We start from the raw sequence: 112,559 nt of genomic DNA, 5'->3' as shown, positions 1-112,559 counted from the left end.
ACGACGGCGCACTGCGTCACGTGTCCACCGGATTCCTCGCCGGCTCCGTCCAGACGCTCGATGTCGGTGTCGCCACCGTCGCGCGTCTCACCGGATCTCTCGCGACCGCGGTGCGGCTCGCGAGCACGGCCCCCGCCGCCGTCCTCGACGACGGCCCGCACTGGACCCCGGGAGCGCGCGCCGACGTGCTGGTGTTCGACTGGGCCCCCGGCGACCCCGCGATCACTCCGCGCGAGGTCCTCATCGCCGGAGACACCGCGACCGACCTGACCGCCGCCGACACGACCGCCGCCGCAGGAGGCCGCCGATGACCATCGACAAGGCCGAGGTGATCGTCACCAGCCCCGACCGGAACTTCGTCACCCTGAAGATCACGACCGCCGACGGCGTGACGGGGTTGGGTGATGCCACTCTCAACGGACGTGAGCTCGCCGTGGTGGCGTATCTGACGGAGCACGTGGTGCCGCTGCTGATCGGCGCCGACGAGTCCCGCATCGAGGACACGTGGCAGTTCCTGTATCGCGGCGCGTACTGGCGTCGCGGGCCCGTGACGATGGCGGCGATCGCCGCGGTCGACATGGCGCTGTGGGACATCAAGGGCAAGGTCGCGGGGATGCCGGTGTACCAGCTGCTCGGCGGCGCGAGCCGGAACGGACTGATGGCCTACGGGCACGCCTCGGGCAAGGAGCTGCCCGAGCTGTTCGACTCGATCCGCGCGCACCAGGAACAGGGGTACAAGGCGATCCGGGTGCAGACCGGTGTGCCGACGCTCAAGGCCATCTACGGCATCGCCGCCCAGGGCGCGGATGTCGGCGACGCGAACGTGCGCTACGACCACGAACCCGCCCGCCGCGGCGCGAAGCCGGTCGAAGAGGATTGGGACACCCGTGCCTATCTCACGCACCTGCCCGGGGTGTTCGAGGCGGTGCGCAACGAGTTCGGCCCCGACATCCCGCTCCTGCACGACGGCCACCACCGGATGACGCCGATCCAGGCCGCGCGGCTGGGCAAGGACCTCGAGCCGTACGACCTGTTCTGGCTCGAGGACTGCACCCCGGCCGAGAACCAGGAAGCCCTGCGGCTCGTACGCCAGCACACCACCACCCCGCTCGCCATCGGGGAGATCTTCAACACGGTGTGGGACTTCAAGGACATCATCCGCGACCAGCTCATCGACTACGTGCGCGGCGCCGTCACCCACATGGGCGGCATCAGCGCGTTGAAGAAGACACTCGACTACGCGGCGCTGTACCAGATCAAGTCGGGCATGCACGGGCCGACCGACATCTCCCCGGTCGGCATGGCCGCCGCGATGCACCTGGGTCTGTCGATCCACAACTTCGGCATCCAGGAGTACATGAAGCACGGGTCACGCACCGACCAGGTCTTCCAGCAGTCGTTCACCTGGACCGACGGCTACCTGCACCCCGGTGACAGGCCCGGTCTCGGAGTGGAGCTCGACGTCGACGAGGCAGGGAAGTACCCGTACGAGCAGGCGTACCTCCCGTACAACCGCCTCCTCGACGGCACCGTCCACGACTGGTGAGAGCGGGATCGACGGAGGGTTGGACTCCCCTCGGGAGCGCGGTGCCCGCGCAGTAGGCTGAACCCATCATGGACGAGTTCATCCGGGGCCTCGGCACCTTCGCGCAGAACTACTGGTGGCTCATCTTCCCCGTCATGGGGATGGCCGGCGGTGCGGCGAAGGCATGGGAGCGCAGTTCCAAGCGCCGTCACGAGCGCCGCCTGGAGACCCTTCGCATGAAAGCGCAACTGAAGACCGCCGAGATCGAGGCGCGCGCACTCACCCAGCAGTCCAAGCGGCGCGGCCCCTCGGTCGTCGACACCACGGCATCCGTCGTCCCGAACGACCTCGTCGCACGACTCTTCGCCGAGCACGACGAGATCACCGCCCGCTGGCTCGACTACGAGCTCGACGTCGCGAAACTGATCGCCTTCCCCGCCATGAGCGACGGACGCCAGCCGTTGACCGCCGCGTTCCTGCGCGCCAAGAAGACCGCAGACGCCCTGCGCCCGGCATCCGCGGACGCGAAGGTGTCGGAGCAGCAGATCACCGAGTACCTGCAGGCCGTGGGCGACTACGCGGTCGCGTTCGAGATCGCGGAGAAGGACGCCAGGCGCCTGCGCGACTCGACCTTCACGGGCCCCGAGCGCAAACGACTCGAACGGGCGCAGCAGCTGCTCAAGGTCGCGGTCGACGAGTCGGCGACACAGGCGGAGCGCAACGTCGCCTACAAGAGGGTGCGCGAAGAACTCGACGGGCTCATCCTGCTCTCCGATGCCGCCGTCACCGTGCTCGAGAAGCAGGTCGCGCGGGAGCTGCCGGCGCAGGGCACCGCGACTCCCGCAGCCGACGCCGAGCCCGCTCCTGCCGCGGAGACCGCTCCCGCCCCCGAGCCCGAGCCGATGCCGATCGTCCACCCGCTGCGCCCCGCACCGCCGCGCATGCAGCCCCGCGAAGAAGCATGACGCCGGACAACGTCACCGGTCCGGTCGCGCATCACGCCGAAGGACCCGTGTGGTGGCCGGGGTGGGGTGGACTCCGCTGGGTCGACGGCGAGGCCGGAGACCTGCTCGCGCTGCGCCCCGACGGCGTGACCAGGCAGCACATCGACGACGAGTACCTGGCTTTCGCCCGGCCCCGCACCGGCGGCGGCCTCGTGGCTGTCGGCGCGCGCACCGTGTATCTGGCCGACGACGTCGACGGCGAGACCCATGCCGTCGCGACGCTGTTCGAGGACCCCCTGGTGCGCATGAACGACGGATGCTGCGACCCTCGCGGCCGCCTCCTCGCGGGATCGATGGCCTACGACGCGACTCCGGATGCGGGGAGCGTGCTGCGGATGGGTCCCGAACTGGAGGTCTCGACCGTGCTGCCGCGGGCGACCGTGTCGAACGGGATCGGCTTCGCTCCCGACGGCCGACGCGCCTATTACGTCGACACCATGACCCACCGCGTCGACGTGTTCGACGTCGTGGAGGGCGACCTCCGCGGCCGCCGGTCGTTCGCCGTGATCCCGGAAGAGCAGGGACTCCCGGACGGCCTCACCGTCGCCGCCGACGGCAGCGTCTGGGTCGCACTGTGGGGTGGCGGCGCCGTGCACGGATACGACGCATCGGGTCGGCAGATCGCGGCCATCGAGCTCCCGGTACCCCAGGTGTCGGCGTGCACGTTCGGCGACGACGACCTCGGCACGCTCTACATCACCACCTCGGCACAGGGTCTGCCCGCCGACCACGGCACGGAGGCCGGATCGGTGTTCGCCGTGCGGCCAGGAGCACGCGGCCTCCCGGTCACCCCGTTCGCCGGCTGACGCTACCGGGTCTTCGCGCCGCACGACTCACGGCCGGAACAGGCGATCGCGCCAGAACAGGCCGTTTCGCAGCGATGTTGCCTGATCTCGCAGGAATGCCTGAGCCGGCGCGCCACGAGCCCCGACGGCCTCTGCCCGGGACACGGTGCACTCAGCACAAGGAACCGTGCCCCGGACACAGGCCGCCGGGTGGAAGCGGTCAGCGCGCCGCGGCGAACGCGGGGTTGACGATCGGCACCGACTCGCCGGCGAGGTAGCGGATGATGTTGTCGGCCGCGTGCACCGGCAGATCCGCCAGCGCTTCGGGCGAGTACCAGGCGGCATGGGGCGTGAGGAGCACCTGGTCGAGGTCGCGCAGCGGGGAATCGGCGGCGAGCGGCTCCCCCGCGAACACGTCGAGGGCGGCAGCACCCACGTGTCCGGCATGCAGCGACGCGGCGAGAGCGTCCTCGTCGATCAGCGGCCCACGGCAGGTGTTCACGACGACGGCGCCCTGCTTCATGGTCGCGAGCGCCTCGGCGTCGATGAGGTGCCTGGTGGCGTCGGTGAGCGGAACGTGGAGCGTCAGGATGTCGGCGCGCGCCACGGCATCCGCGATCTCGACGGGCTCGCATCCTGCCGCACGCACGGCGTCGGGGGAGGCGTACGGGTCGGCGACGACGACGCGGAAGCCCAGGGCGCGACAGCCACGGGCCACGATCGAGCCGATGCGGCCGAACCCGAGCACCGAGACGGTGGTCGTCGAGGGGCGCACCGCCATCGGGCGCGCATCGACGGCCTTCCACGTGCCTCCGCGCACCGCACGGTCGTAGGCGGGGAGGCCGCGGGCCTGGGTCATGATCATGGCGATCGTGTGGGCGGCGACCTCTTCGATGCAGTAGCTCGGGGTGTTCGCGACGGCGATGCCGCGAGCGGTCGCCGCCTCGACGTCGACCATGTCGTAGCCGATGCCGACGCGGCTGATGATGCGGAGATTCGGCATCCGATCCATCACCTCGCCGGTGATCTGCGCCCACTGGACGACGAGCCCCTGGGCGTCGGCTCCGCGGGCGGCGATGTCGTCCACGCTGCCGGATGCCGCGCGCTCGGCGCGGAGTCCCGCCTGTCGGAGGGTGTCTTCGATGACGGTTCCTGGCAGGTCGCAGTCGCTGACGAGGATGAAGGGCTCGGTCATGAGAGCGATGCTATAGCATCTAGCAAATGCGTGTACAGCACGGGAATCTTGCTATAGCATCGAGCACATGACTCGCCGCGCACTGATCACGGGTGCCAGTTCCGGTATAGGAACCGCCGCCGCCCTCGACCTCGCCCGCGAGGGCGTCTCCCTCTGGATCACGTACACGGGGCGCGAGGCCGAAGCCGCCCGCGTCGCCGAGGAGTGCCGCGAAGCCGGGTCGCCCGAGGTGCACGTCTCCCGCCTCGATCTGCGCGAGCGCGCGTCGATCGACGCCCTGATCGGCGAGATCACGGCCACCTGGGGTTCGCTGCACGTGCTGGTCAACAACGGCGGCGTGTGCCCGTACACCCCGTACGACGACATCGATTTCGACGAGTGGGACATGGTCCTCGAGACCAACGCCCGTGGCACCTTCTTCCTCACCCGGGGCGCACTCCCCCTGCTTCGGGCCGCCGACGGCGATCGCTCCGTGATCAACATCGCCTCGATCGCCGGTCAGGTCGGCGCGCTGCAGACCGGCATCCACTACGCCGCGAGCAAGGGGGCGATCCTCGCGATCACGCGCAGCTTCGCACGCCACCTCGCCGCGGAGGGCATCCGCGTCAACGCCGTCACCCCGGTCCGGTCGCGAGTGCCATCACCGACCAGCTGCAGGGCGAGGGTCGCGCGAAGCTCGAGGCCGGGATCCCGCTCGGGGCGTTCGGCCAACCGGCGGACGTCGCCTGGATCATCGCATCGCTCGCCTCGGAGCGCGCGCGCTTCATCACCGGAGCGACGTACGACGTCAACGGAGGAGTTCGCATTGACTGACCGCACCGTCCTCCACCGCACCGCTCTCGAGACCGTGCAGGCGCAGCTCGACGCCTTCAACGAGCACGACCTCGACGCCTTCGTCGCGACCTACGCGGACGATGCCGTGATCACCGGCGTCGCACCCGAGCCCGTGGTCGGGTCGGCCGCGATCCGCGCGTTCTACGAGCCGCGGCTGCAGAACCCCGAGTTGTCGTGCGTCATCGAGACGAGTGTGCTCTTCGGCGCACGGTGGGTCGTCGCGCAGGAGCAGGTCATCAACGCGGGTGTCGCCACCGAGACCATCGCGACATTCGACGTCGTGGACGGCCTGATCGCGCGCGCCTCCATGCTCAAGGCCTGAGCCGAGATCGGGAAGCCCCCCACTTCGGAGCCCCGCACTTCGGAGGAGATCCGCGCTTCGGAGGCGGCTCCGGCGCGATACAACCTCCCTACGGCGAATCTCCTCCGCAAACACGCGGCGGCCGCCCCGCGAAGCACCCACACCTCACCGCCGCACCCACACCACGCCCAGACCCCGAGTGGCACACCCCCGCACTTCGGAGGAGATCCGCGCTTCGGAGGATCCCCTGGCGGGAAAACACCCTCCCTACGGCAGATCTCCTCCGCAACGCGGCAGCCCCTGAAGCTCACTCGTGCTCGGGAAGGAGAGGCGACGACCACCCGGGGTCGCGCCCGAGCTGAGCCGCACGCGACACGGAGGTCGCGCCGTAGCGGTCGCGCAGGGTGTCGAGGACGGTGTCGAGGCGCGCCTCATCACCCCAGTCGATCGGCAATTCGGGCTGCACGTTCCCGACGCGGTCGAGCTGCGTCAGTGAGAAGCCGATCAGAGTGATGCCGCGCGCGGCGATTTCGGGCTGCGCGGCGTCGAGCAGGCCACGCGCCACGGTGAGCACGACGGCGGTGCGGTCGGTCGGCGCTCGAAGCGTGCGCGAGCGGGTGGCCTTCGTGAAGTCGCCGAAACGCAGACGCAGCACGACCGTGCGGCAGACGCGACCACCGTCGCGGAGACGTCGAGCGAGCCGGTCGACGATCTGCGTGAGGATGAGGTCGAGTTCCTCTGCCGAGCGGATACGGCTGCCGAGCGCGCTGCGAGCCGATGGATCCGCGTCGCCGGGTGGTGTCGACCGGCCGCGGATCCCGCAGCCGGGCAAGGGCGTGCACGTGGGCGCCCGTCGCCTTGCCCAGCATCCGCTCGGCGGTCGCGGCCTCGAGCTCGGCGAGTTCCCCCACTGTGCGGATGCCGTAGCGATGCAGCTTCTCGGCCGTCACCGCGCCCACGCCCCAGAGCCGTTCGACGGGGAGGGGAAGGAGGAACTGCTCCTCACGGTCGGGCTCGACGACCAGGAGTCCGTCGGGTTTGCTCACCGCGCTGGCGACCTTGGCGAGGAACTTGGTGCGAGCGACCCCGACCGAGATGGCCAGCCCGGCCTCCGCCCGCACGCGCTCGCGCAGTCGCACCGCGATCTCTTCCGGGGTTCCGGCGATCCGCCGCAGACCTCCGACCTCGAGGAAGGCCTCGTCGATCGAGAGCCCTTCGACGAGTGGCGTCGTGTCGCGGAAGATCGCGAACACGTCTTTGCTTGCGGCCGAGTAGGCCTCCATCCGCGGCGGGACGACGATCGCATCGGGGCACAGCTCCCGCGCCTGTCGACCGCCCATCGCCGTGCGGACTCCGCGCGCCTTCGCCTCGTAGCTCGCGGCGAGCACGACGCCACCGCCCACGATGACCGGTCGACCGCGCAGCTCGGGAGCGTCACGCTGCTCGACCGACGCGTAGAACGCATCGAGGTCGGCGTGCAGCACCGTGGCCTCCCCACGCATCCGTTCTCCCGTCGACGTGCGGATCGTCGCACGGACCGGGGACATCGACATCCGCCGAGCTACGGGGCGACGCGGTGTCCGTGACCGCAGGTATGGTCGGCGCGTGCCGGAACCGGTGATGCAGTGGTGGGCGCGACGGCAGTTCTCCCACGGTCGCGCCGTTCCGTATGACGTGGGCACGTATCGTGCGGGCTGGGCGGCGTACCCGGAGCTGATCCGCCAATACCACCCGGAGCTGAACCACGGGATCGCTCTGTCGCAGGTCCCGCTCGCGGCCGACGTCCTGCTGTGCTGGGAGTGCCCGCTCGGGCACCGATTCGCCGCCACCCCCACGGAGCAGCGCGAACGCCCTGGTCAGGTGCGCCGCCGCTCGGCGTGGTGTCCGGACTGCTCCGCGCTCGCCCGCCCCCAACCGGTCGTGCTCGGCGAAGCACGCGCGCTCCCGCGCAAGCCCCGTCGCCCTGCGCCGGAGCTGTGCACCAAGACCCCCGCCCTGCCCACCGGGACCGCGTTCGTGAGCGCGTGCGCGCCGCGCCCCGCCTCAGCGGCGGAAGGCCGACTCCGGGCCGCCCTCGCGACGCGGATCGAGTTCGACCCGGCCGTGAACGCGGTGAAGGTGTCTCGACCGTTCTTCCGCCACACCGAGGTGTGGCCCGACATCGTGTTTCCGGAGCTCAGGGTGGCTCTCGAGTACGACACGGTCGGCCGCCATGGCCTGGAGCACGTCGGCAAGCGGCAGGACGCGGATCTGCGAAAGGACCGCGCGCTCCGCGCCGCCGGGTGGGAGGTCATCCGCGTCCGCACAGGGAAGCTCGAACCTCTCGGTCCTCACGACCTGGTGCTCTCCTCGACCGGCGCAGCGAGCATCACGCGCATCATCGAGGAGCTGCGCACCATCCGCGGCGCCCTCCTCGTCGACGCGTATCTGCGGTGAGACCTGCTCCGGAGTGAGCCGCGTTCGGGAGGGGAACCTCGTTCGGGAGGACGTATTCGGGCCAGGCATCCTCCGCAACGAGGATCTCCTCCCGAGCGAGCACTTCCTCCCGGGTAACGCCCCCGCGGTGAGCCGTGTTCGGGAGGAGAACCGCGTTCGGGAGGACGTATTCGGGCCAGGCATCCTCCGCACCGAGGATCTCCTCCCGAGCGAAACCTCCTCCCGAGCGAGACCTCCTCCCGAGTGAGACCTCCTCCCGAGGACCTCCTCCCGAGGGCTCCCGAGAGCCGCGGCAGGTCTCAGTCGGGCTTCTTCGCGAGGGGCACGCCGTAGTCGACCATGAACCCGCCGTCGACGTAGAGCGTCTGGCCGTTCATGTAGCGCGACTGGTCGGAGACGAGGAAGCTCACGGCGGCGGCGATCTCACTCGCCTCGGCCAGGCGCTTCGCGGGGATGCGGGAGAGGATCGTGTCGAGGCTGAGGGTTCCGGCCTCGACACCCTGGCGGAAGACGCCCGTATCGACGTAGCCGGGTGCGACCGCATTGACGCGCACGCCGCGGGACGCCCACTCCGCACCTGCCGTCGAGGTCAGTCCGATCACGGCGGCCTTGGTCGTGGCATACGGTGCCCGCCCCGCGGAGCCGCGGGAGGAGATGGAGGAGATGTTCACGATGCGGCCCTCGCCGCGCTCCAGCATCCGCTTGCCCGCCGCCTGCAGCGCTGCGAACACCCCGTGCAGGTTCACATCGACGACGGCCGACCACTCGTCCCACGTGAGGTCTTCGATGCCGCGGTGGCGCTGGATGCCGGCGTTGTTGACGAGCACCTCGATCGGGCCGAGCTCCGCCTCGATCTCGCCGAACACCCGGTCGACGCCGGCATGGTCGGTCACGTCGAGCTCGCGCCACAGGATGCCGGCGGAGTTGTCACCCACGGTGAGTCCCGGCACGCGGTCGGCGGCGACGACGAGGTAGCCGTCGGCGGCGAGACGCTGACCGATCTCCCAGCCGATGCCGGCCGATCCTCCGGTGACGATGGCGACGGGGCGCTGCACGGTCATGTCTCTCCTCATTTGCGGTGATTTGCTATAGCAAGTGTACCGGTCGAGTTCAGCCGGCGAGCAGGGCGGACACCAGCGACACCGCATGCTCCTCGAGCAGCTCCAGCGCACCGGGCGCGAGCGGGGTCTGCCACGCCTGATACGCGCCGCGGTCGAAGGCGTCGCGCGTGGGCAGGTAGACGAACCCGGGGCCGTTCGTCAGGTTCATCACCACGATCGGCGTCTCGGGGAACCGCGCTCGGAGCGTGGTCTGCAGGCGGGAGTATGCCTCGCCGGGGTGACCGACGATCACCGCGTCGCCGAGCCGCCAGGCCCACACGGGGTGCTGCACGGTCGGACCGTCGATGTATCCGTCGCGGAGGTTGCGGGCGCGGCCGAGGCGCTCTTCCCGGGAGCGGGGGTCGATGTCCTTCCACTCCTCGGCGAGTTCATCGAGCGTCGGCAGGTCGCGCAGCGGCAGGTCCACGGATGACACCGATCCTCCGGCGCCCTCCCCACCCGAGGCGGCATGTCCGGCCCAGATCGCGAGCGGAGCGCCCGATTCCACGACACCCTCCAACGTCAGCTCCGCACCGGGTACGGGCAGGGCGTCGAGCGCGGCGAGCACCGCGTGACCGAGCGAGCGTCCGTGGCGATCGGCCACCTCGACGTCGCCGGTGTACTGCTCGCGCGGGGCCAGTTCGCCCGAGGCCCCCTGCACGAACAGGCACGGCGACCCGGTGGCGGCTTCGACGATCTCGCGCATCGCCCCGACGTAGTCCGGCGACACCTCGCGACTCTGCCAAGCGAGCGTGGTCGGGTGGCACGCGTAGTTGACGAGCGTTCCCCGCACAGCGCCGTCGACGCTGAGACGGCCGATCGTGACGGTGTCGTCCGCCGTCGCTGCGGGGTTGTACCCCACCAGCGCCCGTCCGTCGACGTCGAGCTCACGGTCGGCGGCGAGCGTGCAGGTGCCCGTCGTCCATTCGATGAGTCCGGGCACCGCACCGTCGAGCGCCTCGCGGCCCGCGGCGACACCTGCGGCGGCCAGGGCCTCGAGGTATCCGGGGATGAGCTCCCCGCCCGGCAGGTGCGCGTCGGCCGCGCAGAGCACGGCACCCGCGTGCGTGTGTGAGAGCGAGAGCATCAGCTGGTCGGGTTCGAGCCCGAGCCCTGACAGGATCGCTCCGCGCACACCCTGCTCATCGGCGACACGACGCCACCACGTGCCGTCGACCGCGAGGAGCACGCGCGGCCGGTCGTCGGACGCGATCACGGCGAGGGCGGTGAGCTCGAACGGACGGTGCGCGCCCTCCGACCGCTCCCAGTCCGCCGGTCCCCAGTTCTTCGCACGGATGCCGGTCGGCGGGGTGATGTCGCGTCGGGCCACGCCGATGCGCGCGCGAGTGCGCGGGACGCGGATGCGGTCTCCGATGCGCGTCGCCGATGCCGTGTCGTTCAAACCGGGTCCTCCATGTTCTCCATGATGCCGCCGCTCAGGCGCTCGTGAGCACGTCGGCGACCAGCACGCGTTCTCCGGGCTCGGGGAGATCCCCCTCGACCCCGCGCTCGACGCAGTCGCTGTAGAGCAGGGTGGACGGCTCCGCGAACCCCTCGGTCATCCGCAGCCGTCCTCCGACGAACTGGCTCCCGGTGACCCGCGCATGGTTCACGCCCACACCGATGTCGATATGGGCCGCACCCTTCGCCACCGTGGAGGTCACCCCGCTCACCCGCCACGAGACCACCCCGGAACCGGCTGCCCTGGTCAGCAGGGCGCCCTCCGTGCGCTCCGTGCCGAGCTCGACGCCATCCAGCGTCACGAACTGGTCGCGCACGGCGGTCGCACTCAGCACGACATCGCGCACCGAGCCGCCGCGGATCGTCACCCGGGACGCGCCGAGCTCCGCCGGGGCGCCCGTCGCCGGACCGCTCAGGCGGCAGTCGACGAACTCGACGGGTCCGGACCCTCGGGCCTTCACCCCGTCGATCCCCGTGATCGTGCACCGCACGAAGCTCACCGGAGCGGTCACCGGTGTCTGGACGAGCACCTGATCCTTGGGGAGGGCGAAGGTGCAGTCCTCGATGACGGTCGGTCGCGACGATCGAGTCGATCGCTGCCCGATGGCCAACAGCCCGGCGGTGCATCCCCGCAGCTGGGCGCCGTCGGCGTTGATGGTCATCGTCGCCTGCGGATCGAAGGTGGAGCGCGCGATCACTCGCACGTTCTCCAGCGTCAGGTCGCTGATCTTCGTGCCGGCGACGAACCACGAGCAGACGTGGTCGCGCACCGTGATGCGCTTGGCGGAGGTGCCCCACTGCGCTCCGGAGTTGGCGATGTCCATCAGCCCCGAGTTGCCGATGAAGGTGAGGTCGTGCTCGTACTGACCGTGCGTGGTGAACGGGTTGCCACCCTGGTCGTCGCCGTCGCCGTGACAGTTCTCGACGATGCAGTACGCACTGGCGGTCAGATCGTTGAGGTGCCGCGCGTTCGAGGATGTGCAGTCGCTCACCCGTCCGTACAGGCTGTAGATCTGCTGCGTGAGATAGCCCGCGCCGCCGTACATCACCGTCGGCGGGTTCTCGACCGAGCAGCGTTCGGTCGTGAAGTGCGTGTTCCAGCGCCGCATGATCACGGGCCACCAGGTGCGGCTGGCGTGCACATCCGCGACATCGCAGTGGATCGCGTACTCGAACGCGATGGGGTGGGATCCGGTGAGTTCTCTGGGGTCGGGGAAGGAGCCGTCGGTCGGTCCGTCGAACGGACCGGCGCCGAGGAAGCGCATGTTCGAGATGCGGACCCCGGAGACGGGCTCCATCTGCCGCCAGGTGAGCTTCCGGCCCTTCTCCAGCGGCCAGCCGTTGAGGTAGTCGATCCGGATGTGCCGTCCGTCGATCTGCTGCGTCACCTGCACGAACCGCTGGAGCTCGCGCTCATCCGCCCCGCCCCCGGCGACCGGATCGCACTGCACCGCCCACCAGGAGTCGACGGGGAACTTCGACGCGTCGGGCACGGCGACCGCGTCGGTCAGTTCGGGCCAGGCCTCCGCCAGCGCATGTTCGACGACGACGTCCTTCGACACCCCGGTGAAGAACATCACGGCGCCGAACGGGTTGTCGTGGGTGTTCGCCTCGATCCCGTCAGTGGTGAGGAGGTGGCCGCCGAAGTCGATCTCGAGGTGGGAGCGCGTGAAGCGATGCCGTCGCCGGAACAGCAGATCCGTGCTCCCTTCGATCCGTCGGATGCGGGGATCGTTCACCATGGCGGCGAGCGCGTCGTCGGCGGGCGTCTCCGGCCCGGTGATGCCGAAGACCCGGAAGTCGACCGTGCCGTCGTGCTGCAGCAGCCAGCGGGTGTCGCGCTGTCCGGCGATCACCGTGCCGCCGTTGGCCTCGACCTTCGCGTCTTCGGATCCGACGTACACGAGCAGCCCCGCGTCGCCGGGCTTCCGGTACCCGGCGACGATCGCGACTTCACCGTCGCGCGCACGGATCTTCGCCAGCTCGGCGACGGACTCCGCCCGCGTGATGTCCTTCGCACCCATGACGACCGGAGCCGCCTGCGCGGATGCCGCACCCGCGAGGGAGCCGGCCGTGCCGAGCGCGACCGCACCGAGCCCGGCCATGAGGGCGCGCCGACTCGTGGAGCGCGCACCGCCCTCCGGTGACACCGTCTCTGCGTGCGGATCCGCCACCGCGTTCGATCTGTCGGTCATGACAACTCCTTCGTCATCGGGTGGTTCCGGCCGGAACGGCGCCCGTGACTGCTCCCTGCGCCTGCCAGAGCACCGCAGCCTCGGCACGACGCCGTCGCTCCAGCACCGGGTCGGCCACCGGGATCGCTGCCATGAGCCCGCGCGTGTACTCGTGCTGCGGATTCGCGAACAACGCGTCGCGCGCGCCGATCTCGACGATCCGTCCTTGCTGCATCACGGCCACCGTCGACGACATGTATCGGATCACGGCGAGGTCGTGGCTGATGAAGAGGTACGTGAGTCCGAGCTCTGCCTGCAGCTCGCGCAGCAGGTTGAGCACCTGCGCCTGGATCGACACGTCCAGCGCCGACACCGACTCGTCGAGCACCAGGAACTCGGGCTCGAGCACGAGCGACCGTGCGATGGACACGCGCTGGCACTGACCACCCGACATCGACCGGGGCAGCCGGTGCGCGAACTCCTCGTCCAACCGCACGCGGTGCATGGCCTCGCGCACCTTCTCTGCACGGGTCGCCCTGGTGCCGATGCCGTGGGCGAGCAGGGGCGCCTCGATGATCTGCGACACGGTCTGGCGCCGGTTGAGCGCCGAGAACGGGTCTTGGAACACCATCTGCATCCGCCGTCGCAGATGACGCAGCTCCTCGCCGCGCATCTCGTGCGGTCGATGTCCGTCGAAGACGACGGCTCCGGCATCGATGCCGCCGAGAGCGAGCACCGCCTTCGACACGGTCGACTTGCCCGATCCCGACTCGCCCACGAGCCCCACGGTCTCCCCACGGCGGATCTGGAACGACACGTCGTCGACCGCGGTCACCCGTCGTCCGGAGCCGAGCGTGAACACCTTCGACACGCCCTGCACGTCGACCAGCACGTCGCCCGATTCCCTGGCGCGGTCGACCGCGCTGATGGAGCCGGCCTCGACGAGCGGCTCGGTCCCGCGTTCGAGCACTTCGGCGGAGGTGCGGATCGGCTGATGCACGTCGATCGTGAGGTCGACCACGGCTCCGAGCAGCGCCTTCGTGTACGGGTGTTCCGGGGAGGAGTACAGCGCGTCGACCGGCTGTTCCTCGATGATCGCCCCGTGCCGCATCACGTGGATGCGTTCGCAGAAGCCGGCCGCGACGCCGAGGTCGTGCGTGATGAGCACGACCGCGGTGCCGTGCTCGTCGGCCAGCCGGTCGAGCAGGTCGATGATGCGCGACTGGGTGGTGACGTCGAGCGCCGTGGTGGGCTCGTCGGCGATGAGCACGGCTGGCCGCGACGACATGGCCATCGCGATCATGACGCGCTGCCGCATGCCGCCCGAGAACTCATGCGGGTACTGCGCGAGGCGCTCCTCGGGCAGCGGCACACCGACCTCGGTCAGCAGCTCGACGGCTCTGGTGCGTGCCGCAGCCTTCGACACCCTGTCGTGCAGGCGGATCGCCTCCACGAGCTGATGCCCGATCGTGCGCACGGGATTCAGCGACGACATCGGGTCCTGGTAGACCATCGCGATCTCGCCGCCGCGCACCTTCGTCATCTCGCGCGTGCTCAGGGTGAGCAGCTCGCGATCGCGCAGACGGATGCTGCCGCCGAGCGTCGCTCCGTCGTTGAGACGCATGATCGACAGCGCCGTGAGCGACTTGCCGGAGCCGGATTCGCCGACCAGGCCGATCCGCTCGCCGGGGCGCACCGAGAACGAGATGCCCTTGACCGGCATCGCGTCGCCGTAGGAGACGGTGAGGTCCTGCACCTGCAGGACGGGAGCGGTGTCCGTCATCGGCCCTTCCCCTTCCGATCGCCGCCGAACTGATCGGCGAGCACGTTGAGCAGCCAGATGGTGACGAAGATGAACAGCGCGGGGAACAGCACGTACCCGATCGACTGGTACATCTTCTGGTAGCCCTGCTGCACGAGGGTGCCCCAGGTCGCTTCGGGCGGGGCGATGCCGAGGCCGACGAAGCTCATCGACGCCTCGAGCAGGATCGCGTTGGCCGCGTTGATGGCCGCCTGCACCACGATCGGACCTCGGGCGTTCGGCAGCATCTCGGCGAACAGCAGCCTGCTGCGCTTCGAGCCGAAGGCGACGGCGGCTGTGAAGTAGTCCTCCTGCAGCTCGCTGAGCACCGAGGAGCGCACGAGCCGCGCGGTCGTCGGGGTGAGCAGGATGCCGATGATCACGGCCAGCTTGACGGGGTCGGCGCCGAACGCCGAGATAAACACCAGCGCGAAGAGGATCTGCGGGATCGCCATGACCGTGTCGGCCAGGCGCATCAGGATCTCGTCGAGGATGCCGCGGGCGAAGGCCGCCGCCATCCCCAGGCGATCCCCAGGACCATGGCGACCAGGGTGGCACCGCCCGCGATGAAGATCGTCAACTGCCCGCCGTAGAGCACACGGCTGAACAGGTCGCGGCCGAGTTCGTCGGTGCCGAACAGGTGCACGGCCGACGGTCCGGCGAACCGGTCGGGCGACTGTGCGGAGGGGTCGAACGGCGCGATGACGGGCGCGAGCACGCACGCCAGCACGATCACCGCGAGGAGCGCGAGCGGGATCCACGAGGCGAGCGCGAGCCTCCGCCGCGGACGGGCGGAGCGCAGGGCGAGGGTGAGGGTGTCAGCCACGGGTGCTCCTTGCACGAAGACGCGGGTCGAGCACGCCGTAGAGGAGGTCGACGATGAGCGTGGTGAGGATGAACATCGCGGAGATCAGCAGCACGACCGACTGCAGCACCGCGTAGTCGCGCTTGAACACCGCGTCGATCGCGAGCGAGCCGAGGCCCGGCACGCCGAACACGTACTCCACGATCACGACGCCGCCGAGCGTGTAGCCGACGATGAGGCCGAGCATCGTGAGTCCGGGGATCAGTGCGTTGCGCAGCGCGTGCCCGATCACGACGCCGCTCGCCGACTGCCCCTTGCCGCGGGCCGTGCGGATGTACGGGGCGTCGAGCACCTCGACCATCGAGGCGCGGAGGAACCGCATGAGCAGGGGTGCGGCGGCGAACGCGAGCGTGAGTGCCGGCAGGATCATGCGCACGAGGTTGTCACCGGGATCCTCGCTGAACGGCGTGTAGCCGCGGGCGGGCAGCACCTTGAGCTGCACCGCGAACACCACGATCAGCACGATGCCGATAAGGAACTGCGGCAGTGCCATGCCCGCGGTCGAGATCGCCGTGAGGATGCGATCGACCACACCGAGCGGACGCAGCGAGGCGATCACGGCGGCCGGTGTCGCGATGAGCACGGCGAGGAGGATGCCGATCAGGGTGAGCTCGAGCGTGGCGGGGAGCCGCTGTGCGATGAGCTCGGACACCGAGTACTGGTTGAAGTACGACTGCCCGAAGTCGCCGGTGAAGACGCCGCCGATCCACCGCAGGTACTGCTCGATGATCGGCGCATCGAGGCCGGCCTCCTCTCGGAGGCGCTGCAGCATCTCGGCATCCACGCCCGGCGTCGAGCCGAGGCGCGTGATGACGGGGTCGCCCGGCAGCAGCCGGAGCACGACGAACACGAGAAGCGAGGTGGCGATCAGCATCGCGATGCTGATCGCCACCCGCCGAAGGATGGACAGCGCCACGTCAGCCCTTGAGCTGTGCGCCCTCGAGGTGCAGCTGTCCGCCGCCCTCGACCCACACGCCGTCGACCTTCGTGCTGGTCGCGGTGACGACCGTGGACTGCAGCGGCACGATCAGCGGCACCTGCTGGTTGATGATCGTCTGCACCGTGCCCCACTTCTCGGCGCGTGCGGCCTCGTCGGGCTCGGCGACGGCGTCGGCGAACGCGGTCTGGAAGTCGGGGTCGACCCAGTTGCACTCGCAGCGGCCCTCGAGGTAGAAGTTCAGCGAGTACGCGGGCTCCGGAGGCGTGGACTGGAAGTTCGGCACGATGTAGCCGGGGAAGCTCTTGCCCGCCGGGTAGAACGAGTCGACCCAGGTGCCGATGTCGTTGTTGTCGATCTTGAGCGTGATCCCGATCTCCTTCAGGCTCGCCTGCAGGATCTCACCGCTCGTGTTCCATTCGGGGTACTGCCCCGCGACGCCCCACCACGTGAGCGTGCTGCCCTCGGTGACACCGGCTTCGGCGAACAGCTCCTTGGCCTTGTCGAGGTCGTACGAGTAGTCGGTCAGGTCGCCGCCGAACCACGGGTTGACCTCGCCGAGCGCGTTGTTCGTCGGCGAGACGGTGCCCTGCCCGTAGTACGCGGCGTCGAGGATGGCCTCGCGGTCGGTCGCGTAGGCGAGAGCCTGGCGGGCACGCACGTCGTCGAACGGCGCCGACTGCGTGTCGACCTCCCACGAGGGCCACTGGCTCGGGTTCTCGGGCTTGACGAGCGCGATGTCCCCGCCGCCCTCGAGCCCGGCGACGTCGCCTTGGGGAACCGACCACAGCACGTCGATGTCGCCGGAGCGCAAGCCGGTGACGGCTGCCGTCGACTCTGCGGCCTTGACGAGCGTGATCTCGTCGAGCGCCGGGGCCTCGCCGAAGTACTCGGGGTTCGGCACGAGGGTCAGGCTGTCGTCCGGAGTGAAGGTGTCGACGATGTACGGCCCGGTGCCGATCGGCTCCTTGTCGATGGTGTCGAGCGCGTCGACGTCGAGCATCTTGACCCACACGATGCCGGCGGCGAAGGTGGCGATCGGCTCGGACAGGGTGATGACGACGGTCTTCTCGTCGGATGCCGTGACATCCGTGACCATGTCGATCTTGTTCTTCTCCTGGGTCGCCGTCTCAGGGTCGAGGTAGTACTCGAACGACGCCACGGCATCCTCGGCCGTGAAGGGGTCGCCGTTCGAGAACGTCACGCCGTCGCGCAGGGTGAAGGTCCAGGTCTTCTGATCCTCTGAGGCCTCCCACTTCTCGGCGAGGTCGCCGACGATCTCACCGGACTCGTCGGTCTTGGTGAGGCCGTTCCACAGCAGGGGGAACAGCACCTCCTCCCAGGCGAACGTGCGGATGGCCGGGTTGAGCTGCGGGATGCCTTGAGCTGCGGCGACGGTCAGGGTGCCGCCTTCCTGCGCGGGGCCATCGGTGTTCGTGGGGGTGCTGCTGCAACCAGCGGTGATGAGCACGGCGGTGAGCAGCGCTGCTCCGCCGAGCAATACACGACGACGCGACATGGGTGCCTCCAAGGGTCGGGTGATGCGTTCGGGTGACAAGGTGTTTCGCTATAGCATGTAGCAAATGTGCAGCCGCGTCTAGTGCGGATGAGGGGATTGCGGTTACGTTCTCGTTACGCCCCTCGGGCGGTCATCCCGCCACTCCGACGGATTTGCCATAGCATCGGTCGATGCAGGAACTCGCCCGAGAGCCGCTCGCGGGTTCCGGCACGGACAGGAGAGCCACGGTGCGCAGCGTCTCGGATCAGAACATCGCCGAACAGGTCACGGACGAGCTGCGCGCGGCCATCCACTCCGGAGAGCTCGCCCCCGGCGAGCGCCTCGTCGAGCGCAAGCTCGCCGACCGGCTCGGCGTGAGCCACATCCCGGTGCGCGAGGCGCTGACCCGTCTCGCCGAGGAGCGCCTGATCACGCGCGAGCCCCGTCGTGGCGCGCGCGTCGCACAGCTCAGCGCACAGGACCTCGAGGAGATCTCGAGTCTGCGGATCGTGCTCGAGCAGTTCATGGCCATCCGGGTGCAGGAACGATGGAACGAGGAGTCGGCCGCCCGGCTCGGCGCCATCATCCAGGCCATGTCGGACGCCGCGCCCGGTGACATCGCCGAGGTCCTTCGTCAGGACCGCCTCTTCCACGAGACGCTCGCCGACCTCGCCGAACACCGCTTCCTCGACGAGCTCAGCGGTCAGCTGCGCGGGCGCATCACCGGTTTCATCCAGGCCGCCAACTCCGCGCTCGACCCGACCGAGCAGGAAGAGCACGTGCGCAGTCACCAGCAGATCGTCGACGCCATCGCCAGCGGCGACCCGGAACAGGCGCGCGCCGTGATCGCCGAACATGTCACGCGCGCCGTCCGACGCATCACTCCCTCCGTCCCCGCCGAGTGAGCGCACGACCATGAAGACCATCGTCCTCACCGGAGCATCCGACGGCATCGGCGCGGCGGCCGCCCGTCAGCTCTCCTCACCGTCGAACCGCCTCATCCTCGTGGGCAGATCGGCCGAGAAGACCAGCGCCGTCGCCGAGGAGACCGGCGCCACCTGGTTCACGGCCGATTTCGCCCGCCTCGACGACGTGCGAGCCCTCGCCGCGCAGATCACGGATGCCGTGGGCGACGGCGGTATCGATGTGCTCGCGAACAACGCCGGCGGCATCTTCGGGGATCCGACACCGACCGTCGACGGGTTCGAGAAGACCATGCAGGTCAATCACCTGGCACCGTTCCTGCTCACCCGCCTGCTGCTGCCCGCACTGCTGCGCTCTCGCGGGGCGGTCGTCAACACCTCCAGCATCGCCCATCGCCTCTTCGGACACCTCGACGTCGACGACCTCGACAACGCTCGACGCTTCAGCCCGAACAAGGCCTATGGCGACGCCAAGCTCGCCAACGTGCTGTTCGCCAAGAGTCTGCACACGAAGTTCCACGCCGACGGACTCAGCGCGGTGGCATTCCACCCCGGGACCGTGCAGACCAACTTCGCCTCCGACTCCTCGAGCATCATGCGGCTGCTGTACCGCACGCCGCTCAAGCACCTCATGCTCATCGGCGCCGACAAGGGCGGGGCCACGCTGCGGTGGTTCATCGAGGGCACACCGGACGAGACCTGGTTCTCCGGCGCGTACTACGACGAGCGCGTGCTCACCACGAAGGTGAACCCGCAGGTGGACGACGCCGCGCTCGCCGAGGCGCTCTGGCAGCGCAGCGCCGCCCTCGTCGGCGTCCACCCGTAGCCGCCGCGTCCACTCCCCTCCCCGCCGCCCTACTCCCGCGTCTGGCCCGCGAGCGCACGGCCTCGTGGCGAGCGCACGGCTTCGTGACGCGGAGAACCCGTGCTCTCGCGAGCACACCGTGCACTCGCCAGATGGAAGAGCCCTCGGACGTCGTGACGTGTAACATGTCACTGTCACGAGGAAGGGCGATGAGACCACGAATGAATGCAGCGAAGCAGAACCGTTCCGTGTGGAGACGCAAGCCACTCGACGAGATGACGGAGGATGCCGCGCACAGCGGCCTCTTCAAGTCGCTCGGGCTGTGGCAGTTGACGGCCATCGGGGTCGGAGGCATCGTCGGCGTCGGGATCTTCTCGCTCGCGGGCCTCGTCGCGCACGGCGACGCCGACAACCCCGGGGTCGGGCCGGCTGTGCTGCTGTCCTTCCTCATCGCAGGGCTCGCGTCCGCTGCGGCCGCGCTCTCGTATGCCGAGTTCGCCGGGATGATCCCTCGCGCGGGCTCCGCCTACAGCTACGGCTACGTCGCCCTCGGCGAGCTCGCCGGATGGTTCATCGGCTGGGATCTGCTCCTCGAATACGTCGCGATCGTCGCGGTCGTGGGGATCGGGATCTCGGGGTACCTCGACGCGTTCCTGTCCGGGTTCGGCATCCATCTTCCGACCGCGCTCACCGAGACCTTCGATCAAGCAGGCGGGGTGGTCAACGTCCCGGCCATCGTGGTCTGCCTGTTCGTGACGTTCCTGCTCAGCCGCGGCACGAAGACGTTCGGGCGCTTCGAGCTGGTCGCGGTCGCCGTCAAGATCGTGCTGATCCTGGCGATCGTCGGACTCGGCGTGTTCCACATCGACGCCGCCAACTACGACCCGTTCCTGCCGAGCGGCTTCGGCCCGGTGTTCACGGGTGCGGCGACGGTGTTCTTCGCGGTGTTCGGCTACGACGCCATGAGCACAGCCGCCGAAGAGGCGAAGGACGGCCGGAAGCACATGCCGAAGGCGATCATCCTCTCGCTCGTCATCGCGATGCTGCTCTACGTCGCGGCGACCCTGGTGCTCACCGGCATGCAGAACTATCAGGACATCGACCCGAAGGCGGGGTTCGCCTCGGCGTTCTCCAGTGTGGGACTCCCCGTGATCGCGTCGATCATCTCGGTGTTCGCGGTGCTGTCGATCCTCACCGTCATGCTCACCTTCCTGCTCGGCGCGACGCGGGTGTGGTTCAGCATGAGCCGCGACGGCCTGCTGCCGGGGTGGTTCGCCGCGGTCGACCGGCGCGGCGTGCCCCAGCGGGTCACCTGGATCGCGGGTCTCGGCTCGGCGTTCTTCGCGGGGGTCTTCCCGATCAGGGTCGTCGCCGACCTGACGAACATCGGCATCCTGGCGGCCTTCGTCGTCGTCTGCGTGGCTGTGATCGTGTTCCGCTACACGAAGCCCGACGCCCCGCGCACGTTCCGACTGCCGTTCATGCCGCTCGTGCCGGTCGTCGGCGTCGCGTTCTCGCTCTTCCTCATCTCGCAGCTGCACTGGGAGACCTGGGTGCGCTTCGGCGTGTGGCTCATCATCGGGCTGATCGTGTACTTCGAGTACGGCCGTCACCACTCGCTCATGAATCCCGACAGCCCCCGGCACCCGCGCTGACCCTCACTCCCGCGCCCGTCCCCCTCGCCGAGTGCACGGCTTCGTGCCGAGTGCACGGCTTCCTCGCGTCGAGAAGCCGTGCACTCACGAACAACCCGTGCACTCGGCCACGGGGGCGGGGGCGCGGGGCGGAGGCGCGGGGCGGTGGTCAGACCACGAGGTTGGCGGTGTCGACCACGCGGTCGCCCTCGGCGGGGAATGCCGTGCGGGTGACGCCGGACTCCACGTTTCCGGTGTGCAGCAGTGTGGACGAGGTGCCGAACGCGGCATCCGTCAGCTCGAGCGCGCCGCCCTCGAAGCGGTTCCCGGTCGCACGGTAGTGGGTCGCGCCCTTCGTGACAGAGACGTGCGTGGCCGAACCCTCCGCACGGAAGGTGCTGTCGCTCAGCGTGAGGTGCAGCTCGCCGTCGCCCGTCCGCGCCACGCCGGTGCCGCCCTTCAGAGCCACATCCGAGCCGGCGATCTCGATCGCCTGACGCTCGCTCCGTGCCGCGGCGAGACGGGCGTTCCGGAGCGTCGAGCCCTCGATGCGCAACCGCTCCGACGACGTCGCGATGGGCGCCGCGTCGTCCGCAGCGGACAACGTCGACCCACGGAAGGTCACCGCACCCGAGCCCGCGATCTTCATGCCGCCCACCCGATCGAGCACGGTGTCGACGAACGTGACCGGGGTCTTCACGGTGGCGTTCGTGAGCTCGCCAGGGGCGACGAACGTGAAGTGCGAGTCGGCGATCACGGTCGGCCGCGCCGAGTTGTCCGACGCCTGCGTGATGATGAGCGTGTCCGACGCCGTGCACCCCCGCAGCTGCGCGCCGTCGGCGTTGATCCACAGCATCCCCGAGCCCGCGAGAGAGGGCTTGCCGATCACCTGCACGTCTTCGAGCGTGAGGTCGGTGATGCGCACACGCGCGACGAACCACGAGCACACGTGCTTGCGGACGGTGATGCGCTTGGCCGCAGAGCCCCACGCCGCGCCCGAGTTGGCGAAGGTCATCAGCCCCGAGTTACCGGTGTAGGTGAGGTCGTGCTCGTACTGTCCGTGGGTGACGAACGGACCCTGGTCGTCGCCGTCGCCGTGGCAGTTCTCCACCAGGCAGTAGGCGCTCGCGGTGAAGTCGTTGAGGTGCCGGGAGTTCGCGGTATGGCAGTTGGCCACATATCCGTACAGGCAGTAGATCTGCTGCGTGAGGTATCCCGCCCCGCCCCAGGTGACCGAGGTCGGGTTCTTCAGCGTGCAGCTCACGGTCGAGTAGTACGTGTTCCACCGTCGCTGGATGAGCGGCCAGAACGTGCCGGTCCCGTCGATGTGGTCGACGTCGCAGCGCACCGCATACTCGAACGCCAGCGGGTGCGAGCCCGTGTACTCGTCGGTGCCGGTGCCGAGGAACTTGAGGTTCGACACCGTGACGTCCTGCACCGGCTTCACGTGACGCCATGTCATCGTGCGGTCCTTGCCGAGCGGCCAGCCGTTCTTGTAGTTGATGCGGATGTGCGTGCCGTCGACGATCTGCGTCACCTGGACGAGGCGCTGCAGCTCCCGCTCCCACCGGCCCGACAGCGCGTTCACCTCGGCCGCGTACCAGGAGCCGACGGCGAAGAACGACGAGTCGGCCACGGGGAAGATGTCGCCGAGATCGGGGACGACCTCGTTCAGCCGCGCCTCGTGCACGGCATCGGTGACCTCGCCGCGGAAGAACATGACCGCGGCGAACGGGTCGTCCTTGCCCGCGTTCTCGATCCCGACGGTGGTCATCAGGTGCCCGCCGAAGTCGAAGGCGATGTTCGACCGCGTGAAGGTGTGGCGGCGCACGAAGTTCAGGTCGCTGTGCGCCTCGACCCGGTGGATGCGCGCATCCTTCACCATCGCGTCGAGTGCATCGTCGGCGTTCACGGTCGCATCCATGACCCCGAACATCCGGAAGTCGACCACGCCGTCGTGCACCAGTACCCATGTGCCACCCTTGGGTGCCGCGAGCACGGTGCCGCCGTTGGCCGCGGGGGCATCCTTCTTCACGAAGCGATAGAGCCCGTCGCCGCCGTCGCCCGCCGCGGCGTACCCGGTCGTACGCACCAGGTCGCCGTCCTTGCCCTTGCGCGTGGCGAGCTCGGTCGCGGTGCCGCCGTTCGCGACGTTCGCCGAGCCCGACGAGCTCAGCGGCGCCACAGGGCCTGCCGCCTGCGCGGGGGTCTGCGAACCGACCGCGACCACGCCGCCGAGCGCCGCCGCGCCGAAGCCGGCGAGCAGCATGCGGCGGCTGCGCAGCGCCGCGGTGTCGGTCTCGATGTTGTCCAGCTGGGTCATGCTCTTCCTCCTTGCGGCGTCCTCGCCGCGGTCAGGCGTCCGGCCCGGTGGCCGGACCGCGTTCTCCGATCCGTTCCCCATCCCCAGCTCTCCGAGCTGCTGCTCAGAAGTAGTCGCCCGCCGTGAAGTGGCGGATGCCGTGCAGTCGGGCCTCGCGTCGCAGCGGGCGCACCATCCCGGTGCGGTCTTCCTGTCGCACGGCGTGCGGCGCGACGTCGTGGATCACCCGTTCCTCCTCGGGCAGCGCGGGAACGGCGAGTTCGCACGCGCCCACCGCGGCCGCTGCCCAGTCCGCGGCGACGGCACTGTACAGCTCGCGGTACACGGCTGCAGATCCGTCGGACTCGGGGAGCACGGCACACTCGAGGAGCCTGCCGAGACCGCCATCGGTGTCGGCGATCGCGTAGCCCCGCACCGCAGAGCCCTCGACCCAGCGGTACAGACGGGCCCCGCGCATCCGCACCTCGGCCATCGTCCAGTCCCGGTCGTCGCGCACCGGCGCGAGCACGACGCGATCCGCGCGCGAGCGCTCGTAGACCTCGCCCAGAGCACCGAGACTCCCCAGGCCGACGGTCTCGCGCTCGACACGGCCCGCGACCGCCGCGAACGCGGGAGCCGTCCAGGGACCACGCAGGGTCCGCGGCATCGAGAACGACGCGAACCCGCTGGAGCGGTACACGTCCGGCGTACCCGTGAACAGCAGGGCCCAGTCGGCCTCGCGCGCTGTCTCCAACGTCGCGGCGACGAGCCGGCGGGCAAGGCCCTTCCCCCGGGCGCGCTCGGCGACCGCGACGCTCCCGATCGCATGCACCTCAGCGACCCCTCCGTCGGATTCGCGCAGCCGCTTGGGCAGGCCGTAGATCGACCCGCACACGCCGTCGTCGTCCTCCGCCACGAACGTGTGCGCGAGGCGCTGTTCGTCGACGAGCCACTGATCCGGCGCCAGCGCGGGTGTGAACGCGGTCGCCCACAGCGCCGTGAGCCCCGGCTGATCCTCGACACGGGCCGGACGGATCGTGGCCCCGCTCATCGGCTCGAGGCTCATGCCATCGACGACAGCTGGGCGCGGTCGACCGCGTGGACGAGCGGGCGTCCCTCGACGAAGGCCTCGACCTCATCCGCGACGATCCTCCCCTGCCGCAGTCGTCCCTCACGGGTGCCGGCCGCACGGTGCGGGGTGACCAGCACACCGGGGAGTGCACGGAAGGGGCTGTCCGCGGCGAGCGGCTCTTCGTCGAACACGTCGATCGCGGCACCGAGCCGACCGCGCTGCAGTTCCTCGATCAGGGCGGTCTCGTCGACGAGCCAGGAGCGCGCCGTGTTGACGAGCCCCGCACCGTCGCGCATCAGTGCGAGTTCGCGCCGACCGATCAGGTGGTGGGTCTCCGGCAGTGTGGGGGCGTGCACGGCGACGATCTGCGCACGGCGGAGGGCGTCGTCGAGGGGAGGAGTTCGGCTCCGAGCGCGGCGGCAGCGGCGGCGTCGATCGTGGGGTCGACCAGCAACGGCTCGGCCCCGAGGGCACGGATCAGCTCCAGGTAGGCCCGTCCGGTGCGCGAGGCCCCGATCACGGCGATCGGTGCACCGAGGATCTCGTGCTGCACCCCCACCGCAGCGGCGTCGTGCCAGCCGTCGCCCGCACGCAGCGCATCGTGCATCTCGGGAACACGGTGCAGCAGCGCGAGCGTGAAGGTCAGCGACACCTCTGCCACCGACCGAGCCATCCCCGCTCCGGCCTGAGTGACCAGGACGCCGCGGTCGAACAGCTCGTCGGTCGCGAAGGGCTTGATGGTCGCGCCGGTGTGCGCGATCAGCGCGAGCTCGGGCAGTGATGCGAGCACGGCCGCGTCGAAGGGTCCGACACCCCAGCTCGTGAGGACGATGCGCGCCGCGCCGAGCTCGGCGTCGGAGAGCCGGTCGACCCGCACGAACCCGCCGCCGAGGCGCTCGGCCGCAGCACGGAGCCGCTCGGCGTCCGCGGCAGAGAAGAACTCCGCGAAGAGCCCTTCCGAGACGACCGCGACCACGGCCGGTGCGCTCGCCGCCGCGGTCATCGCAGCCAGTCCTCGAGGTTCTCGGCGATGAAGGCGTCGTCGTTGAGGGCGGGGTAGGCGTGGCGCACCCGCTCGATCTCCTCGGCCTGTCCTGCCGAGAGTCCCTCCGCCGGGTCGAGGCACCAGATGCCGTCGAGCAGCCCCTGTTGCCGCAGCATCTCGTGCACCCCGGCGATCACCCCGTGGAAGTCGTTGCCCGGATCGAACACCGCCTGGTTGACGTCGACCATGTCGGAGGCGAGGAGTCCGAGTTCACGGTAGGCCTCGGCGTCGCCGCCCATCGCCTGACGGACGCGGTCCAGCAGCGCGACCGCAGCTCGGGTGCCGACAGCCCACTGGCCCAGCAGCCCACCCACGAAGCGCAGGGTGCGGGGACCGTCCGGCGCGTCCACATGGAACGCGGAGAGCAGATCTGCGACGATCGCGTCGTCGTTGCCGGTGTAGAGCGCGATCTCGTCCGCCCGACCGGACGCGGCGACGCCGCGCACGAGTTCGAGGGTGCGGTAGCGGTCGAAGGGTGCGGCCTTGACGGCGACGACCGACGGTATCGCGGCGAACTCCCGCCAGAAGTCGCGGTCGAGCACCGGCCCGCCGATCGCCGTCTGGAGGTAGAAGCCGACCAGCGGCAGCACCTCGCCCACGGCGCGGGCGCGTTCGAGCAGGGCACGCTCGTCGGCGCCCGCGACGCGAGGACTCACGAGCACCGCGTCGTAGCCGAGCGAGCGGGCGAGCTCGGCCTCGGCCACGGCCTGTGCGGTGTCTCCGGCGACGCCCGCGATGCGCACGAGACTCGCGTCGCCGCGGGCATCCATCTCCTCTGCGGCCAGCGCGAGCACCGGCTCGAAGAGGGCGTGCTCGGGGTCGCGGATCTCGAACTGGGTCGTGTGGACGCCGACCGCGAGGCCGCCGGCTCCCGCGTCGAGGTAGTAGCGCGAGAGGCGCGCTGGCGACGCTCATCGAGTGCGCGCTCGGCGGTGAGGGCGAGCGGATGCGCGGGGATCACGGCGCCACGGGCCAGGGTCGCGGCGGCCTCGGGGCGCAGCGAGGGCACGGTCGCGGTGCGCGCTGTGGAGCCCGCCATCAGAACTTCCCGTCCCGCACGGCCCACTTGGTCGGCTTCGCGATCATCGGAAGCGCGGCGGCGATCCACTCGGCCTGCATGCCGATCAGGGTCTCGGCCGAGACCGCGGGGTAGCCGAACAGGGCCATGCACCGGCGGGCATCGCTGAGCAGAGCGGTCGGCTGCGGCTCGTCGACGATCGTGACCTCGCGGTCGAACAGTGCTCGAAGCGACGGGCGATCGACTCGACGCTCAGCAGCTCAGGACCGGTCAGGTTGATCGTGAAGGGCGCCGTCGAGGCGTGCACGAGGCTGCGCAGCACGACCTCGTTCGCGTAGCCCTGCCAGATCACGTTCACGTTGGCCGTGGCGACCGAGACGGGCTGCCCGGCGTGCACGGCGCTGCCGATGTCGGCCAGCACGCCGTAGCGCAGATCGACGGCGTAGTTCAGACGGATGATCGCGACCTTCGTGCCGCGCTCCTGCGCGCCGAACTCGAACACCCGCTCGCGGCCGAGGCACGACTGGGCGTACTCGCCGATCGGTGCGGGCTGGACCTCTTCGGATGCCCCGCCGGACGAGGCCGGCAGGAACGGATACACGTTGCCGGTCGAGAGCACCGAGATCGCACTGTCCCGGTAGCGGCGGGCGACACGATCGGGCAGTGCAGCGTTGACCTCCCATGCCCAGGAGGCGTTCGTCGCGGCGCCGAACTTCGCGCCGACCATGAACACCACGTTGGGCGCGTCCGGCAGGGATGCGAAGTCGTCGTTCTCGATCAGGTCGAACGAGACGACCTTCACGCCTGCGGCTTCCAGGCGCTCGCGGATCGCGGCGTCGCCGAAGCGCGAGACCGCGTAGACCGCGTCATCGGTGCGGCCGGCGGCGTCCATCCCGCGGCGCGCGAGCATGGCCAGGGTCGGGCCCATCTTGCCGCCCGCTCCGAGGATCACGAGGTCGCCCGCCCCGCGGGAGAGGTCGGCGATCAGGCCGGCGCTCGGTGTCGCGAGCGCCTCCTCGAGCTCCGCCTCGGATGTGAATCGGCGCTGCGTCGTGAACTGGTGCTGAGTCACGTGGTGCTTTCCCTTCTTCTCAGCCCTTGATGCCCGTACCGGCCACGCCCTCCTGCACGTACCGCTGAGCGATGAGGTACGCGAGGAAGATGGGCAGCAGCGCGACGACGGACCCGGCGAGCATGGTGCTCAGCGGGACGTTCTGCTGCTGCAGCGACGAGATGCCGACGGTGAGTGTGAACATCGAGTTGGATTTCGCGATGATGAGCGGCCACAGGAAGTCGTTCCAGTGCCACAGGAAGACGAAGATGCCGAGCGTCGCCAGGATCGGCTTGCACAGCGGCAGCACGATGCGCAGGAAGATGCGGAACTCCCCGGCGCCGTCGATGCGCGCGGCCTCGAACAGCTCGTCCGGCAGCCCCGAGATGAACTGCCGCATCAGGAACACGGCCTGCGCGTTCGCGAGCGAGGGCAGGATCAGGCCCCAGTAGGTGTCGACGCCACCGAGGTTCGCCATCAGGATGAAGGTCGGGATCAGGGTGACGTGGAACGGCACCATCACCATCGCGAGGAACGACCAGAACATCACCTCCTTGCCACGGAAGCGCTTCTTGGCGAAGGCGTAACCCGCGAGCGCCGAGAAGAACAGCACGGCGACGACCGAGACGAGCGAGTAGATGAGCGTGTTGCCGAGCCACCCGAGGATGTTCTGTCCCGCGAGCACCTGCTCGTAGGCGTCGAAGGAGATGTCGGTCCAGGGCAGCAGCGAACCGGGCAGTTCGACGACCATCCCCGGCTTCAGGCTCAACACGACCATGGCGTAGAAGGGGAAGAAGCTGAGGATGCCGGCGAGGCTCAGCCAGATCCACCGCCCGACGATGCCCCATCCGGTCGGCTGAAGGGCACGGTAGGCGCGGCGCTGCTTCGACGACGTCTTCGGCGGCTTCGGCGTCTCGGTCGACGTCGGCGGCTGCATCAGAGCGGTCATTTCTGCTTTCCGATCACCAGGCGCTGGATGAGCGCGACGACGAGGGTCATGATGAACAGGGCCACGCCGATCGCGGCCGCATAGCCGTAGTCGAAGTAGCGGAAGCCCTGGTCGTAGAGCATGTAGACGAGCGAGTAGCTGGCGTTGGCCGGCCCACCCTGGGTCATCACGTAGATGACGTCGAAGACCTGGAACGCGGCGGTCGTCTCGATCACCGCGAGGAAGAAGAAGGTCGGGCGCAGCACGGGGAGGATGACGTAGCGGAAGCGCTGCCAGGAGTTGGCGCCGTCCATCAGGGCGGCCTCCTCGAGTTCGCGCGGCACGTCCTGCAGCGCGGCGATGAGGATCATCATCCCGTAGCCGAACCGGGACCAGACGCCAACGACCACGATCGCCGGGATGACGAGCACCGTGCTGCCGAGCCAGGATCCGCCGAGACCGAGCGGGGTCATCAGCGCCGACCATGGGCCGTTCGCCGAGAAGATCCAGACGAAGATCGAGCCGGCGAGCACGAGCGAGGTGATCACCGGGAGGAAGAAGATCGAGCGGAAGAAGCGTGCGCCGCGGAAGGCCCGACGCACGCCGAGGGCCATCACGGTGGAGAGCACGAGCGCGATCGGCACCGCGAACACCGTGTAGATGAGCGTGGTGCCCATCGCGCGCCAGAACAGCGGATCGGCGATCATGCGCTGGAAGTGGTCGAGTCCACGCCAGGCGATCTCGCCGGTGATGTCGTAGTCGAAGAAGCTCAGCGCGACACCGACGATGCTCGGGCCGAAGCGGAAGGCGATGAAGAGGAGGAACGCGGGGAGCACGAACAGGAACGCGATGCGCGCCTCACGCCGTGCCAGGATCCGCGTGACCCGCCCTGCGGGCCTCTTCGCCGTGGTTGCCGTCGTCATCAGTGGTACCTCACGTGGGGGAGTGAAGGGGGTGCCGGGGGCGTGCGCGGACGTGCGCACGCCCCCGATCCTGCTACTTCTTGATCAGCGGTGCCGCGGCGGCCGCAGCATCCTTGAGCGCGTCCTCCGGCGACTTCTGCCCGAGGAGGGCGGCCTGGATCTCCGGCGCGAGCACGCCCATCAGCGCACGGGACGAGGCGTCGAGCTCGCCCACCGTGGTGTCGGGGACGTACTTCTCGACCTCGCCGAGCAGCGGGTCGTCCGCGTACAGCGGCTCGGTGGTGCTGAGCGCCGAGAAGAAGCCGGCTGCCTTCAGGTACGGCTCGACCACGTCGGCGCCGGTCGCGTACTCGGCGAACTTCGCCGCGGCGTCCTGCGCCTTGGAGCCCTTGAGCACCGACAGCGAGCCGACCGTGCCGTACGCTACCGACTCCTTCTCGGTCAGCGGCGCGAGGACCTTGACGTTCTCCTCGCCCCAGAAGGGCAGGACCTCGGGGACGGCGTTGTTCCACGTGCAGGCGACCTTGCCCTGGGCGACCGCGGTCTGCTCGAGCGGGACGTTGGTGGTGAGGGCCTCGGGGTCGAGCGCTCCTGCCTCGGCCAGGTCGGTGAGGAAGGTGAGCGCCTTCTCGCCTTCCTTGCTGTCGAAGCCGACGTCGCCGTCCTTCGTGTAGACCTCGCCGCCCGCCTGCCACAGCAGCGGGTAGTACGTGAGGTTGAGGGTGTTCTCAGCCGACGCCGGGTAGTTCAGGGCGTACATGCCCTTCTCGGTGAACTTCGGTGCCATCTCGGCGATGTCGTCCCAGGTCTCCGGGTACTCGGTGACACCGGCCGCCTCGAACGCCGCGGCGTTGCAGAGGAGCGGCTGGGCGCTGGTGAGGATCGGCGCGCCGAGGATGTCGCCGTCGAGCGTGACCGACTCCTTGACGTTCGGCAGCAGCTCGCCCTGGCGCTCCTCGCTCAGCAGGTCGTTGAGCGGTGCGATCGACTTCTGGTACGCCGCGAGCTGGTCGGGGATCAGGTAGACGACGTCGGGTCCCTTGCCTGCCGCGATCGCGGTCTGGAGGGCCTCGTCGCGGTTCGCCCACGGGAAGATCTCGTAGTCGACGTTGATGTTCTCGTTCTTCTTCTCGAAGTCGGCGATCGTCAAGTCCCAGAAGTCCTTGTGCACCGCCTCGTCGGCGATGACCGGGTAGAGCCAGACCGTGATGTCCTGCTCACCCTCTGCGGTGTTGCCTCCGCCGGCCGAACATCCGGCCAACAGGGTGGCGGCCGCGACTCCCGCGACGACGCCGGTGATCTTGCTGACGCGCATGGTGCTCCTTTGCTTATACCGTGCTGAGTACGGTTCATTATGACACTGCGATGGGATAATTCGTCAAGTACAAGTTCTCAGGCGGTTGTTTCCAGCGTGTTTCCTGCGGATCAACATCAAAGCTTGATCTGAGAATTCGGTGTGCTAATTTGATCGCACCCGACGACGGAGATGAGGAAGGGACCGCACATGGCCGTGACAAGTCCGCTCTCGATCGTCGCGCGCTCCGCACTCCACCTGCGCGACGCGGGTCCCGCGACGGTCAACGACCTCTCACGATCCCTCGAGATCTCGCGCACCTCGGTCGAGAACGCGGTGACCGCGCTCGGCGACTCCGGATTGATCGTCGACGCACCGGCGCAGAACGGCGGCGGCGCAGGGCGTCCCGCCCGCCGATACTCCTTCCATGCCGCCGCGGGCACCGTGGTCGGCGTCGACATCGGCGTCGCGAGCGTGCGCGTCGTCCTCGCCGACCTGGCGGGACTCGTCATCGCACAGCGCAGCTACTCGGGCGTCGCCGCGCAGCCCGACGGCGCCTCGAAGCTCGCCGCCGTCATCGATGACGTGCGCCGCACCCTCGCCGCGGTCTCGATACCTCCCTCGAAGGTCCGGGCCGTCGGCGTCTCGCTCCCTGGCATCGTCGACGACGCGGGGCGCGTGACCACCTCGGTCGTGATCCCCGAGTGGTCGGGGATCGACATCGGGTCGCAGCTCCGCCAGGCGTTCGGCTGCCCGGTCGCGGTCGACAACGGTGTTCGGCTCGCGGCCGTCGCCGAGCACCACCTCGGCGTCGCTCAACTCGTCGACGACGTCATCTACCTCTCGGTCGGCAACCGCATCGCGATGGGCCTGATCCTCGGCGGTCGTCCTCGTCGCGGCATCCACAACGCCGCCGGGGACATCGGCCGCCTCGCATTCCGCGGGTTGAACACCGAGACCGGTCAGATCTCGTGGCAGACCGCCCCGACCGCCGCCGAGGTCTTCGCGAAGGCACGCGGTGGCGACCCGGCCGCCCAGCAGGAGCTCGACGCCTTCATCGATGAGCTCGCCCACGGCATCGCGACCCTGACGATGACGGTCGACCCGGCCATGATCGTGATCGGGGGCGGGCTCTCCGCCGCGCACGAACAGCTGCTCGATCCGCTCCGCGCCGCCCTGCCCGGTCACCTCGGACTGCCGTTCCAGGTGCCGATCGCCGAGGCCCGCCTGGGGGCCGAGGCCGCGGCGCACGGAGCCGTGGTCCACGCGTTCCAGCGCCACTCCGGCGAGATCTACGGGATCGCGGACATGCCGGCCCCGCCCATCACCCCCTGCCACTGGAGTCGGCCGGAGCCGACGACGAAGACACCGAGGAGAAGCAGTGAGCACGTTGAAGGTCGGACTCATCGGCGCCGGAGGCATCTCCCGCGTGCACGCCGATGCCTGGCGCGCGCTGGGCGCCGAAGGGTACGTCACGTCCCTCGCAGGCGCAGAGGAGATCGCCGAGGAATACGGCTTCCACCTCGTCTCCGACGTCGACGCGCTCATCGAGCTGGTCGACCTCGTCGACATCGTGACCCCAGCAGCACGCACGCCGACTTCGCCCTGCGCGCCATCGCCAAGGGGCGCGACGTGATCTGCGAGAAGCCCCTCGCCGCCACCGCCGAGGCCGCGACCGCCGTCGCCCGCGCCGCGCAGGATGCCGGTGTCCGCCTGTTCCCCGCCCACGTGGTGCGCTACATGGGCGAATACGCGCAGATCAAGGCCGGCATCGACGCCGGTCGCATCGGCACGCTCGCGGTGCAGCGGTTCAGCCGCGCCGGCTCCGCACCCCAGACGCCCTGGTTCTTCCGGGAGAGCACGGGCGGCGGTGTCATCCGCGATCTGATGATCCACGACATCGACCAGGCGGTCTGGTTCGCCGGGCCCGTGGCCACGGTCTACGCCGTGCAGAACCCGCCGACCGTCGACGACCGTGTGCCCGCACCCGTCACCGCGCACGTCGTGCTGACCCACCGCAACGGGGTGATCAGCCATCTGCACGCCAGCTGGGTCGCTCCCGGCATGCCCTTCCGCACCAGTGTCGAGGTGTCGGGCACCGAGGGCCGGCTGCGCTACGACAGCGCCGAGGACCACTCTCTCCGCACGGATGCCGTGCTCGACGCGGGCGCCACCGACTACCTCCCGCCCATGTCGCCCGAAGAGAGTCCGTACTTCGCGGAGATCTCCGACTTCGTCGCCGCCCTCCGCGAGGGGCGCGAGGCGAAGGTCGGCCCTGACGACGGGATCGAGGCCGTCGCCGTCGCCGAGGCCGCGTACACGTCGATCGCCTCCGGCGCCCCGGTCGCACTCTCCGCAGCCGACAGGTCCGCCGCCGATGCCGATGCCTCCGCCGATGCCGACGCCGATGCCGAGGAGGCCTCCCGATGACCGCTCCTGCCCCGCTGCGCATCGCCGTGCTGTCGTTCGCGCACACGCACGCCCTCAGCTACGTGCACGCGTTGAAGGGGATGCCGGGGATCGAGCTGATCGCCGCCGACCCCGACGGCGCGACGGCGCCGGACGACGCCCCACGCGGTGCGGCGCTGGCCGCCGAGCTGGGTGTCGCGTGCGTCGAGACCTACGACGAGGCGTTCGCCTGGAAGCCGGATGCCGTCGTCATCGCCGCCGAGAACTCCCGCCATCGCGGCCTCGTCGAGCGTGCGGCCGCCGCCGGGGTGCACGTGCTCTGCGAGAAGCCCCTGGCCACGACGGTCGACGACGCGATCGCGATGCGCGAGGCGTGCGAGCGCGCCGGTGTGATCCTGATGGTCGCCTACCCCGTGCGCTTCGCACCGGGCGTGCGCGACGCGGTGGCGGAGGTGCGCAGCGGTCGGCTGGGGCGGATCCTCGGCGTCACCGGGATCAACAACGGCACGCTCCCCCAGGACCGCGCGTGGTTCACCGACCCGGAGCTGGCCGGGGGCGGCGCACTGGTCGACCACGTCGTGCACTGCGCCGACATCCTCGACGAACTCCTCGGCGAGCGCGCCGGGTCCGTGCGTGCGGTGTCGAACAGCATCCTGTATGGGCAGCGCGACCTCGAGGTCGAGACCGGCGGCCTGGTGACGATCCAGTACCCCAGCGGCGTCGTCGCGACGATCGACTGCTCGTGGAGCTGGCCGACGAGTTCGCCGACCTGGGGCGGTCTCACGCTGCAGATCGTCGCCGAGCGCGGCACCGTCACGGTCAGCCCCTTCGCCAAGGGCGTCGCCGGGCACGATGCGCACGGCGAGACCTGGAGTCCGGTGGGAGCCGATCTCGACGGACTGCTGCTCGCCGAGTTCGTCCGCGCCGTGCGCGAGGGGCGGCAGCCGCAGCCCGACGCCGGCGTCGGCATCCGCACGGTCGAGATCGCCACGGCCGCACTGGCGTCGGCCGCTCGTGGCGGCGAGGTCGTCGCGCTCTCCTAGATCGCCCCCGAAGACGCCAACGGCAGAGAGGCCCGCATGCACACTCCCCGGCGAGCACCGGATGGCGCGAGCGCGCCCTGGCCGTGATGCCGGTGGGGTCGAGCACGAACTCAAGGCGCCGACCCTGCTTCCGGAGGAGCCGGAGGTCATCGTCCGCGGGAGGGGTTGCCGCGTCTGGGACGACCGCGGGCGCGAGCTCATCGACTACCGGTGCGCGCTCGGCCCCGTGACACTCGGATACGCGGATCCGACCGTCGATGCGGCGATCCGCACCCAGCTCGACGACGGGATCCTCTTCGGCCATCCGCACCCACTCGAGACCACGACGGCCGAGCTCTTCTGCGCGCTCGTACCAGGTGCCGAGGCGGCGCGATTCCTCAAGACGGGCGGCGAGGCGCTGGCCGCCGTGATCCGCATCGCCCGCGCGCACACGGGCAGGGACCGGGTCGTGCAGATCGGCTACAACGGTTGGCTCAACTCGCTCGCAGCCGGCGCACGCGTGCTCCCCGGCGCGACCTCGGATGCCGTGCCGGGCGTGCCGGCGGCTCTCGCGGCGCTGCATCACGCGGTCGACTGGGAGGATCGGAGCGCTCTCGACCGCCTGTTCCTCACGCGCGGATCCGAGATCGCGGTCATCCTGGTCGCCGCCGACTACCCGTCGATCCCCGAGGCGGCGGACTTCTACCGGTACCTGCGCGACCTCGCCGACCGGCACGGCACCCTGCTGGCCTACGACGAGATGGTCACCGGGTTCCGCGTGGCGATCGGTGGAATGGCCGAGGCCACGGGAGTGCTTCCCGACCTCGCGGTGTTCGGCAAGGGGATCGCGAACGGGATGCCTCTCTCCGTCTACTCCGGTCGCCGCGAGGTGCTGGGCGTCCTCGACAGGGGAGACGTCGTCGTCACCTCGACCTACGGCGGAGAGACCCTGTCGCTCGCCGCGGCCACCGCCACCATGACGGCGATCCGCGACCGCGATGTGATCGCCCGGCTGCACACCACGGGCACGCGACTGCAGATCGGGATGAACGAGCTCTTCGCGCGCGGCGGCTCGGGGCTCCGACTGGTCGGCCACCCGGCGTGTCCGCAGTTCGTCGGATCCGATGCCGAGATACGGACATTCCTGCGGGCATCCTTCCGGCAGGGGCTCTCGTTCTACCGCGTGGTCTACGTCAACGCCGCGCACGCCGCTGCCGACATCGACGAGACGCTGCGCCGGGTCGAGCGCGTCGTGCAGGAGACCGCGGCGTGATCGGCATCGACGCCCACACCCACCTCGACGACGGCCGGTTCGATCCCGAGGTGTTCGTGGCCGGCGACCGGCTCGGCATCGACCTGTTCCTGTGCAGCAATCTCGGCGACTTCCGACCGCACCCGAGCCTCGACGACGTGCGGGACATGAACACGGTGCTGGCCGGCGAGCTGCGGAAGCACCCTGATCGGCTGCGCGGCTACTGCTACGTCAACCCCCGTTTCGGACGCGACAGCCTCGACGATCTGCGGCGCAACGTCGAGGACCGCGGGATGGTCGGCATCAAGCTCTGGATCGCGACGCTCGCCGACGACCCGGTCACCGACCCGATCCTCGAGTATGCGGCCGAGCACCGCCTCATCGTGCTCGCGCATGCGTGGCGCAAGACCGTCGGCCGCTTCCCCTACGAATCCACGGCCGACCACATCGCGGCCGCCGCCCGCCGCCACCCCGATGCGCGCTTCCTCATGGCGCACCTGGGCGGGCAACCGGAGTCGGCGGTGAACACGGTGAGGTCCTGCCCGAACGTCGCGGTCGACACCTCGGGCACGATCATCGGCGCGGGCGAGGTCGCTCTCGCCGTGCAGCGCCTCGGCTCCGACCGGGTGGTCTTCGGCTCCGACCTGCACCACATCGACCTCGCGGCCAACGTGGGCAAGGTCCTCGGCGCCGGGCTCGACGCCGACACCGAGGAGCGCGTCTTCGGGGGCACCGTGGCCGGCTGGCTCGGCGAGGTCGCCGCATGACCGGGCAGGCGCGGCGGATGCTCGGTGCGTTCGCCGACCTCGGTGCGATCGACACCACCTGCTTCGTGGGGCAGTGGCCGTACCGGCTGGGGGCCGCCGCGGATGCGGATGACCTGCGCGCGCACGCCGAGCGATTCGGGCTGCGCACCGTCTGGGTCTCGCACCTCGCCTCGCTGTTCGGCTTCGATACGCGCACGGGGAACGAGGCCGTGCTCGCCGCGTGTGCCGACGACCCGCTCTTCCGCGTGTTCGTGACGATCGATCCGCGGGATGCGGACTGGACCGCACAGCTCGACGAGGCGATCGGCTCCGGGGCGCGCGGAGTGCGCGTCGCCCCGGGATTCCACCGCTACGACGTCGCCGGCGTGCGACCGGTGCTCGAAGTCTGCGGGGAACACGGCATCCCGCTGCAGCTGATCGCCCGGCTCGACGATGCCAGGGTGCGGCATCCGCTCTCGCCCGCGGTCGACATCGAGGTGCACCGGATCGCCGACCTCGTGCGCGAGGCCGCCACGCTGCCGATGCTGCTCAGCGGGCTGAACCGTGCGGACTGGATCGAGCTGAACCGGCACCTCGGCGATGCCGCGCCGGAGAGGGTGCGGCTCGACCTGTGGCATGTGAACGGCCCGACCCACGTCGCCGACCGTCTGACCGACGACCCGCAGCGGTGGGTGTTCGGCAGCGGATTCCCCGTGCAGACCCCCGAGGCGACGGCCCTTCAGCTCGCATCCTCCGCCCTCCCGGCCGAGACGCTGCGCGCGATCGCATCCGGCAACGCCGCCGCACTGCTCCCCTGAGGTCCATCCGACCCTCGGGCATGAAAACTCCCCCGCTACCGTTGCATCAGCAGGCAGCATCCGTCACGGAGGGAACACCATGCGCATCGATCTGTCCGGCAGGACCGCACTCGTCACCGGCTCGACGCAGGGCATCGGACGGGCGATCGCGACGACACTGGCCGATGCCGGTGCGCGCGTCGCGGTGAACGGTCGACGCGGCGACGCCGTCGAGACCGTGATCGCCGAGCTGCGGGCCGAGAACCCGGATCGCGACCTGATCGCCGCCGCCGGAGACGTCACGACGCCGGCGGGGACGGATACGGTGCTGGCAGCGACAGGCGACGTCGACATCCTCGTCAACAACCTCGGCATCTTCGGCGCAACCCCCGCCATGGACATCACCGACGACGAATGGCGCCGCTACTTCGACGTGAACGTGCTCGCGGCGGTCCGGCTCATCCGCGCGACGCTGCCCGGCATGACACAGCGCGGCTGGGGCCGGGTGCTCGACATCGCGAGCGATTCGGCGGTCGTGATCCCCGCCGAGATGATCCACTACGGCATGTCGAAGACCGCCCTCCTCGCGGTGTCGCGCGGCTTCGCGAAGGAGGCGGCCGGCACGGGCGTGACCGTGAACTCGGTGCTCGCCGGTCCGACGCACACCGGTGGCGTCGAGGACTTCGTGTACTCCCTGGTCGATCAGGACCTCCCGTGGGACGAGGCGCAGCGCGAGTTCATGCGCGTGCACCGCCCGCAGTCGCTGCTGCAGCGGTTGATCGAGCCGGAGGAGATCGCGAACATGGTCGCCTACCTGGCGTCGCCCCTCGCCTCCGCGACGACCGGGGCCGCTGTCCGCGTCGACGGCGGGTACATCGACTCGATCGTCCCCTGAGACGGCGGCGCACACCCACCCGGTGCGCACCTCCTTCCGCTCCTTCCCCCGCTCCGTCACGGCTGTGCGGATGTCGGGAGAGCGGACAGCTGTCGGGCCACACGCCGCTCGTCGGGCCTGCACGCGTGCATCCCTCCGACAGGTGCTCCGCCCCGAACTCGCCGCGGGCGCCTCCTCCCAGGCGACGGGGGTACACTTGCGCGTTGGGTCGCTCGACCCGAATGAGTCCCGGAAGGCGGTGATGGCGATGTCCGACGATAGTAACGACGCCGCCACCGCTGCGTCGCGACTCCCTGCGCTCTCGCGTTGACCCCCGGTCCGCGATCCGCACGTCCTTCTCCGCAGCCGTCGGCGGCGTCATCCGCCCCCTGACGAATCCGCGCACGGAGCTCTCTGCTGCCGTGCACCTGCGAGAACGGAGCCGCATCATGGCGCTCATCGACAACGGCGTGTACGTCCACGGACGTCGCGTGGAGACCCCCAAGAACCTGGACGAGACCTACCGGATGCTGGATGCCGCCGGCGGCATCGCCTGGATCGGCCTGTATCGGCCCAGCCCCGAAGAGGTGGCGTCCGTCGCTCGCGAATTCGACCTGCACCCGCTCGCGGTCGAGGATGCACTGTCCGGGCACCAGCGCTCGAAGGTGGAGCGCTACGGCGACACGCTGTTCGCCGTCCTGCGCCCTGCGCGGTACCGCGACAAGGAGGAGTCGATCGAGTTCGGTGAGCTGCACCTCTTCGTCGGCCCCGACTTCGTGGTGACCATCCGGCACGCCGAGTCACCGAACCTCGCCGCCGTGCGCGCCCGCATGGAGGCCCACCCCGAGCTGCTCGCGATGGGACCGGAGGCGGTGCTGTACGCGATCCTCGATGAGGTCGTCGACGGCTACGAGCCGATCGTCGCCGGGCTGTTGAACGACATCGACGAGATCGAGGACCAGCTCTTCGGGGACGGCGCCGACGACAGCGCTCTCTCCCGCCGCATCTATGAGCTCTCGCGCGAGGTCATCAACTTCCAGCGCGCCGTGCACCCTCTGACCGGGATGCTCGAGTGGCTGCGTCGGGGATCAGCGAAGTACCGCATCGACGAGGAACTCCAGCGGTCGCTGCGCGACGTGCTCGACCACACGATCCGCGTCAACGAGAAGATCGACTCCTTCCGGGCGATCCTCGAGAACGCGCTGACCGTGCACTCCGCACTCGTCGCCCGCCGTCAGACCGAGGCCGGGCTGGCGCAGAACGACGAGATCAAGAAGATCTCCTCCTGGGCGGCGATCATCTTCGCCCCGACGCTGGTCGGCACGGTGTACGGCATGAACTTCGACGTGATGCCCGAGCTGCACTGGGCCTTCGGATACCCGATGGCCATCGGCGCGATGGCCGCCTTCGCGGTCGGCCTCTACGGGGTGTTCAGGTACAAGAAGTGGCTGTGACGCGTCGCGGTGCGCCGGGGAAGACCAGTGTGGCGAGCACGGCCGGAATGAACCCGAGTACCAGGGTCGTGCTTCCCCAGCCGAGCTGCAGCGCCAGCGCACCGGCCGCCGCCTGGGGAACGAACGCACCGAGCGACGTGGCTGCGTTGTTGAGTCCGAGTGCCGTACCCGCTTGGCCGGGGCCCGCGAGGGTGGCGATGTGGGCGAAATGAGCGCCCTGCCACGCGCAGCTGGCGATGCCGGCGATCACGAGAGCGGTGAACGACACCGAAGCGGGCAATCGGCTTCCTAGGGCGACGATGACGAGGCAGACGGCTTGCACGATGGCCGACGCCCGGACAACCGCAGCGCGGCTCATCCAACGAATGACGTCGGTGCCGACTCCCGCAGCAACACGGAGCGCGCCACCGACGAGCTGCATCATGGCGGCGGCTGTCACACCCGCGAGCGGCGGATACCCGTGCTCCTCGGCGAGGAGCGCCGCCGCGAACGTCAGGACGAAGAACTGGGATACGTCGAGGAGCAGCCCGCTCGCGGCGACCCGCCAGACCCCGCTCCTGCGAAGCGCAGACCGCGCAGGATTCCGCGCGACGACGGCGGTCGGTTCCGCACGTTTCGGCGGGTCGAACACGATGACCCAGATGAGAAGGGCACACGATACGCACGCGACCGCGAAAACACCGAACGTCGCCGCAGGTCCCCACCCAGTGAGCAACCAGGAATAGGCGAGCGTGCCGAGCGCGCCGCCGACGGGGACTGCGGCGACCCGCAACGACAGAAGTGTGCCGTGACGTCGAGTCCCGAACCATCCGAGAACGGCACTACCGCTGGGGCCCGTAACGGCACCGCCCATACCGGCGCCGATGAACAGCAGGCTCGCGAGCATCCATACCGCTGGTCGCGCGCTCGAGGAGACGGCGGCGAGAGCGGCGAGAGCGAGGGCCGCGCCGACGACGCCGATGAGGAGAACTCGACGTTCGCCCACGCGATCGGTAGCCAGCCCCCACGGGAACTCGGTGAGCACCACCGCGATACTGCCCCCACCCAGCACCGCAGCGAGCTCCACCGCGGAGAGATCGAGGGAACTTCGAAGGAGGATCGACGAAGCAGGCAAGCCGAGGAACGTCGCGCTGAACACCATCTGCGAGAACAAGCCGACACCGAACATGGCCCAGCGGTTCTTCCTCCGGCCCCGCACGCGTCACCGACCATCCGACGAGCGTGCGGGTGGCGACATCGACTGCACCGCCGCGTCATGACGTCGCAGCGCGTCGTCGACCGCCTCGGGAATGGTCCGGAGGATGCTGTCGAGCGCGTTCACGTAGTATCGAGCGCCTTGCGCCAGGCTGCCGATGGCGTACAACGACACGCGCGCTCCGCTCGCACCGACTACTTGCCAGCTTCCGTAATTCACACGCAGGCCGCCGAAGTCGTCGCACATTGCGAGCCCACCTTCGATCAAGCTCCGCATCAACGGGCTGTTCATGTCCGCAACCGATTCGTCTGCTCCGAGCCGTGCGGAAATGAGAAAGTCGACTTCTTCTCGTTCAGCGTTGTCGAACACGAGTGCGCCGTCGTCCACGCGTCGGAATCTCGACCGAACCTGGATTTGACCCGACTCCCATGCGTGTTCGATCATCGCGGCGGTCGTTGGAGGCATCGGGTTGCACCACGCCTGGAAGTACGGATGCAGCCACCTGCGGAAAACTCTTCGACTGAGGTTGTCGAGAAGGTGCCACGCGTCCGCCATGGCCTCGTCGCACAGCGAAACGAGCAGTGCACGCCAGCGATCTTCCGCCCCGCCCCCCGTTCTGAGCGAGCCCTCTGGGCTCGTCTCGTGCCGCAACAGTCGTATCGGAACCTCAAGGCTGATGCCGTGTTCCTGCGCCTCACGCTCAACCAGCTGGAGGAGTTGGCGCAGATCAAGGGACTTCATCTGCGCGAGCAGCGCACGGGTCAGGACCACCGGGGCGATCGGCTCCGTGACTCGCGGGCCGGGAAGCACTCCTCGGCGCGACGCAATTGTGATTCGTCCGCGATAGCCGTGGGAGAGAAGACCTCGAGCAACGTCGATCGCCGTCAGGCCGGTGCCTATGACGCCGACATGAGACGCAGCCATCGCGTGAAGGATCGTATCCGCCAGGGGATATGCAGGAACCCCGTCACCGACGGTCTCGTCTTGGCAGCCCCATCCGACGCAGAGGAAGACGACATCGAACTGGTCGAATCGTGCGGTCTCGGTGCTCAACGAATAGAGGTCGCGCTCATTTCGAGTCACAGAGATCACGCGTGAAGGAACGCAATGCAACGTCCCTGCACGACCCACCCACCGACGCTTGAGCATTTCGAAACACTCAGCCAGGTAGTCTCCGAACACGGAGCGAGGAACGTACGGACCCGGATGAATGCTGCTGTGTCGAACCCATCGCGAGAAGTCGCTTGCGTCCTCCACTCGGATAGACATCATCGTCGCGGGCGCATTGAGGAGTGGTTCGATGTGATCCTCTGTGTATGCCAGCCCTCGCGCTGAAAGCTCTGGGTCCCTGAAGGAGGGATCGAACAGGGTGAGGTCTAGGGTGTCTGGACTTCGATCTGTCAGCGTCAGTGCTGTCGCCAAGCCCGCGGCACCGACACCGATGACAGCGACACGAATGGCATTCGGAGAACTCACCCTGTCATATGTAACATTTCACGATGTAGTTTTCAATTCAGTCCGCGGTCGGCCTCTACGGGGTGTTCAGGTACAAGAAGTGGCTGTGACGCGTCGCGGTGCGCCGGGGAAGACCAGGGTCAGCCGCGACTGACCGGATCCTCGCCGAGTTCGACCAGACGGGACTCGAGAGCACGCGCCTCGTCTTCCAGCCGGGTCTGTTGATCGTGGAAGGCGAGACCGCCTCCGACACTCAGTCCGCTCAACCAGGCCTCGTGATGCCGTCGTCGCACCTCGTCGAGTCGACGTCGCAGATCCTGGATCTCTTCGCGCTCGTCGCCGGCCATGCGCACAGCGTACGCGGCGACTGGGGATGGCTCGCTGGTAGCAGCAGACAGCACTTACGCTATCCACAACGCGTACGCGCAGAATGCGAACTCGGTCGCCGGCTGGATCCAGTACACGCTGACCTCGCAGGACTAGGCCCAGGAGCATGATGAACGACCAGCGCAGCGCACCACCACGGATCGGCGGCAACCTGGCGTGGGTGAGTCTCTTCGTGGCGGTCGTCTCTGCTCTGTTCGTTCTGGCGCGGACCCTCGAGATCGCGGGCTGCTCCGGTCAATGCGAGTACCCGACACTCGAGACCGTAACCCGCGGATTCTGGATGACTGACCTGATCGTCTTCGCCCTGACCACGGTCGCGTACCTCTTCACAAGATCTCGACTCCGTTCGGCGTGGATCCTCCCGGCAGCCGGTATCACCATCACACTGATCGCACTTTTCATCACGAATCTCGTGATGAACGGCGCGCTGAATCGCGGTTAGGCACACCGGCCGTCGAGAGCACGCAGTCTTCGCGCGGCGCGACAGCCTGATCCGCCTCGAGGATCAGTTTCCGTTGACCCGACTGCGCGGGGTGTTCACACGGATGAAGGGGTGGGAGGCGCGGGATAGGATCGCCGCGTGGACGAGGACCGAGAGAATCTGCTGATGCGCAAAAAGATCATCGACGGGTACATCGCGGCGCTCGAGAACCCCAGGAGCTCCTTCGCGTCTGCGCGCGCGGCTCGGGGGACTCCGACGAGTTGAGAGCGGCTGTCGGCCTGGCGTTCGGTGTCAGCGAGATCGCAGCGGACGCGATCCTCAGCCTGCAGGTGAGGCGTTTCACGCCGCGCGTCCTCGCGCAGTTCACAGACGAGAGCGCGGACTACGAGCGCCGCCTTCTCGACATCGACGAGAAGTAAGCCAACTGCGGCAACGGCGCATCGCTTTCGCGTCGCGTGACCGGAGTCTGACGAGCGAGTCATGCTGACCGCGCCCTTCGCTCGCGTGGGTGGGACGCCCAATGGACTCGATCGAAGCGGCCCAGAGTTCGCGCGATGATGGGATAGGCAATTATTGGACTGAGTCCATGAATTGGATTAGGCTTGCGAGCGGGTAGCTAATCGGATCGATGTCTGGAGCGTCGCATTGAAATCGAGGAACATCGTTGGGTGGGCCGTAGTGGCAGCGCTGGTTGCGTCGACAGGAGTTACAGCGGCCGACGCGAATGAGCAAGCGGACCCCGTGGCCGTGATCGAACGCATCGAACCAAGTGTCCTTGACAATCTGGTGAAGCAGAGCCATGAAATGACAGACGGCCACCTTGTCACAGAGCAGGCTGATGTACGTTTCGCCCTAGATAGCTCAGCTCCGAAGGGAATCTCTATGACGACGATGGACGGCATCATCGAGATTGGCCTTCCGGGAGCGCGCGTCGCGCCGGAAGCTGAGCTTCATCCTGGCGGAGCAGTGATTTACGACAATGTCGACGGAACGACAACAGTGGCGACCGTCCGCCAATCGGGCAGCGTTCAAGTCACAACAGTGATCGACGACGCCACCGCGCCTACGGAGTACGCCTACCCGATCACACTCCCCGAGGCAGCCGAATTGTCGCGACACGAAGATGGAAGTGTCTCCGTTCTCGACGGGGAGGGTGAACTCATCGCCATTGTCGATGTCCCGTGGGCAAAGGATGCCACGGGGGCCACGGTTCCGACAGACTTCGTCGTCAAAGGGAATACGCTTACGCAAATCGTCCACCACCACGGCGCGGTGTACCCCGTCATCGCGGATCCGTGGTGGATTCCCGCTTTGTTCGTTATGGCGCGTCTGTCTGCACACGCAGCAAAGCAGATCGCGGCTCGAGGCATCTCCCAGAACCTTGTGCGAATTGCGCTGCAGGAAGGCAAGCGAACACGTGGAAACGAAAAGGGAACGTCGGTATTCACCGCGAACAATATCCGGGTGATCGTGAATGATAAGACTGGGAACATCATCACCGTCACACGGGCCGGCGGTGGTGGAGCGAGTGGAGGACGCTGATGACGATCCGATACGACCCTGAGGTCGACGCCGCCTACATCCCCATCGGACGAGCGGTCCGCGCAGGGGAGGCGACCGCGCAGGTGCCCGAGATTCGGAGTCCCCACGGCGAGGGCGAGATCATCCTCGACTTCGACGAAGCAGGGCACCTCATCGGGATCGAACTCCTCCGCGCCTCGACGCTGCTCCGTCCCGAAGACCTCGACACCGCCGAACACCTCCGCCCCTGATCGCTCAGACGCGAGGGCTGTCCTGACGACGGCGGGCAGGGCGACCAGCGAACGGAGACGGGCTCGACGAGTCGTCCTGCGTGATCGACGACAGCGAGAATCCGAACCGACCGGCGAGGGATCGAGAAGGCATGCCGTGCAGTCGGTCGGGCGCTCGGCGCGCTCAGTCCTCGTCGCGGCTGATGTCGTCGAGCAGGTCGTCCAGGGTGTCGAACTCGACGGTCTCGACCCCGTCGAGTTCGCGCACCTCGACGCCGTCGACCTCGAGCTCCTCGTCGAGCTGCACGAGGATCCGCGACTCGGGGAACTGCTTCGGGGCGAGGAAAGCCAGCAGCACCGCATCCGCGAACACCACCACCGACGTCGCCTCCAGATCGTCACGCAGGTCGACCTGTTCGATCACGGGCTCATCATCCACGGCGTCGTCGATCTCGGTCGCGACCTCATCGATCACCGCGCGCCAGCGGGATTCGCCGACCGATAGGACGCGCGACAGCGCCGCGATCAGCGCATCGTGATCGACATCCTCACCCGCCTCGTCGTCGTCGTCGAGTTCCGGATCGACGTTCACGTTCACCACGGTGCCGGCCGCGTCGATGCTGGCGCGGCCGTACACGAGGCCGTTCTCGGCGATCGGGTCTTCGAGCAACCCGCTCTCGGCGATGCGGGCGAGGAGGCTGTCGAGCACAGGCGAAGTCATACGTCCAGTCTTTCGCATCCGGCGACGACACGGGCGATCACCCCAGCCGCAGCAGCGGCGTGAGCAGCGCGGCCACCGCCGTGAGGATCGCCGAGACCAACAGCACACCGAGCGCGCCGACACTCGAATACGCGACTCCAGCGACCGCGGGTCCGGCGACGGCACCCAGGTTCAACGCCGCCGTGGCATAGGCCCCACCGAGCACGGGCGCACCCGTGGCCTGGCCGACGATGCGCGCGATCAATGCGGAGCCGACGGCGAACGACACCATCCCGCCGACGAACGCGCCGACGAAGACAGCCGGAACAGAACCAGCCCCCAGGGCGCACAGCACCCACACGACGGTCGCGGCCGCGGCGCCGACGGACACCCAGGCGCGGTCGACGCGCGCGGCCCACCGCCCTGTCGCGGCGACGCCGAGGAAGGCTCCGATCCCGAACACGGCGAGGAGCAGAGGGATCCACGCGTCCGCCATCCCGGCATCCGTTCCGATCACCGCCAGGAAGGTGAACGCGCCGAAGGTCGCGGCGTTCACGAGGACGGCGAGCACCACGGCCAGGAGCACCGGGGGACGACGCAGTTCGGCGACCTCCGTCCGCAGCCGGATCTTCGGCGGATGAGGCGTCGCCCCGAGCGTCCGATCCAGGAGCAGCGCGATCACCGCAGGGAGGCACAGCAGCGCGACCGCCCAGAACGTCGACCGCCACCCGAAGGCGTTCGCCAGCGCGGCGCCGGCGGGGACGCCGACGATCGTGGCGAGCGTCGTCCCTGCGAGGAGCACCGCGACCGCGCGCGTGACACGTTCCGGAGCCACGATGCCACGCACGGTCGCCAGTGCGATCGCGAGAAAGCCGGCGTTCGCGAGCGCCGCGAGCACACGGCTGAGCAGGAGCAGCCAGAACGACGATGCGAGCGCCCCCACCACATGGGCGGCGATGAAGACGAGGAGCAGCAAGACCAGCGCCCGGCGCGGGCGCCACCGGCTGGCGAACAGCGCCATGACCGGTGCGCCGACCACCATTCCGACGGCGAACGCCGAGGTCAGCAGTGCGGCGACGGACGGCTCGACGCCGAGGTCGACCGCGAGGGGAGGAGAAGACCGGCGAGCATGAACTCGCTGGTGCCCTGGGCGAAGATCGCCAGAGCGAGGACGGGGATGAGCAGAGGCATGAGGCATCCAGACGAAGAGACGCCGTCGACGACGCCTGAGCGTGCGGACGGCGAGCGAGCGGAAGGGTCGACGAGGATGCGGGGAGCACGCGACGCGCGCTCGACCCGCGATCTACGGTCTGTCCGACTCAGGGCTCACGCGTCAACCGTATCCCACGGCGTGCGACCGATAGGCTCGGAGCCGTGCCGAACGCCGACTCCTCCGCCTCCGCATCCGCCGCCTCCGACCGCCGCCGGATCGCGGCCGCGCTCACCGCTCCCGAGCCGCTGAACTGGGTCATCACCGGCGACTCCATCACGCACGGACTCGTGCACACGCAGGGCGGTCGCAGCTACCCGGAGCACCTGCACGAGCTCATCCGCGGCGAGCTGGAGCGCGTGCGCGACGTCGTGCTCAACACGGCGATCAGCGGCAACCGGATCGTCGACCTCCTCGACGACTGGGACCGCCGCGTCGCCTCATGGCAACCCGATGTGGTCACCCTCATGATCGGCACGAACGACGCCTCGGACGGCGGGCCGCGCGAAGTCATCTCCGCGGCGGACTATGCCGCTTCGCTGCGCGAGTTCGTCGCCCGTGTGCGCGCGCTCGGCGCGGTCCCGGTGCTGCAGACGCCGCCCGCGATCGATGTCCGAAACGCTCCCGAGCGTGCGCGGATCGGCGAGTTCGCCGATGCGGTGCGACAGGTCGCTGCGAGCGAGGACGTGATCCTCGTCGACCAGTACGCGCGCTTCGCCGAGCTCGGCGCCGGTGGTGGGTCCCGTGGGGACTCATGAACGACCCGTTCCACCCGAACGCCACCGGCCACGCCGCCCTCGCGCTCGAACTCGCCACCGCCCTCGGCGTGCAGCCGCAGGCACCGCGCTCGCGCACGCTGCCACTGCTCGAAGGACTCATCGTCGGCGGGCGCCTGAACGGCTGAGCTGCCGAACGACTGCACCGCCGAACGACTGCACCTCTGTACGACTGCACCTCTGTACGACGGTCTTCATGTGCGTCGGCATGGGGGCGCGCGGCAACGCGTCCCCATGCCGAAAGCGGGGCCTTCCCCTCAGGCCCACTGCACGCCCTCCCCAGAGGCACACCCTCCCCAGAAGGGTGTTCTTCTCAGCGCAGGCGACCGAGGCGGAGGGGGAGAGACCACGGCCGCCTGCGCCGCCCCACGTCACCATCGAGCGAATCGATACCGACGAGCGGAGTGTCCACGCCCAGCGAACCGGACGAACCAACAGACAACTAACATGTTACATCATGAGATGTGAGATTGCTGTGAGAGCGGTCTCCCTCCCCCGCAGAACCGGTGGACGCCGGGCATGACGAGCCAGTATGTTGAGCGCATCTGCCGTGGTCGAGGGGGGTAGTCGATGTCGCACGTCGTCGCAACAGGGGCCGGAAAGGCCATGATGGAGCGTCGGAACGATCCGACGCACGAGTACATCCTCGGGCTCACCGGCAGAGAACGACCGCGGGTCCTCTTCGTCGGAACGGCGACCGGCGACGATGCCGCGTACATCGTGAGCTTCTACTCGACCTATGACTCGGACAGGTGCGCGCCCCACCACCTCCCGCTGTTCCACCGTGCTGTGGACGACCTCGCCGGATTCGTGAAGGGCTTCGATGTGATCCACGTCGGCGGCGGCAACACGGCGAACATGCTCGACGTGTGGAAGCGACAGGGACTCGACGAGATCATGCGCGAGATGTGGGAGGACCCGAACTCGAACGTCGTGTTCACCGGGGGCAGCGCCGGCGGCATCTGCTGGTTCGAGGGCGGCACCACCGACAGCTACGGCCCGACCCTGCAGGTGCTGCCCGAAGGGCTCGGCTTCCTGCACGGCAGCTTCTGTCCGCACTACGACGCCGAAGACCAGCGTCGTCCGCTGTTCCACGCCTCGCTTCTCAGCGGGGAACTCTCGACCGGCTACGCCGTCGGCAACCTGCAGTCGCTGCACTTCGAGAACTCCGAGTTCGTCACCGCGGTGAGTCCGGTCGAGGATGCCCTCGCGCTCAAGGTCGAGGCCATCGACGGGAAGATCGTCGAGACCGCACTGTCGACCACCGTGCTCACCGGTTCCGCTCCGATCGTGAAGGGGCCGTCGTCATGAACGACAACGTGTGGATCCTCGTCGCCCAGCTGATCGTCGTCATCGGGGCGATCTACATGGGCACCCGCACGAGCGGGATCGGCCTCGGCGTCTGGGGTCTGGTCGGCGTCGCCGTCCTGGTGTTCCTGTTCGGCGAGGCACCGGGCAACGCCCCCGTCGACGCGGTCTTCATCGTCATCACCGTGATCACCGCCGCGTCCACCATGCAGGCGGCAGGCGGCATCGACTGGATGGTGTCCGTCGCCGCGAAGGTCATCAGGCGCAGGCCCAAGTCCGTGGTCTTCCTCGCGCCGGCCATGTCGTTCCTGTTCACGGTCGGCGCCGGAACGGGAAACATCTTCTACCCGCTGCTGCCCGTCATCTACGACGTGTCGTATCAGCAGAAGATCCGTCCGGAACGCGCCCTGTCGGTCTCGGCCGTCGCCTCTCAGGTCGGCATCCTCTGCTCCCCCGTCTCTGCGGCGACCGCGTCGATGGTGGTGCTGCTCGCCCCGCAGGGTGTCGACCTCGGCGGCCTGCTGCTCATCATGTGGCCGGCGTCGATCGCCGGACTCTTCGTGGCCGCTCTCGTCATGATGCGGCACGGGAAGGACCTCGACGACGACCCGGAGTTCCAGCGTCGACTGGCCGAGGGGCAGATCAAGCCGCCGGTCACCGACGCGCACGAGAACAAGCTGTCTCCGACCGCAGTCCTCTCGGCCTCGTTGTTCCTCGCCGGCGTCGGGGTCATCGTGCTGTTCGGCCTGTTCGAGAACCTGCGTCCGATCATCGGCACTGATGACGGCGGCGACCCGGTACGCCTCAGCGTCACGGTCATCATCGAGGTCACGATGGGCATCATCGCCGCCCTGATCTTCGTGTTCTGCAAGGTGAAGGCCGCAGACGTCCCCAAGCAGCCCACATTCCCCGCCGGCATCGTCGGAGCCATCGCCCTCTTCGGAATCGCCTGGCTCGCCAACACGTTCGTCGCGGCGAACCAGACCCTGATCGTCGACGGCCTCGGCTCGGTCGTCTCCGGCTCGTCGGCCTTCCTCGGCGCGCTGCTCTTCGCCCTGGCCCTGTTCGCCGTCGCGATGCTCACGACGAGCCAGTCCAGCGCCACGAACGCCATCGTCCCCATCGGCATCACGATCGGCCTGCCCGCCTCGCTGCTGGTCGGACTCTGGCCGGCGGCGATGGGCATCTACACGCTGCCCGCCAACGGCAGCCAGGTCGCCACGGTCGCGTTCGACCAGACGGGCACGACCAAGATGGGCAAGTTCGTGTTCGACCACTCGTTCCAGCTGCCGAACCTGATCTACGTGGCCGTCGCGATCCTCGTCGGAGTCCCGCTCTCGTTCCTGTTCACCTGACCTGACCGCTGTCCCCCATGACAGACGGCATCGATCGCTCCGCGCTCCGACAGTTCCTCCTCGGGCTCGCCCAGGGGATGAACGCCTCCGCCGAGTCGGTGGACCGGATCCGCGACACGCTCTCCGAGGTCGCGGTCGCGAACGGCGGCGACGACACGGACTTCGTCGTGCTGCCGACGATCATCCTCGTCGAGACGGGAGAGAGCGACGAGTCGCGGGTCGCGATACGGTCAGCGACCAACGCCTCGTTCCGGTTCGACCAGATCGCGGCGCTGTACGAGCTGATCAGCCAGGCCAAGACCGGGTCGGTACCGCCGCTGGACGGCATCCGCCGCCTGAACGAGATCGGCGCCATGCGGCCGAGACTCGGCTGGGTCACCCGGACGTTCGGGCATGCGATCCTCACGACCGGCCTCGCCCTCCTGCTCGCCCCGACCTGGCAGGGCGTGATCGTCGCGTTCGTGCTCGGCTTCGGGATCGGTCTGCTCAAACTCGTCCGTTCCCCCACGCTGCAGCTCATCCTGCCCATAGCCGCGGCGTTCGTGTGCGCGACCGCGGTGTTCCTGCTCGCGGAGAGCATCGAGATCGGCGACCCGATCCGCCTCCTGATCGCACCGCTGGTCACCTTCCTGCCCGGCGGTGTGCTGACCACGGCGACTGTCGAGCTCGCCGCAGGGCAGATGATCTCGGGGGCCGCGCGGCTGGTGTACGGCTTCGTCCAACTCGCGCTCCTCGCGTTCGGGATCCTGGCCGCCGGAGCCGTCGTCGGTGTGGAGTCGCGCTCGTACGAGGCCCTCGACGCCTCCGCCTTCCTCCCGTGGTGGGTCGCACCCCTCGGCATCCTCGTGTTCGCCCTCGGCAACTACCTCCACTTCTCAGCGCCGGCCTCGACCTTCGGCTGGGTGCTGCTCGCCCTGGTCGTCGCCTACGTCGGACAGTGGGCGGGCACCGAGTTCATCGACCCGACGGTCGGCGGCTTCGTCGGCGCGGTCGCCGTGACGCCCGTCGTGTTCTGGATCGCGGGACTCCGACACGGCGCCCCCTCGCAACTCACCTTCCTCCCCGCGTTCTGGCTGCTCGTGCCCGGCGCCGCAGGACTCGTGGGCCTCACCGAAGCGGTCGCGACCGACAACGGTCTCGCCGACTTCGCCGCCGCACTCATCTCGGTCATGTCGATCGCCCTCGGAGTCCTCATCGGCACCGCTCTCTACCGCGTCGTGCATCACGGCGCCGAGGAGTTCGTGCAGTTCGCCGTCGCCGCGCCCGAGACCCCGGACGCCGAGGAGCGGCCGGGGCTGTGGGCACGACTCACCGGGCCGTGGCGTCGACGGACGCGGGGCTCCTGACCCGCGGGCTCTACTAGCGCGATCCGATCTCGTCGATCGGACGCGTCCGCATCGTCGCGTTCGTTCCGATCCACAGCGCCACGAGGGCCAGCGCGCCCATCGCTCCGATGATCGCCAGGGAGCCGAGCACCGGCAACGCGGGCAGCGGTTGCCCCGAGATGCCCATGCTCACACCGATGAGCGGAGGGATCGCCACGACCACGCCGAACACCATGCCGATCACGGCCACCAGCACCGCTTCGATCCGCATCATCGAGCGCACCTGCCCGCGGGACGAGCCGATCAGCCGCATCAGCGCGAACTCCCTCGAGCGCTCCCCTGTCGCCATCACGAGGGTGTTGATCACGGCGATCGCGATGTAGCCGAGGATCACCAGCAGCGCGATGAGGTTCACCCATCCCTGCTGCGACTGCGCACCCGCACCCGCCGCCTCCTGGCCCGATCCGTCACTCACGACGAAGCCGCGTTCGGCCAGGGCCGCACGGACCTCGTCGAGGGCGTCCGCTTCGACCGAAGCGAGCGCGAACGCATCGAGACCCGCCGTGGTGTGCGCCCTGACCGCGTCGGCGGCCATGGTCAGGTCACCGAATCCGAGACCGCGCTCATACACCGCGACCACGGTCGCCTCCCACGGCGAGCCGTCGCCGAGGTGGCCGGTGACCGTGCCGCCGATGTCGACCCCGAGGCTCTGGGCGGCATCCGTGCTCACGGCCACCGCTGTGACGCCGTCGAGGTCGGCGAGCGACCCCTCCCGCACACGCAGGTCGAGGCTCTTCGCGGTCCGCTCGGGATCGATGCCCTGCAGCACGTGCTCTTCGCGCTGGAGCTTCCCCTCGAAGTCGTGGGAGTCGACCACCGCCGCGCTGAGTGCGATGCCCGACGCCTCGGTCACGCCAGGGGTCTCGCGGATCGCCTCGACCGCCGCGGGGGAGACCCCGGTCGGCGCCGTCACCCGCAGGTCGGCGATGACACCGGCGCTGGCCTGCGTCGCGGCCTCGGCGGCGATGATCGACGGGGCTCCGATCTGCACGAGTCCCAGCCCGATGCCGAGCGCGATCGGCAGGATCGCCGAGGCGAGCCGTCGGCTGTTCGCCGTGGCGTTCGCCGACGCGAGGAAACCCGCCGACGACATCCGGCGCAGCACGCTTCCGATCAGGCGGACGCTCAGCGACACGAGCCACGGACCGAGCACGGCGAGCGCGATGATGAGCAGCATGGCGGCCCCGGCCGCGGCGCCGGCCGCGATCTGACCGCGCACCACGAGCGGCACCGTCGACACCGAGATGCCGGCGGCGGCGAGCACGATGCCCGTGATGATGCGCGGCAGCCCGATCGCCGGAGCGCCCGTGGCCGACTCTCGGAGCGCTTCGACCGGGTCGAGCTTCGCGACCCGCGAAGCCGCGATGCGTGCCGCACCCCAGGCGGAGGCGAGCACGAGCAGCACCGCGCCGACCGCGGGAAGCGGGCTGACGGCGAGGGCGAAGTCGCCCGGGATCACGCCACCGGTGACGAACGCCGTCTGCAGAACGGTCGAAAGGAGGTACCCGGGCGCGATGCCCAGTACCGCGGCGACCGCAGCCACCCACAGCACCTCGCGGGCCACGAGTGAATGCACCTGAGACGGACTCGCGCCCACCGCGCGCAGGAGTGCGTAGTCCCGGCGGCGCGACTGCACCGACAGCGACAGCGTGCCCGCCACGATGAACATCGCCACGAGGATGCATGTGCCGACGAAGGCGCTGCCGATCGCGACGAGGATCGAACGTGCCGCCCCCGAGTCGAGGAACTCGACGTCGCCGCGGGCATCTCCCGTGCGGGCGACCAGGTCGGGGAAGGCCTCCCGGATCGAGGCGGCCGTCTGCTCGGGATCAGTCCCCGAGACGAAGACGCCGAGCGTCTGGGTGGCACCGCCATGGGGGTCGAGCTGGCCGATGCGCTGCTCGCTGAGGAACACATGCGTTCCGCGCTCCGGTGCGATCGGGGCTGACACCTCACCGACCACGCGGTACTCCGACGGCACGCCGCCGTGGGCCAGCGCGACCGTGTCGCCCACGGCCCGATCGCTGCCGACGGAGACGACGACCTCATCGGCGGCCGATGGCTCTCGCCCCTCGCGCAGCTCGAAGCCGGTCAGCGCCGTGGCCTCCCACGGATGCGCCTCGACGACGGCACCGGCACCCGCACCCGCGCCCTGCTGCACGAGCGGAACCGTGACGTCGGCCACGACGCGCTCGACCCCGGGAAGCCCGACGATGCCCTGCGCCGCGTCGACCGGCAGCGGCGCTCGCTCCCGCAGGGCCACCGGGAGATCCTCCGGCACGTCCACCTGCTGCGGGGCGCCGACCACCACGTCGGCCGCGACGTAGCGCTCCGGCGCGAGCCCGCCGCGCATCCCGGATTCGACGAGCACGCCGAGGCCCGTCACCAGTGCGCTCGCGACGAAGACCGCGATGGCCACACCGACGAAACTGCCGCGATGCTGACGCAGATCCGCACGGACGATCCGCCCGAGCCCGAGTGCCGTCGCCATCACCATTCCCCCAATGCGCTCATGCGCTCGTTGATCCGAGCAGGGTCTGCGCCGTCCAGGTGTCCCGCGAACGCGCCGTCGGCCAGGAAGATCACCCGGTCGGCGTGCGATGCCACCACCGGGTCGTGGGTCACGACCACAACCGTCTGATCCAGCTCCCTCGCCGTGTGGGCGAGCAGATCGAGAACCTGCGTGCCGGCACGGGAGTCGAGAGCGCCGGTGGGCTCATCGCCGAACACGACATGCGGCCGGGTGATGAGCGCCCGCGCGATGGCGACCCGCTGCTGCTGACCTCCGGAGAGTTCAGAGGGACGACGGTGACGGAACTCGGCGAGGCCCACGGCGTCGAGCAGGAAGTCGAGCCATGAGCCGTCGAGCGCGCGACCGCCCAGACGCAGGGGCAGGGTGATGTTGTCCTCGACGTTCAGAGCGGGCAGCAGGTTGTAGGCCTGGAACACGAAGCCGACGTGGTCGCGGCGGAATGCCGTGAGCTTCTTCGACTTCAGGCCCGAGATCTCGGTGCCGCCGAGGTGCACGGTGCCGCTGCTCGGTCGGTCGAGTCCGGCGGCGCTGTGCAGCAGAGTGCTCTTGCCCGACCCCGAGGGGCCCATGATCGCGGTGAACGAGCCCTTCGCGATGGTGAGGTTGACGCCGCGGAGGGCGGAGACGCGGTTGGCGCCCGACCCGTAGGTCTTGACGACGGAGTGCAGCCGCAGGGCTTCGGAGGGCCCAGCATCGGCACCGGGGACGAGTGGTGTGGAGGTCATGACTCGACGCTAGGGACGCCTGTCGCGCCGCCCCATCCCGCCCGCTGCTCCATCGATGGTGGTGCTGGCTATACCGTGCCGCTGCGACCGCTCGGGCAGACTGTGAGAGTGAAGGACGGACGGATGCGACGCTGGCTGCGCGCGTGGGGATATCTGGCCGTCGAAGCCGGCGTCTCGATCGCCTCCGTGGTGTTCCTCTGCCTCGGACTCGTCCTCCTCCCCCTCATGATCATCAGCGGCGGGGTGCTGCTGATGCCTGAGGCCGTGCGCGGCCTGCACGGGTGGACGGATGCGAGCCGCCGACGTGTCGGCGCCTACCGGGGTGAGGAGCTTCCGCCGATCGGTCGCGTGCTCCCGCCAGGGTCGACCCTCGACGAACGGCTGCGCTTCGCGTTCTCGCGTGCGACGGGTCGCGACTGCCTGTGGCTGGCGGTCCAGGCGCTTCCGGTGCTGTTCGTGTCGTTGGTGACGATCTCGCTCCCCGTGGCGGCGGTCAACAGCCTCGCGGTCACCTACTACTGGCAGTTCGCCCCGGCCGACGACCCCGTCGGTTCGCCCTATCCCGTGACGTCGTGGGAGCTCGCCGCGACGATGCCTCTGGTCGCGGTGGCCTACGCGATCCTGTCGATCTTCCTCATCCCCCTCGTCGCTCGCCTGGTGTCCTTCGTGTCGGCGACGCTGCTCGCGACACCGGAGAAGTCCCGCCTCGAGGCGAGGGTCGACGCCCTCACTCTCAGCCGCGCGGCCGCGCTCGACGCCCATGCCGCGGAGCTGCGACGCATCGAACGCGACCTGCACGACGGCGCGCAGAACCGCCTGGTGAACGTGGTGATGATGCTCGGCATCGCGGAGCGCGCGCAGGAGACCGGGGGTGACGTGCTCGAGCCGCTGCGGCGAGCGCACGATGCGGCCACGGACGCCCTGGCCGGACTCCGCCGCACCGTGCACGACATCTACCCGCCCATCCTCGACGAGCTCGGGCTGGAGGGGGCGCTGGCCTCGTTGGCGGGGCGGAGCGTGGTTCCGTGCACGGTCGAGACGACGCGCGTCGGGCGTGTGCCGGCCGCCGTGGAGTCCGCGAGCTACTTCGTCGTCGCCGAAGCCCTCACGAACGTCAACAAGTACAGCGAGGGGACACGGGCGACGGTCCGCGTGTCCCGCGACGGCGAGGTGCTGCTCATCGAGGTGCAGGACGATGGGGTGGGGGGCGCTGTCGAGCGGCCGGGGGCGGGCTCGCCGGCATCCGTCGTCGCATCGAGGCGTTCGAGGGCACGCTGTCGCTGACGAGTCCTGTCGGCGGCCCCACCACCCTGAGAGCGGAGCTGCCATGCGGGTCGTGATCGCCGAAGACGACACCCTGCTGCGAGAGGGATTGGCGCTGTTGCTGCGCAGCGAGGGGTTCGACGTGGTGGCCGCTGTCGACAACGCAGACGACTTCCTCGCCCGGCTCGACGAGGCGGATGCCGCGGTGGTCGACGTGCGGATGCCGCCCACCTTCACGAGCGAGGGGTTGAAGGCGGCTGCCGAGGCGCGCGCTCGTCGTCCGGGGTTCCCGGTGCTCGTGCTGTCGGCATACGTCGAGGACCGCTACGCGGGCGAGCTGCTGGCTGCGGGAGCCGACGGCCTCGGCTACCTGCTCAAGGAGCGGGTCGGCAAGGTCGCTGCGTTCATCGACGCCCTGAACCGCGTGGCCGCCGGGGGCACGGTGATGGACCCCGAGGTGATCTCGCAGCTGATGAGCCGTCGCCGCGCGGACGACCCGGTGCAGACGCTGACTCCGCGCGAGCGGGAGGTCCTCGGTTTGATGGCGGAGGGCCTCGACAACGGCACCATCGCCGGACGGCTGTTCGTGACCGAGACGGCGGTGAGCAAGCACATCGGCAACATCTTCGGCAAGCTCGGCCTCGCCTCGAGCGACAGCGGCCACCGCCGCGTTCTCGCCGTGCTCGCATATCTGCGCACCTGACCGGCATCCGCGCTGGCGCTCCGACCCGCTTCGATGCCATGCTGGCCGGGATGAAACGCTCTGCCAAGATCACCACCGCCGTCGTCGCCGTCGCCGTCGCCGGCCTTGTCGCCGCTGCCGCTCCTGCCGTGGTCGGCGCCGCGCCCGCGGTGTTCGATGTCGCCTCCTGGGCATCGGAGCGTTTCGCCGCAGAACCCTCCACGGCCCCCACGTCGATCGTCGCCGATACCGAGAACGTGGTCGGGAACGAACTCGTCGACCTGGGTGACGGCATCAGCGTTCCCGCCGGCGGGCCGGGCGACTGCACCACCAGCGCGCGTATCAACATCCAGAGCGACGACGGCTCCCCCATGTACGCGAAGCTCCTGGGCGAGCTCGTCGACATGGGCGGGTCGGAACTGGCGAGCGGTCCTGTCACCCTGGATGCCGACGGGGAGATCTTCTCGTACGAGGTGCAGCCGGGCGACAGTCTGATCGCGATCGGCGAGCGCTTCTGCGTCGACTACGTCACCGTCGGCGGCTACAACCATGTGCGTGGCTTCGAGCCGATCGCACCAGGGGACGTCCTCTACCTGCGGCCGGATCCGACGCTCCCGTTCGTCGACATCTACTCGCCGTACAACGCCGAACCCGGATCTTCGACCATCCCGTACTACGACGGCGTGGCGGCGTTCTCGACCGCCGTCGCCACCGCCGATCTGGGTGCCGCGCGGTGGCTGTGGCAGCGTCTGGAGAAGGACATGCCTCCGGAGACCGCCGCCCTGATCACCCAGGCGCTGAGCGACGACGACCTGTCGCTGCTGCGCCGCATGTTCCCGTAGCAGCGACCCTCTCACCGCCGATCGGTCGGCGGTCCTTTCCGCGCGCCCGCAGACCCGCCGATGATCTCCTCCGAGATTTCTCGGTATTCGGTGTTGCTAAGTACCGGTACTCAGTGTTACTTTGTACCGGTACCCAGCAACACTGAGTACCACCGAATCGAAAGGAGTACCTGATGGGCAAGCAGATGACCGAGATGCTCAAGGGCACTCTGGAGGGCATCGTCCTGGCCCTCCTCGCCGAGCAGCCGGCATACGGGTACGAGATCACCACACGCATCCGAGACCACGGATTCACCGACATCGCCGAAGGCACGATCTACGCACTCCTCGTGCGCATCGAGCAGAAGAACCTCGTCGACGTCGAGAAGGTCCCGAGCGAGAAGGGTCCGCCCCGCAAGGTGTACACCCTGAACGCGCAGGGCCGGCAGGAGCTCGAGGAGTTCTGGAAGACATGGGACTTCCTCGCGCAGCACATCGCACAGCTGAACCCCGACAACGACAACAGCACGAACAAGGAGAACTGACCATGGCCGCGAAGTGGATCGAAGCGATCACCGGATCACTCGAAGAGAAGAAGCTCTACAAGCAGGCGCAGGCCCGCATCAACGCGCTCCCCGAGCCGTACCGCGAGATGGCGAAGGCTCAGCAGCGCTACAACATGTACTACGGCGGGGTCACCGACGGAGACACCATCGTGAAGATGTTCCTCGACATCGCCGACCTGTGGGAGCGCGCCGCACTCGACGGCACCCCGGTCAGCGCGATCGTCGGAGACGACCCGGTCGAGTTCGCCGAGAACTACGCCGCCGCGTACGGCGGACGCCAGTGGATCGACAAGGAGCGCGCGCGCCTCATCAAGGCGTTCGACGACGCGAAGAAGAAGGAGGAGTCATGAAGAATGCAGCCATCTCGGTGCGCGGCATCGAGAAGTCGTACAAGGATCTGCACGTGCTGCGCGGCGTCGACTTCGAGGTCGAGAAGGGCAGCATCTTCGCCCTCCTCGGCTCGAACGGCGCCGGAAAGACCACGATGGTGCGCATCCTCTCCACCCTGCTGAAGTCCGACTCGGGCACAGCAACCGTGCAGGGCATCGACGTCGCGACGAACCCGGTCGGCGTCCGCGAGCGAATCAGTCTCACCGGACAGTTCGCCGCCGTCGACGAGGTCCTCACCGGACGTGAGAACCTGGTGCTGGTCGCGAAGCTGCGCCACCTCCCCGACGCCGGGAAGGTGGCCGACGACCTGCTGACGACCTTCCGCCTGACGGATGCCGGCTCCCGCAAGGTCGGCACCTACTCCGGCGGCATGCGTCGCCGGCTCGACATCGCGATGAGCCTGGTCGGCGACCCCGAGGTCATCTACCTCGACGAGCCGACCACCGGCCTCGATCCCGAAGCCCGCCTCGAGGTGTGGGGCGTGGTCAAGGAGCTCGCGAACAGCGGGACCACGGTGCTCCTCACGACGCAGTACCTCGACGAGGCGGAGCAGCTGGCCGATCGCATCGCGATCCTGCACGAGGGCCGCATCATCGCCAACGACACCCTCGCCGGCCTGAAGCGCCTGCTTCCGGCCGCCAAGGTCGAGTACGTCGAGAAGCAGCCCACCCTGGAGGAGATCTTCCTCACCCTCATCGGCCCCCAGGCCACGACCACGAAGGAGGACGCAGCATGAGCACGCACTTCGCCGCCGACACGGCGACCCTCACCGGCCGCTCCATGCGGCACATCTTCCGCAGTCCCGACACGATCATCACCACGGCGGTCACCCCGATCGCGCTGATGCTCCTGTTCGTGTACGTCTTCGGCGGAGCTCTTCAGCAGAGCACCGGCGCCGAGAACTACGTGAACTACCTGCTGCCCGGCATCCTGCTCATCGCGATCGCGTCGGGCATCGCCTACACGGCGTTCCGGCTGTTCACCGACATGCAGAGCGGCATCTTCGAGCGGTTCCACTCCATGCCGATCGCCCGATCGAGCGTGCTGTGGGCCCACGTGCTCACATCCCTGACGGCGAACGCCATCACGCTGGCGATCATCTTCGGGGTCGGATTCCTGATGGGCTTCCGCACCGGGGCGAGCGTCGGGGCCTGGCTGGCGGTGATCGGCATCCTGATGCTGTTCACCCTGGCACTCACCTGGCTGGCCATCATCGCGGGGCTGAACGCCAAGACGGTCGACGGCGCGAGCGCGTTCTCGTACCCGCTGATCTTCCTGCCGTTCATCAGCTCGGCCTTCGTGCCGACCGACACGATGCCGGCTCCGGTGCAGTGGTTCGCCGACAACCAGCCGGTCACCTCGATCGTCAACACCATCCAGGCGCTGTTCGCCGAGCAGCCGGTTGGCGACGACATCTGGATCGCCCTCGCCTGGTGCGTCGGCATCCTCGTGGTCGCCTACGTGTTCGCGATCATCTCGTACCGGAAGAAGGTCAGCTGATCGACGTCAAGCGAGACGGAACGCTCCGACCGGGGACTCTCCCCGGCCGGGGCGTTTCGCCGCGCTCGGCGCAGTGGCCCCTCAGCGTGGGCATCAGGAGGGGACCGGGTACGCGGAGACCATGAGCAGATAGGCGACGGTGATCGCACCGAGACTCAGACCGATCGCCACGCCGCCAATCACGTGCGGTGATGTTCTCTTGATGAGTGCCATGACGAGCAGGGCAAAGTGAGCGACGACGATTACGATGAGCGCCACTCTCAGACCGTCGATCGCCACGTTAGCGAGATCGTCCCTGCACGAAGATGCGCATCCATCCATCCGCATTGCAGCGAGATAGACGAGAAGTACGCCTCCACAGGCAACCGCGATCTGCGCGAACGCCCAGAGGCCCGCAGCGACGTAGGGTCGTCGCGGTATGCGCTGGATCGGTCCCCAACTGCTCGTCCGTGTCATGAGAAGTCAGTCATCATGTATCGGACAAACGATCGCGGATCGGACATGTAGCTCTTATAGGAGCTATGGATTTGATTGTCAATCGGAGACCCTGCCTGGCAAGCCCAGTCTTTCGCGTAACAGTAGGAACGGATCTTCGGCACCCACTGCGGATTGGTACTCGTACTTCCTTGCGGCCACCCCCAGGACCGGTACTCAGATGAGAGATAGTCCAAGCTGGCCTGCCCTCGGGCCAGGATCCCCTGTCCGGTCTTCACAGAGTCAGGCGAGTTCCAGACCTGACCAGCTTTCCAGGTCGGGTCTCCCCAGACCACTACTGCGCGGACCATCGAACGCGCTTTAGCAGACAAGGTCGGGTAGAAGCCACCGCCGAACTTGATTTCTGACCCCGGGGCGAGCGCGGTGAGGATGACCTGTGCCCCCTGAGAATGCCCGGCCAGCACCACAGCGGGCGGGCTGGCGCAGTGAGAGGCCATCCATTCGAGCTCCGACTGCAACGCTTGCACCCCCGCGGTGATGCTCTGCGCGTAGCCGCCAGCGTCGGAAGCCGGATAGTTGAGGCTTTCAACATAGAGGCCGTACTCGTTCCACGGATCGCTGGGAAGTAGATAGGTGGCCGTGAACTGGCCGACGACATCGCCCATTCCGCCGCTCGTCCAGCCATGACCCGCTTGAGTACTTCCCGCGCCGCCAGGCGCCGAGGTCCCACGGACTCCGATCATCACGGCCCATGCACATTGATTCGTGGTGTTGGTGGCATTTGCGCTCGACCCGCCACTGAGCACAGTTGCAATCACCAAGGCTCCGACGACCACACCAGACTTCAACTTTCGCGCGACCCTGCGCATCATGCTGTCGATAGTCACAATCACTCCGTCTTTCTTCAATGGGATTGAATAATCCACCCACCGTCCCGTAAAGGGGGCATCGGCAGCAATGAAAGACGGTCCGCGTACATCAGCATTCCAGAACGAAACACCTGTTCGCCGAGCAGCCGGTCGGCGACGACATCTGGATCGCCCTCGCCTGGTGCGTCGGCATCCTCGTGGTCGCCTACGTGTTCGCGATCATCTCGTACCGGAAGAAGGTCAGCTGATCGACGTCAAGCGAGACGGAACGCTCCGACCGGAGACTCTCCCCCGGCCGGGGCGTTTCGCCGCGCTCGGCGCAGTGAAGGCGGTCAGGCCTGGGGCAGAGCGGCGACCACGTCGATCTCGACGAGGATGTTCGCGAGCTGCGAGCCCACGGTCGTGCGCACGGGGAACGGCGCGGAGAAGAACTCCTCGTACGCCTCGTTGAACTCCGCGAAGTCGGAGAGGTCCTGCAGGTGCACGGTCGACTTCACGACGTCGTCCATGGTCAGGCCGTGCACGGCGAGCACCTTCTGGATGTTCCGGAGCACCTGTCGGGTCTGGTCGCCGACGCTGGCGGGCACGGCGTGGTCGTTCGCCGCGTCCTGCGGGCCGAACCCCGCGGTGTACAGGAATCCGTTCGCGACCACTCCGTGGCTGTAGGGACCTGCGGGCGTGGGCGCCCCGTCTGCGTAGAATCCGGTCTTCGGCATTTCTCTTTCCTTTCGTTGACGATTCAGGTCTGCAGTGAGCGGCGCAGTCCCCGGCCGGGAAGCGCGCCGGTGAGCTCACCGTCGGCGAGGACGCGGCTGCCGGCGACGAACACATCGTCGATGCCGACCCCGCGTCCGCGCGGATTCTCGTACGTGGCGGTGTCGGCGACGGTCGCCGGATCGACCACGATGAGGTCGGCCACGGCGCCGGCCTCCACCACTCCGCGACGTCCGAGGCCGAAGCGTCGAGCCGGCAGCGTCGAGAGATGGTGCACGGCGTCGGCCCACGTCCAGGTCGACCGCTCCCGCACGTGTTCGCGCAGGAACAACGAGAACGAGCCGGCGGCACGGGGGTGCGGATGCGCGCCGATGAAGATGCCGTCGGAGCCGCCCATGTGAGCGGGGTGCGCGAATATGCGGGCCAGCTCGGCGCCGGAGCGCGGGCTGCGGACGGCCATGACGGCGCTGCACTCGAGGCGAGACGCGGCGAGCGCATCGAGCGCGAAGTCGATCGGGGAGACGCCGATGCGCGTGGCGGCCTCGCGAAGCGTGAGGCCGTGCGCCCACGACAGCTCCGGCGCGGCGAGGTGGGCGAGCGTGATCATGTCGGGCCACTCGGGGCCGAGACTCGCGCTCGTCGCTGCTCGGAGGGTGCACTTCTCACGCAGGGCGACGCGTTGCGACAGATCCGCGATCACCGCGACCGCCTCGGCCACCGGCAGCGCCGCGACCTCCGGGGGCAGCAGCGGCATGCCCAGCAGGGTGCACCCCGGGTGTACGGGTATGCGTCGAAGGTCGCATCGACCCCCGCGGCCTCCAGCGCGTCGAGCTGATCGAGCACGATGTCGGCATCGGCGTGGAAGTGTGAGATGTGCACGGGAAGCTCGGCGCCCGCTTCGGCCGCGGCGAAGCGCGAGATCTGGGCGATCTCCGACGTGCCGGCCGCGGTGTTCGCCTCATATCCTCCGCGCATGTGCGTCACGTACACGCCTCCGGCTTCGGCCACTGGCGCGCACAGAGCGGCGATCTCGGCGGCGTCCTGGAAGATGCCCGGCGTGTAGTCCAGCCCGGTCGACAGGCCGAGGGCGCCGTCGCTCATGCCCTGAGCGACCAGGGCCTGCATGTGTCGGCGCTGATCCTCGGTCGCCGGCCGATCCTCCCGTCCGCACACCTCGAAGCGCACGGTGCCCGCCGGCACGAGGTATCCCGCGTTCACCGCCGAGGTTCCGTCGACGGATGCCAGGTACGCATCCACACCGCCTCCCCGGTAGGTGGGGTGCGGCCCGTTGATCGCGGCGAAGTACTCGGAGGCGTACTCACCAGCGCCCGGGGCGTACGACACGCCGTCCTGCCCGGCGATCACGCAGGTCACACCCTGGCGCAGGAGGGACAGCGTCACATCGGCGTCGCTCAGCAGGCCATCGGCGTGGGAGTGCGCGTCGATGAATCCCGGGAGGATGAGACGATCCGAGACGTCGACCACCTCGTCACCGGGGCGCGCCTCGATGTGACCGACGTCCGTGACGCGCTCTCCCTCGATCGCGACGTCGGCACGCACGAGGCCCGTCGCGTCGACGACGGAACCACCGCGCAGGATCACCCGGCTCATCACTGCACCCCTCAGAAGTACGTGCGGACGAGGCCCGTGACCACGTCGGAGTCGGCGGATTCGACGACCGGCAGCACCCGCCACTTGTCGAAGGCGGTGCAGGGGTGCGACAGGCCGAGACGCACGACGGAGCCGATCGCCAGCGCCTGCTCCGTGCGCACGTAGGAATGCTGATCGTTCATCGCCGAGACCTCTGCCTGCAGCGGTTGCCAGGGGCCGGTCACGCCGGGAGCCGAGGCGCGCGGGATCGGCAGCCCCTCGTCGTAGGGCAGATCCCGCTTGCCGGCGTCGACGAGGGCCAAGCCGGGCTCCGGCGCCGACACGACCCGCGCGATTCCGTGCATCGCGTTCACGAAACGCGGGGAGGCCTCCGTGTGCTCTGCTCCCTCGTCGAAGGGCGAGATGCCGCGATAGAAGCCATCGTCGTGCACGATGTAGGCGCCGGAGCGGAGGGTGAAGTGCGTACGATCATCGCGCGCCGCCGTCGCCCAGACATCGGCGACGACATCGAAGTACGCGCTACCCCCGGCGGTCACGAACAACTCGCCGTCGTCATAGAGCGGCGTGATCGCGGCGTGCAGTTCGAGCTGCGATTCCAGGTACGCGCGCACGGCCGCGAGGGACGCGGGTGTGCGATCGTGCGCGAGGCTCCCCTCGTAGCCGGCCACCCCGGCGAGGCGCAGCACCGCGGAGGCGGCGATGCGCTCGGCGACACGAAACGCCTCTTCGATGGACCGCGCGCCGGTGCGACCGCCCGCGCCACCGAGCTCGACGCAGACATCGACCGGACGCGGCGTCCCGGTGGAGAACAGAGCCTCCTCCATCGCCTCGACCGTCGCGATCGAGTCGACCCAGCTCACGAACCGGAACCCCGGATCCGCCAGCTCCTGCGCCAGCCACGCCAGCGCAGGTCGATCGACGGCAGCATTCGCGAGCATCACCGACTCCACGCCCAGATCGCGGGCGGTACGCACCTGACCCATGGTCGCGAACGTGATCCCGAGCGCCCCGGCATCCGTCTGACGGTTCCACAGCGCCGGCGCCATCGTGGTCTTGCCATGCGGCATGAGGTCGAGCCCTCGGTCTGCGCACCACTGCGCCATCGTCGCCACGTTCGCCCGCATCGCCGCGTCGTCGAGCACGATCAGCGGCGTCCAGAACTCGTCGAGGCGAGGCTCGGTGGCGAGGAACTCCGCAGCCGTGAGACCCGCCGCCCGCTGGGGAAGACCCTTGTCGCGTGCGGTGAGGACGTCGGCATCACCGTGCGTCATTGCGAGGCACCCGTCTTGACCGAGGCGGTCGGAACCTCGTGCAGTCGCCCGGCACCTTCGACATCGGGCTGGATCGATGCGACCAGCGTGGCGATCACACCGACCACCGCGATCACCGCCGCGTAGACGACGACCGGCCAGAAGGCACCCCCCGCGGCCGCGACCAGCGCGGTGCAGATGAGCGGAGCGAGGCCGCCACCGAAGGTGTTGGAGAACTGGTACCCGATGTTGACGCCGGTGGTGCGCGCCTCCGGGTCGAACATCTCGACCAGCATCGTCGAGAGCGTCGCCTGCATCGCCACGCCGAACACGACGAAGCCGAGGATCTGGCCGAGCCAGATCAGCCACATGTTCCCCGTGTCGAACAGCATGAAGGCCGGGTAGACCATGGCCGCAAAGCCGAGGCAGCCGATGATGTAGACGGTGCGGCGGCCGATGCGGTCGGAGATCGCACCCCACAGCGGGGCGACGACGATCTGCAGCAGTCCCACGAGCATGGTGCCGGCAAAGCCGAACCACACCGGGATGTCCTTGTCGGTCAGCATGTACGCGAGACCGTAGGTGAGCACGACGTATCCGGCGATCGACTGCGGCAGGCCGATGAGGATGCCCATGATCGCGTTCTTCGGGTGCCGGAACGCCTCGACGAGCGGGTTGGGCTTCTTGCCGGTGGTGGCGAGGAGCAGCGTCTGGGTCTCGGTGAAGGCGTCGGACTCCTCGAGCTGACGACGAAGGATGATCGCGGCGATCGCGAGCACGATCGAGAAGACGAACGGGATGCGCCAGCCCCACTGGAGGAACCAGGATTCGGGAGCGAGGCCGAGACCGGCCATCAGACCACCCGACACCACGTTGGCGATGCCCGCTCCACTGATGAGGAACGCACCGTAGAGTCCGCGCTTGCCGGTCGGCGCTGCTTCGACGACCATCGTGGCCGCTCCGCCCATCTCGCCGCCGACGAAGAACCCTTGGAAGAGTCGGCACAGCACGAGCAGCAACGGTGCGGCGATGCCGATCACCTGGTCGGACGGGATGAGGCCGATGCCCGTCGTCGCGAGCCCCATGCCGATGACGGTGCTCATCAGCACGACCTTGCGGCCCTTGCGGTCACCGACGATCCCCCAGATGATCCCTCCGACCGGACGGAGGAAGAACCCGACGGCGAACGTCGCGAACGAGTTGAGCTCGGCGATGAGCGGATCGTTCGAGGAGAAGAACACCGCGGGAAAGACGACAGCGGCTGCGAGGCCGTAGAGGTAGTAGTCGTAGTACTCGATCAGCGTGCCGATCGCGCCTCCGGCGATCGTCTTGCGCTGCTTCGGGGTCAAGCCAGATGAAGCGACAGTGGCCATCCGGGGCTCCTTGCTCGGTTGATGCGCGCCCGCATCCGTTGCGGTCGGCCTCGACGGATCGTCTCGGGCGTGGCTAAACTAACAGCGAAATAGACATTCTGTCTATCTCCCGAATTTTTTGTACGCCTGTATCGTTGCTCTCGATTGGAGTCACCATGCCGACATCGACGACAACGGAGAACGCGGTCGCAGCCCTCGCCGACGACCTCGCGCGGGAGACCTACGAGAGCGCCGAGGAGGTGCTCCGCCTCTATCGGCCGGTGCTGCGAGCGCTCGCCACCGCCGCTGGCCCCACGGTCGAGGTCGTGCTCCACAACCTCGACGGCACCGACGTCGACCTCGGCCACACGATCATGGCCATCGAGAACGGACACGTCACGGGTCGCGCCGTCGGCGGCCCGTCCACCTCGCTCGGCCTGGATGTGCTCAAGGACCGGCGCGGGAACCACGACGCGTTCGGTTACACGGGTTACACGAGCGACGGACGGGAGCTCCGGTGCTCCTCGGTGTACTTCCACAACCGCGCCGGTGACATCATCGCTTCGCTGTGCGTCAACGTCGACCTCAGCCCGCTGCTGCTCGCCCGCACGACGCTCGATGCACTGCTGCCCTCTCCCGTGCCGGCCGATGCCCCGAAGGAGCACTTCGGAGCCGACCTCGTGTCGGTCATGGATTCGATGATCACCGAGGCCATCCGCGAGATCGGCCGCCCGGTCGAGAGCATGTCGCGCGACGACAAGATCACGGTGCTGGAGCGACTCGACCAGCGCGGTGCGACGCAGATGCGCAAGTCCGTCGAGGCGATCGCGAAGCGGCTCGGCATCTCGCGCGTGACCGCCTACTCCTACCTGGAAGAGGCCAGGACGCGATGACGAGGAAAGGCATGACCATGGACAACTCCGGCTTCGAGGAGCTCTTCGACGGCGCACCGCTGATGGCGATCCTCCGCGGCATGGGCGTCGAACGCAGTCTCGCCGTGTCGACCACCGCGTGGGACCTCGGGATCGACGTCGTCGAACTGCCCATCCAGACCGCGGAAGACCTGGAGGCGCTGCGTGTCGTCGCTGCAGCCGGACGCGAGCGCGGCAAGGCCGTCGGTGCGGGCACCGTGGTGTCGGTCGAGCACGTCGCCCAGGCCGCATCCGCCGGAGCGGTGTTCACCGTCAGCCCCGGACTCGACCTCGAGGTCGTCCGCGCCTCCCACGACGCGGGGCTCATCAGCATGCCGGGTGTCGCCACGGCGAGCGAGGTGCAGTCGGCCCTCGGAGCGGGACTCACCTGGGTGAAGGCCTTCCCCGCGTCGGTGCTGGGCCCGCAGTGGCTCACCGCGATGCGCGGTCCTTTCCCGCAGGCGCGCTTCGTGACGACGGGCGGCATGCACGCCGGCAACGCCGACGAGTACCTCCGCGCGGGCGCCAGTGTCGTCGCCGTCGGGTCGGCGCTCGAAGACCCCGCTCAGCTGCCGCAGCTCGCTGCACTCCTCGGCACCGCGGCCCGCGCATGACCGATCTCGGTGCGCGGCTCGCCCACGTCGATGCGCGCCTCGCGTATGAGATCGACGTGGTCGCAGCGCGCGAGGCGGTCGAGGCAGGGGAGGCGGTGCTGGTCGACACGCGACGCCTCGAGTCGTGGCGCCACGGCCACATCGCCGGAGCCCTGCACCTGCCCAAGACCGAGATCGCATCCGGGATCGAGTCGCTGCCCCGCGACCGCACGATCGTCGTCTACGGCTGGGGTCCCGGATGCAACGGCGGCACCTCGACCGCACGGACGCTGCTCGCCGCCGGCCTCGACGTCAGGGAACTGCTCGGAGGATACGAGTACTGGGTGCGCAACGGCTTCGACACCGAGTCGCACGGCGTCGTGTCCCACCAGTCGCCCGATCCTCTGGTCACAGCCGAGAGCTGACCAGGGCACGAGGTCGCAGCGAAGGTCAAGAACCACGACCCCCGCACGGGATGGTCCCGACGATCGCCCAGTGATCCGACCCCCTGACCGATCGATCCACGAGATAGGTCGCATCAGCGGCGCGATACCCGTCGCCGAGCATGAAGCGGTCGATCGCGATGCCGAACAGCGGAGGCAACAGGGTCGGCCACGTCGCGGCCGCGCCCGCACCATGCGCTGACGCGACGTCGGCGCAGGTTCCGACCCCCGCGGACCCGAGGCTGTTCACTGTCGAATTGAAGTCCCCGATCACGCCGATATACCTCTCCTCGGCGCACATCGCACGTATCCACCTCAGATGCATCTTCCACGTGTCGACGCTCGCAACAGCCGGCTGCTGAACGTGGACGCCGACGATCACAGGGTTCGCCGCTGCGGCGTTGTCGGGGCGGACGACGGTGCCGGCCCACGGCGGCGCCGAGTCATCGAGCGAGTATCCACCCGACTCGGCCAGACTCGCACTCAGGATGACCGTCGTGGTCGATGACTCCGGCGCGAACGCCACATTCGCGAACCCTCTTCGTGCGAGTTCTTCAGCGACGCTCGCCCCCGCGAGCCACCCTGTCTCCGGCAGAACCACCACGGCTGCGTCTGCGCGCTCGATCCTGGGGATGAGCTGCTCGGCGATGGTGCCGGCGTCGGCATCGCCGGCATTCCATGACACGAATGCGATCCCGTCACCCGGTACCGGCGCCGACCCGTCTGATAGGCCCTGTGTGAGGCAGCGGGCGCCGAACAGCACGCCAACCAGGCCTGAGGCGACGGCGAGGATCAACCAGCCGCGGCGCCCGTGACGCACGCTGAAAAGTGCTACGACGATCGCCACAACGATCCCGAGGGTCGCCATCTCCGCGTCAACTGCGACCAGTGACGACAGAATCGGCAACTCGCGCATCGGAGTGTAAGGGACGGCCCACAGCGCCACGCCGACACCGACGATTCCGACGCCAGCGACGATTCTCCCGCGCATCAGCACCTAGAAACGGAGCCATTTGATTCCGCCTCGTAACTATGATAAGTAACATGTTACACAATATTGATCGAGGGGGATCGGATGAAGTCCCACCAAAACCGCTTCTCGAAGGTCGCCACGGCGCTGGGTGTGAGCACGGCATTGGTCTCCTACTGCCCACAGCCGCATACGCCGAGGGGACATGGGAGAGCTATATCGCTCAAGCGCAGCCGGGCTTCACAAGCCGACAGTGGCCCGATAAGAATCTCGACGGCACCTCCACTTCGGTAACGCTCTCCAGCTGTAAGGCGAATTACGGAGGCAGTGCAGCCGGCACCTTGGGAATTACGTCCATCAAACTTGGGCTGTACACAGGCATCGGCTGCGTCTCGTGGTGGTACATCAGCGCCGTCAGGTCGCGCCATTCACGTCCGCCACGGACCTTGATCATGCCCGCGCCGAACTCCAACCGGAACACCAGCCACCAGAACAGCACGATCACGACCGTCGGCGGCGGCTGGTCGTTCGAACCGAGGAACGCCGCGAGGAACCCGGCCTCCAGAAGCAGCATCTCCCAGCCGAAGGAGTAGAAGGTCTGTCCGATGCTGACGATCGACATGTACCCGAGCCACAGCGCGAGGAAGCACAGCATCGGCACCCAGGGAGGACCCCACTGCGGGATGCCGATGAGGAGGACCGCCGAGACCGCGATGCCCCCCGCGCACAGGACGACGAGGCGCTGGTCGGTGTAGCGGATGCGCGAGAAGAGGGTCGGGTGCAGCATCCGCCGCCGCTCCGGCTTCTGCCCGACCCATTCGAGGAGGGCGGGCGCGGGCAGAAGGCCTCGCTCTCCGAGGAGCGGCCGGAACTGGTTCAAGGTCGAGACGAACGCGACGAGGTACAGCGCCGCGATGCCCCGCTGCAGCACCTCGCGCGCGAATCCGAAGTCGACTGCGGCGAAACCGTCCACGCGCTCAGGCTACGCCCCGACGCGAAAGCTCCCGTCGCATTCTCTGTCGGAAGCGACGAGGAGTGCGACGGGAGCGAACCCGTGAAGCGCTGGTCAGATGTACGAGCCGTCGGGTTGCGGGAAGAAGCCGATGTGGCTGTAGAACACGGTGAGCGACAGCAGGATCCACAGCAGTCCGAGGCACCACGCGAACACGGCGAAGATGCGCGCGACCCACACGCTTTCTCGGACGAACGGAGCGAGGACGGCGGTCACGCCGGTACAGATGTAGAGCACCATCATCAGAAGCGGCTCCAGCAGACTGCCGGCCATGAGGCGTGCGAGCGGCTCGATGTCGGGCGGCCGCCACATGCATACGAACGGAAGCGTTTGATTTCGCCGCGTCATCGTGATAGGTAACATGTTACATAACTACGATCCAGGGGAATCGGATGAAGCCGCGGGATCAAACTACCGAAATGTCAGAAACGGGGGTGACTATTCATGACCGTTGCAAATGCAGAAATCAACGACCTGATCGCTGAGATCGAGTCGATCGACATCAGCGCTCCGTCCGCGGACTGGAAGCCTGCCAGCTGGTGAGTAGTGGCGCCTACCCCTCATCCACGAGGGGTAGGCGCTCCCCATGTCAGGAATCGGCTAAGAGGTAGAGAGTGCTGTTCATAGCTGCCGGCGGTCCTGGAGACCTGGTCGCCGCGGGCATTCTTGCCCGACAGCGGATAACGGAGTCGACATTCGCGACGTTCCTCTGGGAACGATCCGCGAGAGCAGCCGGCCCCATCCGCATCACATCCGTCTACGGGCTCGACCGCGACCGGCTCGGAATGCGTGCGACTCCACAGACGCAGATTGCAGGCAGTCGAACTCAGCTCAGTGACATCGCGCAGCTGCTGTCGGGGGAAACGTACGTGCTGGACGCGGACAACCTCGAAGGGGCACAGACGAGCCTCTCGAGGTTGCTCGCTTCAGACGATGACGGTCGGATAGCGGTTGTTGATGCGGGCGGCGATGTACTCGGCCAACGAGACCACGATGGGCTTCGGAGCCCACTCCTCGAAGCCACGACGCTGAGCATTCTCTCGGACATGGGTGCGCTTCCGGTCAGCGAGGTCGTTGTCGTCGGACCGGGCCTCGACAACGAGCTCACGGTCACTGAGATCGATTCGAGACGTCCGCATTGACCCCAGGAGCCGATTGGGAATGCAACGGGCGCGGAGACGCAGAGGATCTGCTTCATGCTTTCGCCGGTATCGACTCAGAGACGTCACGGCTGTGGTTGCATGCCCTGTTGGGTCTCCGCGGCCGCGTATGGTGCGACAGCACCGGCAGCCCCCTGATGATGACCGCGAGATCAGCCGAGGTCATCTCGGTCTCTGCGCGTGAAGTGCACGCGACGGGGCCGGCCGCACTGGTCCCATCAGGAGCGGGATCGATCCGCGATGTGAACGCCGCGCTGACGTCTGCCGGATACGTTGACGAACTCTTCGAGACCAGCGTCAGACCCGTCTTCCCGCCCGAAAGACAGCGAGAGCAACTTCGGAGCCGAATCCGTCCAGGTGATCATGTGACTGAGCGATTCGCGAGCCGTTTCGGCGTAGACGAATGGGCCGTCCTTCGGCCCATCGGGTCACCTGTCCTGAGAGTGGAGGGCGTGCGCCATGGCTGAAGACATCATTCTGGATGACCTCACATTCGACGCGATTCAAGACGTCGCTGATCACTCGCGCGGGAGGCCGCAGACACGGATCCGGCTGTCGTGTTCGACGCAGACTCAGAACACTGACCCACCGGCTGCGTGGCAGCACGAGTTTGAGATTGCGCCGGGCGTCCTGGTCCTCTCAGGTCACGGCGATGGCATGCACATGTTGCTGGGTGAAAAGGCACTGTGCGGCGCGGCGGCGGATGCAAAGAACCAGCCGGGCGGTTGTGCCCAGGGACAGCGGTGCCGAAAGGCGCGAGCGGTGCAGGATGTGGTCTACGCCGCAGAGCTGCGCGGGGATGTCGCGTTCCTACTCTCGTGCAACAGCCTGAACGTGGCCGGTCAGCTCGGCTCACCGGACGTCAGCATCGCGCGAGCCTTGATTAACGCGGGGTTCAATCACGTCATCGGCTCAGCGCGTCAAGTTGCATTCGAAGAGTCGCACGTACGGCTCGTCCAGCATCTATGGAACGAAGACACCCCTCTCGCGGATGTTGTCGCTGCGCTCAATTCCTTGGAGGGCGTCGAGAACGGATACGTCATCCTCGCGCTCGATGAGGATCCAACAGCAATCACCGAACCGACAGAATTACCTGCCCCCGAGCGCGGTCACGAGACGCCGCCTATTCCTTCAGCACTTCCCCACAGCGAGTACGCAGAGGTGGAGTACACGTTCAGCACGATCCTTGCAGCGAAACGGGTCGCCGCGATCCACGCAAAACCCCTCGAAGAGGTCCTGACGCGCCAGCTGAAGCTCATCGACGCGATGCGTGGGATCCTCGTTCGCCAACATATGTCGGGCACAGGGGCATTCCAGGATGTCGCCACACGCATCCGCATCGCCCTCAATGGCGGTTGGGATGATGCGGTGTCGGCGGGACTCCTCGGTGGTGTGGGGTCGTCATTCGGGGACCTGCTTCAAGGCGCACTGCTGCAGGGCAACGCCCCCAACCCGCAGTCGTCTGAATCAACCCGTCAAACATGTTCGGCGTGCGGGGGGCGAGTACGGCTCAATCGCGCTGCTTTGGTGAGTGGGCACGGGATCGAGACCGAATGGTGCACCGGCTGCGGGGTACGGCGAGTGTCCACAGCAGGGCGAGAGATCGAGCCAACACTCAACTTTCCGCGCACTGTCCGGGCAGGGGAGAGCGTCACCGCACTTGCGAGCGGTCTGAGCGAGAACACCCTGTTGCACTTGCAGCTGCGAGACAAGTCACGGAATGCGCCTGTCATCGAGACACGCGACGTCGTGAACGATCTCGAGTATTCGCGTTCGTTCGCTTTGCCGATCGACGCAGGTCCCGATATCGGCTCCATCCGTGCCGTGGTGTTCCAGGGATCTCGCGTCACATATTTGCGGCGCGTTTTCATCGTCGAAAGAGGGGGATCGAGTGATCACTGAGGAATCGATTTCGGGATTGCGACGAGACTCGCGAACGAACTCGCGGCTGAGGTTCGGTGTCCCGAACCAAGGGCGGTTGTTGAACCAGGTTCGGGCCGCTCTGGCGTTCTCCGAATGGACTCAGGACACCCGGTGCCTGAACTTCGCGGCAGGGGACGTGGAAGCGGTTCTTGCGCGCTCGACTGATTTGCCGCGCCTTGTTGCCGCCGGCGTGCTCGACGGTTGTATCACCGGCCGCGACTATGTCGTCGAGGCGGGCGTTGAGGAGCGCCTCGAGGAGGTGCTGGACCTCGATTTCCAGGCAACCAACATCTGCGTCGTGGCGCGCAGCTCGGAACCTGCACCGCTCGCGCGGGATCGATTGACCGTGGTCAGCCAGTACCCCGCTATCGCGCGGAGGTGGCTGGATGAAAGATCGCAGCAGGGACTGATCGATAACGCGACGTTCGTCGCCATTGACGGCGCAGCTGAGATGTACGTTCGCAGTGGCCTCGCAGATCTCGCGATCGATGCCGTCATGACGGGCCGTTCGCTCAGGGACAACGACATGGTGGTCGTCGAAACACTGTTCGCAAGCACAGGCCGTGTGTACTCGCGTGGCGAACGCCTCCTTGGCGCGAAGAAGCATGGGCTTCTCTCTGCCCTTGCGTCAACCCTCGCGGATGGCACGTCGTGAAGGTCATCGTCCTCGCGGGAGGGCAGGGGCGGAGGTTGACGACGGCGCTACCTGGGCACAAGGCTCTCGCGCAACTCGCAGGGCGGCCTCTGATCTCGCACGTGCTCGATGAAGTTGGGGAGAGCGCCGATATGGAGTCCTACGTCGTCGTCCCCGTTGGGCTTCGAGCCGAGTTCGTTGCGTCCGGCGCAGTGCAAGGGGCTCACGTCGTCGAGACCTCGGCAACAACTCCCACCGGCGCGATAGTTCCCCTCATCGAGCATGGCGATCTGGTCGTCCTCGTGCACGCTGACGAGATCTGCGTTGGCAGTCCGGCCGTGGTCTACGCGCACGCTGTCGGGCGTGCTGGTGCTCCCGTGGTCGGAGTGACGGCAGGGAAGGTCGACCGCGAGACCAGACTGACAGTACGGTCGACCGCGTCGGTGGAGGTCGCAGAAGACGGCCGGCTCGATGATGGGTTCACGAGCAAGCCTCGCTACATCGGACGGTTCGCTGTCCAGGTGGACGACGCCCTACTCGACGCCCTTCCTCGATACCCCAGCATCCTTCAAGCTCTGCTGTCGGGTCGTGAGAGCATCGCCGAGCTCACGCTCCCGAAGCGATACTTCGACTGCGGCAGTGATGCTCTGCTCGATGCGTCGCAGAGCCGATTCGAAGGAGCGCTATGAGTGGCGCGATGAAGGATCTCTTCGCGAGCAATCGGAGCTTCCGGCACGTCTGGTTCAGTCAGCTGTCCGGAATGCTCGGCGCATCGATCATGACGGTGTCGGCTGGAATCGCAGTCCTCGCGTACGGCGGATCCGCTGCGGTCATCGCAACAATTCTCGCGGGCAGGTCGATCGGGCTGTTCATCGGCTATTTGACTCTCGGCGGGCTGACAGCATTCTTCTCGTCGAAGCGACTGATGATCCTCACCGATGTCGTGCGAGTCGTCAGCACGGCCACCGTGGCTTTCGGGATCGTCACCGGCGCGTTCTGGATCTCGGCTCTGGCGGTCATTCTGACGGGCCTGTGCGAGTCGGTGTTCACACCGGCATCACGTGCGCTTCTTCCGCTCGTCGTCGGAAAGGCGGACCTGTTGACCGCCAATGGCATGAGCGCCGTCACCCGTAACGCGATGGCTGTCGCGGGCCCGGCAGTAGCCGGGGGCATGCTGCTCCTCGTGGATCCGATTCTCGGAGTGCTTATCAACTGCGTGTGCTTCGCATTGAGCGCACTTGCACTCGTCGGAGTCCCAGATCTGACGCGCGACGGCGGTCGCCTGCCGTTGACACCACGAGGCTACTGGAGCAGCCTCAAGGACGGCGCTCATGCGGTTAGGTCCACGCCCTGGGTGTGGATGTTCACCCTCGCCGGCGGACTACAGATGTTCCTTGTCGTCGGAGCCTGGAGCGTGCTGTTGCCGGTGGCCTCGGTGCAGACTGGCTGGGGCGACAGTGCATACGGTGTGGTCCTCGCCGTGTACGCGGCCGGCGGACTCATCGGGGGGCTGGTGGCCGTACGCATCCGCCGCCATGCTGCCGTGGCGGGCGCAGTATCGATCGCGCTCTTCAGCCTCGCGCCTCTCGGTCTCGTCCAGGATTCGTTCGCGATCTGTCTCATCCTCGTCTTTGCCGGAGGTGCAGCTCTCCAAGTGGGCAACGTGCTTTACGACACCCTGTTCCAACAGCACGTATCCCCAGAGATGATCGGCAGGGTGAGCGCCCTGATGATGCTTCCATCGACCGCAGTTCTTCCCCTGTCGTACCTGATCGTGGGAGTCGCAGCTGATCTCGTCGGCGCGGACTCGGTCCTGCTCATCGGCGGCGTCAGCGCCGCCTTCGTGATGGCCGGGTTCGCCCTCCTCTCGCCCATTCGCAGATTGGAGCTCGTCAAAGATGAGCAGAATGTTTGACTCCAGCACGATCTCCGGGGACGGCGGGATCGTTCTCGAACCGATCGGTCCTATTCACGCGCAGGGATGTTCGAAGCCTGTCAGGACGAAGAGATTCATAGGTGGCTTCCTCTTCCGCGCCCGTACACGCGAGAGTTGGCGGAGGAGTGGTGCCAGAGCGGCGCAGAGATGTACCGACGGGGCGGACAAGGCATCCACTACGCGATACTCGACTCCGGAGTATTCGCGGGTTCCATCTCTGTGAGGAACGTCCGTTGGCGAGAAGGGATTCTGGAACTTGGCTACTGGGTAGCACCGCAGGCTCGCGGAACAGGAGTTGCATCGCGCGCAGTACGGGCGCTGTCACTCGGCGCTTTCGCGAACGGATTCGAGCGGGTAGAGCTTCGGATCGCCCCCTTGAACGAGCGCTCCATCTCCGTTGCCGAACGGACCGGATTCACTCTCGAGGGTCAGCTTCGATCGGCCGGTATCACTCACCATGGCAGGGTTGATCTTCTGGTGTTCTCGCTTCTCATGACCGACGTCTTCCATTAGGGACCTCCGATGACCAGCCTCACCGACCGCACGCGCGCCATGTTCTCGATCGAGATCGACCTCGGAGACCACTTCGAATCCGCAACAACTCGGGTCCTCCACGAAGGTCACGCCGTGAAGGTGTACGAGCGCTCGAGTCCGAGATCCTTGCTTGCAGACAGCATTCGCTTCATGATCGCGGAACGAGTGATGCAACTCGAGGTACGTTTCAGAGGGGCCACGTATCTCTGGCTGCCGGGTGCATACCAACTGACGTTGGACGCCTTCAGATTCCTTGCGTGCCTCGAGCAGGAGAACCTCAGCGTGACGTCAGCGCTCGACGCTGGCTGCGGCTGCGGGGTTATCGGTGTCGGGCTCGCTCACCTCGCCGCACCACGACGGTTGCAACTGCTCGATGTGAATATGGAAGTGCTCGCAAACGCCGAAGCTAACACTGCACAGATCGGCGATGAGACGGCGGTCGAGCTGAGGCACGCAGAGTTCTCGCCCTCAGCCCTCGAAGAGCGCTTCGACGTCATCGTCAGCAATCCTCCGTACTTCCCGAGCGGGGCAATCGCAGTGCCTGCCGGACGAGTGACGATGACGGATGAGTTCAACCTGACTGAAGCGTTGATCCGCGGATTCGAAGCGCGGACCAACCTTCTCTACTTCACGTTCTCCGAAGTCTTGGGGACCGAGATCCGTGAAGCGGTCGATGCCGCAGGTTTCTCGGACTATTTCGAAGTGGTCGACAGTTGGGAAGCACCGATACCTCGGAGCATCGTGTCGGATCTACTCGAGGACAGATTCGATGTGATATTAGGTAACCAGGACGAACTGCGCCATCGCGTTTCCGTGGGAAGGCTGCGTCAATAGCCCTGTCTAGAGCTACGCTTCGCGGACACAGAAGCTCCCGCCGCACTCTCGGTCGGAAGCGACGAGGAGTGCGACGGGAGCGAACCCGTGAGGCGCGGGTCAGAGGTACGAGCCGTCGGGCTGAGGGAAGAAGCCGATGTGGCTGTAGAACACGCTGAACGACAACAGGATCCACAACAGACCGAGGCACCACGCGAACACGGCGAAGATCCGCGCGACCCACCTGCTCTCGAGAAGGAACGGTGCGAGTACCGCGGTCACGCCGGTACCGATGTAGAGCACCATCATCAGAAGCGGCTCGAGCAGGCTGCCGGCCATGAGGCGTGCGAGCGGCTCGATGTCGGGTGGCCGCCACATGCCGAAGTGCATCCCGCCGATGCCGATGAGCACGAGACCGAAACCCCCGATCGCGCCCACGAAGAGCAGCGGTCGGAGCGCCGCGAACATGGCATCAGGGCCCACGTCGACGCCGTTCTTGTCGGCATGCGCCTTCGTGCGGAGAACGATCAGGCCGGCGATGAACGTGAGGAGGCCGTAGAGCGCGGCAGGTTCACCGAAAGTGAAGTTGTCGACCTTGCAGCAGAACGCACCGTCGACCTGGGCGAGCGGCCACGTGAGCATCATGAAGAAGCCAGTGACACCGAGGAAGAAGCCCGCAGCGATGAACGTGTATCCCCATCCCACCATCGATGCGTGATCGGCGCGCTGCACAGCGCGCATGAACAGGGGTATGAGGAGAATGATCGCGCCGGCGACCAGCGCCATGGTGGTGTTGAACGTGATTCCCTGAAGCAACATGGCTACTCCGCACCGCCCTTGAGGAGCTCACGCAGCGACATCGCGGCGATCACGATCGTGAAGCCGACGCACAGGGTCGCGATCGAGAGATCCTGCCCGACGCTCCCTGTCGCTGTGACCCAGAACACGACGGCGATGATGACGGCCAATGCCAAGACGCCGAGCGCGACCCTGGGCAGCGACGCCACCCATCGATCCGCTCGTGTGCGGACGGCAGCGTCCTGTTCTTGCAGTGTTACATCCAAAATAATACCTACCTTCATGACAGAGTGTAGCCTGCCCACGCGCAGGCGCGCCTGAAGGTGGTTCTGCGGAGCTCGGGGTCAGTTCTGCATCGCGATCTGCTGCCCGGTGACGAGGGGGTACGCGACGAGGTCGGCGGCATCGAGGTCTTCCCGGTGCATGTCCACCCCGGTGATCTGACTGTTCTCGTACGTCGTGTAGTAGTAGATGCCCTTGTCGGTGTTGCAGCACGAGGAGTAGATCGTGATCTCGTACTTCTCCTCGTCGCCGACCTGCACGCACCCGCGCTGCTGGGCGACGGAGCCGAGGATCTGGAAGAACTGGCTGATCGACTCCGACTCCGAGGTGCCGCACACGGAGTTCATGCGCGTGAACACGGCCTTCACGAAGCGCGACGACGACGAGAGGTCCCCTGGCAGCCCGATCCCGCCCATGCCGCGACTGTAGAGGTCGAGGGGAACCTCGGGCGCGAACGTGTTCTCCGGCTGCCGGTTCGACAGGTGCGAGAAGTCGTTCAGCCGGAAGCTCTGGATGTCGAACGTGGGGTTGTTCGTGAGCACGCCCCACGGGTTGTCGTACACCTTGAGTCCTCCGCGCACGCTCTCCACCGTGATCGACGCGGTCTTGTCGGCGATGATCCAGTGCAGCGGAGACAGGGGGAACTCGGCGCTGAAGTCGATGTCGACCAGGCTCACCGAACGCAGCGCGTCTTTCACCTGCGCGACGGTCTCGAACTGCCCGAGCACCCACGGGATGAACTCGAACGGAGTGATCTCGGTTCCCCCCGAACCCTCCGGCGGGTAGTACGCGTTCTCCGGGAAGTTGAGTCCGGCCATGCCGAGGCCTCGCTCGTTCGCCGCGTCGTAATACAGCGGATAGCCGTCCGCGATCGTCGCGATGCCGATGATCGCGTGATGCGTCGTCAGCGACGGGAGGCGCCGGAACGGGAACACGAAGTTCCTCGGGGTGACGGTGACCGTCTCGTGATACGAGAACTCCAGATCGAGATTCCTCCCGAAATAATGGTCGGCGGTGGTGAAGCTCAGTCCTGTGCACATGGTTCTCTCCCGTTCCGGGGCCCGGTCAGGTCCGCGAGTGGGGGCCATGCTTCCATGTTCCCCTTCGGAGCAGAAGGGGGTGGGAACGACGAAGGAGGGCCCCGGTGCGGGAGACCCCTCCTGTTAGGCTGATTATCTAGCTTTATTCAGTCTTCATAAAGCATGGTAAGAAACCTAAGGACCACACATGGACAGCGTGCTCAACCCTTACACACCGAACGCCGGCGCATCGCCCGACATCGTCGTCGGTCGAGATGAGCAGACGCAAGCATTCACCACCCTTCTGCGGCGGCTCGCGCGGGGGAGGACGCACCAGTCCATGATCATCACCGGCCTTCGAGGAGTCGGGAAGACCGTTCTCCTCAACGAATTCGGAGACATCGCCCGAGGCGAGCATTGGGAGGTTCTCGAGATCGAGGCGAGCAAGCATGATGACACTCGTTTCCGCCAATCGATGGCCTCGTTGCTCAAGGCCGCGCTTCTGCGTCTCTCGCCCCGCGTGAAGTGGACTGATCGAGCGCGACGTGCTGCAGCCGTCGTTTCGTCGTTCGCGCTGTCCGTCGATCAGCAGGGCGCGTGGTCGCTGTCATGGGACATCGAACCCGAAGAGGGCCTGGCCGACCACGGTGACCTGGCCATGGACCTAACCGATGTGCTGGTCGCCATCGGCGAGATTGCTCAGGAGCGCGAACGGGGCATCGCCATACTGATCGACGAGGTCCAGTTCCTCAGCCCGAAGCAGCTCGAAGCTCTCATTCAGGCCGTCCACAAGACAGTGCAACGAAAATTGCCCATCACCTTCGTGGGCGCGGGCCTACCCCAGATCGCAGAGCTCGCGGGCGACGCGAAATCGTACGCCGAGCGGCTGTTCCAGTTCCCCAAGATCGACTCTCTGGAGGACGAGGACGCGCGCCAGGCGCTCATCGAACCAGCTCGAGCCGAAGGGGTGGACTTTGAGAGCGACGCCGTGGCGCTCGCGCTCGAGATTTCCCAGGGGTACCCGTACTTCATCCAGGAGCTCGGGTTCCAGGTGTGGGAGATCGCGGAACAGTCACCGATCACGCGGTTGGACGTAGAGACTGCTCAGGAAGGCTACGAAGCAAAGCTCGACAGCTCCTTTTTCCGAGTCAGGCTCGACCGCGCGACTCCCCTGCAGACCGCCTACATGCGGGCCATGGCGGAACTCGGACCCGAGCCTCAGAAGGCTTCCGAAGTGGCGAGGGTTATGGGCCGAGAATCCACCCAACTCGGGCCAACGAGGGCCGAATTGATCGACATGGGTCTCCTCTACACACCAGAGCATGGATACGCTGCATTCACCGTCCCGGACTTTGACAAGTTCATGAAGCGAGCCGTGCCCACGCTGGTCGTTCCTGAACTGCAGAAAAGAAACCGCAAGGCGACGACGGACGGATGAACGACGAAGGAGGGCCCCCGGTGCGGGAGACCCTCCTTCGTGAAGGTGGAGCGGTGTCAGCTGGTGACGGTCCAGTCGAACTGGTCACCGTACTGCTTCAGCCACTCGTCGACGGCATCCGCTTCCTTGCCCTCGCCGAATTCGTTGACCACGAGGTCCTCGAGCGCGCCGTACTGCTCGTCGTCGAGCTTGATCTGCTCGATCAGCTCGGCCGCCTCGGGGAACTCCTCCGCGAAACCCTTGTGACCGAGGAAGTGCGGGCCCTCGGCCTCGCCCATCGCGCCCTTCGGGTCTTCGAGGTCCTTCACGGGGAAGGCGTCGTTGGCCCAGAACGGACGCCACAGCGTGACGACGACGTCATCGTCGATCCGGAATCTCAGACGTTAGCGGTGGAGGACATTGACGTCAGCATCCAAATGCCTGGCGAAATTACAGAATCGGTTGTGGACGTATCCCAAGTCCCGGAGGTCTTGCTCTCTGCGACCGGCCCCGCCCTGCTGAGCACAAATCACGATTCAACACTCATCAGCAGCTACGCAACAGACGACGGGGTGCAGACCCTCATCCAGATTCCGGACGCATCCGCCCCGAGTGAGTATCGCTTCCCCCTCAATCTGCCCGTGGGCGGACAAGCCGCTCTCTTTGACGACGGATCCGTGGTCATCTCCGATGGCGCTGGAGTCGCCACCGGCGGGTTTCGGGCACCGTGGGCTGTCGACGCAAACGGTGATTCCATCCCGACATCGTTCCGCATAGAAGGCACAACCCTTATCCAAACGGTCGCCATCGATGCGGACACTGTTTTTCCCGTAACTGCTGACCCTGATCTCGGTACAGAGTGGTGGGGATACTACGTACAACTCACGCGTGCCGAGACAAAGAAGGCAGCCTCCGTGATCGCGAACAATCAGGGGGCAGGAGTACTCGCCGGCGTGGCCTGTGGAGCGCTTCCCGGGCCCGCTGCGCTGGGATGTGGTGCGGCGATCGCCCTGGCTTATTTCGCACTCATCGACCCGATCAACCGGGCGAACACCGCGGGAAAGTGTGTGGTGATCAACTACCCTTGGCTTGCGTTGTCCAACCCGCCCATCGGGTGGACATCGATCAACGCGACGACCGTGAATTGCAGGCGATGATGGAATCCTTTGCGAGCAGGCTCGTGATCAACTCGCTGATCGCGTTGTTCATCCTTGTGGTCCCCCTGTTCTCTGGGAACCCCATCACGTGGTGGAACATCGGGGGAGCTGTCGCGGTCATCGTCGTGACGTTCATCACCCGCACGTGGTACCCCGACAAGAACAAGCGGCGGGGCGATCCCCCACAGTAACTCGTCCTAGGGCGGGAACACGCCGATGGGCGGAGGCTCCGTAAGGAACACTCCGCCCATCGGGGAGACGTCCGCCCGTCAGCTGGTGACGGTCCAGTCGAACTGGTCACCGTACTGCTTCAGCCACTCGTCGACGGCATCCGCTTCCTTGCCCTCGCCGAATTCGTTGACCACGAGGTCCTCGAGCGCGCCGTACTGCTCGTCGTCGAGCTTGATCTGCTCGATCAGCTCGGCCGCCTCGGGGAACTCCTCCGCGAAACCCTTGTGACCGAGGAAGTGCAGGCCCTCGGCCTCGCCCATCGCGCCCTTCGGGTCTTCGAGGTCCTTCACGGGGAAGGCGTCGTTGGCCCAGAACGGACGCCACAGCGTGACGACGATGTCCTCCTGCTTGTCGGTCGCGGTCTTCAGCTCGGTGAGCATAGCCGCGGTCGACGAGGTGACGAGTTCGTACTCGCTGTCGAGCCCGTACTCCGGCATCATCTTCTGCGTCTGAGCCGTGAGACCCGCGCCCGGCTCGATGCCGTAGATCTTGCCGTCGAAGTCGGCGCCCTTGCCCACGAGATCCTCGATCGAGGTCAGGTCGGAGTACTCCGGCACCGCGAGCGTCAGCTTGGCGTTCTCGTAGTATGCGCCGAGGTCTTCGATGTCGTCGCCGTACGTCTTCATGTACTCGGCGTGGGTGAGCTCGGGCCAGGCCGAGGGGTACATGTCGACATCACCCTGCGCGAGACCGGTGTACAGCGGGCCCGCCTCGGTGAGCGTCTTCATCTCGACCGTGTAGCCGATCTTCTCGAGCTGGTCCTGCAGCAGGTACGCCGTGCTCAGGCCGTCGGTCCACGAGGGCAGGAAGCCCAGGGTGATCGTGCCCTTGTCTTCGGCGCTGCTGTCGCCGCCGCCCGTGCCACCGGCGCCGTCGCTGCTGCAACCGGCGAGGGTGAGCGCTGCTGCGGCGCCGAGTGCGGTGAGTGCCAGGATCTTCTTCTTCATGTGATTTCTCTCTCGGTTCCGTATGGGTGTTGTTCCGTAGGGGTGAAGCTCTCAGTGCACGCCGCCGCCGATGGGTGCGCGACGCGGCGAGGCCTTGACCCGCTCCGCTTCGCTCGCGGCATCCTGCTGCTCGATGACCTCGGGGTGGGGGCGGATGCTGCTCCACCACCACCGCCGCGCGGCGTGCGGCGACGCTCGATCATGCCGAGCAGCGACGAGCGGTTCTCGCCCGGCGCTCCCAGTGCCGCGGTGACGCGGTCGAGGAAGACGGCGATCAGCACGACGCCGAGGCCGGCCTCGACGCCCTTGGGGATGTTGATCGTCGAGATCGCCTCGACCACCATCTTCCCGAGGCCGTCTGCACCCGCCATCCCGGCGATGACCGCCATGGACAGCGCGAGCATGATGACCTGGTTGACACCGGCCATGATGGTCGGCATCGCGAGCGGCAGCTGGATGCCGCGCAGGATCTGTCCCGGCTTGGCGCCGAACGCCTGTCCGGCCTCGACCGTCTCGGAGTCGACGCCACGGATGCCGAGCTCGGTCAGTCGCACCCCGGAGGCAGCGCGAAGATCACGGTGGCGACGAGTCCGGGCACCACGCCGATGCCGAAGAACACGATCGCGGGGATCAGGTACACGAAGGCCGGCATCGTCTGCATGAAGTCGAGCACCGGCTTCAGCACCGCGCGCACGGTCGCGTTGCGCGCCGACCAGATGCCCAGCGGCACGGCGATCAGCACCGCGATGATGGCGGCGACGAGCACGAGCGCCAGGGTCTGCATCGCGGGGACCCACAGGTCCATCCCGACGATCAGCCCGAACGACACGACCGTTCCGATCGCGAGCTGCCACGAGCGCACGAGCCAGGCGATGAGCGCGGCGATCACGATGATGACCGCGAAGCTCGGCGCCAGCAGGAGGGATGTGAGTCCGTCGACGAGGAAGCTCATCACGAACGAGATCACGTCGAGCAGACCGTCGAGGTTGTCCTTGACCCAGTCGACGACAGACTCGATCCAGGTTCCGACGGGGATGCGGAAGCCGTCCATCAGCGCACCTCCTCCGTGGTCGAGGCGTCGGCCGGGTCGGCCGTCCACCCGTCATCCAGCACCGCATCGATCTCGGCCTGCGGCATCGGCATGAGCGGCAGCGTGATCTCCTCGGTCGCACCGGGACCGGGGCCCAGGGCGGCCAGCAGCGTCACGCGCGGGATCACGCCCACCAGGCGACCGTCGGCATCCGTGACAGCGAGCGGAAGCGGCGACTCGACGGCGGGGACGAACAGGTTCATCAGCACCTCGTCCTCACGCACGCTCTGCAGCACGGGCTTGAGGATCGAGTCGAGGGTGGTCGCGCCGTTGCGCACGAGCTTGACCGCGTCGCGGTCGGTCACCACGCCCACGAGCTGGCGGTCGCGCCCGACCACGTAGGTGGCCGACATGTACGCGTCGCGCATCTGGCGGAGGGCCGTGCGGGGACCTGCGGTGTGCGGCACGACGGGGCGCGGGCGCTCCATCACGTTCGCCGCGGTGAGCACGCGGGCGCGGTCGACGTCCTGCACGAACTGCTCGACGTAGTCGTTGGCCGGATCCATCAGGATGTCCTCCGGCGTGCCGATCTGCACGATACGGCCGTCGCGCATCACGGCGATGCGGTCACCGAGGAACATGGCTTCGTTGAGGTCGTGCGTGATGAACACGATCGTCTTCTGGAGCTTCTGCTGCAGTTCGAGCAGCTGCTCCTGCATCTCCCGACGGATCAGGGGGTCGAGTGCGCTGAACGCCTCGTCCATCAGCAGGATGTCGCTGTCGGCCGCGAGCGCACGGGCGATGCCGACGCGCTGCTGCATGCCGCCGGAGAGCTCGGAGGGGAGCTTGTCGCCCTGCCCCTCGAGGCCGACCAGTGCGAGGATCTCCTCCGCCTTCGCCAGACGCTCCGCCTTGGGCGTGCCCTTGAGCTCGAGCGGATAGGCGACGTTCGCGGCGACAGAGCGGTGCGGCAGCAGCGCGAAGTGCTGGAACACCATCGAGATGCGGTCGCGACGGATCTCGCGGAGCCGCGACGACGGGATGCCGGTGATGGGGTCGCCGTTCACGGTGACGGTGCCCGAGGTGACCTCGTGCAGCCCGTTGAGCATGCGGATGATGGTGGACTTGCCCGATCCGGACAACCCCATGATGACGAAGATCTCCCCGCGGTTCACGGTGAAGCTGGCGTCGATGACCGCGGCGGTACCGGCATCCGCGACGGCGGCTCGGCTCTCACCGGCCTTCAATCGGCGGACGGCGGTGCTCGGGTTCTTGCCGAACACCTTGTACAGATTGCGCGCTTCGAGAGCGATTTCGGACACGTTTCCCCTGCGGCTCGCCTTCGGGTGGCTGAGCCTGCTTCGGTCACGTCCGGGTGACGCTCTCGAGGCCGTTCGACATGTCTGCTGTGGCGGCACGGACGGCGGATTTCGGATCCACCGCGATAGAGCATCGACCGTACGTCCACGCCTCTTCGCAGCACAGCTCATCGAAAGAAGGACGTGGTCGCGGACTGGTCTTCGGGCCGTCAGGCCCACGTTCCAACGTAACGAAATGGCCGATCAGGGGCAAATCCTGGCCGTCGAACATACTCGAGTTTCCGCGGCTGACCGGGGAATTGGTCTCCTTCCCCTCGCCTCGCTCTCGCCCCCTCACGCACCCACCAGGCAAGGGGTCAAGACACGCCGCGCGCGAGCGCGCACATGCGGCGTTTCCTGACCCCCCGAGAGGGAGCGTCAGTGCCGGGTGCTCCGCGACACCGTGAACTTCGGGGTGCGGTGCAGCTGTTCGGTCGGACCGATCAGGCGGGTCAGTTCCGGGCGGTAAGCGAGCGACGAGTTGTAGACCGTGAAGAGCTCTCCACCGGGGCGGAGAACACGCGCGGCAGCCTCGAACAGGCGCGTCGCGGCTCCCGTGTGCACACTCGTGCCGAGGTGGAACGGCGGATTCAGGAGCACGACGTCCACGCTCGCGTCCGGGATCTCGGATGCCGCATCGTCGTGTGTGACCGAGACGCGGTCGGCGACCCCGTTGGCTTCCGCCGTCGCCCGGGCGGAGGCCACCGCAGCCGCCGAGCGATCGGTCGCGGTGACCTGCGCCTCGGGGTGCGCGAGCGCGTATGAGACGGCGAGCGCACCGGTGCCGCAGCCGAGGTCGAGCACGCGGCTCGCCTGGTCGCCGTTCACAACTCCGGAAGAACCGCCGTTCTCCGGCCCGTTCTCGAGGAGTTGTGAACCACCGAGACCGAGCACCTCGAGCAGCACCCGCGTGCCGATGTCGAGACGGACGCCGGCGAAGGCGCCCCCGTGCGCGACCAGAGTCAGCCCATCGTGCCGTGCGGTCACCGGAAACGGCGGCTCGGCGGGCGCCGGGCGCGGGTCGGAGGCGACGATCAACCGCGACTTCCGCTCAGCGCGCTGTGCCTGGACATTCGCGAAGCTGCGCCCGAGCACGTCATTCTGTGCGAGGGTCATGTGCTTCACCCGCCCTCCCGCGACGAGCACCACGTCGGGAGCTGCCCAGCGGCTCACGGCATCGGCGATCTCCTCGAGTTCCGCGAGCGACTTCGGCAACTGCAGCAGCACGAGGCGCGCCGCGGAGAGCAGGTCCGCGTCGAGCTCATGGGAGTGAAAGCCGGACAGTCCGAGCTCGTCGGCGTTGCGCGCGAGAGCACGACGCCCTGTCGCGAGGTCCTGATGCACACGGATACCGCTTCGCTCCGCGGCCGTGAGCGCCAGAGTGATCGCGCCGTACTCGTCGCCGATCACCACGGTCTCGGCGCCTGCGACGTCGAACGCGAGCGCCCGTTCGACGAGCAGCAGATCGGTGGCGTCATACGCCTGGAGATTCTCCGCCTCGACGTCGGGCCAGCGGCGCAGGCGGCTGTAGGGGAACTCCGGCACCAGCCCACTGTACGCGGGCGCCGTAAGGATTTCGCATGCGTTGTTTTTTCCCGATTCACAACTTTGTGAATCGGGCGTACGCTCCCGCGCATGACCACCGTCATCTCCACCCAGGATCTCACCAAGCACTACGGGCATGTCCACGCCCTCGACGGGCTCGACCTCATCGTCGAGCCCGGTCAGGTCCACGGTTTCCTCGGCCCGAACGGCGCGGGCAAGTCGACCACGATCCGCATCCTCCTCGGTCTCGCACGCCGCACCTCGGGCGAGGCGACCGTCTTCGGCGAAGACCCCTGGAGCCATGCCGTCGACCTGCACCGACGCATCGCCTACGTCCCCGGCGACGTCAGCGTCTGGCCGAACCTGTCCGGAGGTGAGGCCGTCGACCTGCTCGCCCGGCTGCGCGGCGCTCGCACGAAAGACGCCACCTACCAGCACGAGAAGAAGCGACTGATGGACGCGTTCCAGTTCGATCCGCGCAAGAAGGGCCGCGCGTACTCGAAGGGCAACCGGCAGAAGGTCGCCCTGATCGCGGCGTTCGCCGTTCCCGCCGACCTCTACATCCTCGACGAGCCCACCAGCGGCCTCGATCCCCTGATGGCGGTCATCTTCCAGCGCGAAGTGGCCCGTGCACACGCGAACGGCGCGACCGTGCTGCTGTCGAGCCACATCATGAGCGAGGTCGAGCAGTTGTGCGACCGGGTGTCGATCATCCGCGCCGGCCGCATCGTCGAATCCGGCACGCTCACGGAGCTGCGACACCTCACGCGCAGCGACGTGTCGTTCACCCCCGCCGGAGCCACCCTCGAGCAGGTCGCCCGCATCGCCGACGTGCACGACCCCGAGCAGCAGGGCGACCGCATCCGCCTCGCCGTCGACAGCGACCGCACTGCCACAGTGCTCCCCGCGCTCGCCGCCCTCGGCATCACCGACCTGCGCGTCGCCCCACCCTCGCTCGAAGAACTCTTCCTGCGCCACTACGGCGACGACCTCGCGACGACACTCGAAGCCGCGGAAGACGGCGGGACGGATGACGCGGAACCCGCCACCCGCCGCGAGCGTCGCGCCCTGAAGGGTCGCGCGTGATGACCGCATTCGGCATCCTCCTGCGGCAGAGACTGCGGCGAGACCGACTGCAGCTGATGCTGTGGGTCGTCGGCACCGCACTGATGGCCTTCGCCGGGTACGCCGGGGTCACCCAGTCGTACTCCACGCTCGCCGACCGGCAGAACATCCTCGCCGCGGCCCTGGCGAACCCCGTGATCCTGATGTTCCGCGGACTGCCATCCGGCACCTCGGAGGGCGCGTTCCTGGCGTTCGAGGTGCTGCCGTGGCTGGCGCTGCTCGCCGCACTCATGAGCACCTTCCTCGCCGTGCGCCACACCCGCGGAGACGAGGAGGCGGGTCGTGCCGAACTCGTGTGGGCCACCCCCGCCGGTCGCCGACTGCCGACCGTCGCGACCCTCGTGCACGGCCTCGTCGCGAACGTCGTCCTCGCCGCGCTCACCGCTCTCGCCCTGCTCGCAACCGGCCTTCCGGCGGCAGGGTCGCTCCTCTCCGGCGCCGCAGCGGGTGCGTGCGGTATCGCCTTCCTGGGGATCGGGCTGCTCGCGGCACAGCTCATGCGCACCTCGCGCGGGGCGAACTCCCTCACGGTATGGGTGCTCGTCGCGACGTTCCTGATCCGCGGTATCGGCAATGCGGCAGGGACCCCGAGCGACGACCTCACGAGCATGGTGAGCGCGTGGCCGGCGTGGCTCTCGCCATTCGGATGGGCCGAGCAGACGCGCCCCTACGACGCCGACCTCGCCTGGCCGATGCTGCTCGGGCTGGCGTTCGGGCTCGTGCTCGCCGCGGCGTCCATCGCCCTGCAGTCGCTGCGTGACATCGACGCGAGTTTCGTGGCGGAGCGCCGCGGGCGGGTGTCGGCACGACCCGCTCTGGCTTCGCCGCACGCCCTGGTGTGGCGTCTCACGTCGGGCTCGATCATCGGCTGGGCGGTCGGCGGTGCGATCACCGGCATCCTCGCCACGACCCTGGGCGGTCTGGTCGACCAGATCTCGGGAGAGAACCCGGCCGTGGCCGAGATCCTGACCAAGATCGGCGGTGCGACGGGTGGCCTCGACGAGGTCGTGGTGACGGTCTTCTTCACGCTGCTCGGCATCCTCGCCGCATGCTGTGCCGTGCAGACCGTCGTCCGGGCACGGCAGGAAGAGGCGCACGGAACCGCCGAGGCCGTGCTCGCGGCCCCGGTCGGACGCGTGCGCTGGCTCGCAGACTTCGTGGTCGTGGGTGTCGTCGCAGTGCTGATCGTCGTCGGCGCGGCGGTGCTGGCGGGGTGGATCGGCGTGTGGTCGAACGACGGCGACGAGTCGCTGTACCGCATCGTCGCGGTCGCGGGACTCGGGCAGGCGGTCGCGGCGGCCGTGTTCGCGGTGCTGACGGCTCTGGTGTTCGTACTGATCCCCCGTGCGACGACGGCGGTCGCCTGGAGTCTCGTACTGCTCGCCGCCATGTTCGGGATGTTCGGGCCGCTGTTCGGCCTGCCGGAATGGAGCGCGAATCTCTCTCCGTTCGCGGTCACTCCGGTAGTGGATGGGAGTGGTGTCGACGTGCGCGGGCTGTGGTGGCTGGTGCTGGCGCTCGCCTCGGGAGGTGCCGCCGCCCTCACCTTGATGCGACGGCGTGAGCTGGCGTCCGGCGCCTGAGGACGAGAAGATGCGAGACGACAGCAGCGACCGCGACGTGATCGACGCCGCAGACGACCTCGACTCGTCGTCCGACCACCGCGGGGTGGAGCCCGCCGAACAGGCCGCCGCCATGATGACCGCCGCGGGGATGGCGCGGATGCCGGCGCGGGTGATGATGGCCCTGGTCGCCGCGCCAGAGGGCGGGTACACGGCCGCTCAGCTCGGCGAACGGCTCGGCGTCTCTGCCGCGGCCGTCTCCGGTGCGGTGCGGTACCTGCAGCAGCTGCACTTCATCCAGCGGCGCTCCCGTCCTGGCGACCGTCGTGACCGCTACGAGTTCGTGCACGATCCGTTCTACGCGTCCATCGTGGGGAACATGCCGGTGTACTCGCGGTTGTCCGAGTACATCGACGCCATCGCCGCCGAGCAGTCCGAAGACGACGGCGCCCGCGAACGCGCAGAGGAGCTCGCGGAGTTCTTCCGCTTCCTCTCGGTGCGGATGCTGCAGATCGTCGAGGACTGGCGCGACCTCCGCCGCGACGCCTGACCCCTCCCCCTCGGCCCCGTCCCGCCCCCGGTTCGTGCTCTCGCGGGTCACCTGTCGGGCGATCGCACGGATGTCGGGCCGTTCGGCTCGTTTCCTCTCGCCGTCCGTTCGCCCTCCCGACACCCGGCCCGCTGACGACCGGGGGAGATCAGGGGTTGACACGCGTCCGGGTTCCATGGTTACTTAGTCGAGTAAGTAACCCACTAACCAACCGGAGGACTCGTGATCGAAGAAGGCAAGCCGCTCTTCCTCCAGATCGCCGAGCAGATCGAGGACTCGATCCTCGACCGCTCGCTCGCGGAGGAGACCCAGGCTCCTTCCACAAACGAACTGGCCGCGTTCTACCGGATCAATCCCGCCACCGCAGCGAAGGGAGTCGCCATGCTCACCGACAAGGGAGTGCTGTACAAGCGCCGGGGCATCGGCATGTTCGTCGCCGAGGGTGCGAGGGAGGTGCTCCTCGGCGAGCGCCGCGCACTGTTCGCCGACCGGTACATCGATCCGCTCCTCGCCGAGGCCCGCACACTCGGGCTCGGCGCCGACGACCTCGCGGCGCTGCTCAGGCAGCGCGCCGCACAGACCATCGACACAGAAGGGAAGACCCCCGCATGACCGCTGTCATCGAGGTGCAGAACCTCAGCAAGCGCTACAAGGAGAAGCGAGCGCTCGACAACGTGTCCCTCGCCATCGAAGGAGGCGCGATCTACGGCCTCCTCGGCCGCAACGGCGCCGGCAAGACGACACTCATGTCGATCCTCACGGCCCAGAACTTCGAGTCCTCCGGCACCATCAAGGTGTTCGGGGAGCACCCATACGAGAACGCGCACGTCCTCAGCCGGATCTGCTTCGTCCGAGAGAGCCAGAAGTACCCGGACGACGCGTACCCCAAGCACGCGTTCAAGGCCGCGAGCCTGTTCTTCCCGAACTGGGACCAGGCACTCGCCGACGACCTCATCGACGAGTTCCAGCTGCCGATGAAGCAGACGATCAAGAAGCTCTCGCGCGGTCAGCTCTCCGCCGTCGGAGTGATCATCGGGCTCGCCTCACGCGCCGAGATCACCTTCTTCGACGAGCCCTACCTCGGCCTCGACGCGGTCGCCCGCCAGATCTTCTACGACCGCCTCGTCGAGGACTACGCCGAGCACCCGCGCACGGTCATCCTCTCGTCGCACCTGATCGACGAGGTGTCGAACCTCATCGAGAAGGTCATCGTGATCGACAACGGCCAAATCCTCCTGAACGAAGACACGGATGCCGTCCGCGACCGTGCCGTCACGGTCGTCGGAGACGCCGCCAAGGTCGACGCCTGGGTCGAGGGCCGCGAGGTGCTGCACCGCGAGGCGCTCGGACGGGTGGCATCGGTCACGGTCCTCGGCACGGTGTCGGCGGAAGAGCGCGCGGAGATCACGGCATCCGGTCTCGATCTGGCGCCCGTGTCGCTCCAACAGCTCGTCGTCCGACTCACGCAGAAGACCGACGCGCACGCCACCAGAGACGCCGCGACGAAAGAGGAGGCCCGCTGATGCGACGCACATTCAACGTCATCCGCCTGCAGCTGATCAACAAGGGCACGTTCGTCTGGTATCCGTTGATCATCCTCGCCGCAGCCGTCGTCATCTCGGTCATCATCTACGCGATGATCCCGGTCGACACCCCCAAATACGGCGGAGGCGGTCAGGCTCCGCTGTGGTACTTCTTCGCGGTCGGCATGTCGGCGATGACGCTCACCTTCCCGTTCTCGCAGGCCATGAGCATCACCCGCAGGGAGTTCTTCTTCGGGACGCTGCTGACGGCGATCCTCGGCAGCGCGCTCATGGGCATCCTGTTCCTGATCGGCGGCGGCATCGAGGTCGCCACGAACGGCTACGGCGTGAACGGCTACGTGTTCTACCTGCCGTGGCTGTGGGATGCCGGACCCTTCGGTGCCTTCGTGGTGTACTTCACCCTCGCCCTGTTCTTCTTCGTGCTCGGCTTCACCGGCGCGACGATCTACAAGAGCTGGGGCCAGCTCGTGCTCATGATCGTGAGCATCGGACTCTCGCTGGTGCTGATCGGACTCGTGTTCCTGGCGACGCGCCTCGACCTGTGGAATCACGTCGGCGCGGCGATCATGGACCTGGGTGCTCTCGGGCTCGCCCTCTGGGGCCTTCTGCTCACGGCGATCTTCACGGGCGTCTCGTTCCTCGCGTTCCGTCGGACGATCCCCTGACCCCCACCGCATCACCCGCCGATGCCGCGGCCGCACCCCCGTGCGGCCGCGGCATCCGGTTCCGAGCCGGCCGCGCCCGTGCTCTCTAGCGGTCGGGTTCGGCGCAGGCAACCCGGTTTCCGCCGAATGCGACCGCGACTACGCTCGGTGCGCGTGAAGGTCTCTCCCCGCCTCGAGGCTCGCCGTTCGGGTGTCGCCCGCGCCCTGCACGAGGCCGTCCTCCCGGCGCGGCTGCTGCTGGTGGCGAAGACGATGCTCGCCGTCGGGCTGGCCTGGGCGATCGCCCCGCACATGCCGGGCGTCACCGACGACTACCCCTATTACGCTCCGCTCGGCGCCCTCGTGAGCATGTATCCCACGCTGATGGGCTCGGCGAAGTCGAGCCTGCAGACGCTGCTCGGCCTCGCAGCCGGGATCGGTCTCGCCACGCTGATCGTGCTCACCGTCGGTCCGACGTGGTGGTCGATCCCCCTGGTCGTGGGGCTGGGCGTTCTCGTCTCGGGAACGGGCTGGTTCGGCGTCGGACGAGAATACGTGCCGATGGCTGCGCTGTTCGTGCTGATCATCGGCGGCCAGAACGCCGACGACTATTCGCTGGGCTACCTCACGCAGATGGCGGTCGGGGTCGTCGTCGGACTCGTGGTGAACCTGCTGATCGCCCCCGCCCCGCTGACCGCCGTCGCGGCCGCGAGGATCGAGGCGTTCCGGGCGCGACTGAGCGCGCACCTGCACGACATCGGCGACGCGGTGTCGGAGTCATGGCCGCCCGAGCACGAGCAGTGGGTGGACGATGCGGCCTCATTGGCCGAGACGACCATGTCGCTGCGGACGGCTCTCACCGACGCGGACGAGAGCAGGCGCGGCAATCCGCGTGCACGGGGGCGCCGTGCCGAGACCGGCCACATCCACGACGAGCTTGCGAGCCTCGACCGGATCGCCCACCTCATCAGAGACATCTCGGACGCCACGGCCGACACCATCTGGGACCGACCGGGCGCGCTGGCCCTCGACCCTGCCCTGCCGGAACCGCTGTCCGCAGCCTGCCACGCGGTCGCCGAGGTGATCGCCGACGACGACCCCTCCTCGCCGGCGGGGCACCGGCGACGAGGCGAGGCGGCACGTGCCATCCGGCTGCTCGTCGAACGTGTCGACGACCGTACGATCGATGCACGGCGATCCCTGGGTCCTGGCGTGCTGATCGCGATGCACCTGCGCCGCATCCTCATCCTCAGCTCACCGCCGTCGACCCCGGCAGGCGAAGACGAGTAGTCGGGTCAGATGGTGTCGTCGCCGGCGACGAGGTCCATCTGCCAATAGCGGCCGGTGGGATCCGCGTCGTCGTGGGCGTCGTCGGCGGCGCTCAGCACGTCGTTGATCCGCACCATCACCTCGTCGAATTCGGCCTCGGTCAGTCGGATCGTGCGCTGCGTGAAGGCGGCGTGCACCTCGGCCGTGCGCCCGGCCACGTACTCCGGCGTCCACGCCAGCACGCGGCGGAGCAGTTCCTGATGGTCTTCGACCAGCGCTGCGACCACCGCGACTCCGAGCGCTTCATCGGCGACCGGGCTCTCCGGTCCGCCGACGTTGAGCGCCCCCTTGCGACCGGTCCACACGCGGTCACGACGGTCACGCGCCTTGTCGGCCGCCTCTTCGATGAGCCCCGCGTCCGCGAGGGCGCGCAGGTGGAAGCTGGCGCTGTTGGCCGGCACTCCGAGCTCCGTGGCGATGTCGGCGGCGCGGAGGAACTCCCGTCGGGAGAACAGTCGGAGCATCTGGCGCCGGAGCGGATGCGAGTAGGCCTTGAGCATGGCCGAGGTCATCCATACCGGGTCGTCGCTCGTGCCCTTCCGGCCGTCCTCCGTCATGTGCCGATCCTACCCGCAGGAAGAATTGCGCAACTCCACTTGCGCAATTGTTCTTGCGCATCTAGTCTCGTCGCATGACCACCGTGACGGAGCCCCATCGCCTGTGGCGCAACACCCGATACCTCACCTGGCTCGTGAGCGACACCAGCAAGGGGCTCGCGTCGGCGCTCTTCGGTTTCGCGATCCCGCTCCTCGCCCTCATCGTCACGAACGATCCGGCTCAGGCCGGCATCATCGGCGGCGCGGGCATGGTCGTACGCCTGCTCACCACGTTGGCGGGGGGCATCCTCGCCGACCGGCATCGACGCATCGCCCTGATGCTCCTCGGCTCGCTCATCGGCATCGTGCTCGCCGGGGCTTCACCCTGCTCGCCCTCGGCGATGCCATGACCTTCGCCTCGCTGCTGGTGATCGACGTCCTCCTCGCCGCGCGGAGCGGACTCTTCGACGTCGCCGGCGAGAGCGCGATCAAAGAGCTCGTCCCCGACGATGCGATGGGACGCGCGCAGGCGGCGAACCAGGGACGCGACGCCGCACTCCAGCTCGCCGGCGGTCCGCTCGGCGGACTCCTGCTGGGCGTCGGCGGGTGGCTCGTGGGCGTCGCGATGACGGCCTGCCATCTGATCGCCGCCGTGACGGCATGGATGCTGGGGCGCCAGGCGCGACGCGCGGGAGTCGTCGACACCGGTGCGGTCGAGGACGAGGACGAACACGTGGCCGACATCCCGGCGGCCGTCGCGCCCGACGCGTGGCGTGAGCTCCGGGAGGGGTTCCGTTGGCTGCTCGGTCGCCGCGATCTCGGCGGCGTGATGCTCATCATCACCATCATCAACCTCGGCTTCAACGCCGCGATCACCACGGTCATCTACGCCCTGCAGCAGGACGGACACTCCGAGCTCCTGATCGGCACGCTCAGCGCGGTGCTCGGCGCGGTGATGCTCGTCGGCGCCCTGTTCGCACCGCTCCTGGTGCCGCGGATCAGGGCCGGCATCCTGGCGATCCTCGGCCTGTCGGTGGTCTCGATCGGAGCGGTGGTGCTGTCGGTGGTCTCAGAGCCCTGGGCGATCGGGGTGGTGCTCGGAGGGTCGGTGCTGCTGCTTCCGGCACTCAACGCCGGCATGATGGGCTACTTCATGGTCGCGACGCCGTCGCACCTGCTCGGTCGCGCCAACAGCGCCATGGGCGTCCTGGGTATGGGGGCGATGCCCCTGGCTCCGCTCATCGCGGGGTTCGGACTCACCTGGATCGGACGCGAAGGGACCCTTCTGCTCTGCGCGGCCCTCTGCATCCTCGCCGCCGTGCTCGCCATCTGCAACCGCGCGCTGCGCGCTCTTCCGGTCGAATCGCGCTGGGCGGAGCACGCGAAGCAGTTCGAGAACGACTGACTCCCTCACGTCGGATCCGACCGACCGCGAGCACCCGCGGAATTCTTGGATCCGGACATGTATCAGGATGCTCTTGCCGTGCTCCTGGTAGGTGTGATCACAATGGGCTTCATGATCGACGGCGCACCCGGCGCCGCTCTCGGTCCTGCCTCGGACGACGGGCGCGCACGCTGGGAGCGCGCCGCCGATCTGTTCGGCGCATGGCACGAGGGCGACAGCCGCGCGATGGACGAGCTCGTACGACTGATGACGCCCGTGCTGTGGCACGTGGTGCGCGCGTACGGGCTCGAACGCACGCTCGCAGAAGACGTCGTGCAGACGACGTGGCTTCAGCTCGTGCGCGGACACGGGTCGATCAGCGATCGGCGGGCCGTGTCGGCCTGGCTCACCACGACCGCCCGCCGCGAGGCCTGGAAGATCGCCAAGGCGCACGGACGGGTCGACACCGCCGAGTCGGACGACCTCGACATGCTGCTCCCCGAGCAGGCATCCGCCGAGGAGCACGCGACCCTCGGGGACGACAACAGACGCCTGTGGGCGGCGGTCCGCCGCTTGAACGAGCGCTGCCAGCGGCTCCTGCGCGTCATCGCGTTCGAGGACCGCCCCGACTACGCCCGGCTGGCCGCCGATCTCGCGATGCCGGTCGGGAGCATCGGACCGACCCGCAACCGGTGCCTGTCCAAGCTTCGCGCACTCCTCGACGCACCCCCTTCGGCGCCGGCAGGAGGATGGGCATGAGCACCCAGGACGACGCCGAGATGTTCGCACGCCTCCGGACGGTCTGGAGCGAGGTCGATCCCGTGCCGGCTGCACTCATCGACCGCATGGTCGCCGCCGTCGCCGCCGACGGCCTGAATCGGGAGTATGCGCTCCTGACGCTCGTCGAGGGGCAGCTGGGGTCCGTGCGCGGCGACGCCGATGCGCTCACCCTCCAGTTCAGCGACGGCTCGACCAGCATCCTCCTGCACGTGACGCGGACCTCATCGGGACGCCGTCGCGTCGACGGCTGGGTCGACACCGCTGCCGCCGAGATCGTCCTGACGCAGGGCGAGACGACCAGGAGCACCTCACCGGAGGAGACCGGGCGCTTCGTCTTCGACGAGGTGCCGCCGGGCCTCACCCGCGTGCGACTCACGACCAAGATCGGGGACGAGCCGCGTACGCTCGCGACCCCGCAGTTCGAGCTGTGACAACGGGCCCCGCCCGTCGATGACGCCGTGAGGCGACCGCACCGAGAGGATGACCGATGGAGCAGCCCAAGGGATGGACCTGGCAGGACCGCGCGGAAGGATCGATCCGTCGAGGCACGGCCCTCGATCCGAGCACGGAACCGGTCGACGGCATCCGCGCCTTCCCCACCGCGTACCTGCCGGAGCGCCTGCTGATCACGCGCAATCTCGGCGACCAGGAGGCGTTCGACCGTGAGGTCCGGACCCTGCGCGATGCGGCGGACACGTTCGGGTGGCAGCTCGAGGTCGAGGACAGCGCGGTGGCGGCCCCGGACGGCGAACTGGTGCCCGGAGTCCCCGGCTTCCTCCGCGCGCGGCTGCGGACCCCGACGAGCCGGTGCGCGGAGAGTCCCCGTCGCGCCGGATGCGTGGCGCGTGCTCCAGCGCGCGCGACGCATGTCGCGGTCGACCATGCCCCGCACCAGCCTCGACCATGTGCTGTCGATCGACCCGGTCGGGCTCAACCCCTTCACGCGCACGAACCCGTTCACACGCACCAATCCGTTCACGCGCACGAACCCGGTGCGCGGTGCGGGTGCGGGCGGAAGCGACGACTACCTCGAACCGGGCCGTGGCGCCAGGCAACCGGTGACCTGGCTGGGTCCCGCGCCGGCGCGAGGCCCCGCTCCGAAACGCGGCCGACGCCCGGTCGTCGCCGTGCTCGACACGGGATGCGGCGAGCACGCGTGGCTGCCCGCCGACATCGTGACCCGCAGCATCGACCTCGACGGGGTGCCGGTGGGGCTCACCGACGATGCCGACCCCGAGCGCTACCCTGATCTGTACGGACAGCTGGACGGCGAGATCGATGCCGTGGCCGGGCACGGCACCTTCATCGCTGGACTGATCCGGCAGGCCGCCCCGGATGCCGACATCCTCTCGATCCGCGTCGCCGGGGCACTCGGGGTGGTCGACGAGAGCACCTTGCTCGAGACCGTCGCCCAGGTCGTCACCCTGCTGACCCGCCACCGCGACGACCCGTCGACCGGCTTCCCGATCGACGTCCTCAACCTCTCGCTGAGCTACTACCACGAGACGCCGACCGACGGACTCTTCAGCCTCACCCTGCATCGACTGCTCGCCAAGGCGCGGGAACTCGGCTGCGTGGTCGTGTGCTCCGCCGGGAACGACGCGATCGACCGCCCCTCGTTCCCGGCGTCGCTGTGGCCGTGGCCGGGCGCCGACAACGGCATCCAGCCGGACCACGACGCACCGCTCGTCTCGGTCGGCGCACTGAACCCGTCGGCGCGGTCGGTCGCGCTCTTCTCGAACGTCGGACCCTGGGTGCAGGCATACGCGCCCGGCGCCGCAGTCGTGAGCTGTTCGCCCGCGTTCGTCGGCGGAACGCAGGCGGCGACGCGGGCGGATGTCGACGGCCTCCGCCGCGAGACGATCGACCCCGACGACTACCGCGGCGGCTTCGCGATCTGGAGCGGCACCTCGTTCGCGGCTCCGTACGTCGCCGGACGCATCGCCGCGCAGCTCGGCATGGTGCCCGTCTCGGGCATCGACCCTGCTGCGGCGGCGAAGGCGGTCGCCGCCGTCGTGAAGTCGCTCCCGACCCCGGTCGATCCCGACTGACGCACCCCGGGACGAGCCGTCCGTACCGATGCGGGCGGCTCGTCCTGGTGCCGGTCCCCACCTGCCGGGACACCTGTCGGATGGTTGCACGGTTGTCGGACGGGAACACGGCCTGTCGCCCGACGAACGTGCTCACTTCCGACAGGTGTCCCGCCGGCCGAGGGTCCGCCCGGCGCGCTCTTCCGCGCAGACCCCGGGCAGGGCATCCTGGAGCGATGCCCCTGTCCGCGATCGAGCTGCACCGGCGCGGAGTCGAAGCGGCGAACGCGCGTCGGTTCGCACAGGCGCGGCGCGTGCTCGACGCCGCATCCGCCCGCACCGACGATCCCGACCTGCGCGCCCGCATCGACGGAACCACCGCGTACGTCCTGGCCCAGACGGGGCGACCGGCCGCCGCCGAGCAGCTCTGCCGTGCCGCGCTCGGCCGGGCGGGGCTCCGCGCGGAGACGGTGGCCCTGCTGAGCGGTCAGCTCGGCACGCTGCTCATGCACGGCGGCACGCTCGTCGAAGCCGGGAGCATGCTCACGCGCGCGATCGACACGCTCACCGCCCAGGGCGAGGAGACCACGGAGCTGGCCAACTGCCTCATGAACAGGTCGGTGGTGCGGATGCAGCAGCGCGAGCTCGGCCTCTGCGTCGACGACCTGGAGCGCGCGGTCGCCGTGTACGAGGCGAACCACGACGAGCAGCCGCTCGCGGAGGCACGACACAACCTCGGATACGCGGCGCTGCTCGGCGGGGATCTCGTGACCGCACTCACCCTCATGACGCGCTCACGCCCGACGCTCGCCGCGACGAGCGACCTCGCCGCGGCGATCAGCGACCTCGACCGCGCCGAGGTGCTCCGCGACGCCGGCCTCACCACCGAGGCCGAGAACCTGCTCGCGCACGTGGCCAGGCAGTTCGGCGCCCAGCGGATGCGGCAGGCCAGAGCCGAGGCGGAGTTCCACCTGGCACGGTCGCTCGTGCGTCACGACCCGACGGGGGCGGAACGAACGGCGCGGACCGCCGCGCGGCGGTTCCTCGCCCTCGAGAGCCACGGATGGGCGGCCCGCGCGCATGCCGTGCGCCTCGAGGCTCTGCACCGATCGAAACCTCAGCGCCCACGGGACCTCGACGAGTTCACCCGCACCGCGAAGGCTCTCGACAGAGCGGGATTCCACACCGAGGCGACCACGCTCCGCCTCGACGCCCGACGCGACGGCACGGGGCGACTGCCGCGCATCGACGACACCGCCCCGACGCCGCTGCGACTGCGCGCTCACGAGGTTCGGGCCGCACGTGCCGCGGCCTCAGGGAACGACCGTGCGGCCCTGCGCGCGGCCGCCGCCGGGCTCGACCTGCTCACCGCGTGGCAGCAGTCGTTCGGCGCCCTCGACCTCCAGGCGTCGGCGGCCATGCACGGCAGCGACCTGATGTTCACCGGGCTCTCCGCCGCAGCACGACTGCGAGACCCCGCGACGCTGTTCGAGTGGTCGGAGCGGGCGCGGCATCTCAGTCAGCAGGTCGCCCCGGTGCGTCCTCCGCATGACGAATCCCTCGCCGAGGATCTGGCCGAGCTGCGGATGCTGCGGGCCGAGCTGGCCGGTGCCGACTGGACGACGGACGCCAGGGTGCGCGCCGTCCGCGACCGCGTGCGCGAGCGGCAGTGGGCGATGACCGGGTCCGGCCGCACGCTCGAACGGCTCGGCCTCGCTGAGACGATCGCCCTGCTCCCGCCCCGCACCGCGGTGCTCTCCTACGTCTTCACCGGCTCCACTCTGCAGGGGATGGTGGTGACCGCGTCGGGAGCGACGATCGTCGACCTGTCTTGGGTGAAGGTCCGCACGGCGCTCGACGGCCTCCGCGCCGACCTCGACATGGCCGCCATGACCCGTGGCGGACTGATGGGCGCGGTGACGGAGCGGGCCCTCACCGCGCGGCTCGGACTCCTCGACGCCGCGTTGCTCGCACCGCTGCTCCCCGCCGCGTCGTCCGCCGACCACGTGGCTATCACCGTTCCCGGAGCCCTCGGCGGGGTGCCGTGGGCGATGCTGCCAGGGATGGCAGGCGTCCCGTTCACTCTCGCGACCTCGGTGTCGCGGTTGCTCAGCGGGCGGGCGCACACCCGGACGCGCCCGTCGACCATCGGATTCGCGGCCGGCCCTCGTGTCGCCCGCGCCGAGGAGGAGGTCGACCGTGCCGCGTCGGCCTGGAACGGCTCGGGTACGACGGTCGTGACGGGCTCGGCCGCGACAGTCGCAGCGGTCACGGAACTCGCGGCCGGATCCGATGTGCTGCACATCGCGGCGCATGGCAGGCATGCGGTGGACAACCCGTTGTTCTCGGGCTTCGAGCTGGCCGACGGCATCCTCTTCGGCTACGACGTCGACCTGATCCCGCGCGTCCCCGACACCGTGATCCTCTCCGCGTGCGAGCTCGGACGCTCGTCGGTGCGCTGGGGCGAAGAGGCGTTGGGCATGACGCAGGTGTGGCTGCACGCGGGCTCGTCGTGCGTGATCGCCGCTCCGGTCGCCGTACCGGATGACGTGGCCGGAGAGCTGCTGAGCGCCGTGCACACCGGCCTCTCCGAGGGGGTGGCACCGGCTGTCGCGCTCGCCAGGGCCACCATCGACACCGGGCTCAGCGCCCCGTTCCAATGCCACGGCGACGGATTCTGACCTTTTTCTCCAATCGGTGTATCAGAACGGATGCCGGACGCTCCTGTTCTTCGGAAGGTGCCATGCGAAGGGCCTCGAAGGGAGAGGCGCGAGGGAGGCGCAGTCGGATCTGGGGAATCGCGCGCGCTGGGGAGCGTGAGTACGACAGGACACCATCTGCTCGGGGATGCTGCGGCGACTGCCGCGATGCCCTCAGGGGGCCTCGACGTTCTGGGGACGTCGAGGCCTTCGGGGTGTCCGGCGTCAGGCGACCAGCACCGCGTATCCCGCGGCACGGAGGGCGGCGAGCCCCGCGGGGTCGGCACCGGCATCGGTGATCACGGTGGGGAACAGGTCGAGTCCCCCCACGGTCGAGAAGGCCTCGACGCCGAGCTTGCTGCCGTCCGTAACCACGACGGCCCGGCGGGCGCGCTCTGCCATCATGCGGTTCACGGCGGCCTCGCGCTCGTCCTGCGTCGTGGCGCCGGCGGCGGCATCCATCCCGTTGACGCCGATGAAGGCGATGTCGAGCCGTACGCCACGCAGCAGCTGCTCGACGAACGGGCCGACGAGCTCGTAGCTGCGTGAGTGGATGACACCTCCGGTGACCACGACCTTGATGTCGGGCCGGGTGGCGAGCTGGGCGGCGATGTTGACGGCGTTCGTGACGACCGTGATGCCGCCGTTGCCCGCGAGGTCGTCGCGCGCAGCGAGGGCAGCCGCGATCGCCGTCGTGGTCGTCCCTCCCGACAGCCCGACGACCATGCCGGGTGCGACCAGCCCGGCGGCCGTCTGCGCGATGCTGGCCTTCTCATGCGTGCGCAGGTGGCTCTTGTAGCGGATCGGCAGTTCGTAGGCGACGGTCTGCGCGACCGCTCCGCCGTGGGTGCGCGTGAGCAGGCGCTGCTCGGCCAGGGAGTCGAGGTCGCGCCGGGTGGTGGCCGACGATGCCCCGAACCGCTCGACGAGGTCGTCCACCGTGACCTCGCCGCTGGCGGCCAGGAGGTCGAGGATCGCGTTGAGCCGCGCCGCCCGTTTCATCGTGCTCCTTCTCCGCCGCCCCCGACGCCCTCTGCGCGCGAGGTCGCAGCCGTCGCCGGGAAGCCTACGACCGGAGTACAGAGCTGCGGCGCGATCATGATGCGAGTGCGAAGAGCCGGAGCATGCGAGCAGCCTCGTCCGCCAGTGCGTCACGCGCAGGGGCGAGGTACTTGCGCGAATCGACCAGACGAGGGTCGGCCTCGAGCTTCTCGCGCACCGCCCGCGTGAAGAACCCGTTCAGGTGGGTCGACACGTTGACCTTGGTCATGCCTGCACGCACGGCGTCGGCGATCACGGCATCCGCGACCCCCGACGACCCGTGCAGCACGAGGGGAACCGACAGCGCCTCATGCAGTCGGGCGATGAGGTCGAGGTCGAGAGATGCGGTTCGGTCTGTCATCGCGTGCGAGGAGCCCACCGCGACGGCGAGGGCATCGACCCCTGTCGCCTCGACGAACGCGCGCGCCTCGTCGGGGTCGGTGCGCACTCCGGGGGCATGCGCCCCGTCTTTGCCGCCCACCTCGCCGAGTTCTCCCTCGATGTACACCCCCGCCGCGTGGGCGCGCTCCGCGACCGAGGCCGTCAGCGCGACGTTGTCGTCGTAGGGCAGGGCTCCTCCGTCGAACATGACCGATCCGAAGCCCAGCGCGATGGCCTCGTCGACCAGTTCCGGGCGCTCCGCATGGTCGAGGTGCACCGCCACGGGAGTCTGCGCGCGGCGAGCGACCGCCATCGTGGCCAGCGCGATGGGCTCGAGGCCGCCGTGGTAGTCGGCGCAGTTCTGCGAGATCTGCAGGATGACGGGAAGCTGCGCGAGCGCGGAGGCCCGCACGAGCCCTTCGGCCGTTTCGAGGTGGATCACGTTGAACGCACCGATGCCGGTGCCGGCACGGGAGGCGGCGGAGACGAGGTCGCGAGCGGAGACGAGGGTCACGAGGGGTCCTTCCGGAGCGGAGCGGGGTGGGGGTGGGGTGAGACGTGGAGCTGCTGCTCGAGCGTGGTCCAGCGCGGGGAGATGTCGCCCGCGAGCGGGGTGAGCACGGCGGCGGCCGACCAGGCCGTGGCACGGCGGAGGACCCGCTCGGGATCGCGTACCCCCTCGGCGTACAGCACGGCACATGCGGCCACCGCGGCATCGCCGGCACCGGTGGGATTGCCGGCGAGGGGTGCGTCGAGTCGGGCGTGCACGACGTCGGATGCCGTGATCGCGAGCATGCCGTCGGCGCCGAGTGACAGCAGTACGAGCTCGACGCCGCGGGCGAGCAGCGACCGTGCGCCCTCGACCGGGTCGGTGATCCCCGTGGCTTCGACGAGTTCGGCCGCGTTGGGTTTCAGCACGGTGGCGCCGGCATCCGAAGCACGGAGGAGCGCGGGCCCCGAGGTGTCGACGATGACGGGCACACCTGCATCCTTCCCTACCGCGACGAGCATCGGGAGCAGGGAGTCGGGTGCGCCGGGCGGCACACTGCCCGAGATGACGAGGACCTTGGCACCGGGCAGCCGCTCGACCACCTCGGCGAGCAGGGCCGCCCACTCCGGATCGGCCGGGTTCCGTCCGCGCTCGTTGATGATCGTGGTGTCTCCGAGGGCATCGTCGACGATGGCGATGCTGCGACGGGTCTCCGCGGCGACAGGGACGAGGGCGTGCGGAACGCCGCTGGCTCGGAGCTCGGCCGCGAACTCCTCGCCGACGCGTCCGCCCGAGGTGGTGACCGCGAGCGTCTTCGCCCCCTCGGCGTGCGCCACGCGCGCGACGTTGAGGCCCTTGCCCCCAGCCCGCGCGGCACCGGCGTCCGCACGATGCGAGCCGCCCTCCACGAGCCGGTCGACGTGCCAGGTCAGGTCGAGCGCCGGGTTGGGGGTGACGGTGAGGATCACGTGAGCTCCCGTGCACGCAGGGCGGCGCCGAGGAGCCCGGCGTTGCCCGACAGCTCGGCCGGGACCAGCGCGGGGATGCGGTGGAAGCTCAGCCGTGCGGCGAGTCGCTCGCGCAGCTCGTCGAACAGCGCACCGCCGGCACGGGAGAGGCCGCCGCCGATGACCACGGCCTCCGGCGCGACGACTGCCGTGAGCTGTGCCAACGACATGGTGAGTGCGTCGAGCGCGGAGTTCCAGATCTCCGCGGCCGCCCGGTCGCCTGCGGCTGCCCTGGCGATGACGTCTTTCGCCCCGTCGGGTGCGACGCCGGTCGCGTCGCGGTAGCGGCGGGCGATCGCTCCGGCTGATGCGACCGCTTCGAGACAGCCGCGCGCGCCGCAGGCGCAGATCGGTCCGTCGGCGATCGGGGAGTGTCCGATCTCGCCCGCGTACCCGCCCGCGGTGTACGGGACGCCGCCGACGAGCAGGGCCCCCGCGATCCCCGTGCCGATCACGAGCACGACCGCATCGGCGTAGTCGCGGGCCCCGCCGAGCTGGCGCTCCGCCCAGCTCGCCGCGCGGACGTCGTGGTCGAACGCCACCGGCAGACCCAGGCGCGCGGATGCGAGGTCGCGCAACGGGGAGTCGTGCCAGCCGAGGTTGCTGGCGAACACGCCGAGCCCGGCATCCGCGTCGACGATCCCCGGCACCACGAGGCCGACGGCCTGCGGCACGGTGTCGGGATGCGCGGCGCGCAGTTCGGCGGCGAGCACGGCCAGACGCTCGAGGAGTGCCTGCGTGCGGTCGCCCTCGACGATCGGGGTGGGCGTGCGTCGCAGGCCGAGCGCCGTCCCCTCGGCATCGAACAGCGCCGATTTGATGTCGGTGCCGCCGACGTCGAACGCCAGCACGGGGGCGCCGGCCCCGAGCGTGCGCACGCGGGCGAGCTTCTCACCCGCGGCATCGCGTTCGACGTCGGGAACGGAGGCCGCCGCGTCACCGTCGATCATGATCGGCTCCTGGCGAGGTTGCGTCATGCATCCAGGATGACGGATCGCGTGAGGTTGCGGGGCTGGTCGGGGTCGAGTCCTCGTGCGACCGCACGGTCCAACGCCGTCCGGTGCAGGCGCACGAGGTCGGCGAGAGGGTCGATCTCGCGCTGCTCGAACCGGGCGCCGGTGGCCTCGACCTGGGCGGGAAGCCCCTCCGGCGCTTCTCCGAACTGCCACGTGACGCGTCCGGGAGCCGCGATCGCGATCGGACCGTGGCGGTAGTCCATCGACGGGTAGGCCTCGGTCCACGACTGCGAGGATTCGCGCAGCTTGAGCGCCGCCTCGTGTGCGAGGCCGATGGTCCATCCGCGTCCGAGGAACGTGTACTGCTCGGCATCGCGCAGCTCGTCGTCTCCCGGCTCGGTGAGGACGGCCTCGGCGTCGGCGATGGCCGCGGTGAGGTCTTCGCCGAGCGACGCGCGGAACAGCGCGAGGGCCGTGGTCGCGAAGCGCGTCTGCACCACCGACTTCTCGTCGGCGAACGGGAGCAGGATCGCCTCGTCCACGAGGGACACGAGGGGTGAGATCGGGTCGCCGATCACGCCGACGGTCGGGATCCGCCCCTTGATGCGCTCGACGAGTTCGAGCACCTCGGTCGTCGTGCCGGAGCGGGTCAGCGCGACGACCGCGTCGTAGCCGCGATCGATGAACGCCTCGGACGCCGCGAACGCGTCGGTCTCACCCTGGCCCGAGGACTCGCGGAGGGCGGCGTACGACTGCGCCATGAACCACGACGTGCCGCAGCCGACGACCGCGATGCGGGTCCCGGCGGCCGGGAGCTGGGCCTGCTCGGCGGTGAGGTCGGCGGCGGTCGCCCACGTCTGGGGCTGGGAGAAGAGCTCTTCGCGCATGTGCGCGCCGGGCAGCGATTCCGTCATGAAGGGGGCCTTTCCAGCGATTTGTTGCGTACTTGTGATTGTTTGCGTGCTTATTCGATCATAGTATGTCGTCATTAGATAACAACCAGGCGTTCTGCTTGATTTGTTTGTTGCCTTGACAAATAATCGGAAAAGTTCCACCCCTCGATGTCGACCTCCCTCGTCGTCGAGCAACCCCGAGCCCCGGCTTGAACGATCGCGGATGCCACCTGGCGAGGCGATCACCACGCACTGTCGCGTGATGTGCTTGCGACTGTGCACCACACCCCGTCCGAAGCGGTCCTGCCGCCCGGAGCGGACACTCACAGTGAGGAATGCAATACACATGAAGAAGTCACTGCGGTACGGCGCCGCCGCCCTTGCGGCCGTCGCCACGCTCTCGCTCGCTTCGTGCGGGTTCGGCGGATCGTCCGGAGACAGCGAAGGCGGAGACGGATCCACCACGCTCGACCTGCTCGTCCCCAGCTACTCGGACGGCACCAAGGCGAACTGGGAGACGGTGATCGAGGGGTTCAAGAAGGACAACCCCGACATCGACGTCAAGCTCGAAGTGCAGTCCTGGGACAACCTCGAGAAAGTCGTCTCCACCAAGATCCAGGCCGGAGAGGCCCCCGACATCTACAACGGCGGTCCCTTCGCCGGCTTCGTCGGCGACGAACTGCTCTACCCGACCGAAGACGTCGTGTCGGAGGAGACCTATGCCGACTTCCAGGAGTCGTTCCTCAAGAACGCCGAGATCGACGGCACCGCCTACGCCCTGCCGATGATCGCGTCGGCGCGCGCCCTGTTCGTCAACAACGCGCTGCTCGAGCAGGCCGGCGTCGAGGCGCCGACCGACTGGGACTCGCTGCTGGATGCCGCGACCAAGGTGTCGGCCCTCGGCGGCGGCGTCGCCGGCTACGGCATGCCGCTCGGCTCCGAAGAGGCGCAGGCCGAGGCGGCCGTGTGGCTGTGGGGCGGCGGCGGATCGTTCGGTGACGCATCCGAGATCACGATCGACACCCCGGAGAACCTGGTGGGAGCCGAGCAGATCAAGAAGATGATCGATGCCGGCGCGACCCAGGCAGACCCGGGCTCGACGCAGCGCTCCCCGCTGATGGACATCTTCGTCCAGGGCAAGATCGGCATGCAGGTCGGACTCCCGCCGACGGTCGGGCAGATCGCCGAGGGCAACCCCGACCTGGACTACTCGATCGTCCCGATCCCCACGAAGGACGGCTCGCCGTTCACGCTCGGCGTCATGGACCAGCTGATGGCGTTCGAGAACGACGGCGACAAGCAGGAAGCCATCACCAAGTTCTTCGACTACTTCTACTCGGCCGATGTGTACGTGCCGTGGGTGCAGGCGGAGGGCTTCCTGCCCGTCACCAAGTCCGGCGCCGAGCAGCTCTCCGGCGAGGAGGCCCTCAAGCCGTTCCTCGACGTGCTGCCCGATGCGCAGTTCTACCCGTCGACGAACCCGAAGTGGTCGGCCGCCGACGGTGCGTTCAAGTCGCTGTTCGGCCAGCTCCAGTCGAAGCCGGCACAGGACGTGCTGACCGAGATCCAGGCGCAGGTCGACGCGGGCTGAGCCCGCTGATCGGAGAGGTTCGGGTACCCGAATGAGCCAGAAGACAGAGTCCTCGAACCTCGCGGGGGCGGCGAAGAGCCGCCCCCGCACCCGGAAGACCCCGGATGCCCATCGCGGCAGGCCGGGCGGAAAGGACCTCCTCCAGGCGCTGCCCTGGATCGCGCCGGCCGTGCTGCTCATCATCGGGGTGGTCTTCTTCCCCGCCGGGGTGATGTTCTTCAACTCGACGCGTGACATCTCGCTGTCGGGCCTCGACAAGGGGTCGGTCGGCTTCGACAACTTCGCCACCGTCTTCACGTTCAGCGAGTTCTGGCCGATCTTCTTCCGCACGATCGTCTGGGTCGTTTCGGTCGTGCTCTTCACGGTCGTCATCTCGCTCGGGCTCGCGCAGATCCTCAACAAGGCCTTCCCCGGACGCCAACTCGTGCGCATGGCCGTCATCGTGCCGTGGGCAGCCTCGGTCGTGATGACCACGATGGTGTTCTACTACAGCCTCGAGCCGTACTTCGGGGTCTTCAACAAGTTCCTCTACGACATCGGTCTCTCCGACGATGCGGTCGGCTACGGCTGGACCAAGAACCCCACGACCGCGTTCATCTGGTCGATCGTCATCGCGATCTTCGTGTCGCTCCCGTTCACGACCTACACGATCCTGGCCGGACTCCAGTCGGTGCCGGCCGATGCGATCGAGGCCGCGAAGATGGACGGTGCCGGTCCCACCCGCACGTACTGGTCGATCATCCTGCCGCAGCTGCGCAGCGCCCTGGCCGTCGCCGTCCTGATCAACATCATCAACGTGTTCAACTCGCTGCCGATCCTCAAGGTGATGACCGGATCGATCCCCGGTTACGGCGCCGACACGATCATGACCCTGATCTTCAAGTACATCGAGCTGCAGAAGAAGGTGGATGTCGCGAGCGCCCTCTCGGTCGTCGCGTTCCTCATCGTCATCGTGATCGTCGCGGCCTACGTGAAGATCGTCAAGCCCATGAAGGAGGTCTGATCATGACCGTGACCGAGACCGCCCTCGTGACCACGGCCGGTCGCGGTGGACGCCGTACCCCGCCGATCCCCGGCCGCAAGCGACGGTACACCGAAGACCAGGTGACGCTGCCCCGCGTGATCCTGCGCACCGTCGCCGGTTTCCTGGTGCTGGCGATCTTCGTCCTCCCGTACCTGATCATGTTCTTCGGCTCCGTGAAGACGAAGCCGCAGATCCGCTCTGTCGACCCGACGTACCTGCCGACGGAGTGGCACTGGGAGAACTACATCACGATGTGGTCGACTCCCGAGACGCCGCTGCCGTACAACCTGATCTCGACCATCGTGATCGCGGTGTTCGCGACGCTGCTCGTGCTGCTGGTGTCCCTGCCTGCCGCGTATTACACGGCCAGGTTCAAGTTCCCCGGGCGCATGGTGTTCCTGTTCCTCGTGATCATCACCCAGATGCTGCAGCCCGCCGTGCTGACCTCGGGCCTGTTCCGGCAGTTCACGGTGCTCGGGCTCGGCGACACCTGGATCGCGATGATCTTCATCAACGCCGCCTTCAACCTGTCGTTCGCGGTGTGGATCATGCACTCCTTCTTCGCCGGCATCCCGAAAGAGGTCGACGAGGCCGCGCAGATCGACGGGGCAGGACGCTTCACGGTCCTATTCAAGATCAACCTGCCGCTCGTGTGGCCCGGCATCGTCACGGCGATCGTGTTCACGTTCGTGGCCTGCTGGAACGAGTTCGCGGCCTCGCTCGTGATCCTGTCGACCGACAAGAATCAGCCGCTGTCGGTCGCGCTGACCAAGTTCGTCGGGCAGTACGAGACCAGCTGGCAGTACGTGTTCGGCGTCTCAATCGTGGCGATCCTCCCGGTGGTCATCCTGTTCATGCTCATCGAGAAGCGGCTCGTCGGAGGTCTGACTGCGGGCAGCGTGAAGTAACCTCCGCGCGCTCGGGAGGAGATCCGCGTTTCGGAGGACGGGTTCGGGGATCCGGCCCTCCGAAGCGCGGATCCCCTGCGAACTGCGATGCGGCCGCGGTCTAGCGGGATGCTGCGCGGAGCTGTTCCGGTTCCACCGCACGCCGAGCGCCGAGGTGAGGGCGGCCTGCGCGGCACCGGCGGCGAGCGACACCCGCGGGTCGGCGTATCGCACGGGGACCTGCACCGTGCCCCGAGACGGATACTCGGTCTCGCGGCGGACCCGGTCGAGGAAGCGCGGCCCGAGCTCGGTGGCCGGACCGCCGATCACGACCTCGGTGGGGTCGAGGAGAGCACTGATGAGCTTGACGGCTCTGGCGAGGGCGCGGGCGCCCTCATCGAGGTGCTCCTCATCGGCGGTGGCAGCGAGCGCCCGGATCTCGGGGGCGTCCATGGCGTCGGAGAACTCGTCGCCGAGCATCGCGCCCAGCGCCGCTGCCGACTCCAGGCATCCGCGCCGACCGCACCGGCAGGCACGCGCCTGCTCGCCGAAGACGACCTGCACGTGCCCGATCTCCCCCGCGCGGTCACGGGGTCCCGGGGCGAGCTCGCCGTCGAGCGTGACAGCGGCACCCACCCCTCCGCCGAGATGGATGAAGAGCCGGTATCCGGACGGGGACTCCTCCATGCCCGCTTCGGCGATGGCCTCGGCGTCGACGTCGTTGACGAGCAGCACCGGGGCGTCGAGCATCCTCTCGAAGCGGTCCGCGAGCGGCACGCCTTCCCACTTGAGCTGCACGCTCTCCAGCACGGACCGGCCATCCGTCGTGCCGGGAAGCTGGATGCCTGCGGCGAGCAGCCGCGTGCCGAACTCCGAGGCCACGGCGGACACCGCTTCGTCGAGCATGTGGTCGCGGGTCTCGGCGGTGTAGCTCAGTCGTCGCGCGTCGACCTCCGTCCCGTCGAGCGCCACGAGGGCGATCTGCGCGTGCAGGGGCTGGATCACGAGCACCAGGATCAGGTGGTGACTCGCGTCGACGCTCAGGGTGGTGGCGCGTTTGCCCCCGTGCTCGCCGCCTGCTCCCCTCGACGACCAGACGGTTCTCGATGAGCTCGGCCACGAGTGACGACGCGGTGGCGGCGGTCAGACCTGTGGCGCGCGCGATGCCGGCGCGCGTCTGCGTCCCCGGGTTCCGGAACACGAGCTGCAACGCCCGACGCAGGTTCGCACGCCGAACCGACGCCTGCGTATCGAGGCCGTCATCCGTGTTAAGCATGCGTTCCCGTTCCGAGGCTCGCCGATCGCGAGCTGTTGACAGATCGCGGCGCGATCCGTAGTCTCTCCCTAAGTTTATTCATTGAACTTAGTTGTTCGATGAAGCTCCAGCTCCGGACGGGCGAGTGCTGCACACACCGTCGCCCGTCCGGCACCTCTCAACGGCTCTCGGCCGCTTCGGTGTGGTGGCGGATGACCTCAGCCACCACGAAGTTGAACCACTTCTCCGCGAACTCGGGGTCCAGATGCGCCTCCTCAGCGAGCGCCCTCAGCCGAGCCACCTGCTGCTCCTCGCGGTTCGGGTCGGACGCCGGCATCTCGTGCTCCGCCTTCAGATGCCCGACCTGTTGAGTCGCGCGGAAGCGCTCCGCCAGCATGAAGATCAGTGCGGCGTCGATGTTGTCGATGGTGGCGCGAAGTCGGAGCAGTTCGGCCTTCGGGTCCTCGGCGGCGGTCATGCCCCTACTCTAGAGCCGCAGAACGCCCGGAATCAGACCCGGTGCACCGCTATCGTGAGCACATGAGCAACGAAGAGACGTCGGCCCCCGCGCCCCTCGACGACGACGCTGCGGAGTCAGGCACCACGGAGACGACCGGGACGACGTCGTCCACTCCCTCGACCGTGGCCGCCGCCGCCACGCACCAGGTCGAGACCGAGCCCGCGACACCGAGCCGCTCCTTCTGGACCCGCATCGACCGTCCCTTCGTGGTCGGCTTCCTCCTGACGCTCGGAGGTCTCGCTGCCATCGTCATCGGCCTCGCGATCTCGAGCCTGTCGACGGTCCTGATCTACATCGCCCTCGCCCTGTTCGGTGCGCTGGGGCTCGACCCCGCCGTGCGGTTTCTGGAGCGCCGCGGCCTCTCCCGCGCGATCGCCGTCGTCATCACGATCCTCGCTCTGATCGTGGTGTTCGCGCTCGTGCTGTGGATGGTCATCCCCATCGTCATCGACCAGATCACCAGCTTCGTGAAGTCGGTTCCCGGCATGATCCAGGACTTCACGCGAACCGACCTCTACGCGGCTCTGGACGATCAGTTCGGCGACCAGTTCCAGGACCTCGTCGGCGAGGTGCAGAAGTTCCTCTCGGACTTCGGCAACCTCGCCACGATCGGCGGCGGCGCCCTCGCCGTCGGCGCCTCGATCGCCACCGGCATCTCCGGCGCGATCGTCGTCCTCGTGCTCACCCTGTACTTCCTGGCGACCCTCCCCGCCATGAAGCAGGGCCTGCTCCGCCTGGCTCCTGCGCGCGACCGGGCTCGCGCCGCCGACATCTCCGAGCAGATCACCGACTCGGTGGGCGGCTACGTGATGGGGATGGTGATCCTGGCGTTCTGCAATGCGACCCTCGCGCTCATCCTGTACACGGTCCTCCGGCTGCCGTTCCCTCCCCTCATGGCGACCATCGCGTTCTGCGTGACCTTGATCCCCCTCGTCGGCTCCGTGCTGTTCTGGATCATCGGCACCGGGCTCGCGCTGTTCACAGACCCGATCGCGGCCCTCATCTTCGCGGCGATCTACCTGGTGTACATGCAGGTCGAGGCGTACGTCCTCACCCCGCGCGTGATGAACCGCGCCGTGGCGGTCCCCGGCTCCCTCGTGGTGATCGGCGCCCTCGCCGGCGGCACTCTGCTCGGCCTCCTCGGCGCGCTCGTGGCCGTGCCCGTCACGGCATCGATCCTCATCATCATCAAGCAGGTGCTCGTCCCGAAGCAGGACGCACGGGTCTGACGCCGCCGACACGATTCCCAGAGACGATGTGCCTGTCTGCCCCATAAATGGGCCGACCGTGAATCACTGGAGGTAATTCTCTTGTCACCGCCCTCCGTGAGCAGATTGATTCCTCTATCCGCCTTGCCAGGGACTCCAGTCCCCGTGCTCGAGGCGCACGACAGAACACCCCTCCGGCGTGCTGCGGGCATCCCTCATCATCCAGCGGAACTCGACGTATTCCCCGAGGCATCACCGGTCTGCCCTCGA

At 68.2% G+C, this 112,559-nt stretch carries 111 protein-coding genes and 9 pseudogenes (1 of these 120 cut by a window edge); 67 read left to right on the top strand and 53 right to left on the bottom strand.

Annotated features, from left to right (window positions below; all coding sequences use genetic code 11):
- The 4 genes from K1X59_RS01130 to K1X59_RS01115 form a co-directional block, all read left to right on the top strand.
- Positions 1 to 311, top strand: partial view of a hypothetical protein gene (locus K1X59_RS01130; RefSeq protein WP_220173848.1) — the 3' portion only. Its footprint begins 115 nt before the window's first position; 311 of the gene's 426 nt are visible here — the last part of the coding sequence; the start codon falls outside the window, past its left edge; its stop codon occupies positions 309 to 311.
- Complete coding sequence (gene manD / locus K1X59_RS01125) at positions 308 to 1,546, top strand: D-mannonate dehydratase ManD (RefSeq protein WP_183151543.1); 1,239 nt, start codon at positions 308 to 310, stop codon at positions 1,544 to 1,546. The genes K1X59_RS01130 and manD overlap by 4 nt, the downstream gene beginning before the upstream one ends.
- Before the next feature lie 68 nt (positions 1,547 to 1,614).
- Positions 1,615 to 2,490 (top strand): hypothetical protein, encoded by an 876-nt coding sequence (locus tag K1X59_RS01120; RefSeq protein WP_183151542.1) that lies wholly within the window; start codon positions 1,615 to 1,617, stop codon positions 2,488 to 2,490.
- Positions 2,487 to 3,335, top strand: coding sequence for an SMP-30/gluconolactonase/LRE family protein (locus K1X59_RS01115; RefSeq protein ID WP_183151541.1), 849 nt, complete (start codon positions 2,487 to 2,489; stop codon positions 3,333 to 3,335). The genes K1X59_RS01120 and K1X59_RS01115 overlap by 4 nt, the downstream gene beginning before the upstream one ends.
- A gap of 199 nt (positions 3,336 to 3,534) precedes the next feature.
- On the opposite strand, the gene K1X59_RS01110 is transcribed toward K1X59_RS01115, so the two are convergent.
- Complete coding sequence (locus tag K1X59_RS01110) at positions 3,535 to 4,509, bottom strand: C-terminal binding protein (protein ID WP_220173847.1); 975 nt, start codon at positions 4,507 to 4,509, stop codon at positions 3,535 to 3,537.
- Positions 4,510 to 4,576: 67 nt separating this feature from the next.
- Here K1X59_RS01110 and K1X59_RS01105 point away from each other — a divergent pair.
- Positions 4,577 to 5,322, top strand: a pseudogene (locus tag K1X59_RS01105) (SDR family NAD(P)-dependent oxidoreductase).
- Between the two features lie 34 nt (positions 5,323 to 5,356).
- Positions 5,357 to 5,665, top strand: a complete 309-nt coding sequence (locus K1X59_RS01100) for a nuclear transport factor 2 family protein (protein ID WP_258567246.1) — start codon at positions 5,357 to 5,359, stop codon at positions 5,663 to 5,665.
- A 286-nt stretch (positions 5,666 to 5,951) separates the two neighbouring features.
- On the opposite strand, the pseudogene dinB reads toward K1X59_RS01100, so the two are convergent.
- A pseudogene (gene dinB / locus K1X59_RS22660) lies at positions 5,952 to 7,146 on the bottom strand (DNA polymerase IV).
- 118 nt (positions 7,147 to 7,264) lie between these two features.
- Between dinB and K1X59_RS01090 the strand changes: the two are divergent.
- Positions 7,265 to 8,080, top strand: coding sequence for a zinc-ribbon domain-containing protein (locus K1X59_RS01090; protein WP_183152722.1), 816 nt, complete (start codon positions 7,265 to 7,267; stop codon positions 8,078 to 8,080).
- A gap of 299 nt (positions 8,081 to 8,379) precedes the next feature.
- Here K1X59_RS01090 and K1X59_RS01085 read toward each other — a convergent pair whose 3' ends face one another.
- From K1X59_RS01085 to K1X59_RS01050, 8 genes are read right to left on the bottom strand one after another with little or no spacing between them, the layout of a single operon-like run.
- Complete coding sequence (locus tag K1X59_RS01085) at positions 8,380 to 9,141, bottom strand: SDR family NAD(P)-dependent oxidoreductase (RefSeq protein WP_183151538.1); 762 nt, start codon at positions 9,139 to 9,141, stop codon at positions 8,380 to 8,382.
- A 49-nt stretch (positions 9,142 to 9,190) separates the two neighbouring features.
- Complete coding sequence (locus tag K1X59_RS01080; protein ID WP_220173846.1) at positions 9,191 to 10,582, bottom strand: hypothetical protein; 1,392 nt, start codon at positions 10,580 to 10,582, stop codon at positions 9,191 to 9,193.
- Positions 10,583 to 10,616: 34 nt separating this feature from the next.
- Positions 10,617 to 12,836, bottom strand: coding sequence for a peptidase C14 (locus K1X59_RS01075; RefSeq protein ID WP_258567003.1), 2,220 nt, complete (start codon positions 12,834 to 12,836; stop codon positions 10,617 to 10,619).
- A gap of 13 nt (positions 12,837 to 12,849) precedes the next feature.
- Complete coding sequence (locus K1X59_RS01070) at positions 12,850 to 14,598, bottom strand: ABC transporter ATP-binding protein (RefSeq protein WP_220173845.1); 1,749 nt, start codon at positions 14,596 to 14,598, stop codon at positions 12,850 to 12,852.
- Positions 14,595 to 15,134 (bottom strand): ABC transporter permease, encoded by a 540-nt coding sequence (locus K1X59_RS01065; protein WP_220173844.1) that lies wholly within the window; start codon positions 15,132 to 15,134, stop codon positions 14,595 to 14,597. Before K1X59_RS01065 ends, K1X59_RS01070 begins: the two co-directional genes overlap by 4 nt.
- A complete protein-coding gene (locus K1X59_RS01060) occupies positions 15,092 to 15,442 on the bottom strand; it encodes a hypothetical protein (protein WP_220173843.1) in 351 nt (116 codons plus the stop codon). The genes K1X59_RS01065 and K1X59_RS01060 overlap by 43 nt, the downstream gene beginning before the upstream one ends.
- Positions 15,435 to 16,373: an ABC transporter permease gene (locus K1X59_RS01055; RefSeq protein WP_220173842.1), complete on the bottom strand. Its 939-nt coding sequence runs from the start codon at positions 16,371 to 16,373 to the stop codon at positions 15,435 to 15,437. The genes K1X59_RS01060 and K1X59_RS01055 overlap by 8 nt, the downstream gene beginning before the upstream one ends.
- A gap of 25 nt (positions 16,374 to 16,398) precedes the next feature.
- On the bottom strand, positions 16,399 to 17,937 hold the full coding sequence (locus K1X59_RS01050) for an ABC transporter substrate-binding protein (protein WP_183151535.1): 1,539 nt from the start codon (positions 17,935 to 17,937) through the stop codon (positions 16,399 to 16,401).
- Between the two features lie 170 nt (positions 17,938 to 18,107).
- Between K1X59_RS01050 and K1X59_RS01045 the strand changes: the two genes are divergently transcribed.
- The 3 genes from K1X59_RS01045 (at position 18,108) to K1X59_RS01035 (ending at position 21,299) form a co-directional block, all read left to right on the top strand.
- Positions 18,108 to 18,821 (top strand): GntR family transcriptional regulator, encoded by a 714-nt coding sequence (locus tag K1X59_RS01045; RefSeq protein WP_244632303.1) that lies wholly within the window; start codon positions 18,108 to 18,110, stop codon positions 18,819 to 18,821.
- A 10-nt stretch (positions 18,822 to 18,831) separates the two neighbouring features.
- Positions 18,832 to 19,665: an SDR family NAD(P)-dependent oxidoreductase gene (locus K1X59_RS01040; RefSeq protein WP_183151534.1), complete on the top strand. Its 834-nt coding sequence runs from the start codon at positions 18,832 to 18,834 to the stop codon at positions 19,663 to 19,665.
- 200 nt (positions 19,666 to 19,865) lie between these two features.
- Positions 19,866 to 21,299 carry an APC family permease gene (locus K1X59_RS01035; RefSeq protein WP_183151533.1) on the top strand — a complete coding sequence of 478 codons (1,434 nt, stop codon included), beginning with the start codon at positions 19,866 to 19,868 and terminating at the stop codon, positions 21,297 to 21,299.
- Positions 21,300 to 21,447: 148 nt separating this feature from the next.
- Here the strand turns inward: K1X59_RS01035 and K1X59_RS01030 are convergent, their stop codons facing one another.
- The 10 genes from K1X59_RS01030 to K1X59_RS00995 all read right to left on the bottom strand — a co-directional run bounded on the left by K1X59_RS01030 (position 21,448) and on the right by K1X59_RS00995 (position 30,932).
- Positions 21,448 to 23,601 (bottom strand): peptidase C14, encoded by a 2,154-nt coding sequence (locus K1X59_RS01030; protein WP_220173841.1) that lies wholly within the window; start codon positions 23,599 to 23,601, stop codon positions 21,448 to 21,450.
- Between the two features lie 103 nt (positions 23,602 to 23,704).
- A complete protein-coding gene (locus K1X59_RS01025) occupies positions 23,705 to 24,631 on the bottom strand; it encodes a GNAT family N-acetyltransferase (RefSeq protein WP_220173840.1) in 927 nt (308 codons plus the stop codon).
- A gap of 11 nt (positions 24,632 to 24,642) precedes the next feature.
- Complete coding sequence (locus K1X59_RS20550; protein WP_258567245.1) at positions 24,643 to 25,017, bottom strand: NAD(P)-dependent oxidoreductase; 375 nt, start codon at positions 25,015 to 25,017, stop codon at positions 24,643 to 24,645.
- The gene (locus tag K1X59_RS01020) at positions 24,972 to 25,655 is read right to left on the bottom strand and encodes an NAD(P)-dependent oxidoreductase (RefSeq protein WP_258567002.1); all 684 of its coding nucleotides are present in this window, start codon (positions 25,653 to 25,655) and stop codon (positions 24,972 to 24,974) included. Before K1X59_RS01020 ends, K1X59_RS20550 begins: the two co-directional genes overlap by 46 nt.
- Complete coding sequence (locus K1X59_RS01015; protein WP_258567001.1) at positions 25,652 to 26,467, bottom strand: dihydrodipicolinate synthase family protein; 816 nt, start codon at positions 26,465 to 26,467, stop codon at positions 25,652 to 25,654. The genes K1X59_RS01020 and K1X59_RS01015 overlap by 4 nt, the downstream gene beginning before the upstream one ends.
- Before the next feature lie 268 nt (positions 26,468 to 26,735).
- Positions 26,736 to 26,864 (bottom strand): hypothetical protein, encoded by a 129-nt coding sequence (locus tag K1X59_RS20545; protein WP_258566999.1) that lies wholly within the window; start codon positions 26,862 to 26,864, stop codon positions 26,736 to 26,738.
- Positions 26,822 to 27,787 (bottom strand): NAD(P)-dependent oxidoreductase, encoded by a 966-nt coding sequence (locus K1X59_RS01010; RefSeq protein WP_258566998.1) that lies wholly within the window; start codon positions 27,785 to 27,787, stop codon positions 26,822 to 26,824. Before K1X59_RS01010 ends, K1X59_RS20545 begins: the two co-directional genes overlap by 43 nt.
- A gap of 19 nt (positions 27,788 to 27,806) precedes the next feature.
- Positions 27,807 to 28,715: a carbohydrate ABC transporter permease gene (locus K1X59_RS01005; protein WP_183151531.1), complete on the bottom strand. Its 909-nt coding sequence runs from the start codon at positions 28,713 to 28,715 to the stop codon at positions 27,807 to 27,809.
- Positions 28,712 to 29,617, bottom strand: coding sequence for a carbohydrate ABC transporter permease (locus K1X59_RS01000; protein ID WP_183151530.1), 906 nt, complete (start codon positions 29,615 to 29,617; stop codon positions 28,712 to 28,714). The genes K1X59_RS01005 and K1X59_RS01000 overlap by 4 nt, the downstream gene beginning before the upstream one ends.
- A gap of 73 nt (positions 29,618 to 29,690) precedes the next feature.
- The gene (locus K1X59_RS00995; RefSeq protein ID WP_183151529.1) at positions 29,691 to 30,932 is read right to left on the bottom strand and encodes an ABC transporter substrate-binding protein; all 1,242 of its coding nucleotides are present in this window, start codon (positions 30,930 to 30,932) and stop codon (positions 29,691 to 29,693) included.
- A gap of 171 nt (positions 30,933 to 31,103) precedes the next feature.
- Between K1X59_RS00995 and K1X59_RS22655 the strand changes: the two are divergent.
- The 9 genes and pseudogenes from K1X59_RS22655 to K1X59_RS00955 all read left to right on the top strand — a co-directional run.
- Positions 31,104 to 32,114 (top strand): annotated as a pseudogene (locus tag K1X59_RS22655) (ROK family protein); the annotation flags it as partial.
- 178 nt (positions 32,115 to 32,292) lie between these two features.
- A pseudogene (locus K1X59_RS22650) lies at positions 32,293 to 32,579 on the top strand (Gfo/Idh/MocA family protein); the annotation flags it as partial.
- 72 nt (positions 32,580 to 32,651) lie between these two features.
- A complete protein-coding gene (locus tag K1X59_RS22645; RefSeq protein ID WP_396652596.1) occupies positions 32,652 to 33,341 on the top strand; it encodes a Gfo/Idh/MocA family protein in 690 nt (229 codons plus the stop codon).
- Complete coding sequence (locus tag K1X59_RS00980) at positions 33,338 to 34,363, top strand: Gfo/Idh/MocA family protein (protein WP_220173839.1); 1,026 nt, start codon at positions 33,338 to 33,340, stop codon at positions 34,361 to 34,363. Before K1X59_RS22645 ends, K1X59_RS00980 begins: the two co-directional genes overlap by 4 nt.
- Positions 34,364 to 34,424: 61 nt before the next feature.
- Complete coding sequence (locus K1X59_RS00975) at positions 34,425 to 35,615, top strand: aminotransferase class III-fold pyridoxal phosphate-dependent enzyme (protein ID WP_220173838.1); 1,191 nt, start codon at positions 34,425 to 34,427, stop codon at positions 35,613 to 35,615.
- Complete coding sequence (locus K1X59_RS00970) at positions 35,612 to 36,361, top strand: amidohydrolase family protein (protein WP_183151526.1); 750 nt, start codon at positions 35,612 to 35,614, stop codon at positions 36,359 to 36,361. Before K1X59_RS00975 ends, K1X59_RS00970 begins: the two co-directional genes overlap by 4 nt.
- Entirely contained in the window at positions 36,358 to 37,158 is an 801-nt protein-coding gene (locus K1X59_RS00965) for an amidohydrolase family protein (protein WP_183151525.1), read from the top strand. The genes K1X59_RS00970 and K1X59_RS00965 overlap by 4 nt, the downstream gene beginning before the upstream one ends.
- Positions 37,159 to 37,237: 79 nt before the next feature.
- The gene (locus K1X59_RS00960) at positions 37,238 to 38,032 is read left to right on the top strand and encodes an SDR family NAD(P)-dependent oxidoreductase (protein ID WP_220173837.1); all 795 of its coding nucleotides are present in this window, start codon (positions 37,238 to 37,240) and stop codon (positions 38,030 to 38,032) included.
- 428 nt (positions 38,033 to 38,460) lie between these two features.
- On the top strand, positions 38,461 to 39,465 hold the full coding sequence (locus tag K1X59_RS00955; protein WP_183151524.1) for a magnesium and cobalt transport protein CorA: 1,005 nt from the start codon (positions 38,461 to 38,463) through the stop codon (positions 39,463 to 39,465).
- On the opposite strand, the gene K1X59_RS00950 is transcribed toward K1X59_RS00955, so the two are convergent.
- From K1X59_RS00950 to K1X59_RS00940, 3 genes are all read right to left on the bottom strand, one after another.
- Positions 39,443 to 40,633, bottom strand: a complete 1,191-nt coding sequence (locus K1X59_RS00950) for an MFS transporter (RefSeq protein ID WP_183151523.1) — start codon at positions 40,631 to 40,633, stop codon at positions 39,443 to 39,445. The genes K1X59_RS00955 and K1X59_RS00950 overlap by 23 nt on opposite strands.
- A gap of 33 nt (positions 40,634 to 40,666) precedes the next feature.
- On the bottom strand, positions 40,667 to 42,136 hold the full coding sequence (locus tag K1X59_RS00945; RefSeq protein WP_183151522.1) for an FAD/NAD(P)-binding protein: 1,470 nt from the start codon (positions 42,134 to 42,136) through the stop codon (positions 40,667 to 40,669).
- 119 nt (positions 42,137 to 42,255) lie between these two features.
- Positions 42,256 to 42,462 carry a hypothetical protein gene (locus K1X59_RS00940; RefSeq protein WP_183151521.1) on the bottom strand — a complete coding sequence of 69 codons (207 nt, stop codon included), beginning with the start codon at positions 42,460 to 42,462 and terminating at the stop codon, positions 42,256 to 42,258.
- A gap of 146 nt (positions 42,463 to 42,608) precedes the next feature.
- Between K1X59_RS00940 and K1X59_RS00935 the strand changes: the two genes are divergently transcribed.
- The 5 genes from K1X59_RS00935 (at position 42,609) to K1X59_RS00920 (ending at position 44,716) form a co-directional block, all read left to right on the top strand.
- The gene (locus tag K1X59_RS00935) at positions 42,609 to 42,944 is read left to right on the top strand and encodes a hypothetical protein (protein ID WP_210274219.1); all 336 of its coding nucleotides are present in this window, start codon (positions 42,609 to 42,611) and stop codon (positions 42,942 to 42,944) included.
- Between the two features lie 138 nt (positions 42,945 to 43,082).
- Entirely contained in the window at positions 43,083 to 43,208 is a 126-nt protein-coding gene (locus tag K1X59_RS20535) for a hypothetical protein (RefSeq protein ID WP_258566994.1), read from the top strand.
- On the top strand, positions 43,205 to 43,363 hold the full coding sequence (locus K1X59_RS00930) for a hypothetical protein (protein ID WP_183151519.1): 159 nt from the start codon (positions 43,205 to 43,207) through the stop codon (positions 43,361 to 43,363). Before K1X59_RS20535 ends, K1X59_RS00930 begins: the two co-directional genes overlap by 4 nt.
- A gap of 328 nt (positions 43,364 to 43,691) precedes the next feature.
- Positions 43,692 to 44,486, top strand: a complete 795-nt coding sequence (locus tag K1X59_RS00925; RefSeq protein ID WP_220173836.1) for a DUF4258 domain-containing protein — start codon at positions 43,692 to 43,694, stop codon at positions 44,484 to 44,486.
- On the top strand, positions 44,486 to 44,716 hold the full coding sequence (locus K1X59_RS00920) for a DUF2283 domain-containing protein (protein WP_183151517.1): 231 nt from the start codon (positions 44,486 to 44,488) through the stop codon (positions 44,714 to 44,716). Before K1X59_RS00925 ends, K1X59_RS00920 begins: the two co-directional genes overlap by 1 nt.
- A gap of 163 nt (positions 44,717 to 44,879) precedes the next feature.
- Here K1X59_RS00920 and K1X59_RS00915 read toward each other — a convergent pair whose 3' ends face one another.
- Both K1X59_RS00915 and K1X59_RS00910 read right to left on the bottom strand, forming a co-directional pair.
- The gene (locus K1X59_RS00915) at positions 44,880 to 45,416 is read right to left on the bottom strand and encodes a cytochrome C5 (RefSeq protein ID WP_183151516.1); all 537 of its coding nucleotides are present in this window, start codon (positions 45,414 to 45,416) and stop codon (positions 44,880 to 44,882) included.
- A gap of 37 nt (positions 45,417 to 45,453) precedes the next feature.
- Positions 45,454 to 46,586: pseudogene (locus K1X59_RS00910) on the bottom strand (Cmx/CmrA family chloramphenicol efflux MFS transporter).
- Positions 46,587 to 46,769: 183 nt separating this feature from the next.
- On the opposite strand from K1X59_RS00910, the gene K1X59_RS00905 reads away from it, so the two are divergent.
- The 5 genes from K1X59_RS00905 (at position 46,770) to K1X59_RS00890 (ending at position 51,390) form a co-directional block, all read left to right on the top strand.
- Positions 46,770 to 47,363, top strand: coding sequence for an SGNH/GDSL hydrolase family protein (locus K1X59_RS00905; protein WP_258566993.1), 594 nt, complete (start codon positions 46,770 to 46,772; stop codon positions 47,361 to 47,363).
- Positions 47,360 to 47,509, top strand: coding sequence for a hypothetical protein (locus K1X59_RS20525; RefSeq protein ID WP_258566992.1), 150 nt, complete (start codon positions 47,360 to 47,362; stop codon positions 47,507 to 47,509). Before K1X59_RS00905 ends, K1X59_RS20525 begins: the two co-directional genes overlap by 4 nt.
- Before the next feature lie 442 nt (positions 47,510 to 47,951).
- Positions 47,952 to 48,692, top strand: a complete 741-nt coding sequence (locus tag K1X59_RS00900; RefSeq protein WP_183151514.1) for a peptidase E — start codon at positions 47,952 to 47,954, stop codon at positions 48,690 to 48,692.
- Positions 48,689 to 50,044, top strand: coding sequence for an anaerobic C4-dicarboxylate transporter family protein (locus K1X59_RS00895; protein ID WP_183151513.1), 1,356 nt, complete (start codon positions 48,689 to 48,691; stop codon positions 50,042 to 50,044). The genes K1X59_RS00900 and K1X59_RS00895 overlap by 4 nt, the downstream gene beginning before the upstream one ends.
- Positions 50,045 to 50,061: 17 nt before the next feature.
- Positions 50,062 to 51,390 carry a threonine/serine exporter ThrE family protein gene (locus K1X59_RS00890; protein WP_183151512.1) on the top strand — a complete coding sequence of 443 codons (1,329 nt, stop codon included), beginning with the start codon at positions 50,062 to 50,064 and terminating at the stop codon, positions 51,388 to 51,390.
- Between the two features lie 13 nt (positions 51,391 to 51,403).
- Here the strand turns inward: K1X59_RS00890 and K1X59_RS00885 are convergent, their stop codons facing one another.
- Both K1X59_RS00885 and K1X59_RS00880 read right to left on the bottom strand, forming a co-directional pair.
- Complete coding sequence (locus K1X59_RS00885) at positions 51,404 to 53,920, bottom strand: FtsX-like permease family protein (protein WP_220173835.1); 2,517 nt, start codon at positions 53,918 to 53,920, stop codon at positions 51,404 to 51,406.
- Complete coding sequence (locus K1X59_RS00880) at positions 53,920 to 54,687, bottom strand: ABC transporter ATP-binding protein (RefSeq protein ID WP_183151508.1); 768 nt, start codon at positions 54,685 to 54,687, stop codon at positions 53,920 to 53,922. Before K1X59_RS00880 ends, K1X59_RS00885 begins: the two co-directional genes overlap by 1 nt.
- A 108-nt stretch (positions 54,688 to 54,795) precedes the next feature.
- On the opposite strand from K1X59_RS00880, the gene K1X59_RS00875 reads away from it, so the two are divergent.
- From K1X59_RS00875 to K1X59_RS00845, 7 genes are all read left to right on the top strand, one after another.
- On the top strand, positions 54,796 to 55,971 hold the full coding sequence (locus K1X59_RS00875; protein WP_220173834.1) for a sensor histidine kinase: 1,176 nt from the start codon (positions 54,796 to 54,798) through the stop codon (positions 55,969 to 55,971).
- Positions 55,972 to 56,014: 43 nt separating this feature from the next.
- Positions 56,015 to 56,653, top strand: coding sequence for a response regulator transcription factor (locus K1X59_RS00870; protein ID WP_183151507.1), 639 nt, complete (start codon positions 56,015 to 56,017; stop codon positions 56,651 to 56,653).
- Between the two features lie 50 nt (positions 56,654 to 56,703).
- On the top strand, positions 56,704 to 57,474 hold the full coding sequence (locus K1X59_RS00865) for a LysM domain-containing protein (RefSeq protein ID WP_183151506.1): 771 nt from the start codon (positions 56,704 to 56,706) through the stop codon (positions 57,472 to 57,474).
- A 173-nt stretch (positions 57,475 to 57,647) separates the two neighbouring features.
- On the top strand, positions 57,648 to 57,998 hold the full coding sequence (locus tag K1X59_RS00860; protein WP_183151505.1) for a PadR family transcriptional regulator: 351 nt from the start codon (positions 57,648 to 57,650) through the stop codon (positions 57,996 to 57,998).
- A gap of 2 nt (positions 57,999 to 58,000) precedes the next feature.
- Positions 58,001 to 58,369, top strand: coding sequence for a DUF1048 domain-containing protein (locus tag K1X59_RS00855; protein WP_183151504.1), 369 nt, complete (start codon positions 58,001 to 58,003; stop codon positions 58,367 to 58,369).
- Positions 58,366 to 59,145 carry an ABC transporter ATP-binding protein gene (locus tag K1X59_RS00850; protein ID WP_183151503.1) on the top strand — a complete coding sequence of 260 codons (780 nt, stop codon included), beginning with the start codon at positions 58,366 to 58,368 and terminating at the stop codon, positions 59,143 to 59,145. The genes K1X59_RS00855 and K1X59_RS00850 overlap by 4 nt, the downstream gene beginning before the upstream one ends.
- Positions 59,142 to 59,909 carry an ABC transporter permease gene (locus tag K1X59_RS00845; RefSeq protein WP_183151502.1) on the top strand — a complete coding sequence of 256 codons (768 nt, stop codon included), beginning with the start codon at positions 59,142 to 59,144 and terminating at the stop codon, positions 59,907 to 59,909. The genes K1X59_RS00850 and K1X59_RS00845 overlap by 4 nt, the downstream gene beginning before the upstream one ends.
- A 93-nt stretch (positions 59,910 to 60,002) precedes the next feature.
- Here K1X59_RS00845 and K1X59_RS00840 read toward each other — a convergent pair whose 3' ends face one another.
- Positions 60,003 to 60,167 carry a hypothetical protein gene (locus K1X59_RS00840; RefSeq protein ID WP_183151501.1) on the bottom strand — a complete coding sequence of 55 codons (165 nt, stop codon included), beginning with the start codon at positions 60,165 to 60,167 and terminating at the stop codon, positions 60,003 to 60,005.
- A 194-nt stretch (positions 60,168 to 60,361) separates the two neighbouring features.
- Positions 60,362 to 61,270, bottom strand: a complete 909-nt coding sequence (locus K1X59_RS00835) for a cutinase family protein (protein ID WP_183151500.1) — start codon at positions 61,268 to 61,270, stop codon at positions 60,362 to 60,364.
- A gap of 74 nt (positions 61,271 to 61,344) precedes the next feature.
- On the opposite strand from K1X59_RS00835, the pseudogene K1X59_RS00830 reads away from it, so the two are divergent.
- Positions 61,345 to 61,461: pseudogene (locus K1X59_RS00830) on the top strand (ABC transporter permease); the annotation flags it as partial.
- Between the two features lie 84 nt (positions 61,462 to 61,545).
- On the opposite strand, the gene K1X59_RS00825 reads toward K1X59_RS00830, so the two are convergent.
- The 5 genes from K1X59_RS00825 to K1X59_RS00805 are packed head-to-tail and all read right to left on the bottom strand — an operon-like array spanning position 61,546 to position 66,161.
- A complete protein-coding gene (locus K1X59_RS00825; RefSeq protein WP_183151499.1) occupies positions 61,546 to 61,929 on the bottom strand; it encodes a RidA family protein in 384 nt (127 codons plus the stop codon).
- 23 nt (positions 61,930 to 61,952) lie between these two features.
- Positions 61,953 to 62,681, bottom strand: a complete 729-nt coding sequence (locus tag K1X59_RS00820) for an amidohydrolase family protein (RefSeq protein ID WP_220173833.1) — start codon at positions 62,679 to 62,681, stop codon at positions 61,953 to 61,955.
- Positions 62,624 to 63,538, bottom strand: coding sequence for an amidohydrolase family protein (locus K1X59_RS00815; protein ID WP_220173832.1), 915 nt, complete (start codon positions 63,536 to 63,538; stop codon positions 62,624 to 62,626). Before K1X59_RS00815 ends, K1X59_RS00820 begins: the two co-directional genes overlap by 58 nt.
- An 11-nt stretch (positions 63,539 to 63,549) precedes the next feature.
- Positions 63,550 to 64,809, bottom strand: coding sequence for an alanine racemase (locus K1X59_RS00810; RefSeq protein WP_183151496.1), 1,260 nt, complete (start codon positions 64,807 to 64,809; stop codon positions 63,550 to 63,552).
- Entirely contained in the window at positions 64,806 to 66,161 is a 1,356-nt protein-coding gene (locus K1X59_RS00805) for an MFS transporter (protein WP_183151495.1), read from the bottom strand. The genes K1X59_RS00810 and K1X59_RS00805 overlap by 4 nt, the downstream gene beginning before the upstream one ends.
- Before the next feature lie 155 nt (positions 66,162 to 66,316).
- Here K1X59_RS00805 and K1X59_RS00800 point away from each other — a divergent pair, with 155 nt between their 5' ends.
- The 3 genes from K1X59_RS00800 to K1X59_RS00790 are packed head-to-tail and all read left to right on the top strand — an operon-like array spanning position 66,317 to position 68,069.
- Complete coding sequence (locus tag K1X59_RS00800) at positions 66,317 to 67,033, top strand: transcriptional regulator (RefSeq protein WP_183151494.1); 717 nt, start codon at positions 66,317 to 66,319, stop codon at positions 67,031 to 67,033.
- Between the two features lie 11 nt (positions 67,034 to 67,044).
- Complete coding sequence (locus K1X59_RS00795; protein WP_202045457.1) at positions 67,045 to 67,665, top strand: bifunctional 4-hydroxy-2-oxoglutarate aldolase/2-dehydro-3-deoxy-phosphogluconate aldolase; 621 nt, start codon at positions 67,045 to 67,047, stop codon at positions 67,663 to 67,665.
- Complete coding sequence (locus K1X59_RS00790; protein ID WP_183151493.1) at positions 67,662 to 68,069, top strand: rhodanese-like domain-containing protein; 408 nt, start codon at positions 67,662 to 67,664, stop codon at positions 68,067 to 68,069. Before K1X59_RS00795 ends, K1X59_RS00790 begins: the two co-directional genes overlap by 4 nt.
- A 25-nt stretch (positions 68,070 to 68,094) precedes the next feature.
- Here K1X59_RS00790 and K1X59_RS00785 read toward each other — a convergent pair whose 3' ends face one another.
- The 3 genes and pseudogenes from K1X59_RS00785 to K1X59_RS00775 all read right to left on the bottom strand — a co-directional run bounded on the left by K1X59_RS00785 (position 68,095) and on the right by K1X59_RS00775 (position 70,381).
- A complete protein-coding gene (locus tag K1X59_RS00785; protein WP_183151492.1) occupies positions 68,095 to 69,078 on the bottom strand; it encodes an endonuclease/exonuclease/phosphatase family protein in 984 nt (327 codons plus the stop codon).
- 355 nt (positions 69,079 to 69,433) lie between these two features.
- Positions 69,434 to 70,030: pseudogene (locus K1X59_RS00780) on the bottom strand (lipase maturation factor family protein); the annotation flags it as partial.
- A 93-nt stretch (positions 70,031 to 70,123) separates the two neighbouring features.
- Positions 70,124 to 70,381: a hypothetical protein gene (locus K1X59_RS00775; RefSeq protein ID WP_183151491.1), complete on the bottom strand. Its 258-nt coding sequence runs from the start codon at positions 70,379 to 70,381 to the stop codon at positions 70,124 to 70,126.
- 302 nt (positions 70,382 to 70,683) lie between these two features.
- On the opposite strand from K1X59_RS00775, the gene K1X59_RS00770 reads away from it, so the two are divergent.
- The 7 genes from K1X59_RS00770 to K1X59_RS00740 all read left to right on the top strand — a co-directional run bounded on the left by K1X59_RS00770 (position 70,684) and on the right by K1X59_RS00740 (position 77,090).
- Entirely contained in the window at positions 70,684 to 71,211 is a 528-nt protein-coding gene (locus K1X59_RS00770; protein WP_183151490.1) for a DUF1152 domain-containing protein, read from the top strand.
- A 477-nt stretch (positions 71,212 to 71,688) separates the two neighbouring features.
- Positions 71,689 to 73,131: a hypothetical protein gene (locus K1X59_RS00765; RefSeq protein ID WP_183151489.1), complete on the top strand. Its 1,443-nt coding sequence runs from the start codon at positions 71,689 to 71,691 to the stop codon at positions 73,129 to 73,131.
- Complete coding sequence (gene hisG, locus K1X59_RS00760) at positions 73,121 to 73,807, top strand: ATP phosphoribosyltransferase (protein ID WP_183151488.1); 687 nt, start codon at positions 73,121 to 73,123, stop codon at positions 73,805 to 73,807. The genes K1X59_RS00765 and hisG overlap by 11 nt, the downstream gene beginning before the upstream one ends.
- Positions 73,804 to 74,475 carry an NTP transferase domain-containing protein gene (locus tag K1X59_RS00755; protein WP_183151487.1) on the top strand — a complete coding sequence of 224 codons (672 nt, stop codon included), beginning with the start codon at positions 73,804 to 73,806 and terminating at the stop codon, positions 74,473 to 74,475. The genes hisG and K1X59_RS00755 overlap by 4 nt, the downstream gene beginning before the upstream one ends.
- An 8-nt stretch (positions 74,476 to 74,483) precedes the next feature.
- On the top strand, positions 74,484 to 75,701 hold the full coding sequence (locus K1X59_RS00750) for an MFS transporter (RefSeq protein WP_183151486.1): 1,218 nt from the start codon (positions 74,484 to 74,486) through the stop codon (positions 75,699 to 75,701).
- 66 nt (positions 75,702 to 75,767) lie between these two features.
- Positions 75,768 to 76,235, top strand: a complete 468-nt coding sequence (locus K1X59_RS22640) for a GNAT family N-acetyltransferase (RefSeq protein WP_183151485.1) — start codon at positions 75,768 to 75,770, stop codon at positions 76,233 to 76,235.
- Between the two features lie 9 nt (positions 76,236 to 76,244).
- On the top strand, positions 76,245 to 77,090 hold the full coding sequence (locus tag K1X59_RS00740; RefSeq protein WP_183151484.1) for a methyltransferase: 846 nt from the start codon (positions 76,245 to 76,247) through the stop codon (positions 77,088 to 77,090).
- 99 nt (positions 77,091 to 77,189) lie between these two features.
- On the opposite strand, the gene K1X59_RS00735 is transcribed toward K1X59_RS00740, so the two are convergent.
- The 3 genes from K1X59_RS00735 to bsh all read right to left on the bottom strand — a co-directional run bounded on the left by K1X59_RS00735 (position 77,190) and on the right by bsh (position 79,189).
- On the bottom strand, positions 77,190 to 77,888 hold the full coding sequence (locus K1X59_RS00735; RefSeq protein WP_183151483.1) for a DUF981 family protein: 699 nt from the start codon (positions 77,886 to 77,888) through the stop codon (positions 77,190 to 77,192).
- A 2-nt stretch (positions 77,889 to 77,890) separates the two neighbouring features.
- Complete coding sequence (locus tag K1X59_RS00730; protein WP_183151482.1) at positions 77,891 to 78,076, bottom strand: hypothetical protein; 186 nt, start codon at positions 78,074 to 78,076, stop codon at positions 77,891 to 77,893.
- A 135-nt stretch (positions 78,077 to 78,211) separates the two neighbouring features.
- A complete protein-coding gene (gene bsh / locus K1X59_RS00725) occupies positions 78,212 to 79,189 on the bottom strand; it encodes a choloylglycine hydrolase (RefSeq protein ID WP_183151481.1) in 978 nt (325 codons plus the stop codon).
- Between the two features lie 187 nt (positions 79,190 to 79,376).
- Between bsh and K1X59_RS00720 the strand changes: the two genes are divergently transcribed.
- Positions 79,377 to 80,606, top strand: coding sequence for an ATP-binding protein (locus tag K1X59_RS00720; protein ID WP_183151480.1), 1,230 nt, complete (start codon positions 79,377 to 79,379; stop codon positions 80,604 to 80,606).
- 56 nt (positions 80,607 to 80,662) lie between these two features.
- Here K1X59_RS00720 and K1X59_RS00715 read toward each other — a convergent pair.
- Positions 80,663 to 80,968, bottom strand: a pseudogene (locus tag K1X59_RS00715) (glycine betaine ABC transporter substrate-binding protein); the annotation flags it as partial.
- A gap of 27 nt (positions 80,969 to 80,995) precedes the next feature.
- On the opposite strand from K1X59_RS00715, the gene K1X59_RS00710 reads away from it, so the two are divergent.
- Both K1X59_RS00710 and K1X59_RS00705 read left to right on the top strand, forming a co-directional pair.
- Complete coding sequence (locus tag K1X59_RS00710; RefSeq protein WP_183151479.1) at positions 80,996 to 81,742, top strand: hypothetical protein; 747 nt, start codon at positions 80,996 to 80,998, stop codon at positions 81,740 to 81,742.
- Positions 81,739 to 81,933, top strand: coding sequence for a hypothetical protein (locus K1X59_RS00705; protein ID WP_202045455.1), 195 nt, complete (start codon positions 81,739 to 81,741; stop codon positions 81,931 to 81,933). The genes K1X59_RS00710 and K1X59_RS00705 overlap by 4 nt, the downstream gene beginning before the upstream one ends.
- A gap of 78 nt (positions 81,934 to 82,011) precedes the next feature.
- Here K1X59_RS00705 and K1X59_RS00700 read toward each other — a convergent pair whose 3' ends face one another.
- From K1X59_RS00700 to K1X59_RS00685, 4 genes and pseudogenes are all read right to left on the bottom strand, one after another.
- Positions 82,012 to 82,920 (bottom strand): glycine betaine ABC transporter substrate-binding protein, encoded by a 909-nt coding sequence (locus tag K1X59_RS00700; RefSeq protein ID WP_183151478.1) that lies wholly within the window; start codon positions 82,918 to 82,920, stop codon positions 82,012 to 82,014.
- Positions 82,921 to 83,069: 149 nt separating this feature from the next.
- Positions 83,070 to 83,971: pseudogene (locus tag K1X59_RS00695) on the bottom strand (ABC transporter permease); the annotation flags it as partial.
- Positions 83,971 to 85,272 carry a glycine betaine/L-proline ABC transporter ATP-binding protein gene (locus K1X59_RS00690; RefSeq protein WP_183151477.1) on the bottom strand — a complete coding sequence of 434 codons (1,302 nt, stop codon included), beginning with the start codon at positions 85,270 to 85,272 and terminating at the stop codon, positions 83,971 to 83,973. The gene K1X59_RS00690 and the pseudogene K1X59_RS00695, both read right to left, overlap by 1 nt.
- A 414-nt stretch (positions 85,273 to 85,686) precedes the next feature.
- Positions 85,687 to 86,853: a class I SAM-dependent methyltransferase gene (locus K1X59_RS00685; protein ID WP_258566991.1), complete on the bottom strand. Its 1,167-nt coding sequence runs from the start codon at positions 86,851 to 86,853 to the stop codon at positions 85,687 to 85,689.
- A 90-nt stretch (positions 86,854 to 86,943) separates the two neighbouring features.
- On the opposite strand from K1X59_RS00685, the gene K1X59_RS00680 reads away from it, so the two are divergent.
- From K1X59_RS00680 to K1X59_RS00650, 7 genes are all read left to right on the top strand, one after another.
- A complete protein-coding gene (locus K1X59_RS00680) occupies positions 86,944 to 87,939 on the top strand; it encodes an ABC transporter ATP-binding protein (protein ID WP_220173830.1) in 996 nt (331 codons plus the stop codon).
- Entirely contained in the window at positions 87,939 to 89,561 is a 1,623-nt protein-coding gene (locus tag K1X59_RS00675) for an ABC transporter permease (protein WP_183152718.1), read from the top strand. Before K1X59_RS00680 ends, K1X59_RS00675 begins: the two co-directional genes overlap by 1 nt.
- A gap of 10 nt (positions 89,562 to 89,571) precedes the next feature.
- A complete protein-coding gene (locus tag K1X59_RS00670) occupies positions 89,572 to 90,090 on the top strand; it encodes a GbsR/MarR family transcriptional regulator (protein WP_183151474.1) in 519 nt (172 codons plus the stop codon).
- 222 nt (positions 90,091 to 90,312) lie between these two features.
- Positions 90,313 to 90,702 (top strand): GntR family transcriptional regulator, encoded by a 390-nt coding sequence (locus K1X59_RS00665; RefSeq protein WP_183151473.1) that lies wholly within the window; start codon positions 90,313 to 90,315, stop codon positions 90,700 to 90,702.
- A complete protein-coding gene (locus K1X59_RS00660; RefSeq protein ID WP_183151472.1) occupies positions 90,699 to 91,613 on the top strand; it encodes an ABC transporter ATP-binding protein in 915 nt (304 codons plus the stop codon). Before K1X59_RS00665 ends, K1X59_RS00660 begins: the two co-directional genes overlap by 4 nt.
- A complete protein-coding gene (locus K1X59_RS00655) occupies positions 91,613 to 92,299 on the top strand; it encodes a hypothetical protein (protein ID WP_183151471.1) in 687 nt (228 codons plus the stop codon). Before K1X59_RS00660 ends, K1X59_RS00655 begins: the two co-directional genes overlap by 1 nt.
- A 153-nt stretch (positions 92,300 to 92,452) precedes the next feature.
- Positions 92,453 to 93,568 (top strand): aromatic acid exporter family protein, encoded by a 1,116-nt coding sequence (locus K1X59_RS00650; protein ID WP_258566990.1) that lies wholly within the window; start codon positions 92,453 to 92,455, stop codon positions 93,566 to 93,568.
- A gap of 5 nt (positions 93,569 to 93,573) precedes the next feature.
- On the opposite strand, the gene K1X59_RS00645 is transcribed toward K1X59_RS00650, so the two are convergent.
- Positions 93,574 to 94,164, bottom strand: coding sequence for a helix-turn-helix domain-containing protein (locus tag K1X59_RS00645; protein ID WP_220173828.1), 591 nt, complete (start codon positions 94,162 to 94,164; stop codon positions 93,574 to 93,576).
- Between the two features lie 74 nt (positions 94,165 to 94,238).
- Here K1X59_RS00645 and K1X59_RS20515 point away from each other — a divergent pair, with 74 nt between their 5' ends.
- The 6 genes from K1X59_RS20515 (at position 94,239) to K1X59_RS00620 (ending at position 101,018) form a co-directional block, all read left to right on the top strand.
- Positions 94,239 to 94,553 (top strand): hypothetical protein, encoded by a 315-nt coding sequence (locus K1X59_RS20515; protein WP_244632290.1) that lies wholly within the window; start codon positions 94,239 to 94,241, stop codon positions 94,551 to 94,553.
- Entirely contained in the window at positions 94,550 to 95,548 is a 999-nt protein-coding gene (locus tag K1X59_RS00640; RefSeq protein ID WP_244632289.1) for an MFS transporter, read from the top strand. Before K1X59_RS20515 ends, K1X59_RS00640 begins: the two co-directional genes overlap by 4 nt.
- A 57-nt stretch (positions 95,549 to 95,605) precedes the next feature.
- Positions 95,606 to 96,286, top strand: a complete 681-nt coding sequence (locus tag K1X59_RS00635) for an RNA polymerase sigma factor (RefSeq protein WP_244632288.1) — start codon at positions 95,606 to 95,608, stop codon at positions 96,284 to 96,286.
- Positions 96,283 to 96,738: a hypothetical protein gene (locus K1X59_RS00630; protein ID WP_183151470.1), complete on the top strand. Its 456-nt coding sequence runs from the start codon at positions 96,283 to 96,285 to the stop codon at positions 96,736 to 96,738. Before K1X59_RS00635 ends, K1X59_RS00630 begins: the two co-directional genes overlap by 4 nt.
- A gap of 450 nt (positions 96,739 to 97,188) precedes the next feature.
- Positions 97,189 to 98,358 (top strand): S8/S53 family peptidase, encoded by a 1,170-nt coding sequence (locus K1X59_RS00625; RefSeq protein WP_258566989.1) that lies wholly within the window; start codon positions 97,189 to 97,191, stop codon positions 98,356 to 98,358.
- Between the two features lie 215 nt (positions 98,359 to 98,573).
- Positions 98,574 to 101,018 (top strand): CHAT domain-containing protein, encoded by a 2,445-nt coding sequence (locus K1X59_RS00620; protein ID WP_220173827.1) that lies wholly within the window; start codon positions 98,574 to 98,576, stop codon positions 101,016 to 101,018.
- A gap of 243 nt (positions 101,019 to 101,261) precedes the next feature.
- On the opposite strand, the gene K1X59_RS00615 is transcribed toward K1X59_RS00620, so the two are convergent.
- From K1X59_RS00615 to K1X59_RS00595, 5 genes are all read right to left on the bottom strand, one after another.
- Positions 101,262 to 102,038: a DeoR/GlpR family DNA-binding transcription regulator gene (locus K1X59_RS00615; protein WP_183151469.1), complete on the bottom strand. Its 777-nt coding sequence runs from the start codon at positions 102,036 to 102,038 to the stop codon at positions 101,262 to 101,264.
- A 94-nt stretch (positions 102,039 to 102,132) separates the two neighbouring features.
- Positions 102,133 to 102,972 carry a class II fructose-bisphosphate aldolase gene (locus K1X59_RS00610; RefSeq protein ID WP_220173826.1) on the bottom strand — a complete coding sequence of 280 codons (840 nt, stop codon included), beginning with the start codon at positions 102,970 to 102,972 and terminating at the stop codon, positions 102,133 to 102,135.
- The gene (locus tag K1X59_RS00605) at positions 102,969 to 103,916 is read right to left on the bottom strand and encodes a 1-phosphofructokinase family hexose kinase (RefSeq protein WP_220173825.1); all 948 of its coding nucleotides are present in this window, start codon (positions 103,914 to 103,916) and stop codon (positions 102,969 to 102,971) included. Before K1X59_RS00605 ends, K1X59_RS00610 begins: the two co-directional genes overlap by 4 nt.
- A complete protein-coding gene (locus K1X59_RS00600) occupies positions 103,913 to 104,932 on the bottom strand; it encodes an ROK family protein (protein WP_258566987.1) in 1,020 nt (339 codons plus the stop codon). Before K1X59_RS00600 ends, K1X59_RS00605 begins: the two co-directional genes overlap by 4 nt.
- Positions 104,929 to 105,825, bottom strand: a complete 897-nt coding sequence (locus tag K1X59_RS00595; protein ID WP_183151468.1) for an SIS domain-containing protein — start codon at positions 105,823 to 105,825, stop codon at positions 104,929 to 104,931. The genes K1X59_RS00600 and K1X59_RS00595 overlap by 4 nt, the downstream gene beginning before the upstream one ends.
- A gap of 325 nt (positions 105,826 to 106,150) precedes the next feature.
- On the opposite strand from K1X59_RS00595, the gene K1X59_RS00590 reads away from it, so the two are divergent.
- The 3 genes from K1X59_RS00590 to K1X59_RS00580 are packed head-to-tail and all read left to right on the top strand — an operon-like array spanning position 106,151 to position 109,327.
- Entirely contained in the window at positions 106,151 to 107,395 is a 1,245-nt protein-coding gene (locus tag K1X59_RS00590; protein ID WP_183151467.1) for an extracellular solute-binding protein, read from the top strand.
- A gap of 31 nt (positions 107,396 to 107,426) precedes the next feature.
- Positions 107,427 to 108,398, top strand: coding sequence for a carbohydrate ABC transporter permease (locus K1X59_RS00585; protein WP_183151466.1), 972 nt, complete (start codon positions 107,427 to 107,429; stop codon positions 108,396 to 108,398).
- 2 nt (positions 108,399 to 108,400) lie between these two features.
- Positions 108,401 to 109,327 carry a carbohydrate ABC transporter permease gene (locus tag K1X59_RS00580; RefSeq protein ID WP_183151465.1) on the top strand — a complete coding sequence of 309 codons (927 nt, stop codon included), beginning with the start codon at positions 108,401 to 108,403 and terminating at the stop codon, positions 109,325 to 109,327.
- Here the strand turns inward: K1X59_RS00580 and K1X59_RS00575 are convergent.
- Positions 109,238 to 110,311, bottom strand: coding sequence for an ROK family protein (locus tag K1X59_RS00575; protein ID WP_258566986.1), 1,074 nt, complete (start codon positions 110,309 to 110,311; stop codon positions 109,238 to 109,240). The genes K1X59_RS00580 and K1X59_RS00575 overlap by 90 nt on opposite strands.
- 428 nt (positions 110,312 to 110,739) lie before the next feature.
- Positions 110,740 to 111,039: a chorismate mutase gene (locus K1X59_RS00570; protein ID WP_021200128.1), complete on the bottom strand. Its 300-nt coding sequence runs from the start codon at positions 111,037 to 111,039 to the stop codon at positions 110,740 to 110,742.
- A gap of 62 nt (positions 111,040 to 111,101) precedes the next feature.
- Here K1X59_RS00570 and K1X59_RS00565 point away from each other — a divergent pair, with 62 nt between their 5' ends.
- Positions 111,102 to 112,310 carry an AI-2E family transporter gene (locus tag K1X59_RS00565; protein ID WP_183151464.1) on the top strand — a complete coding sequence of 403 codons (1,209 nt, stop codon included), beginning with the start codon at positions 111,102 to 111,104 and terminating at the stop codon, positions 112,308 to 112,310.
- Positions 112,311 to 112,559 lie beyond the last annotated feature (249 nt).

Source organism: Microbacterium sp. Se5.02b (genome assembly GCF_019464375.1).
Classification (GTDB): Bacteria; Actinomycetota; Actinomycetes; order Actinomycetales; family Microbacteriaceae; genus Microbacterium.
Note: the sequence above shows the minus strand (reverse complement) of the source record. Positions and strands in the feature narration are given on the sequence as shown.

Coding starts and splice junctions, on each gene's coding strand:
- manD (WP_183151543.1), top strand. CDS start 308: ATGACCATCGACAAGGCCGAGGTGATCGTCACCAGCCCCGACCGGAAC.
- K1X59_RS01120 (WP_183151542.1), top strand. CDS start 1,615: ATGGACGAGTTCATCCGGGGCCTCGGCACCTTCGCGCAGAACTACTGG.
- K1X59_RS01115 (WP_183151541.1), top strand. CDS start 2,487: ATGACGCCGGACAACGTCACCGGTCCGGTCGCGCATCACGCCGAAGGA.
- K1X59_RS01110 (WP_220173847.1), bottom strand. CDS start 4,509: ATGACCGAGCCCTTCATCCTCGTCAGCGACTGCGACCTGCCAGGAACC.
- K1X59_RS01090 (WP_183152722.1), top strand. CDS start 7,265: ATGCAGTGGTGGGCGCGACGGCAGTTCTCCCACGGTCGCGCCGTTCCG.
- K1X59_RS01085 (WP_183151538.1), bottom strand. CDS start 9,141: ATGACCGTGCAGCGCCCCGTCGCCATCGTCACCGGAGGATCGGCCGGC.
- K1X59_RS01075 (WP_258567003.1), bottom strand. CDS start 12,836: ATGACCGACAGATCGAACGCGGTGGCGGATCCGCACGCAGAGACGGTG.
- K1X59_RS01070 (WP_220173845.1), bottom strand. CDS start 14,598: ATGACGGACACCGCTCCCGTCCTGCAGGTGCAGGACCTCACCGTCTCC.
- K1X59_RS01065 (WP_220173844.1), bottom strand. CDS start 15,134: ATGGCGGCGGCCTTCGCCCGCGGCATCCTCGACGAGATCCTGATGCGC.
- K1X59_RS01050 (WP_183151535.1), bottom strand. CDS start 17,937: ATGTCGCGTCGTCGTGTATTGCTCGGCGGAGCAGCGCTGCTCACCGCC.
- K1X59_RS01045 (WP_244632303.1), top strand. CDS start 18,108: ATGCAGGAACTCGCCCGAGAGCCGCTCGCGGGTTCCGGCACGGACAGG.
- K1X59_RS01040 (WP_183151534.1), top strand. CDS start 18,832: ATGAAGACCATCGTCCTCACCGGAGCATCCGACGGCATCGGCGCGGCG.
- K1X59_RS01035 (WP_183151533.1), top strand. CDS start 19,866: ATGAATGCAGCGAAGCAGAACCGTTCCGTGTGGAGACGCAAGCCACTC.
- K1X59_RS01030 (WP_220173841.1), bottom strand. CDS start 23,601: ATGACCCAGCTGGACAACATCGAGACCGACACCGCGGCGCTGCGCAGC.
- K1X59_RS01025 (WP_220173840.1), bottom strand. CDS start 24,631: ATGAGCGGGGCCACGATCCGTCCGGCCCGTGTCGAGGATCAGCCGGGG.
- K1X59_RS01020 (WP_258567002.1), bottom strand. CDS start 25,655: ATGACCGCGGCGGCGAGCGCACCGGCCGTGGTCGCGGTCGTCTCGGAA.
- K1X59_RS01015 (WP_258567001.1), bottom strand. CDS start 26,467: ATGGATGCCCGCGGCGACGCGAGTCTCGTGCGCATCGCGGGCGTCGCC.
- K1X59_RS20545 (WP_258566999.1), bottom strand. CDS start 26,864: ATGGCCCTGTTCGGCTACCCCGCGGTCTCGGCCGAGACCCTGATCGGC.
- K1X59_RS01005 (WP_183151531.1), bottom strand. CDS start 28,715: ATGACCGCTCTGATGCAGCCGCCGACGTCGACCGAGACGCCGAAGCCG.
- K1X59_RS01000 (WP_183151530.1), bottom strand. CDS start 29,617: ATGACGACGGCAACCACGGCGAAGAGGCCCGCAGGGCGGGTCACGCGG.
- K1X59_RS00995 (WP_183151529.1), bottom strand. CDS start 30,932: ATGCGCGTCAGCAAGATCACCGGCGTCGTCGCGGGAGTCGCGGCCGCC.
- K1X59_RS22645 (WP_396652596.1), top strand. CDS start 32,652: ATGGGCGAATACGCGCAGATCAAGGCCGGCATCGACGCCGGTCGCATC.
- K1X59_RS00980 (WP_220173839.1), top strand. CDS start 33,338: ATGACCGCTCCTGCCCCGCTGCGCATCGCCGTGCTGTCGTTCGCGCAC.
- K1X59_RS00975 (WP_220173838.1), top strand. CDS start 34,425: ATGGCGCGAGCGCGCCCTGGCCGTGATGCCGGTGGGGTCGAGCACGAA.
- K1X59_RS00965 (WP_183151525.1), top strand. CDS start 36,358: ATGACCGGGCAGGCGCGGCGGATGCTCGGTGCGTTCGCCGACCTCGGT.
- K1X59_RS00960 (WP_220173837.1), top strand. CDS start 37,238: ATGCGCATCGATCTGTCCGGCAGGACCGCACTCGTCACCGGCTCGACG.
- K1X59_RS00955 (WP_183151524.1), top strand. CDS start 38,461: ATGGCGCTCATCGACAACGGCGTGTACGTCCACGGACGTCGCGTGGAG.
- K1X59_RS00950 (WP_183151523.1), bottom strand. CDS start 40,633: ATGTTCGGTGTCGGCTTGTTCTCGCAGATGGTGTTCAGCGCGACGTTC.
- K1X59_RS00940 (WP_183151521.1), bottom strand. CDS start 42,462: ATGGCCGGCGACGAGCGCGAAGAGATCCAGGATCTGCGACGTCGACTC.
- K1X59_RS00935 (WP_210274219.1), top strand. CDS start 42,609: ATGATGAACGACCAGCGCAGCGCACCACCACGGATCGGCGGCAACCTG.
- K1X59_RS00920 (WP_183151517.1), top strand. CDS start 44,486: ATGACGATCCGATACGACCCTGAGGTCGACGCCGCCTACATCCCCATC.
- K1X59_RS00915 (WP_183151516.1), bottom strand. CDS start 45,416: ATGACTTCGCCTGTGCTCGACAGCCTCCTCGCCCGCATCGCCGAGAGC.
- K1X59_RS20525 (WP_258566992.1), top strand. CDS start 47,360: ATGAACGACCCGTTCCACCCGAACGCCACCGGCCACGCCGCCCTCGCG.
- K1X59_RS00900 (WP_183151514.1), top strand. CDS start 47,952: ATGTCGCACGTCGTCGCAACAGGGGCCGGAAAGGCCATGATGGAGCGT.
- K1X59_RS00895 (WP_183151513.1), top strand. CDS start 48,689: ATGAACGACAACGTGTGGATCCTCGTCGCCCAGCTGATCGTCGTCATC.
- K1X59_RS00890 (WP_183151512.1), top strand. CDS start 50,062: ATGACAGACGGCATCGATCGCTCCGCGCTCCGACAGTTCCTCCTCGGG.
- K1X59_RS00885 (WP_220173835.1), bottom strand. CDS start 53,920: ATGGCGACGGCACTCGGGCTCGGGCGGATCGTCCGTGCGGATCTGCGT.
- K1X59_RS00880 (WP_183151508.1), bottom strand. CDS start 54,687: ATGACCTCCACACCACTCGTCCCCGGTGCCGATGCTGGGCCCTCCGAA.
- K1X59_RS00870 (WP_183151507.1), top strand. CDS start 56,015: ATGCGGGTCGTGATCGCCGAAGACGACACCCTGCTGCGAGAGGGATTG.
- K1X59_RS00865 (WP_183151506.1), top strand. CDS start 56,704: ATGAAACGCTCTGCCAAGATCACCACCGCCGTCGTCGCCGTCGCCGTC.
- K1X59_RS00860 (WP_183151505.1), top strand. CDS start 57,648: ATGGGCAAGCAGATGACCGAGATGCTCAAGGGCACTCTGGAGGGCATC.
- K1X59_RS00855 (WP_183151504.1), top strand. CDS start 58,001: ATGGCCGCGAAGTGGATCGAAGCGATCACCGGATCACTCGAAGAGAAG.
- K1X59_RS00850 (WP_183151503.1), top strand. CDS start 58,366: ATGAAGAATGCAGCCATCTCGGTGCGCGGCATCGAGAAGTCGTACAAG.
- K1X59_RS00845 (WP_183151502.1), top strand. CDS start 59,142: ATGAGCACGCACTTCGCCGCCGACACGGCGACCCTCACCGGCCGCTCC.
- K1X59_RS00825 (WP_183151499.1), bottom strand. CDS start 61,929: ATGCCGAAGACCGGATTCTACGCAGACGGGGCGCCCACGCCCGCAGGT.
- K1X59_RS00820 (WP_220173833.1), bottom strand. CDS start 62,681: ATGCCGCTGCTGCCCCCGGAGGTCGCGGCGCTGCCGGTGGCCGAGGCG.
- K1X59_RS00815 (WP_220173832.1), bottom strand. CDS start 63,538: ATGAGCCGGGTGATCCTGCGCGGTGGTTCCGTCGTCGACGCGACGGGC.
- K1X59_RS00810 (WP_183151496.1), bottom strand. CDS start 64,809: ATGACGCACGGTGATGCCGACGTCCTCACCGCACGCGACAAGGGTCTT.
- K1X59_RS00805 (WP_183151495.1), bottom strand. CDS start 66,161: ATGGCCACTGTCGCTTCATCTGGCTTGACCCCGAAGCAGCGCAAGACG.
- K1X59_RS00800 (WP_183151494.1), top strand. CDS start 66,317: ATGCCGACATCGACGACAACGGAGAACGCGGTCGCAGCCCTCGCCGAC.
- K1X59_RS00795 (WP_202045457.1), top strand. CDS start 67,045: ATGACCATGGACAACTCCGGCTTCGAGGAGCTCTTCGACGGCGCACCG.
- K1X59_RS00790 (WP_183151493.1), top strand. CDS start 67,662: ATGACCGATCTCGGTGCGCGGCTCGCCCACGTCGATGCGCGCCTCGCG.
- K1X59_RS00785 (WP_183151492.1), bottom strand. CDS start 69,078: ATGCGCGGGAGAATCGTCGCTGGCGTCGGAATCGTCGGTGTCGGCGTG.
- K1X59_RS00775 (WP_183151491.1), bottom strand. CDS start 70,381: ATGTGGCGGCCGCCCGACATCGAGCCGCTCGCACGCCTCATGGCCGGC.
- K1X59_RS00765 (WP_183151489.1), top strand. CDS start 71,689: ATGGCTGAAGACATCATTCTGGATGACCTCACATTCGACGCGATTCAA.
- K1X59_RS00750 (WP_183151486.1), top strand. CDS start 74,484: ATGAAGGATCTCTTCGCGAGCAATCGGAGCTTCCGGCACGTCTGGTTC.
- K1X59_RS22640 (WP_183151485.1), top strand. CDS start 75,768: ATGTTCGAAGCCTGTCAGGACGAAGAGATTCATAGGTGGCTTCCTCTT.
- K1X59_RS00740 (WP_183151484.1), top strand. CDS start 76,245: ATGACCAGCCTCACCGACCGCACGCGCGCCATGTTCTCGATCGAGATC.
- K1X59_RS00735 (WP_183151483.1), bottom strand. CDS start 77,888: ATGTTGCTTCAGGGAATCACGTTCAACACCACCATGGCGCTGGTCGCC.
- bsh (WP_183151481.1), bottom strand. CDS start 79,189: ATGTGCACAGGACTGAGCTTCACCACCGCCGACCATTATTTCGGGAGG.
- K1X59_RS00720 (WP_183151480.1), top strand. CDS start 79,377: ATGGACAGCGTGCTCAACCCTTACACACCGAACGCCGGCGCATCGCCC.
- K1X59_RS00705 (WP_202045455.1), top strand. CDS start 81,739: ATGATGGAATCCTTTGCGAGCAGGCTCGTGATCAACTCGCTGATCGCG.
- K1X59_RS00700 (WP_183151478.1), bottom strand. CDS start 82,920: ATGAAGAAGAAGATCCTGGCACTCACCGCACTCGGCGCCGCAGCAGCG.
- K1X59_RS00680 (WP_220173830.1), top strand. CDS start 86,944: ATGACCACCGTCATCTCCACCCAGGATCTCACCAAGCACTACGGGCAT.
- K1X59_RS00675 (WP_183152718.1), top strand. CDS start 87,939: ATGACCGCATTCGGCATCCTCCTGCGGCAGAGACTGCGGCGAGACCGA.
- K1X59_RS00670 (WP_183151474.1), top strand. CDS start 89,572: ATGCGAGACGACAGCAGCGACCGCGACGTGATCGACGCCGCAGACGAC.
- K1X59_RS00660 (WP_183151472.1), top strand. CDS start 90,699: ATGACCGCTGTCATCGAGGTGCAGAACCTCAGCAAGCGCTACAAGGAG.
- K1X59_RS00655 (WP_183151471.1), top strand. CDS start 91,613: ATGCGACGCACATTCAACGTCATCCGCCTGCAGCTGATCAACAAGGGC.
- K1X59_RS00645 (WP_220173828.1), bottom strand. CDS start 94,164: ATGACGGAGGACGGCCGGAAGGGCACGAGCGACGACCCGGTATGGATG.
- K1X59_RS20515 (WP_244632290.1), top strand. CDS start 94,239: ATGACCACCGTGACGGAGCCCCATCGCCTGTGGCGCAACACCCGATAC.
- K1X59_RS00640 (WP_244632289.1), top strand. CDS start 94,550: ATGACCTTCGCCTCGCTGCTGGTGATCGACGTCCTCCTCGCCGCGCGG.
- K1X59_RS00635 (WP_244632288.1), top strand. CDS start 95,606: ATGTATCAGGATGCTCTTGCCGTGCTCCTGGTAGGTGTGATCACAATG.
- K1X59_RS00630 (WP_183151470.1), top strand. CDS start 96,283: ATGAGCACCCAGGACGACGCCGAGATGTTCGCACGCCTCCGGACGGTC.
- K1X59_RS00625 (WP_258566989.1), top strand. CDS start 97,189: ATGCCCCGCACCAGCCTCGACCATGTGCTGTCGATCGACCCGGTCGGG.
- K1X59_RS00620 (WP_220173827.1), top strand. CDS start 98,574: ATGCCCCTGTCCGCGATCGAGCTGCACCGGCGCGGAGTCGAAGCGGCG.
- K1X59_RS00615 (WP_183151469.1), bottom strand. CDS start 102,038: ATGAAACGGGCGGCGCGGCTCAACGCGATCCTCGACCTCCTGGCCGCC.
- K1X59_RS00600 (WP_258566987.1), bottom strand. CDS start 104,932: ATGACGCAACCTCGCCAGGAGCCGATCATGATCGACGGTGACGCGGCG.
- K1X59_RS00595 (WP_183151468.1), bottom strand. CDS start 105,825: ATGACGGAATCGCTGCCCGGCGCGCACATGCGCGAAGAGCTCTTCTCC.
- K1X59_RS00590 (WP_183151467.1), top strand. CDS start 106,151: ATGAAGAAGTCACTGCGGTACGGCGCCGCCGCCCTTGCGGCCGTCGCC.
- K1X59_RS00585 (WP_183151466.1), top strand. CDS start 107,427: ATGAGCCAGAAGACAGAGTCCTCGAACCTCGCGGGGGCGGCGAAGAGC.
- K1X59_RS00580 (WP_183151465.1), top strand. CDS start 108,401: ATGACCGTGACCGAGACCGCCCTCGTGACCACGGCCGGTCGCGGTGGA.
- K1X59_RS00570 (WP_021200128.1), bottom strand. CDS start 111,039: ATGACCGCCGCCGAGGACCCGAAGGCCGAACTGCTCCGACTTCGCGCC.
- K1X59_RS00565 (WP_183151464.1), top strand. CDS start 111,102: ATGAGCAACGAAGAGACGTCGGCCCCCGCGCCCCTCGACGACGACGCT.